Source organism: Streptomyces sp. NPDC040545, assembly GCF_055595065.1.
The window spans coordinates 1-93,824 of sequence record NZ_JBVIWA010000027.1; the positions used below are offsets into that span (position 1 = coordinate 1).

The 93,824-nt window shown below is 72.8% G+C and carries 86 protein-coding genes and 1 pseudogene; 47 read left to right on the plus strand and 40 right to left on the minus strand.

Going from position 1 to position 93,824, the window contains the following annotated elements:
* The first annotated feature begins 373 nt into the window (after positions 1 to 373).
* Positions 374 to 1,111: an enoyl-CoA hydratase family protein gene (locus tag ACZ573_RS34095; RefSeq protein ID WP_471312046.1), complete on the plus strand. Its 738-nt coding sequence runs from the start codon at positions 374 to 376 to the stop codon at positions 1,109 to 1,111.
* Complete coding sequence (locus ACZ573_RS34100; RefSeq protein ID WP_030009580.1) at positions 1,099 to 1,686, plus strand: TetR/AcrR family transcriptional regulator; 588 nt, start codon at positions 1,099 to 1,101, stop codon at positions 1,684 to 1,686. The genes ACZ573_RS34095 and ACZ573_RS34100 overlap by 13 nt, the downstream gene beginning before the upstream one ends.
* A 74-nt stretch (positions 1,687 to 1,760) precedes the next feature.
* On the opposite strand, the gene ACZ573_RS34105 is transcribed toward ACZ573_RS34100, so the two are convergent.
* Positions 1,761 to 2,867, minus strand: a complete 1,107-nt coding sequence (locus ACZ573_RS34105; RefSeq protein ID WP_030009579.1) for a citrate synthase 2 — start codon at positions 2,865 to 2,867, stop codon at positions 1,761 to 1,763.
* Positions 2,868 to 3,067: 200 nt separating this feature from the next.
* Between ACZ573_RS34105 and pdxH the strand changes: the two genes are divergently transcribed.
* Together pdxH and ACZ573_RS34115 are read left to right on the plus strand one after the other, a co-directional pair.
* Complete coding sequence (gene pdxH / locus ACZ573_RS34110; protein WP_471312051.1) at positions 3,068 to 3,730, plus strand: pyridoxamine 5'-phosphate oxidase; 663 nt, start codon at positions 3,068 to 3,070, stop codon at positions 3,728 to 3,730.
* A gap of 645 nt (positions 3,731 to 4,375) precedes the next feature.
* Entirely contained in the window at positions 4,376 to 5,698 is a 1,323-nt protein-coding gene (locus tag ACZ573_RS34115; protein WP_471312053.1) for a PAS domain-containing protein, read from the plus strand.
* Between the two features lie 78 nt (positions 5,699 to 5,776).
* On the opposite strand, the gene ACZ573_RS34120 is transcribed toward ACZ573_RS34115, so the two are convergent.
* A complete protein-coding gene (locus ACZ573_RS34120) occupies positions 5,777 to 6,532 on the minus strand; it encodes an SIS domain-containing protein (protein WP_351149799.1) in 756 nt (251 codons plus the stop codon).
* A gap of 258 nt (positions 6,533 to 6,790) precedes the next feature.
* Here ACZ573_RS34120 and ACZ573_RS34125 point away from each other — a divergent pair, with 258 nt between their 5' ends.
* Together ACZ573_RS34125 and ACZ573_RS34130 are read left to right on the plus strand one after the other, a co-directional pair.
* On the plus strand, positions 6,791 to 7,483 hold the full coding sequence (locus ACZ573_RS34125) for a metal-dependent transcriptional regulator (RefSeq protein ID WP_471312056.1): 693 nt from the start codon (positions 6,791 to 6,793) through the stop codon (positions 7,481 to 7,483).
* A gap of 383 nt (positions 7,484 to 7,866) precedes the next feature.
* Complete coding sequence (locus tag ACZ573_RS34130; RefSeq protein ID WP_471312059.1) at positions 7,867 to 8,745, plus strand: alpha/beta fold hydrolase; 879 nt, start codon at positions 7,867 to 7,869, stop codon at positions 8,743 to 8,745.
* A 208-nt stretch (positions 8,746 to 8,953) separates the two neighbouring features.
* On the opposite strand, the gene ACZ573_RS34135 is transcribed toward ACZ573_RS34130, so the two are convergent.
* From ACZ573_RS34135 to ACZ573_RS34145, 3 genes are all read right to left on the minus strand, one after another.
* Positions 8,954 to 10,645: a transporter gene (locus ACZ573_RS34135; protein ID WP_471312062.1), complete on the minus strand. Its 1,692-nt coding sequence runs from the start codon at positions 10,643 to 10,645 to the stop codon at positions 8,954 to 8,956.
* Positions 10,642 to 11,484, minus strand: coding sequence for an ABC transporter ATP-binding protein (locus tag ACZ573_RS34140; RefSeq protein WP_471312064.1), 843 nt, complete (start codon positions 11,482 to 11,484; stop codon positions 10,642 to 10,644). The genes ACZ573_RS34135 and ACZ573_RS34140 overlap by 4 nt, the downstream gene beginning before the upstream one ends.
* Before the next feature lie 194 nt (positions 11,485 to 11,678).
* Complete coding sequence (locus ACZ573_RS34145) at positions 11,679 to 12,359, minus strand: bifunctional DNA primase/polymerase (RefSeq protein WP_471312066.1); 681 nt, start codon at positions 12,357 to 12,359, stop codon at positions 11,679 to 11,681.
* 222 nt (positions 12,360 to 12,581) lie between these two features.
* On the opposite strand from ACZ573_RS34145, the gene ACZ573_RS34150 reads away from it, so the two are divergent.
* Both ACZ573_RS34150 and ACZ573_RS34155 read left to right on the plus strand, forming a co-directional pair.
* A complete protein-coding gene (locus ACZ573_RS34150) occupies positions 12,582 to 13,961 on the plus strand; it encodes a transcriptional regulator (RefSeq protein ID WP_471312068.1) in 1,380 nt (459 codons plus the stop codon).
* Positions 13,962 to 14,114: 153 nt separating this feature from the next.
* Entirely contained in the window at positions 14,115 to 15,437 is a 1,323-nt protein-coding gene (locus ACZ573_RS34155) for a hypothetical protein (RefSeq protein WP_471312070.1), read from the plus strand.
* A gap of 12 nt (positions 15,438 to 15,449) precedes the next feature.
* Here ACZ573_RS34155 and ACZ573_RS34160 read toward each other — a convergent pair whose 3' ends face one another.
* On the minus strand, positions 15,450 to 16,748 hold the full coding sequence (locus tag ACZ573_RS34160) for an ABC transporter substrate-binding protein (RefSeq protein WP_471312074.1): 1,299 nt from the start codon (positions 16,746 to 16,748) through the stop codon (positions 15,450 to 15,452).
* Between the two features lie 195 nt (positions 16,749 to 16,943).
* Here ACZ573_RS34160 and ACZ573_RS34165 point away from each other — a divergent pair, with 195 nt between their 5' ends.
* Together ACZ573_RS34165 and purU are read left to right on the plus strand one after the other, a co-directional pair.
* Positions 16,944 to 17,390 carry an SCO4402 family protein gene (locus ACZ573_RS34165; RefSeq protein ID WP_471312207.1) on the plus strand — a complete coding sequence of 149 codons (447 nt, stop codon included), beginning with the start codon at positions 16,944 to 16,946 and terminating at the stop codon, positions 17,388 to 17,390.
* Positions 17,391 to 17,404: 14 nt separating this feature from the next.
* Positions 17,405 to 18,283 (plus strand): formyltetrahydrofolate deformylase, encoded by an 879-nt coding sequence (gene purU / locus ACZ573_RS34170; RefSeq protein WP_189735167.1) that lies wholly within the window; start codon positions 17,405 to 17,407, stop codon positions 18,281 to 18,283.
* A 105-nt stretch (positions 18,284 to 18,388) separates the two neighbouring features.
* On the opposite strand, the gene ACZ573_RS34175 is transcribed toward purU, so the two are convergent.
* The gene (locus ACZ573_RS34175) at positions 18,389 to 18,907 is read right to left on the minus strand and encodes an EF-hand domain-containing protein (RefSeq protein WP_471312076.1); all 519 of its coding nucleotides are present in this window, start codon (positions 18,905 to 18,907) and stop codon (positions 18,389 to 18,391) included.
* A gap of 301 nt (positions 18,908 to 19,208) precedes the next feature.
* Here ACZ573_RS34175 and ACZ573_RS34180 point away from each other — a divergent pair, with 301 nt between their 5' ends.
* A complete protein-coding gene (locus ACZ573_RS34180; RefSeq protein WP_030732432.1) occupies positions 19,209 to 19,772 on the plus strand; it encodes a sigma-70 family RNA polymerase sigma factor in 564 nt (187 codons plus the stop codon).
* Positions 19,769 to 21,022: a zf-HC2 domain-containing protein gene (locus tag ACZ573_RS34185; protein ID WP_471312080.1), complete on the plus strand. Its 1,254-nt coding sequence runs from the start codon at positions 19,769 to 19,771 to the stop codon at positions 21,020 to 21,022. Before ACZ573_RS34180 ends, ACZ573_RS34185 begins: the two co-directional genes overlap by 4 nt.
* A gap of 1,194 nt (positions 21,023 to 22,216) precedes the next feature.
* Here ACZ573_RS34185 and ACZ573_RS34190 read toward each other — a convergent pair.
* Entirely contained in the window at positions 22,217 to 23,770 is a 1,554-nt protein-coding gene (locus ACZ573_RS34190; RefSeq protein ID WP_471312082.1) for an AMP-binding protein, read from the minus strand.
* Between the two features lie 129 nt (positions 23,771 to 23,899).
* On the opposite strand from ACZ573_RS34190, the gene ACZ573_RS34195 reads away from it, so the two are divergent.
* The 5 genes from ACZ573_RS34195 (at position 23,900) to ACZ573_RS34215 (ending at position 29,982) form a co-directional block, all read left to right on the plus strand.
* Positions 23,900 to 25,105, plus strand: a complete 1,206-nt coding sequence (locus ACZ573_RS34195; RefSeq protein ID WP_471312084.1) for an amidohydrolase family protein — start codon at positions 23,900 to 23,902, stop codon at positions 25,103 to 25,105.
* The gene (locus ACZ573_RS34200; protein ID WP_471312086.1) at positions 25,096 to 26,253 is read left to right on the plus strand and encodes an acyl-CoA dehydrogenase; all 1,158 of its coding nucleotides are present in this window, start codon (positions 25,096 to 25,098) and stop codon (positions 26,251 to 26,253) included. The genes ACZ573_RS34195 and ACZ573_RS34200 overlap by 10 nt, the downstream gene beginning before the upstream one ends.
* A gap of 5 nt (positions 26,254 to 26,258) precedes the next feature.
* Positions 26,259 to 27,173, plus strand: a complete 915-nt coding sequence (locus ACZ573_RS34205; protein WP_471312088.1) for an acyl-CoA dehydrogenase family protein — start codon at positions 26,259 to 26,261, stop codon at positions 27,171 to 27,173.
* A 404-nt stretch (positions 27,174 to 27,577) separates the two neighbouring features.
* Positions 27,578 to 28,054 (plus strand): ATP-binding protein, encoded by a 477-nt coding sequence (locus tag ACZ573_RS34210; protein ID WP_471312090.1) that lies wholly within the window; start codon positions 27,578 to 27,580, stop codon positions 28,052 to 28,054.
* A gap of 287 nt (positions 28,055 to 28,341) precedes the next feature.
* Positions 28,342 to 29,982: an alpha/beta hydrolase gene (locus ACZ573_RS34215; protein ID WP_471312092.1), complete on the plus strand. Its 1,641-nt coding sequence runs from the start codon at positions 28,342 to 28,344 to the stop codon at positions 29,980 to 29,982.
* A 12-nt stretch (positions 29,983 to 29,994) separates the two neighbouring features.
* On the opposite strand, the gene ACZ573_RS34220 is transcribed toward ACZ573_RS34215, so the two are convergent.
* The 3 genes from ACZ573_RS34220 to ACZ573_RS34230 all read right to left on the minus strand — a co-directional run bounded on the left by ACZ573_RS34220 (position 29,995) and on the right by ACZ573_RS34230 (position 32,494).
* Entirely contained in the window at positions 29,995 to 30,612 is a 618-nt protein-coding gene (locus ACZ573_RS34220) for a TOPRIM nucleotidyl transferase/hydrolase domain-containing protein (RefSeq protein WP_471312094.1), read from the minus strand.
* A gap of 123 nt (positions 30,613 to 30,735) precedes the next feature.
* The gene (locus ACZ573_RS34225; protein ID WP_471312096.1) at positions 30,736 to 31,422 is read right to left on the minus strand and encodes a hypothetical protein; all 687 of its coding nucleotides are present in this window, start codon (positions 31,420 to 31,422) and stop codon (positions 30,736 to 30,738) included.
* Positions 31,423 to 31,567: 145 nt separating this feature from the next.
* Complete coding sequence (locus ACZ573_RS34230) at positions 31,568 to 32,494, minus strand: cyclase family protein (protein ID WP_471312097.1); 927 nt, start codon at positions 32,492 to 32,494, stop codon at positions 31,568 to 31,570.
* 120 nt (positions 32,495 to 32,614) lie between these two features.
* Here ACZ573_RS34230 and ACZ573_RS34235 point away from each other — a divergent pair, with 120 nt between their 5' ends.
* The 3 genes from ACZ573_RS34235 (at position 32,615) to ACZ573_RS34245 (ending at position 35,895) form a co-directional block, all read left to right on the plus strand.
* Positions 32,615 to 33,526: an SDR family oxidoreductase gene (locus ACZ573_RS34235; RefSeq protein ID WP_471312099.1), complete on the plus strand. Its 912-nt coding sequence runs from the start codon at positions 32,615 to 32,617 to the stop codon at positions 33,524 to 33,526.
* 102 nt (positions 33,527 to 33,628) lie between these two features.
* Positions 33,629 to 34,831, plus strand: a complete 1,203-nt coding sequence (locus ACZ573_RS34240) for an acyl-CoA dehydrogenase family protein (protein ID WP_471312101.1) — start codon at positions 33,629 to 33,631, stop codon at positions 34,829 to 34,831.
* Positions 34,828 to 35,895 carry a Zn-dependent alcohol dehydrogenase gene (locus tag ACZ573_RS34245; protein WP_471312103.1) on the plus strand — a complete coding sequence of 356 codons (1,068 nt, stop codon included), beginning with the start codon at positions 34,828 to 34,830 and terminating at the stop codon, positions 35,893 to 35,895. Before ACZ573_RS34240 ends, ACZ573_RS34245 begins: the two co-directional genes overlap by 4 nt.
* Positions 35,896 to 35,983: 88 nt before the next feature.
* Here ACZ573_RS34245 and ACZ573_RS34250 read toward each other — a convergent pair whose 3' ends face one another.
* Together ACZ573_RS34250 and ACZ573_RS34255 are read right to left on the minus strand one after the other, a co-directional pair.
* On the minus strand, positions 35,984 to 36,916 hold the full coding sequence (locus ACZ573_RS34250; RefSeq protein WP_471312105.1) for a D-alanyl-D-alanine carboxypeptidase family protein: 933 nt from the start codon (positions 36,914 to 36,916) through the stop codon (positions 35,984 to 35,986).
* A gap of 225 nt (positions 36,917 to 37,141) precedes the next feature.
* Positions 37,142 to 37,759 (minus strand): flavin reductase family protein, encoded by a 618-nt coding sequence (locus ACZ573_RS34255; protein ID WP_471312210.1) that lies wholly within the window; start codon positions 37,757 to 37,759, stop codon positions 37,142 to 37,144.
* Positions 37,760 to 37,913: 154 nt separating this feature from the next.
* Between ACZ573_RS34255 and ACZ573_RS34260 the strand changes: the two genes are divergently transcribed.
* Positions 37,914 to 38,831, plus strand: a complete 918-nt coding sequence (locus ACZ573_RS34260) for a hypothetical protein (RefSeq protein ID WP_471312107.1) — start codon at positions 37,914 to 37,916, stop codon at positions 38,829 to 38,831.
* Positions 38,832 to 38,994: 163 nt separating this feature from the next.
* Positions 38,995 to 39,780: a VOC family protein gene (locus ACZ573_RS34265; protein WP_471312109.1), complete on the plus strand. Its 786-nt coding sequence runs from the start codon at positions 38,995 to 38,997 to the stop codon at positions 39,778 to 39,780.
* Positions 39,781 to 39,798: 18 nt separating this feature from the next.
* On the opposite strand, the gene ACZ573_RS34270 is transcribed toward ACZ573_RS34265, so the two are convergent.
* The 4 genes from ACZ573_RS34270 to ACZ573_RS34285 form a co-directional block, all read right to left on the minus strand.
* Positions 39,799 to 40,599 (minus strand): enoyl-CoA hydratase/isomerase family protein, encoded by an 801-nt coding sequence (locus ACZ573_RS34270; RefSeq protein ID WP_471312111.1) that lies wholly within the window; start codon positions 40,597 to 40,599, stop codon positions 39,799 to 39,801.
* Between the two features lie 239 nt (positions 40,600 to 40,838).
* Positions 40,839 to 43,073 (minus strand): acetate--CoA ligase family protein, encoded by a 2,235-nt coding sequence (locus ACZ573_RS34275; RefSeq protein WP_471312113.1) that lies wholly within the window; start codon positions 43,071 to 43,073, stop codon positions 40,839 to 40,841.
* Positions 43,074 to 43,403: 330 nt separating this feature from the next.
* On the minus strand, positions 43,404 to 43,853 hold the full coding sequence (locus tag ACZ573_RS34280; RefSeq protein WP_471312115.1) for an SCO4225 family membrane protein: 450 nt from the start codon (positions 43,851 to 43,853) through the stop codon (positions 43,404 to 43,406).
* Positions 43,850 to 45,016, minus strand: a complete 1,167-nt coding sequence (locus ACZ573_RS34285) for a flavin-containing monooxygenase (protein WP_471312117.1) — start codon at positions 45,014 to 45,016, stop codon at positions 43,850 to 43,852. The genes ACZ573_RS34280 and ACZ573_RS34285 overlap by 4 nt, the downstream gene beginning before the upstream one ends.
* Before the next feature lie 232 nt (positions 45,017 to 45,248).
* Here ACZ573_RS34285 and ACZ573_RS34290 point away from each other — a divergent pair, with 232 nt between their 5' ends.
* The gene (locus ACZ573_RS34290) at positions 45,249 to 45,701 is read left to right on the plus strand and encodes a DoxX family protein (RefSeq protein ID WP_471312119.1); all 453 of its coding nucleotides are present in this window, start codon (positions 45,249 to 45,251) and stop codon (positions 45,699 to 45,701) included.
* The gene (locus ACZ573_RS34295; protein WP_471312121.1) at positions 45,698 to 46,126 is read left to right on the plus strand and encodes a Zn-ribbon domain-containing OB-fold protein; all 429 of its coding nucleotides are present in this window, start codon (positions 45,698 to 45,700) and stop codon (positions 46,124 to 46,126) included. Before ACZ573_RS34290 ends, ACZ573_RS34295 begins: the two co-directional genes overlap by 4 nt.
* Positions 46,127 to 46,143: 17 nt before the next feature.
* On the opposite strand, the gene ACZ573_RS34300 is transcribed toward ACZ573_RS34295, so the two are convergent.
* The 3 genes from ACZ573_RS34300 to ACZ573_RS34310 form a co-directional block, all read right to left on the minus strand.
* The gene (locus ACZ573_RS34300) at positions 46,144 to 46,827 is read right to left on the minus strand and encodes a pyridoxine/pyridoxamine 5'-phosphate oxidase (protein WP_471312123.1); all 684 of its coding nucleotides are present in this window, start codon (positions 46,825 to 46,827) and stop codon (positions 46,144 to 46,146) included.
* A 544-nt stretch (positions 46,828 to 47,371) separates the two neighbouring features.
* A complete protein-coding gene (locus ACZ573_RS34305) occupies positions 47,372 to 48,211 on the minus strand; it encodes a hypothetical protein (RefSeq protein ID WP_471312125.1) in 840 nt (279 codons plus the stop codon).
* Positions 48,212 to 48,998: 787 nt separating this feature from the next.
* Complete coding sequence (locus ACZ573_RS34310) at positions 48,999 to 50,276, minus strand: thiolase C-terminal domain-containing protein (protein WP_471312127.1); 1,278 nt, start codon at positions 50,274 to 50,276, stop codon at positions 48,999 to 49,001.
* Positions 50,277 to 50,433: 157 nt separating this feature from the next.
* Here ACZ573_RS34310 and ACZ573_RS34315 point away from each other — a divergent pair, with 157 nt between their 5' ends.
* Both ACZ573_RS34315 and ACZ573_RS34320 read left to right on the plus strand, forming a co-directional pair.
* The gene (locus tag ACZ573_RS34315) at positions 50,434 to 51,768 is read left to right on the plus strand and encodes an acyl-CoA dehydrogenase family protein (protein WP_471312129.1); all 1,335 of its coding nucleotides are present in this window, start codon (positions 50,434 to 50,436) and stop codon (positions 51,766 to 51,768) included.
* Entirely contained in the window at positions 51,768 to 52,241 is a 474-nt protein-coding gene (locus ACZ573_RS34320; protein ID WP_471312131.1) for a nitroreductase family deazaflavin-dependent oxidoreductase, read from the plus strand. The genes ACZ573_RS34315 and ACZ573_RS34320 overlap by 1 nt, the downstream gene beginning before the upstream one ends.
* A 58-nt stretch (positions 52,242 to 52,299) precedes the next feature.
* Here ACZ573_RS34320 and ACZ573_RS34325 read toward each other — a convergent pair whose 3' ends face one another.
* Positions 52,300 to 52,947, minus strand: a complete 648-nt coding sequence (locus ACZ573_RS34325) for a TetR family transcriptional regulator (RefSeq protein ID WP_030013555.1) — start codon at positions 52,945 to 52,947, stop codon at positions 52,300 to 52,302.
* A gap of 341 nt (positions 52,948 to 53,288) precedes the next feature.
* Between ACZ573_RS34325 and ACZ573_RS34330 the strand changes: the two genes are divergently transcribed.
* From ACZ573_RS34330 to ACZ573_RS34340, 3 genes are all read left to right on the plus strand, one after another.
* Positions 53,289 to 54,083: a VOC family protein gene (locus ACZ573_RS34330; RefSeq protein ID WP_471312133.1), complete on the plus strand. Its 795-nt coding sequence runs from the start codon at positions 53,289 to 53,291 to the stop codon at positions 54,081 to 54,083.
* A 273-nt stretch (positions 54,084 to 54,356) separates the two neighbouring features.
* Positions 54,357 to 56,759: a protein serine/threonine kinase AfsK gene (gene afsK, locus ACZ573_RS34335; RefSeq protein WP_471312135.1), complete on the plus strand. Its 2,403-nt coding sequence runs from the start codon at positions 54,357 to 54,359 to the stop codon at positions 56,757 to 56,759.
* Between the two features lie 68 nt (positions 56,760 to 56,827).
* Positions 56,828 to 57,325 carry a peptidylprolyl isomerase gene (locus ACZ573_RS34340; RefSeq protein ID WP_382541910.1) on the plus strand — a complete coding sequence of 166 codons (498 nt, stop codon included), beginning with the start codon at positions 56,828 to 56,830 and terminating at the stop codon, positions 57,323 to 57,325.
* 70 nt (positions 57,326 to 57,395) lie between these two features.
* On the opposite strand, the gene ACZ573_RS34345 is transcribed toward ACZ573_RS34340, so the two are convergent.
* Entirely contained in the window at positions 57,396 to 57,860 is a 465-nt protein-coding gene (locus ACZ573_RS34345; RefSeq protein WP_471312137.1) for a hypothetical protein, read from the minus strand.
* Positions 57,861 to 58,035: 175 nt separating this feature from the next.
* Here ACZ573_RS34345 and ACZ573_RS34350 point away from each other — a divergent pair, with 175 nt between their 5' ends.
* Positions 58,036 to 58,641, plus strand: coding sequence for a hypothetical protein (locus ACZ573_RS34350; protein ID WP_471312139.1), 606 nt, complete (start codon positions 58,036 to 58,038; stop codon positions 58,639 to 58,641).
* A gap of 9 nt (positions 58,642 to 58,650) precedes the next feature.
* Here the strand turns inward: ACZ573_RS34350 and ACZ573_RS34355 are convergent, their stop codons facing one another.
* The 3 genes from ACZ573_RS34355 to ACZ573_RS34365 are packed head-to-tail and all read right to left on the minus strand — an operon-like array spanning position 58,651 to position 61,035.
* The gene (locus ACZ573_RS34355) at positions 58,651 to 59,427 is read right to left on the minus strand and encodes an enoyl-CoA hydratase/isomerase family protein (protein WP_471312141.1); all 777 of its coding nucleotides are present in this window, start codon (positions 59,425 to 59,427) and stop codon (positions 58,651 to 58,653) included.
* Positions 59,424 to 59,879 carry a Zn-ribbon domain-containing OB-fold protein gene (locus ACZ573_RS34360; RefSeq protein ID WP_471312143.1) on the minus strand — a complete coding sequence of 152 codons (456 nt, stop codon included), beginning with the start codon at positions 59,877 to 59,879 and terminating at the stop codon, positions 59,424 to 59,426. Before ACZ573_RS34360 ends, ACZ573_RS34355 begins: the two co-directional genes overlap by 4 nt.
* 4 nt (positions 59,880 to 59,883) lie before the next feature.
* The gene (locus ACZ573_RS34365) at positions 59,884 to 61,035 is read right to left on the minus strand and encodes a lipid-transfer protein (protein WP_471312145.1); all 1,152 of its coding nucleotides are present in this window, start codon (positions 61,033 to 61,035) and stop codon (positions 59,884 to 59,886) included.
* 94 nt (positions 61,036 to 61,129) lie between these two features.
* Here ACZ573_RS34365 and ACZ573_RS34370 point away from each other — a divergent pair, with 94 nt between their 5' ends.
* Positions 61,130 to 62,764 (plus strand): FadD3 family acyl-CoA ligase, encoded by a 1,635-nt coding sequence (locus tag ACZ573_RS34370; protein WP_471312147.1) that lies wholly within the window; start codon positions 61,130 to 61,132, stop codon positions 62,762 to 62,764.
* Positions 62,765 to 62,824: 60 nt separating this feature from the next.
* On the opposite strand, the gene ACZ573_RS34375 is transcribed toward ACZ573_RS34370, so the two are convergent.
* The 3 genes from ACZ573_RS34375 to afsR all read right to left on the minus strand — a co-directional run bounded on the left by ACZ573_RS34375 (position 62,825) and on the right by afsR (position 67,345).
* A complete protein-coding gene (locus ACZ573_RS34375) occupies positions 62,825 to 63,553 on the minus strand; it encodes a class I SAM-dependent methyltransferase (RefSeq protein ID WP_471312149.1) in 729 nt (242 codons plus the stop codon).
* A 134-nt stretch (positions 63,554 to 63,687) separates the two neighbouring features.
* Entirely contained in the window at positions 63,688 to 63,894 is a 207-nt protein-coding gene (locus ACZ573_RS34380) for a hypothetical protein (RefSeq protein ID WP_471312151.1), read from the minus strand.
* 178 nt (positions 63,895 to 64,072) lie between these two features.
* Complete coding sequence (gene afsR / locus ACZ573_RS34385) at positions 64,073 to 67,345, minus strand: SARP-family global regulator AfsR (protein WP_471312153.1); 3,273 nt, start codon at positions 67,343 to 67,345, stop codon at positions 64,073 to 64,075.
* 131 nt (positions 67,346 to 67,476) lie between these two features.
* Here afsR and ACZ573_RS34390 point away from each other — a divergent pair, with 131 nt between their 5' ends.
* The gene (locus ACZ573_RS34390; protein WP_471312155.1) at positions 67,477 to 68,703 is read left to right on the plus strand and encodes an amidohydrolase family protein; all 1,227 of its coding nucleotides are present in this window, start codon (positions 67,477 to 67,479) and stop codon (positions 68,701 to 68,703) included.
* Between the two features lie 74 nt (positions 68,704 to 68,777).
* On the opposite strand, the gene ACZ573_RS34395 is transcribed toward ACZ573_RS34390, so the two are convergent.
* Positions 68,778 to 70,010, minus strand: a complete 1,233-nt coding sequence (locus ACZ573_RS34395; RefSeq protein ID WP_471312157.1) for an MFS transporter — start codon at positions 70,008 to 70,010, stop codon at positions 68,778 to 68,780.
* Between the two features lie 147 nt (positions 70,011 to 70,157).
* On the opposite strand from ACZ573_RS34395, the gene ACZ573_RS34400 reads away from it, so the two are divergent.
* The 3 genes from ACZ573_RS34400 (at position 70,158) to ACZ573_RS34410 (ending at position 71,911) form a co-directional block, all read left to right on the plus strand.
* Positions 70,158 to 70,433 (plus strand): hypothetical protein, encoded by a 276-nt coding sequence (locus tag ACZ573_RS34400; protein WP_471312159.1) that lies wholly within the window; start codon positions 70,158 to 70,160, stop codon positions 70,431 to 70,433.
* 38 nt (positions 70,434 to 70,471) lie between these two features.
* The gene (locus tag ACZ573_RS34405) at positions 70,472 to 70,966 is read left to right on the plus strand and encodes a GNAT family N-acetyltransferase (protein ID WP_471312161.1); all 495 of its coding nucleotides are present in this window, start codon (positions 70,472 to 70,474) and stop codon (positions 70,964 to 70,966) included.
* Positions 70,967 to 71,056: 90 nt separating this feature from the next.
* Positions 71,057 to 71,911, plus strand: a complete 855-nt coding sequence (locus tag ACZ573_RS34410; protein ID WP_471312163.1) for a trypsin-like serine peptidase — start codon at positions 71,057 to 71,059, stop codon at positions 71,909 to 71,911.
* Here the strand turns inward: ACZ573_RS34410 and ACZ573_RS34415 are convergent.
* The 5 genes from ACZ573_RS34415 to ACZ573_RS34435 all read right to left on the minus strand — a co-directional run bounded on the left by ACZ573_RS34415 (position 71,908) and on the right by ACZ573_RS34435 (position 76,053).
* Entirely contained in the window at positions 71,908 to 72,351 is a 444-nt protein-coding gene (locus tag ACZ573_RS34415) for an NUDIX hydrolase (RefSeq protein WP_471312165.1), read from the minus strand. The two genes, ACZ573_RS34410 and ACZ573_RS34415, sit on opposite strands and share 4 nt — an antisense overlap.
* 141 nt (positions 72,352 to 72,492) lie before the next feature.
* Complete coding sequence (locus ACZ573_RS34420) at positions 72,493 to 73,719, minus strand: ABC transporter permease (protein ID WP_471312167.1); 1,227 nt, start codon at positions 73,717 to 73,719, stop codon at positions 72,493 to 72,495.
* Positions 73,716 to 74,399: an ABC transporter ATP-binding protein gene (locus ACZ573_RS34425; RefSeq protein WP_471312212.1), complete on the minus strand. Its 684-nt coding sequence runs from the start codon at positions 74,397 to 74,399 to the stop codon at positions 73,716 to 73,718. The genes ACZ573_RS34420 and ACZ573_RS34425 overlap by 4 nt, the downstream gene beginning before the upstream one ends.
* A 38-nt stretch (positions 74,400 to 74,437) precedes the next feature.
* A complete protein-coding gene (locus ACZ573_RS34430; protein WP_471312169.1) occupies positions 74,438 to 75,574 on the minus strand; it encodes a peptidoglycan-binding protein in 1,137 nt (378 codons plus the stop codon).
* Complete coding sequence (locus tag ACZ573_RS34435; protein WP_471312171.1) at positions 75,571 to 76,053, minus strand: hypothetical protein; 483 nt, start codon at positions 76,051 to 76,053, stop codon at positions 75,571 to 75,573. The genes ACZ573_RS34430 and ACZ573_RS34435 overlap by 4 nt, the downstream gene beginning before the upstream one ends.
* 90 nt (positions 76,054 to 76,143) lie before the next feature.
* Between ACZ573_RS34435 and ACZ573_RS34440 the strand changes: the two genes are divergently transcribed.
* The 3 genes from ACZ573_RS34440 (at position 76,144) to ACZ573_RS34450 (ending at position 79,025) form a co-directional block, all read left to right on the plus strand.
* Positions 76,144 to 76,806, plus strand: coding sequence for a response regulator transcription factor (locus ACZ573_RS34440; protein WP_469796914.1), 663 nt, complete (start codon positions 76,144 to 76,146; stop codon positions 76,804 to 76,806).
* Positions 76,803 to 78,050, plus strand: a complete 1,248-nt coding sequence (locus ACZ573_RS34445; protein ID WP_471312175.1) for an ATP-binding protein — start codon at positions 76,803 to 76,805, stop codon at positions 78,048 to 78,050. The genes ACZ573_RS34440 and ACZ573_RS34445 overlap by 4 nt, the downstream gene beginning before the upstream one ends.
* 105 nt (positions 78,051 to 78,155) lie before the next feature.
* Positions 78,156 to 79,025, plus strand: a complete 870-nt coding sequence (locus tag ACZ573_RS34450; RefSeq protein ID WP_471312176.1) for a L,D-transpeptidase family protein — start codon at positions 78,156 to 78,158, stop codon at positions 79,023 to 79,025.
* Here ACZ573_RS34450 and ACZ573_RS34455 read toward each other — a convergent pair.
* Positions 78,997 to 79,635 carry a transmembrane-type terpene cyclase gene (locus ACZ573_RS34455; protein ID WP_471312179.1) on the minus strand — a complete coding sequence of 213 codons (639 nt, stop codon included), beginning with the start codon at positions 79,633 to 79,635 and terminating at the stop codon, positions 78,997 to 78,999. The genes ACZ573_RS34450 and ACZ573_RS34455 overlap by 29 nt on opposite strands.
* 149 nt (positions 79,636 to 79,784) lie before the next feature.
* Between ACZ573_RS34455 and ACZ573_RS34460 the strand changes: the two genes are divergently transcribed.
* The 5 genes from ACZ573_RS34460 to ACZ573_RS34480 all read left to right on the plus strand — a co-directional run bounded on the left by ACZ573_RS34460 (position 79,785) and on the right by ACZ573_RS34480 (position 86,227).
* A complete protein-coding gene (locus tag ACZ573_RS34460; protein WP_471312181.1) occupies positions 79,785 to 80,732 on the plus strand; it encodes an LLM class F420-dependent oxidoreductase in 948 nt (315 codons plus the stop codon).
* Positions 80,733 to 80,745: 13 nt separating this feature from the next.
* Complete coding sequence (locus ACZ573_RS34465) at positions 80,746 to 81,531, plus strand: SDR family NAD(P)-dependent oxidoreductase (protein ID WP_471312184.1); 786 nt, start codon at positions 80,746 to 80,748, stop codon at positions 81,529 to 81,531.
* A gap of 95 nt (positions 81,532 to 81,626) precedes the next feature.
* On the plus strand, positions 81,627 to 82,748 hold the full coding sequence (locus tag ACZ573_RS34470; protein ID WP_471312186.1) for an LLM class flavin-dependent oxidoreductase: 1,122 nt from the start codon (positions 81,627 to 81,629) through the stop codon (positions 82,746 to 82,748).
* A gap of 279 nt (positions 82,749 to 83,027) precedes the next feature.
* Entirely contained in the window at positions 83,028 to 84,767 is a 1,740-nt protein-coding gene (locus ACZ573_RS34475; protein WP_471312189.1) for an N-acyl-D-amino-acid deacylase family protein, read from the plus strand.
* Positions 84,764 to 86,227: an aldehyde dehydrogenase family protein gene (locus ACZ573_RS34480; RefSeq protein WP_471312191.1), complete on the plus strand. Its 1,464-nt coding sequence runs from the start codon at positions 84,764 to 84,766 to the stop codon at positions 86,225 to 86,227. The genes ACZ573_RS34475 and ACZ573_RS34480 overlap by 4 nt, the downstream gene beginning before the upstream one ends.
* Positions 86,228 to 86,404: 177 nt before the next feature.
* Here ACZ573_RS34480 and ACZ573_RS34485 read toward each other — a convergent pair whose 3' ends face one another.
* Both ACZ573_RS34485 and ACZ573_RS34490 read right to left on the minus strand, forming a co-directional pair.
* Positions 86,405 to 87,493, minus strand: a complete 1,089-nt coding sequence (locus ACZ573_RS34485; RefSeq protein WP_471312193.1) for a DNA alkylation repair protein — start codon at positions 87,491 to 87,493, stop codon at positions 86,405 to 86,407.
* A 74-nt stretch (positions 87,494 to 87,567) separates the two neighbouring features.
* On the minus strand, positions 87,568 to 88,254 hold the full coding sequence (locus ACZ573_RS34490) for a hypothetical protein (RefSeq protein ID WP_471312195.1): 687 nt from the start codon (positions 88,252 to 88,254) through the stop codon (positions 87,568 to 87,570).
* Positions 88,255 to 88,589: 335 nt separating this feature from the next.
* Here ACZ573_RS34490 and ACZ573_RS34495 point away from each other — a divergent pair, with 335 nt between their 5' ends.
* The 4 genes from ACZ573_RS34495 to ACZ573_RS34510 all read left to right on the plus strand — a co-directional run bounded on the left by ACZ573_RS34495 (position 88,590) and on the right by ACZ573_RS34510 (position 91,955).
* Positions 88,590 to 90,155 (plus strand): APC family permease, encoded by a 1,566-nt coding sequence (locus ACZ573_RS34495; RefSeq protein ID WP_471312197.1) that lies wholly within the window; start codon positions 88,590 to 88,592, stop codon positions 90,153 to 90,155.
* Positions 90,156 to 90,290: 135 nt separating this feature from the next.
* On the plus strand, positions 90,291 to 90,578 hold the full coding sequence (locus ACZ573_RS34500) for a hypothetical protein (RefSeq protein ID WP_471312199.1): 288 nt from the start codon (positions 90,291 to 90,293) through the stop codon (positions 90,576 to 90,578).
* 52 nt (positions 90,579 to 90,630) lie between these two features.
* Positions 90,631 to 91,425 carry a bestrophin-like domain gene (locus ACZ573_RS34505; RefSeq protein ID WP_471312214.1) on the plus strand — a complete coding sequence of 265 codons (795 nt, stop codon included), beginning with the start codon at positions 90,631 to 90,633 and terminating at the stop codon, positions 91,423 to 91,425.
* 122 nt (positions 91,426 to 91,547) lie between these two features.
* The gene (locus ACZ573_RS34510; RefSeq protein WP_471312201.1) at positions 91,548 to 91,955 is read left to right on the plus strand and encodes a hypothetical protein; all 408 of its coding nucleotides are present in this window, start codon (positions 91,548 to 91,550) and stop codon (positions 91,953 to 91,955) included.
* Here ACZ573_RS34510 and ACZ573_RS34515 read toward each other — a convergent pair.
* From ACZ573_RS34515 to ACZ573_RS34525, 3 genes and pseudogenes are all read right to left on the minus strand, one after another.
* Positions 91,913 to 92,704, minus strand: coding sequence for an ABC transporter permease (locus ACZ573_RS34515; RefSeq protein ID WP_471312203.1), 792 nt, complete (start codon positions 92,702 to 92,704; stop codon positions 91,913 to 91,915). The two genes, ACZ573_RS34510 and ACZ573_RS34515, sit on opposite strands and share 43 nt — an antisense overlap.
* Positions 92,701 to 93,663 carry an ATP-binding cassette domain-containing protein gene (locus ACZ573_RS34520; RefSeq protein WP_471312205.1) on the minus strand — a complete coding sequence of 321 codons (963 nt, stop codon included), beginning with the start codon at positions 93,661 to 93,663 and terminating at the stop codon, positions 92,701 to 92,703. Before ACZ573_RS34520 ends, ACZ573_RS34515 begins: the two co-directional genes overlap by 4 nt.
* Positions 93,664 to 93,696: 33 nt before the next feature.
* Positions 93,697 to 93,824, minus strand: a pseudogene (locus tag ACZ573_RS34525) (DUF4097 family beta strand repeat-containing protein); the annotation flags it as partial.

Sequence of the window (93,824 nt, forward strand, 5' to 3'; positions counted from 1 at the left end):
AGCCCTGCCGTGGGGCGGGGACACGCAGGAGGGTCCCCGCAGGACGAGGCGCGACCACGGCCGCCTGGCCGTGACGAGCCCGCACGCGCCGAGCCGAGGAGACCCTCGTGCGGGGCACCGACCCACACCACCCAGCCCCGCCGGCGATTGAGGCGCCCCACCTCGGCAGGAGGGATCCGTGCCGCCGAGCCGACCGCAGGGCACCCCGCAGGGGACCGGCCGACGATTGAGGCGACCCACCTCGGCAGGAGGGATCCGTGCCGCCGAGCCGACCGCAGGGCACCCCGCACCCCGCAGGGGCAACGCAACGTACCCTCCCCGGAGGGGCCCCGCTCCCGAAGTACCCCCATCCGCACACCACTCCGGAGGAGACATGGCCCCACGAGTGCACGCCGCCCAGGCGACCGGCATCGTCACCCTCACCCTGGACTCCCCGGGCAACCGCAACGCCCTTTCCGCCGGCCTCGTCGCCGAGCTCCGCTCCGCGCTCGCCGCCACCGCCGCGGACCCCGACGTCCGGGCCGTCGTCCTCACCCACACCGGCACCACCTTCTGCGCCGGGGCCGACCTCAAGTCCCCTTGCGATCCCGCCGACTTCCTGGCCCTGCTCCGCGAGACCGCCGAGCTGCCCAAGCCCGTAGTCGCCCGGGTCACCGGCCACGTCCGGGCCGGCGGCCTCGGCCTGCTCGGTGTCTGCGACATCGCCGCCGCAGGACCGCAGTCCTCGTACGCCTTCACCGAGACCCATCTGGGCCTCGCCCCCGCGGTGATCTCCATGCCGCTGCTGCCGCGCCTCGACCCGCGCGCCGCCGCCCGCTACTTCCTCACCGCCGAGGCCTTCGACGCCTCCGAGGCCGCCCGGATCGGACTGCTCACCCTGCACGGCGAGGACGTGGACGCGGCCCTGGAGCCCGTACTCGCCGGCCTGCGCAAGGCCTCCCCGCAAGGGCTGGCCGCGACCAAGGCGCTGACCTCCGCCGCCGTACGCGAGGCCCTCGCCCGCGACGGCTCCCGCCTCACCGAGCTGTCCGCCGGACTGTTCGCCTCCGACGAGGCCCGCGAAGGCATCACCGCCCGCTTCGAGCGCCGGGAACCCTCATGGTCGCTGTGACCGGCCCCAAGCAGGCGCGCAGCCGCGTCACCCGCCGCCACCTCCTGGAGGCGGCCGTGTCCTGCCTGGCGGAGCACGGCTGGGCCGGTTCGACCGTCTCGGTCGTCGCCGAACGGGCCGGGGTCTCGCGCGGCGCCGCCCAGCACCACTTCCCGACCCGTGAGGACCTGTTCACCGCGGCCGTCGAGTACGTCGCCGAGGAGCGCTCCACCGCCCTGCGCGACCTCTTCCACGCCGGCCCGGCCGCCCGCCCCGCCGTGGTGGAGGCGCTGGTCGACCTGTACACCGGCGCCCTCTTCCGGGCCGCCCTCCAGCTGTGGGTGGCCGCCTCCAACGAGGAGCAGCTGCGCCCCCAGGTCACCGAGCTGGAGGCCCGGGTCGGCCGCGAGACCCACCGCATCGCCGTCGAGCTGCTGGGTGCGGACGAGTCGGTGCCGGGCGTACGGGAGACCGTGCAGGGCCTGCTGGACATGGCGCGGGGCCTGGGCCTGGCCAACGTGCTCACCGACGACACGGCCCGCCGGGCCCGGGTGGTGGCCCAGTGGTCGCGGATCCTGGACGCGGCACTGGGCTGAGGCGGCGGGAACGACAGGGGCGCCGCACCCCGCCCGCGGGATACGGCGCCCTGCCTGCCGGAGGGGCTGCGCGACTACGCGGTCTCGGCGATGTCGGCGTAGCCCTCGATCTCCTGCGGGTTGCGCCGGCCCGGCCCGATGTAGCGGGCCGAGGGCCGCACCAGGCGGCCGGTGCGCTTCTGCTCCAGGATGTGCGCCGACCAGCCGGCGGTACGGGCGCAGCTGAACATCGACGTGAACATGTGCGCGGGGACCTCGGCGAAGTCCAGCATGATCGCGGCCCAGAACTCCACGTTCGTGGCGAGCACCCGGTCGGGGCGGCGCGCGTGCAGCTCCTCCAGCGCGGCCTTCTCCAGGGCGGCGGCCACCTCGTAGCGCGGCGCGTCGAGCTCCTTGGCCGTGCGCCGCAGCACGCGGGCGCGCGGGTCCTCGGCGCGGTAGACGCGGTGGCCGAAGCCCATCAGCCGCTCGCCCTTGTCGAGGGCCTTCTTCACGTACGCCACGGCGTCGCCGGTGCGCTCGATCTCCTCGATCATGCCGAGCACGCGGGACGGCGCTCCGCCGTGCAGCGGCCCCGACATGGCGCCCACCGCGCCGGACAGCGCGGCGGCGACGTCCGCGCCGGTCGACGCGATCACGCGCGCGGTGAAGGTGGAGGCGTTCATGCCGTGTTCGGCGGCGGAGGTCCAGTAGGCGTCGACGGCCTTGACGTGCCGCGGGTCCGGCTCGCCCCGCCAGCGGATCATGAACCGTTCGACGACGGACTCGGCCTTGTCGATCTCCCGCTGCGGCACCATGGGCAGGCCCTGGCCGCGGGCGGACTGGGCGACGTACGACAGTGCCATCACGGCCGCGCGCGCGAGATCGTCGCGGGCGGTCTGCACGTCGATGTCCAGCAGCGGTTTCAGACCCCACACGGGGGCGAGCATCGCGAGCGCGGACTGGACGTCGACACGGATGTCACCGGAGTGGACCGGAATGGGGAAGGGCTCGGCGGCCGGCAGGCCCGGGTTGAACGCACCGTCGACCAGCAGGCCCCAGACGTTCCCGAAGGAGACGTGGCCGACGAGGTCTTCGATGTCGACGCCCCGGTAGCGGAGCGACCCGCCTTCCTTGTCGGGCTCGGCGATCTCCGTCTCGAACGCGACGACCCCTTCGAGCCCGGGTACGAAGTCGGACATCAGGCGGCTCCTCAGATAGTGCGAACACGCGCGGCTCCCGGCGTGACTCGCGGTCCGGCGCGGTCATCCCCGTTGATGCCCGGCACGGCCGTCGGTCACCCACTCGGGGACCTTCGGACCGGCCCCAAGATTTTGGCCGTTCCGCCCCGACTGCGGAAGCGTGACATACGGCACACCGTCACCGGTCCGGCTGCGGCAGGATGGCCAGCGTGACCGATCAGGACATTGACCCCGCCATGATGCGCAAGCAGTACCGCTCGGAGATCGTCGAGGAGGGGAGTCTCGCCGGGAATCCGATGGACCAGTTCGCCCTCTGGTTCCAGCAGGCCGCCGACTCGCGCCTCTTCGAGCCGAACGCGATGGTCGTATCGACGGCGACCCCGGACGGACGGCCCAGTTCGCGGACGGTGCTGATGAAGCAGTTCGACGGCCGGGGTTTCGTCTTCTTCACCAATTACGCCTCCCGCAAGGGCCGCGAGCTGGCCGAGAACCCGCACGTCGCACTGCTCTTCCCCTGGCACCCGATCGCCCGCCAGGTGATCGTCACCGGCACGGCGGCCCGTATCGGCCGCGACGAGACGGCGGCGTACTTCCGCTCCCGCCCGCACGGCTCCCAGCTGGGCGCCTGGGCGAGCGAGCAGTCCAGCGTGATCGGCTCCCGTGCGGAGCTGGACGGGCGCTACGCCGAGCTGGAGGCCCGCTACCCGGAGGGCGAGCAGGTGCCGGTCCCGCCGGAGTGGGGCGGCCTGCGGGTGGTCCCGGAGGCGGTGGAGTTCTGGCAGGGCCACGAGAACCGCCTGCACGACCGGCTGCGCTACGTCCTGGACGGGGACGAGTGGCGCGTGGAGCGGCTCTGCCCGTAAGGGGTCCGCGGCGGCCGGGGAAAGCAGACGACCCGCGGGCTCGGGTTTCTCTCCTGCAGTGAGAGAAGCCGGCCGGACGTACCGGCGAGCCCGCGGGTCGGGTGACTGCTTGGGATTGGCGCCAGGCGATTCCGCCGGGCACCGCACTGGGTGCGTGCGACGACGGGCGCTTAGCCCGCAGTCACCTCACGCGTCCGGTTTCCGTACATTTCGGGAACCACCTCCCTTCTCGTGTATGTCAGAGCCTAGGCAGGCGGGCCGACGGCCACAAGCGTTTTATTTCTCGATCATCGCGAGCGAGGGCGCCCTCCCGGCCCTGGAGCCGGAGCTCGCCTTCCTACGGGCGCTCCTGCTGCGGCAGCGGAGCGCCGGCTGGGCCCCGGACCCGCGGGCGGAGCCCCGTATCGCCCGGCAGAACGCGCGCGAGGAGGCCTGGGAGCGGTGGCTCGGCGGATGGAGGTCGTACGTGCCCATCTTCGGTGGGGCCGCCGCCCTCATCGCGGGAACCGTCCTCACGGCATCGCTCGGCGGACCGGCCTGACCGGATTTCGTATCCCCAATCCGGCGAAAGCGGTGTGGTGTGGGTCACGTTCGAGTTCAATGATCTGACGTGCCGCATACGCGAACACCTGCTGGGGGTTCCAGGTGAGTGCTTACGGACGTGACGAGACCGCTGACGATCTGCTCGCAGCGCTGCTGGACGGGATGGACGCCGCCTTGTGCGCGTTCGACTCCGACGGCGTGATCACCCATTGGAACCGCGAGGCCGAGCGGATCCTGGGCTGGACCGCCGCCGAGGCCGTGGGCCGCAAGGGCTTCGAGGGCTGGGCGGTACGGGCCGCCGACGCGCACGACGTCCAGGACCGGCTGATGGCCGCCCAGCACGCGCCCGGCCGGCAGGTGCACGAGTTCGCGCTGCTGACCAAGGGCGGCGGGCGCGTCCTCGTACGGACCCAGTCCGCCGGGGTGCCCGGCGCGGACGGCAAACCCGCCGGGGTGTACTGCGCCTTCAGCGAGGTGCACGCCCAGATCGACCTGGAACGCTCCATCGCGCTGAGCGAGGCCCTGATGGAGGACGCCTCGTGGGGCGTCGTCCTGGTCGACGTCGACCTGCGGCCCGCGGTGGTCAACGCGCACGCCGCCCGGGCCTTCGGGACCGGCCGCGCCGCACTGCTCGGGCGGCCGCTGGGCGAACTGCTGACCCAGGGCGTGGAGGAGCTGGAGGGCGCGCTCCAGCACGTGCTCGCCGAGGGGGCCCCGCCCGCACCGGTGGAGATGTGGGTGTCGGTGCGCACGCCGGAGGGGGTGCGGCGCAGGTGCTGGCGGTGCGGGTTCCTGCGGCTGGCCTCGCCGCTCGCGGAGGAGCCGGTACCGCTGGGCGTCGGCTGGCTGTTCCAGGACGTCACCGAGGCCCGCCAGGAGCAGCTGGACACCGCGCAGCTGCGGTTCCGCTCGCACCAGCTCCACCGTGCGGGGCGGGCCGCCGCCGAGTGCGAGGACCCGGCCGAGGCGGCCGCCGTACGTCTGGACTTCGCCCTCGCCGGCTTCGCCGAGCACGCGCTGCTGGACGTACTGGACCCCACGGCCGACCCCGAGCGGCGCAGGCTCGTACGGTCCGCCGCGTCCCCGCCGGCGCTGCCGGGCCCCGGGTCGATCCCCGTCCGGTACGCGGCGGGGCACCCGGCGCTGCAGGCCCTGGACCGGATCGGCTCGGTGCGTACCAGCGCCCCGCGGGGGGAGGCGGACGCGGAGTGGGCGCGGGCCCGCCAGTGGCCCGAGGGCGCCGCACACGTGCTGTGCACGGTGCTGCGCAGCCGGGGGCGGACGCTGGGGGCGCTGACGTTCCTGCGCGGGCCCTCGCGGGCGGCCTTCGAGCGTGCGGACGCGGCGTACGCGGAGGAGGTCGCGGCCCGGGTCGCGGCTGACCTGGACCTGGCGGCGGGTCCGGCCGGCCCGGAGAAGGGATGAAAGGCGGCCCGGGTTCCGGCAGGCGCGGTGCGACCCGGGCCAACTCCTCGTGGAGGTCTGTCCTGCGGAAGAGACGGCCTAGTGCCGGAAGAAGATCCGGTCGCCGTACTCCTGCATCACGCGGCCGTTCCACTCGTGGCCGCCGTCGACGTTGCCCGAGCGCAGCAGCGGGGGCTCCACCCCTCGGGCGGCGAGCTCGCCGGCCGCCGCCGCCATGACCGCCTGCATGATCGCGCTGGTCACGACGGTGGAGGCGGGTGCGAAGGGCGCGTCGATGCCGTCGAGGGTCAGCTCGGCGTCGCCGACTGCGATCTTGCTGTCGAGGACGACGTCGCAGTGGTCCTTGAGGAAGGTGCCGGAGACGTGCCGTGACTTGGTTCCGGTCGCGTACGCCACCGAGGTCACGCCGATGACCTTGAGGCCGATGGCGCGGGCGTTCATCGCCATCTCGACGGGCAGCGCGTTGCGCCCGGAGAGTGAGATGATCACGAGGACGTCGCCGTCGGAGGCGGGGCTGCTGTCGAGGACGGCGCCGGCCAGGCCGTCGACCCGTTCCAGGGCGCTGCCCAGGGTCGCGGGCATGACGTCGACGCCCGCGGTGCCGGGGACGGCGAGGAAGTTCATCAGGGCCAGGCCGCCGGCCCGATAGACGACGTCCTGGGCGGGCAGCGAGGAATGCCCGGCGCCGAAGGCGAAGAGCCGGTTGCCGGCGGCGACCGCGTCGGCGATGAGGGAGCCGGCCTCGGCGATGTGCGGGGCCTCCTCGTCCCGCACCCGCTCCAGCAGACCGATGGCGGCGTCGAAGAACTGACCGGCCAGCTTGCTCTCGCTCATACGCCGATGGCCCTTCCAGGGGTGGGGGAGCGTCCGTGTCCGCCGCTCACCGTGCGGTCTGGACCAAGGGCGTGTCAATACGAACGTCAATCCCGGGCCGAAAGCTCTGGTCGCGCGCGCCCCGGACGCCCTCGGGCGATCTTCCGGGGGTGTCCGGGAGATGTCCGGGAGCGGTCTTGACCCATGGCACGGGACGGTTGTCGGCCCGATGCGTCAGAATTGGGGGCAGGGCCAGCGCACGCAATCCGAGGGGCACGAATGTCCGGACTGATCGATACCACGGAGATGTATCTCCGCACCATCCTCGAGCTGGAAGAGGAAGGCGTGGTCCCCATGCGCGCCCGCATCGCCGAGCGGCTCGACCAGAGCGGTCCGACGGTGAGCCAGACGGTGGCGCGCATGGAGCGGGACGGCCTGGTGGCCGTCGCCAGCGACCGGCACCTCGAGCTGACGGAGGAGGGGCGCCGACTGGCCACGCGTGTCATGCGCAAGCACCGGCTCGCGGAGTGTCTGCTCGTCGACGTGATCGGCCTGGAGTGGGAGCAGGTGCACGCGGAGGCCTGCCGTTGGGAGCACGTGATGAGCGAGGCGGTGGAGCGGCGGGTGCTGGAGCTGCTGCGTCACCCGACCGAGTCGCCGTACGGGAACCCGATCCCGGGGCTGGAGGAGCTGGGTGAGAAGGCCGAGGCGGACCCGTTCCTGGAGGACGGCATGGTCAGTCTGTCCGAGCTCGACCCGGGCAGCGAGGGCAAGACGGTGGTCGTCCGGCGGATCGGTGAGCCGATCCAGACGGACGCCCAGCTGATGTATACGCTCCGGCGCGCGGGCGTGCAGCCCGGCTCGGTGGTCAGCGTGACCGAGTCCCCGGGTGGTGTGCTGGTCGGCAGTGGCGGTGAGGCTGCCGAGCTGGACGCTGAGGTCGCCTCGCACGTGTTCGTCGCGAAGCGCTGACTCCCGGCGCGCCGGCGTTCGCCTGACGGCGTTCGCGTCGGCGCGGATGTGTCCGGTGGACCGGTCCGTACGAGCTGTGGCCCCGGGGGTCTTGCCCCACGGGTCGTGCCCCGTACGGATGACCAGCCCTTGGTGTGGGCGGTCCCGGCGCCTTTCGGCGCCGGGACCGGTCCTCCCCTTGTGACCTGGAGCCCCGAGCTCTCAAGGTCGTCCCCTCGGACCGTCTTCCCCGATCGGCCCGCCTCCCTGTTGAAAGGATCTCCATCGGCAGCGGCGGTCAATCCTTGAGCAAGGTCACTCGAAAGAGCGGTGTTGTGGGCGAGAAACCCGTTTTCGAATGCGGGTTCGATAGTCTGGCGGGGAGCGAAGGGGGTGCATCTGCGGTGGTACAGCGCGTCGATGTGACAGGGGCCGAAGGCGTGCGCCTGGCCGCCTGGGAGTTCCGCGAAGCAGAGGCCGGACCCGACACCCGCCCCGGGGTGCTCTTACTGCACGGCCTGATGGGCCGCGCCTTCCACTGGGCGGGCACCGCCCGCTGGCTCCGTGAGCGCCGCCGCGTCGTGGCCCTGGACCAGCGCGGACACGGCCAGAGCGACCGCCCGCCCGCCGCCCCCGACGGCACCCCGACCTCCCTGGGCCGCGAGGCCTTCGTGGCCGACGCCGAAGCGGCCGTCGAGCAGCTCGGCCTCGCCCCCGTGACGCTGATCGGGCACTCCATGGGCGCCCTCACCGCCTGGCAGCTCGCAGCCCGCCGCCCGGACCTGGTCGAAGCCGTGGTCATCTGCGACATGCGCGCCTCCGCCCTGGGCGCGGCCTCCCAGCAGGAATGGGAGGAATGGTTCCACCACTGGCCCCTGCCCTTCCCCACCCAGGACGCGGCCCGCCGCTGGTTCGGCGAGGACGACCCCCGGGTGGAACGACCCGATCCGGGCCGCGGCGCCTTCTTCGCCGAGGTGATGCACGAGGCGTCGGACGGCTGGCGCCCGGTCTTCTCCCGCCGCCAGATGCTGACGGCCCGCGAGACCTGGGTCCACGACGCCCACTGGGAGGAGCTCGCCCAGGTCCGCTGCCCGACCCTGGTGGTCCGGGGCCTGGACGGCGAACTGGGCCGGGCCGAGGCCCAGGAAATGGTCCGCGTCCTCCCGGCCGGCCAGTACGCGGAAATCCCCGACGCCGGCCACTACCTCCACTACGACCAGCCGACGGCCTGGCGCGAGGTCCTGGAACCCTTCCTCGACGGCATCAAGGCCGAGGCCCCCTGACCGCCCGAAGACTCCCCGACTCCGCCCCGGCGCCGCCTGTCCCACCGACAACGGCCCCGGGGCTCTGATCAGGTGGGATCGAAGTACGGCGCCGTACTCGTCCTGCTCGCCGCCAACTGACGCCGGGCCCACGCCGGAACGGGCCGGCCTCCGGACCCGCGAGGGGGTTCGGAGGCCGGCCCGTTCCGGCGTGGCCGGTGGTCGGTGATCAGCCCTTGCTGACCGCCCACAGGATCTCCGGGAGCTTGCGCGCCACCGTCGGGGCCGCGAGCCGCAGACCCGTCCACGTGGCCAGCGCGCCCCAGGCAGCGCCCAGCGGGAGCACGATCCAGGAGATGTCCTGGTGGCCGTCCGCCGTGAGCCAGATCGTCAGGGCGATCACCGGCGCGGAGACCACCGCCGAGACCAGCATCCCGGCGAAGATGCCCGCCCAGGCGAGCCCGGCCTGCCCCGGGGCGACGTTCTTGAAGGCGCCGTCCGACGGGATCGAGTACGCGAAGCGGGCCGAGGCCAGTGCCCCCGTGCAGAGCATCGAGCCCAGCAGGGCCAGGGCCACGCCGGTGGCCGCCGGGAGGGCCGACCAGTCACCGAGCAGCGCGGCCGTGATCACGGTGACCAGGATCGTGTACGGGACGGTGACCAGGCCCAGCGCGGCGGCCCGCGCGCGCAGTTCCACGTACGCGTCACGCGTGGAGGAGATGGTCTGCGCGACCATCCAGAACGCGGAGGTGTCCTGGCCGAACTGGTTGTACATCTGCATGCCGAGCATGCCCGCGCCGAAGCAGCCGAGGTAGACGGACCCCGAGCCCTGGAGGGCGTTGAAGACGGGGACGATCAGGCCGATCGCCAGCGCGGTCACCCAGGACGCCTTGGTCTTCGGATCGCGGACGGCGTAGCGCAGCGTGCGCTGCATGCTCGCGCCCGTCCGCCCGGCGGGCAGCAGGGACCACGGGCCGCCCGCGCCGCGGTCCTTCGCCGGCCGGGCCGCCGTGATGGTCGAGCCGTCCGGGGTGACCATCAGCCGGGTCAGGCTCCGCTCCCAGAACCACAGGAGGGCGGCCACGGCGGCCAGGGTCAGGGCCAGCTGGGCGGCCGCCACCCCGTACGCGCCCTCGCTCGCCGAGTCCACCATGCCGACGGCGGTCGCCGGCGGCAGCCAGCGCACCACGGCCTCGACGGGTTCCAGGGAGGCCAGGCCGCCCGCCTGGAACAGGCTCTGACTGGCGAAGTTGGCCAGCTGGCCGCCCACCGCGATCAGCAGGCCGCTGAGCACGGCCAGGTCCCGCCCCTTGCGGCTGGTCAGCAGCCGCACGTTGGCCGTGGCCACCGCCCGCGCGAGGGTCACGCAGCCGAGCACCAGCAGGGGCGCGGCCACCACGGCGGCCACCGCGCCGGCGGCGCCGCGCGCGACGGCCAGTACGGAGCCGATGGCCAGGCACAGCGTGAACAGCGGCCCGATGCCGACCAGCGAGGAGGCGAGGAGGGCCCGTACGAGAGGACGCGGGCGCAGCGGCAGCATGACCAGCCGGCTCGGGTCGAGGGTCTCGTCCCCGGTGGGGAAGAACAGCGGCATGAAGGCCCAGCCGAGGGCCAGGATCGCGGCCAGCAGGACGACGGCCGTGCCGGCGTGGGCGTTCCCGTGCAGCAGGGCCAGGCCGAGCGTCACGAAGAAGCCGACGACCAGGGCGAAGGCGAGCGTCGAGAAGTAGGCGGCCTTGCGCTTGGAGGAGCCCTTCAGGCCGTTGCGCAGCAGCGACAGCTTGAGGCGGACGAAGACCGGTGTCAGCGGGACCGACGCGACGGACGAGGCCCGGGTGGCCCCCGTGGCTCCGGTGGACCCGGTGGCGGGAGTGGTCACTGTGCCGGCCGGGCCGGCGGCCGGGTTGGCGGGCGAGGTCATCGCGATCCCGCCCCGGAGCCGCCGCCGAGCCAGTCCAGCGAGTCCCCGGCCGCGTCGCGCCCGTGCGCGCCGACCAGTTCGAGGAAGGCCGCCTGCAGCGAGGGCGCGGAGCCCCGTACGTCGGCCAGCGGGCCCGCGGCGCGGATCCGGCCGGCGGCCATCACCGCCACCCAGTCGCACAGCGACTCGACGAGCTCCATCACGTGGGAGGAGAAGACGACCGTGGCGCCGGAGGCCGTGTAGCGCTCCAGCACCCCGCGGATGGTCTGCGCCGACACCGGGTCGACGCCCTCGAACGGCTCGTCCAGGAAGAGCACTTCGGGGTTGTGCAGCAGCGCCGCCGCCAGGCCGATCTTCTTGCGCATACCGGTCGAGTAGTCCACGACCAGCTTGTGCTGCGAGCCCGCGAGGTCGAGGACGTCCAGCAGCTGCGTCGCCCGCTTGTCGGTCTCCTCGCCCGGCAGCCCGCGCAGCCGGCCCATGTAGCCGAGCAGTTCGCGCCCCGACAGCCGCTCGAAGAGCCGCAGGCCCTCGGGCAGTACGCCGATCCGCGCCTTCACCTCGGTCGGGTCCGCCCACACGTCGTGCCCCGCGACGTGGACCCGCCCCATGTCCGGGCGCAGCAGCCCGGTCACCATCGACAGCGTGGTCGTCTTGCCCGCGCCGTTCGGGCCCACCAGACCGATGAACTGCCCCGCGGGCAGCTCCAGGTCGATCCCGGAGACGGCCACCTGGTCGCCGAACCGCTTCCACAGACCTTCCACCCGCACGGCGGGCGGCGCGGATCGCGCGCCACCCGCTCCGTACGTCCCACCCGTCGCATCGCCCTGGTCCGGCATGCGCCTGCCTCTCATCACGTCCCCGTTGGTCGTTCCTTCTTCACCATAGGAGGAGGGGGAGAGGCCTGAGCAGTTACTTATGTCATCAGTTTTCGCCCTGATTCCGCAGGTCCTGCGGGCGGGTTCCGAGTCCTGGGTGCCGGGTGCCGGGTGCCGGGTGCCGCGTGCCGGGTGCCGGGTGCCGGGTTCCGGGGTCAGCCCTGGCGGCGCTTGCGTTCCGCCGCGGCCTCGCTGCCGCACGCGTACGCCAGCGCGTCGATCAGCTCCTCCGTGTCCGGCAGCCACCGGTTCGCCGGCGTGGGCCGCCGCGCCCACTGGACCGGGCCCCGGCCGCCGAAGCGGGTGGGGGGCGCGGCCACGTACTCGCCCTCGCCCCGCGCCGCCAGGTCGATCGTGGCGGCCGGCCAGCCCAGCTTGCGCACCAGGTCGGGCACCTTGACGCCGGCGCCGGGCAGGACGAAGAACAGCATCCGGTGGTCGGGCGTGAGGGTGACGGGTCCGAGGGTGCGTTCCATCCGCTCCAGCCGTGCCAGCGCGAGGAAGCCGGCCGATTCGGGTACGTCCAGGGCGTCGAACGTGCGGCCCGTCGGCAGCAGGATCGAGGCCTGCGGGTGCTTCGCCCAGATCCGCCGGACCTGCACCGCGCTGCCGGTGGCCTGGGCCGCCCAGTCCTTCACCGCCGGGTGCGCGCCGGGAGCCGGGCAGTCCGCCGCCCCGCAGGAGCACAGCTCGCGGCCGTCCCCGGGCTCCAACCAGGTGCCGGCGAAGACATCCCAGTGCCGTTCTTCCGCGTACCGCACGGCATGGTCCAGCAGCTGCTCGCCGCGCTGCTTGGGGATGGGTGCGGTCTCCGTGACTCCGATGGTCTTTTCCACGCCCATCACAACTCCTCGGGTCACCCGGGGTTACGGGCGTAAACCAGGCGGCGGGCGGAGCATCGATCCTGCATACGGGGCGCACTGATGCACGCGTGGGGGCGCGTAGGAGGCCGGGGCGCCGGAGTTGGGTAGCGACACGACGCAGAGCGGAAGATTCTCCGCACATCAGGCGGGAAGTGATCATTCCAACGGATCACCCGCGGTCAGCAGGGGGTTTTCATGGCAGCCAGGCCTCTCGTCGCCCGCCAGCCGAACGAACGGCTGCAGGCGCTCATCCAGGAAGCCGGGTGCTCCAACGCCGGGCTCGCCCGGCGCGTGAACATGTGCGGGGCCGAACACGGCCTCGATCTCCGCTACGACAAGACCTCCGTGGCCCGGTGGCTGCGCGGCCAGCAGCCGCGCGGCCGGGCTCCCGGAATCATCGCCGAGGCGCTCGGGCGCAAGCTCGGCCGGACCGTCACCATCGACGAGATCGGCATGGCCAACGGGAAGAACCTCGCCTCCGGCGTCGGCCTGCAGTTCTCCCCGACCGTCATCGGCGCCATCGAGCAGGTCTGCGAGCTGTGGCGCAGTGACGTCGGCCGCCGCGACTTCCTCGCGGGCTCCAGCGTGGCCGCCTCCGCGCTCGTGGAGCCGAGCCGCGACTGGCTGATCACCGGGGCCGACACCCAGGTCGCCCGCAGCGGCGGCTCGCGGGTCGGCATGCCGGACGTGGAGGCGGTCCGGGCGACCACCGAGGCCCTCAAGGACCTCGACCACCGCTTCGGCAGCGGGCACGTCCGGCCGGTGGTCGTGCACTACCTCAACTCGGTGGTGTCCGGGCTGATCGGCGGCTCCTACCGGGAACCCGTCGGGCGGGCCCTGTTCGCGGCCGTGGCCCGGCTGACGGAGCTCGCCGGCTACATGGCGGTGGACACGGGCCAGCCGGGCCTGGCCCAGCGGTACTACATCCAGGCGCTGCGCCTTGCCCAGGCGGCGGGCGACCGGGCGTACGGGGGCTACGTGCTCGCGGCGTCCATGAGCCACCTCGCCGCCGAACTGGGCAACCCGCGGGAGATCGCGCAGCTGGCGCGGGCCGCCCAGGAGGGGACGCGGGGGCAGGTCACCCCGCGGGTCGAGGCCATGTTCTACGCGGCAGAGGCGCGCGGCCACGCGCTGCTCGGGGACACCCGGGCGACGGCGGTGCTGTCCGGGCGGGCGGTGAGCGCGCTGGAGCGGGCGGAGCCGGAGTCGGGTGACGACCCGGTGTGGATCCGCCACTTCGACGCGGCGTACCTCGCGGACGAGCTGGCCCACTGCCACCGCGACCTGGGCCAGGCGGACCCGGCGGCCAGGCGGGCGGAGGAGGCCCTCCGGGGCCTCCCGGCGGGCAAGGCGCGCCGCCGGGCCATCGGGCTGCTGCTGCTGGCGGCGGCGCAGGTGCAGCAGCGGGAGGTGGAGCAGGCCTGCCTGACGGCGACGCAGGCGGCGGAACTGCTGGAGGGGCTCCGCTCGAACCGGGGCGTGGAGTACCTGGACGACTTCCGGGCGCGGCTGGAGCCCTACCGGGAGGAGGCGGCGGTGCGGGAGTTCGCGGCGCGGCTGGAGGTGACCGCGTAGGGGGTGTCCTGCCGGTCGAGGCCGGCCTGATCGGCGAGGCACCCCCTGGGCCGGGCCGGACGGGGTTCGGGGTGCTCTCACCGTGGCGGTGCGTGACGGGGTAGCGTGACCTGACGGTTCCGTAGGGTCGGGTGAGTCGGAGAAGGAGTCCCGGTGACGCAGAGCGGACAAGGGGGCGCCCCCCAGCCGGGTGCCCCGTGGGGTCCGGACCCGGCGTCCGGACACCCGGCGTACCCGGAGCAGCAGCCACAACAGCAGCAGCACCCGCAGCCGGACCAGCAGCAGTCGCAGCCCGGGGCCGCGTACGGATATCCGCAGGCCTATCCCGGCCCGGAGGCCGCGCCCGGGCATGTGGTGGGGCCCGGCTACGAGGGGCCGGGGGATCCGCACGGCTACGGCTACCCCCCGCTGCCCGAGGCGGCGACGCAGTACATCCCGCCGGTCCCGGCCGCTCCCGCGCACGACGAGGCGGCGACGCAGTACATCCCGCCGGTCCCGGCGGCCCCCGGGCACGACGAGGCGGCGACGCAGTACATCCCGCCGGTCCCGGCCGCTCCCGCGCACGAGGAGGCGGCGACCCAGTACATACCGCCCGTCCCCGCCGACCGCGCCGCCGAAGGGTTCGACGGGCTCTTCCGGGGCGACGACTCCGCCGGGCACACCCAGCACATGCCGCCGGTCCAGGAGCCCGTGCTGCGCCAGCCGCCGCGTCCCCAGCCGCCCCGGCGCCGGCCGCCCCGCCCGCAGCAGCCCCAGTACCAGCAGCCGCACCCGCAGCAGCCGCAATACCAGCAGCCGCACCCGCAGCAGCAGTACGCCCCGCCCCCGCCGCCCCCGGAGCCCGGGCGCAAGGTCTCGCCCGCGATCATCGGCGCGGTGGTCATCGGCCTGGCCGTCGTCGGGCTCGGCGTCGGCTCGCTGCTCGCCGACGACAAGCCGCAGAACAACGACCCCGGCGCGGTCGCCGCCGCCCCGACCGCGAGCGGCAACCCCGCCGCCCCCGGCGGCGAGGCCCCCGTCGACCCGGCCCGCCCGCAGGCCGTCCAGCTGGACAAGCTCCTCGCGGACAGCAACGACAGCCGGGCTGCGGTGATCAAGGCCGTGGAGGACATCAAGGGCTGCAGCAACCTCGACCAGGCGGCCGCCGACCTGCGCGACGCGGCCCGCCAGCGCGAGGAGCTCGTCACCCGCCTCCAGGAGCTGAAGCTGGACCAGCTCCCGGACCACGCGAAGCTGTCCGCGTCCCTGACCAAGGCCTGGCAGTCCTCCGCGGACGCCGACAACAGCTACGCGGCCTGGGCGGACGACGTGGACGACGACAAGTGCAAGGACGGCAAGGCCAAGGCCACCAAGAACGCCTCCGAGGGCAACAAGTCGAGCGGCGAGGCGACGAAGGCCAAGGAGTCCGCCGCGGCCCTGTGGAACGCGATCGCCGGCAAGTACGGCCTCACCAAGCGGGACAAGTCCCAGCTCTGAGCCGATTCGGCGTCAGGCCATGGGCGGGGCCGTCACCAGGGTCGGGGTCATGTCCAGGGACTGCTCGCCGGGCTGGGCCACGAGCCGCCCGGCCTGCACGATCTGGAAGGTGACCCGGCCGTTGACGATGCGGGGGAAGCCGGCGACGGCGCGCATGTCCTGGTAGCGCCAGCTCAGGTTCGGGGTGAGGCCTCCGGTGTTGACCGGCTGCGCCTCGTTCAAGGCGCGCTTGACGACGCGGCCGGTGACGGGCTCGTCCTCCTTGAGGCCCTTGAGGCCCTTGAGGATCTCGCTGAGCACGGTGTACGCGATCCAGGTGGTCTGTGCCCCGCTGTCGTCGGGGTCGACGCTGTCGTCGCCGAAGGCGAACTCGGCGACCACCTTGCGCATGGGTTCCCACAGGGGATCGGCGGCCACCGGGTACCAGCTGGTGAGGTACGCCCCCTCGAAGGGGCTCTCCTTGCCGCCCGTGCGGTCCACCAAGGACTGGCTGACGCTGCCCAGGACGGAGGAGATCTGCGGCTTCTTGCGCTGGGCGTCGGTCCGGCGGAAGGCGTCGAAGAAGGTCTCGGTGCGCTCGCCGAGTACTGCGGTCACGCAGCCCTTCTCCTTCTCCTTCTCCTTGCCGGTGCCGCTGGTGTGTGCGAGGGCCTCGCGGGCCTGCGGTCCGAAGTCGGCGGAGTCCTCGGCGGCCCGGATGTCGGAGGCGTCCGCCATCTTGTTGGCCCGCAGGCCGGCGTTGAGCAGGACCGGCAGGGTGTCACCGGCGAGGGTGTCCGGGCGGACGAGGGCGACCTGGTTGCAGGCGCGGCTCAGCTGGTGGCCTGCGCCGGCGATGAGGACGGGCTGGCCGCCGTTGACCGGGTAGGACAGGGGGGACTGGAACTCCTCGGAGGAGACCCCGTAGCCGCCTATGAAGGGGATGCCCTCCGCCTCCAGCGGGGCCATGAAGGCGCGTCCGTGCTGACTGTAGGAGCCGACGACGGCGACGGCCTTCTCGGCGACGGCCTTGCGGGCGCAGTCGGCGGCGCCGGACGCAGTGTTCTTCTCGTTGCAGGTCAGTACGCGCAGTTTGTGACCTTTTATCCCGCCCTTGGAGTTCACCCAGCGCTCGTACGCCTTGGCCATGCCGGTCATTCCAGGCATGTTGGTCGCTTTGGTATCTTCCGGGGCGAAGGTCATGACGGTGACGGTTCCCCCGGAGCCCCCCGAGCCCCCGGGGAGCACTCCGCACCCGGCGATGAGACACGCACCCATCGCCGTGGCCACGAAGGTGCGGGAGCGGGATGCGGCGCGTCGCGAGATGGTCATGTCCGTGCACCATTCCGCCCCACCGGTAACTGTCGAGTGAGATGGACACAACATCGGGTGACGCCCAGGTGAATTACGGGGGCGTGGTCCCCCTGGGCGCCTCAAGATCGCACCGAACAGGAACGTACGATCGAAAGCGTGACATTCGCCCAAGGTTCGAAGAACTCTTCCCGACGCGGTGGCCGCTCCTCCACCATGGGCGGCATGCCCCTCAACGACATGCCGTGGTGGCGCTGGCGCAGCAACGTGCGCTCGGCGCTGCACATGCTTTCCGATCCGGTCTTCCACGAGGACACCTGGCTGACCGGCGACGAGGCGTACGGCGACATCACCGACGCCGTGTACCGGCTCGTCGAGGACACCTGGCTCGACAGCTGGTCCGCCGAGAAGTACGTCGGCACGATCTTCCGTGACTCGCAGGAGGCGGCCGTCGTCGACCTCGCCGTGCTGCGGGTGCTCCGCATCCTCCACCAGGTCGGGCCCGACGCCCCCGTCTCCGCCTACCTGGAGCACCACGCGTGGCCCGAGGCGGTACGTGCCGCGCGCGAGGCGCACGTACGGCTGGCGGAAGCCGACGGGGACGACCCCGACCAGCGACCCGCATCGCTCGATGTGTTGAAGATCCTCACCCGCGCGGTGTGAAAGGCTGTGCGGTCATGAGCGACCCGCACACCGAGGCCCAGGCCCAGCCCCAGTACGTCCTGACCATGTCCTGCCCCGACAAGCAGGGCATCGTGCATGCCGTGTCGAGCTACCTCTTCATGACCGGATGCAACATCGTGGACAGCCAGCAGTTCGGAGACCGGGAGACCGGGCTCTTCTTCATGCGGGTGCACTTCGAGGCCGAGCCCCCGGTGACGGTCGAGAAGCTGCGCGCCAGCTTCGCCGCGATCGGCGACTCTTTCAAGATGGACTGGCAGATCCACCGCTCCGAGGAGCGCATGCGGATCATCCTCATGGTGTCCAAGTTCGGGCACTGCCTGAACGACCTGCTGTTCCGCACGCGGATCGGCGCCCTGCCGGTCGAGATCGCGGCCGTGGTCTCCAACCACACCGACTTCGCCGAACTGGTCGGCTCCTACGACATCCCGTTCGTGCACATCCCCGTCACGAAGGACACCAAGGCGGAGGCGGAGGCGCAGCTGCTGGAGCTGGTGCGCGCAGAGAACGTCGACCTGGTGGTCCTGGCGCGCTACATGCAGGTGCTGTCCGACAAGCTGTGCACGGAGCTGAGCGGGCGGATCATCAACATCCACCACTCGTTCCTGCCGAGCTTCAAGGGCGCGAAGCCGTACCACCAGGCGCATGCGCGAGGTGTGAAGCTGATCGGCGCGACCGCGCACTACGTGACGGCGAACCTCGACGAGGGGCCGATCATCGAGCAGGAGGTCGAGCGGGTCGGGCACGAGGTGACGCCGGACCAGCTGGTGGCGATCGGGCGGGACGTGGAGTGCCAGGCGCTCGCGCGGGCGGTGAAGTGGCACAGCGAGCACCGCGTGCTGCTCAACGGTGCCCGCACGGTCGTCTTCGCGTAGCCGAGTACAGCCTCGCCGGCGTTCGAGGCGCGGGGGTCCGGGGCAGCGCCCCCGGAGCCCCGCGCGTCGAACGCGAGGCTGAACATGCCGAGCACGCCGCAGGCGTTACGCGTCGGGGGCTTCCACTCCGCAGTAGCCCGCGAAGGCCGCCAGGATCTCGTCCTCCGAGATGCGGCCGTCGCGGTCCGCGTCCAGGGCCGCCGCCACCTGGGTGGCCAGCTCCGGGGCGGTGCCCAGGACGCGCAGCACCCGCGCCGCGTTCGGTGGCGTCGCGCCGCCGCCGTCCTCGTCCGCCACCGCGATCACGGCCCGCAGGAACGGCCGCGCGATCTCCGCGAACCGCTCCGGGTTGTCGCGCAGCCGCTTTGCGGCCCCGGTGATGAACTCGTCGCGGGACACCCGCTGGTCCCCGTCGACGTCCGCGATGCCGGCCATTCCCTGCCAGAAGGCCTCGGCGCCCGCGAAGACGGCCTGGCCCTTGTCCGACCGGGCGGTGGTGCCGAATTCGGCCAGGACGGCCTTCGCGGCCGCGCTGAAGTCCTCCCGGTCGATATAGCCGGACCCGTCCTGGTCGAAGGTGGCGAATCGGGCGGCGATCTTTCGCTCGTATTCTGCGCTGTCCATTTCGGCGTTCCGCCTTCACATGTGCAGTGGGGTTCAGATCAAGACAAGGCAGGAGCGTAAGCCCTATGTGGCCTGAGCGTTAAGCGAAGTGGTCGAGGAGGCGGCCGCATCGAACCCGCGCACGGGGAGCGCGGCGGGGCGCGTACACCTGTCCCCATGTGCCGTCGGGCGTACCACCGTTCACGCCCTGCCACGCCCCTATCACGCAGGGCGCACTTCCAGGGTGAGGTTCTTCCAAAACAGGCGCGATCCGCCATGTGCCCACTACATTCGTTGAGTCGACACACGGCTGGGGGCATTCATGCCGAAGGACGCACCACCGCGCTGGGACCGCCGCATGCAGCAGCGGCTCGCCCGTGGCGAGGCTGCCGCGCTCGGGGAGCTGTACGACCGCTTCGCCTCGCTCGTGCACAGCCTGGCGCACCGGGTGCTGGGCGACGAGAAGGCGGCGGACCGGATCACCCGCGAGGTCTTCGGCTACATCTGGGAGAACCCGGACGCCTACGACCCGAAGCAGGGCTCCATGCGCTCCTGGGTCGCCCGGATCACCCAGGGCCAGGCGGTGGCCCGGCTGCGCCAGGCCGAACTGGGCCGCGGCTCACGCGAGGAGCTGGAGCAGAAGGTGCGCAGCGCCAACGCGGCCGCCCGCGCCGACTACATCGTCACCTCGATGCCCGCGCCCCTGCGCGCAGCGCTGGAACTGGCCTACTTCAAGCGGCGCGACTACCGGCAGGCCGCCGCCGACCTGCAGATCAGTGAGGACGAGGCGCGGCGCAGGCTGCGGCTCGGGCTGCAGTTGCTGTCGACGGCCAACGCCCTCCCTCAGGAGGAGACCGCCCGGTCCGGATATGGAACGCCCCGATGAACGGCCCTCCCCGGTCGCCCGATGACGGATACGCGCGTCCCGGCGGCCAGCCGCGGATACCGGGTCCGCGCGGGGCCGCGGACGACCTCGACCCGGGGCACGCTCCGCGGTTGATGCCGCCACCGCCGCCGCCTGCCGAGGTGCCGCCTCCGCCCTCGCACGCCGTGCTGAAGTCCCTGCTCGGGGCGTGGGCGCTGGCGGCCTGCTCGGCCGAGGAGACCCAGGCGGTGGAGGACCACCTCACCGAGTGCGCGCCCTGCGCGGAGGAGGCGCTGCGGCTGCGCGACGCGGTGGGGCTGCTGCACCCGGAGGAGAACCTCGACCTGAAACCGCTGCTGCGCTCGCGCGTCCTGGAGGACTGCCTGGGCAAGCGGCCGGCCCGTATTCCGGTGCCGGTGTGGGCAAGTCCGTACGACACCGAGACCGCGCGGCTCGACGCGCTGCTGCAGGACTTCGGGGACTCGGAGTGGCACACCCCGGTGCGGCTCAAGTGGTTCGAGGAGGAGCGGCGGCGGTCGCACCGGACCACGGTGGCGGGGGTGATCGGCCATCTGCTGACCGTGGACGGGCTGATCGCCTCGGCGCTGGGGCTCGACGACCCGCTGGGTCCGGACGCGCCGAAGGGCGGGCCGACCGTGCGGACGGAGCACTTCTGGGGTGCGACGCCGTACCCGGTCACGCGGCAGGTCCGCGACCCGTGGCGGGAACAGGGCCACACGCTGGTGCGTACGGTCTCCTTCGCCGGCCGGGGAGTCGCCGAGCTGGCGGTGGACTACGGCGGCTTCGCGCTGCCGCTCGGGGACGCTTTCCTGGAACGGGCCTTCGAGTGCTGGGTGCACGCGTGGGACATCGCCGAGGCGGTGGACTACCCGTACGAGCCGCCGGCCGGCCCGCACCTGCACCGGATGATCGACCTGGCGGCGCGGCTCCTGCCGGGCGCGCTGGCGCAGCGCAGACGGGCCGGCCTGGCGGCCCCGGCGCGGGGCCTGGTCGCGGCGGGCGCGCCCGGGCGGACCCTGCACCTGGAGATCGAGGGCTCGGGCGGCGGTGGCTGGGACATCGCGCTGGACTCGCCGGGAGCGAAGGCGTCGCCGGAACGCACGGTGGCGGAGATCGCCCTGGACGGCATCGAGTTCTGCCAGCTGGCCGCCGGGCACATCTCCCCGGAGGAGGCGGCGGTGGGCCAGCACGGTGACCGCGAGGCCATCCGCGACGTCCTGTTCGCGGCGGCGTCACTGAGCAGGCTGTAGGGGGGCGGCGGACGTACGAGTATGCGGGGAGCGGTCGGGGCCTTCACCCCCGCGGCCCCACCGCCCCGGGCCGGTGGCTGCCCACCCACCCCCGGGCGCGGGGTGGCCGAGCACGGCGGAAGCCAACCCTGCAGAGGAGAGAAGTGGCCGGCTGCCTTCGGGGAGTGGGATCCGCCGGGGCGGTAGGCAGCGACGTGCTGGGGGTTTCCCGTCAGTCCCATCGTCTCTCCGGTTCGGGCCGGTCCCTCAAGGGCGCTCCTTCGTCGCGTCACTGCGTGATGGCCTGCGGCCACCCTTGACCGACCGTCCCGCCCCGGACATACGAAGACTGTCGGGAAGCCCCCAAAGGAACGGGCCGGGCACTCAAGGATCAGGACGGGGCGATCAGAGATGCGCGAGGAGATCCCGGCGAGCACGACCGACAGACGGGGCCCATCACGGACCACGGCCCGTGTCGGGGGAGGCGCGTCCGATCGTTGCGCGCTTCTCATCTCTCAGCGTCCGACGACCGTCCTGGGCTGGGCATAGGCCGCCCACGACCCGTAGGCGCTCCTCGTGGGAGGCGTCCGGCGGCTGACCGGGGTGGGAAGGCGTGAAACTGCGGCTATTTCGTCGTGGATGCGGGTCAGCGCACGTGGGTGGCCCGAAAGGCCGACCGTTTGCCCCAATTACCCCTGTTTGGGTGTGAGCTTGTGGGGTGATGCTCGCGTTGACCCGGCTTCACGACGGAATAGCGAGACTTTGGCCCCAGGGCGGCCGTCGGTCGCGGTCGTGGAGAAGCGCGTAACGGTCTGGGGCGGCCTATGTCCAGCCCAGGACGGTCGTCGGACGCTGAGACGTCAGGAGCGCGTAGCGATTGGACGCGCTTCCCCGGCACGGCAGGGCGGCTGTGATGGGCCCCGTCTCTGGACCGTGGCTCTTCGCGCCCGACCGGGTCGCGCATCTCTGGCCGCCCCGTCCTGATCCTTGATCTCCCGGCCCGTTCCTTTGGGGGTTTCCCGGCAGTCTTTCGTTTCTCCGGGGCGGGTCGGTCGGTCAAGGGTGGAGCGCAGCGACATCGCGTAGCGACGCGACGTAGGAGCGTCCTTGAGGGACCGGCCCGGCACGGAGGGACGATGGGACTGACGGGAAACCCCCATACGCGACTCTGATGCCGGTCAAGTGGCTCCCGCCTTCCGTCCCCGCCCCGCAGGGTCACGCGTAGCGCTCGCGGAGCTTGTACTTGAGGACCTTGCGCAGGGCCTCGTTGCGGGGAAGGGCTTCCAGGAGTTCTAGTTGTTCCGGGAGCTTGTGGGTCGCCAGGCCTTGGGTGCGGAGGTAGGCGGTCAGCTGGGGGAGGGTCAGGGGGGCGGCTCCCGGGGGTTGTTCCACCACCGCGCAGACGCGTTCGCCGCGGGCCGGGTCCGGCAGGCCGATGACCGCCACGTCCGTGATGCCCGGGAGCTGGTGGAGGAGGTCCTCGATCTCCTTCGCCGAGATGTTCTCGCCCTTGCGGATGATGACGTCCTTGCTGCGGCCGGTGAGGACCAGGTGGCCGTCCTGTGTCAGGTGGCCGAGGTCGCCCGTGATCAGGTAGCCGTCGGGGTCGAAGACGTCCGCCGACCCGTCGCGGTTCAGGTAGCCCTGGCAGACGGCCTCGCCCCGCAGGCGGACCTCGCCGTCGGTGCCCGGGGGCAGCTCGGCCCCGTCCGGTGAGGTGATCCGGATGGACATGCCCGCCGGGGGGCGGCCCTCGGTGGTGGCGAGGTTCTCCGCGGTGTCGTCCGGGGAGCCCATGGTGATCATCGGGACCTCGGTCATGCCGTAGCCGTGGGTCAGCTGGCAGCCCAGCTCCCGTACGACCGCGTGGTAGATCTCCGGCGGCTTGGGGGCGCCGCCGCCTGCCAGGAGGCGCAGGGTGGGGATGAGGGGGACGTCCGGGGCCTTGCGCTGCTCGGTCAGGAACATGGAGTAGAAGGCGGTGGAGCCGCCGGCCACGGTGACCCCGTGGCGGCGGTAGCCGTCCAGCGCGTCCGGCATCGCGAACTTCTCGAAGAGCACCGCGGGGAAGCCGTACAGCAGGAGCATCACCAGGTAGTCCGGCCCGCCTATGTGCGCGTACGGGAAGGCTATGGAGCCTACGTCGGACGGGCTCAGGTGCAGGGCGTGGGCGAGGCAGGAGCCGCCCGCGATCAGGGAGCGGTCGGTGTGCAGGACGCCCTTGGGGTCGGAGGTGGTGCCGGAGGTCCAGTAGATCCAGCGGACGCCGGTGCCGGAGGCGGGCGGCGCGGGGAGTACGGCCGGGTCGCCGTCGGGGAGGTCCGCGTAGGCCTCGAAGACGCCGCGCGCGCCGAGCCGGGCGGCCATGGCGGTGTGGTCGAAGCCGCGCCAGGTTCCGGGGACGGCGAAGTGCTCGGCCTTGGACTCGCGGAGGGCGAAGCCGACCTCGCGGTCCCGGCAGAAGGGGATGACGGGGGTCTGGACGGCGCCGATCCGGGCGAGGGCGACGGAGAGCAGCACGGTCTCGATGCGGGTGGGGAGCTGCCAGGCGACGACGGTGCCGGGGCGCACGCCCATGTCGTGGAGGCCGGCGGCTACGCGTTCGGAGCGGTCGCGCAGTGCGCCGAAGGTGAGCCGGCGGTCGTGTGCGGGGTCCTCGGCGGCTTCGGTCAGGGCGGTGGTGTCCGGGGTCAGCGCGGCCCTGCGGGAGACCAGTTCCCACAGGGTCCGGGACCGGCTCAGTGCTGTCGCGGTCGCGGTGTCCGTCATCCCAGACCTCCCATAGCTGACGGATAGTCAGATCAAGCGCAGAGCGTAGGGCGCCGAAGCTTGTCGGTCCAGGGGTGGCGGGGCTAGCTTGTTTCTGACGATCCATCAGATCGGTGAATTGGGGAGACCATGGAACTGCCTCGGATCATCAGCGTCGACGACCACGTGATCGAGCCCGCGCACCTGTTCGACGTCTGGCTGCCCGCCAAGTACCGCGACCGCGGCCCCAAGGCGCTCACCGCCGGTATCGGCGAACTCGCCTACACCGGCGGCAAGTACGTCATCACCATGGACCCTGACGGCCCGCCGACCGACTGGTGGATCTACGAGGACCTGAAGTTCCCGTACAAGCGCAACATCGCCGCCGTCGGCTTCGACCGCGACGACATGACCCTGGAGGGCATCACCCGCGAGGAGATGCGCCGCGGCTGCTGGGACCCCAAGGCGCGCCTCGCCGACATGGACCTCAACCACGTCGAGGCCTCGCTCTGCTTCCCGACCTTCCCGCGTTTCTGCGGCCAGACCTTCGCAGAGGCCGAGGACAAGGAGGTCGCCCTCGCCTGTGTCCGCGCCTACAACGACTGGATGGTCGAGGAATGGTGCGGCGACAGCGGCGGCCGGCTGATCCCGCTGTGCATCATCCCGCTCTGGGACATCGACCTGGCGGTGGCGGAGATCCGGCGCAACGCGGCCCGCGGGGTGAAGGCCGTGACCTTCTCCGAGATCCCCACCTACCTCGGGCTCCCCTCCATCCACTCCGGCTACTGGGACCCCTTCTTCGCCGTCTGCCAGGAGACCGGCACGGTGGTCAACATGCACATCGGGTCCAGCTCCCAGATGCCCGCCGCCTCCCCCGACGCACCCCCCGCCGTCCAGGCCTCGCTCAGCTTCAACAACGCGATGGCCTCGATGATGGACTTCCTCTTCAGCGGCGTCCTCGTGAAGTTCCCGACGCTCAAGCTCGCCTACAGCGAGGGCCAGATGGGCTGGATCCCCTACGCCCTGGAACGCGCCGACGACGTCTGGGAGGAGCACCGGGCCTGGGGCGGGGTCCGCGACCTGATCCCCGAGCCGCCGTCCACGTACTACTACCGGCAGATGTTCTGCTGCTTCTTCCGCGACAAGCACGGGATCGCCTCCCTCGACGTCGTCGGACGCGACAACGCGACCTTCGAGACCGATTACCCGCACGTGGACTCGACCTTCCCGCACACCAAGGAGGTCGCCCTCGACCACGTGAAGGGGCTGGACGACGAGACGGTCTACAAGCTGATGCGCGGCAACGCCATCCGCATGCTCGGCCTCGACCTGGACCGCGACCGCCGATGGACCTGACCTACACCGAGGAGGAGCAGGACTTCCGGGCCCGGCTGCGCGCATGGCTCGCCAAGGTGCTTCCCGAGCTGCCCGCCAGACCGTCCCCCGACGACTGGCCGGGCCGGCGCGCGTACGACCTCGGCTGGCAGCGCAGGCTGTACGAGGCCGGCTACGCGGGCCTGCACTGGCCGGTGGACGCGGGCGGCCGCGGAGCCACCCCGACCCAGCACCTGATCTTCCTGGAGGAGACCGAGCGCGCCGGTGCCCCGTACGTCGGCGCGAACTTCGTCGGGCTGCTGCACGCCGGCCCGACCGTCGCCGCCGAGGGCACGGCGCAGCAGCGGGCGCGCTGGCTGCCGCCCGTGCTGCGCGGCGACGAGGTGTGGTGCCAGGGGTTCAGCGAGCCCGGCGCGGGCTCCGACCTGGCCTCCCTGCGGACGCGGGCCGTGCGCGACGGTGACGACTACGTGATCAGCGGGTCGAAGATCTGGACCTCGCACGCGGAGGTCGCCGACTGGTGCGAGCTGCTGGTGCGCACCGATCCCGCGGCGCCCAAGCACCGGGGGATCTCCTGGCTGGCCATGCCGATGGACGCGCCGGGGGTGACCGTACGGCCGCTGCGCACGCTGGCCGGGTCGGCCGAGTTCGCGCAGATGTTCCTCGACGAGGTACGGGTCCCGGTGGCCAACCGGGTCGGCGCGGAGAACGACGGCTGGCGGGTCACCATGGTCACGCTGTCCTTCGAGCGCGGCACCGCCTTCGTCGGCGAGGTCGTCGCCTGCCGCCGGACCCTGGGGGAACTGGCCCGGACGGCGAAGGCCAACGGCCGGTGGGACGACCCGGTGCTGCGGCGCAGGCTGGGACGGCTGTACGGAGAGTTCGGCGCGCTGTGGCGGCTCACCCAGTGGAACGTCAGCGAGGCCGGGCGATCGGCGGGCGGGGTCCCCGGCATCGGCGGTTCCGTCTTCAAGCTCGCCTACTCGCACGCCCGCCAGGAGCTGTACGACACGGCGGCGGAGGTCCTCGGAGCCCAGTCCCTGTCCCTGGAGGAGGAGTGGACCCTGGACCGGCTCTCCTCCCTCTCGTACACGATCGCGGCGGGCACCTCGCAGATCCAGCGGAACATCGTCGCCGAGCGGATCCTCGGCCTCCCGAAGGGCCGGTGAGGGGCATGGACTTCCAGCCGACCGAGGACCAGAAGGACCTGCGGGCGGGCGTACGGGACCTGCTGGCGGGCCGGTACGGACGCGAGGCGCTGCGGGCGTCGGTGGACACGGGCACGAGCGTGGACCGCGCGCTGTGGCGGGAGCTGGGCGAGGCGGGCTTCTTCGCGCTGCGCCTGCCGGAATCCGAGGGCGGTGTGGGCCTGGGCCTGCCGGAGGCGGTCCTGGTCTTCGAGGAGGCCGGGCGGGCGCTGGTGCCGGGCCCGCTGGTGGCCACCCACCTGGCCGCCGGGGTGGTCCCGGGGGCGGCGGCGGGGACGGCGGTGGTGAGCGCCTTCGACCTGGGCGGGCCGCTGGTGGCCCACCTGGGGGAGGCGGACGCGGTGCTGGGGGCGTCCGGGGTGCCGGCGGGCGTGCCGGTGCGTTCGGTGGACCCGCTGACTCCGCTGCACCGGGTGGCGGTGGCGGGCGACGCCTCGGCGTACCGGGAGGAGGGGGCGCTGCTGACGGCCGCGCTGCAGCTCGGGAGCGCGCTGCGGACGGTGGAGCTGGCGGTGCGGTACGCGGGCGAGCGCGAGCAGTTCGGGCAGCCGATCGGGGCGTTCCAGGCGGTCAAGCACCTGTGCGCGCGGATGCTGGTGCGGGCGGAGGTGGCCCGTACGGCGGTCTACGCGGCGGCGGTGACGGGGGACGCGGGCGAGGTGGCCGCGGCCAAGCTCCTCGCGGACGAGGCGGCGGTGCTGGGGGCCCGGGACTGCCTGCAGGTGCACGGCGGGATGGGCTTCACGTGGGAGGCGGACGTGCACCTGCACCTGAAGCGGGCCTGGGTGCGGGCGGAGCAGTGGCGGACGGCGGCGCAGGCGGAGGAGCTGCTGGCGCAGGAGCTGCTGGGCCCGGCGGGGCAGGCGGGGCAGGCGGGGTAAGGGGCCGGGCGGGGTAACGGGGGCCGGGCGGGGTTGGGCGCGGGGAGGCGGCGACTTCGGTGGGAGACCCTCGGCGGCCGTCGCTCACGGTGATGTGGAGGCACGGGAAGGACGGCGCGGGACGCATGTCCGATTACAGAGAGTTGATATCGGTTTGTGTCCTACGCCCAACTCATTGCGGCCCGGAAGCGGGGGCCTGCTCCGGTACGCTCCCACGAATGCGAGCGGTTGAGCGGCGCGAGCGTCGCACAGTATGCACCACGCCCACACCTTCGCGCGGGAATATGCCCGAAGCGCTTGTTGTCGTGACTGTATGTCAACCATGCTGCTACGGAAGGGGATCACAGCGGGTGATTCCGTCCTGTCGCGAGGCGAAGTGTCCGCCGGTTCGGATGGTGTGAGCGGTGCAGGTGCTTCAGGTTCAGCTTGAGGTCGGTGCGGATCCCGCCGAGGTCGGCCGGGCCCGCCGGTGGGCGCGTTCCCGGCTGGCGGGGTCGGGCATAGGGGACGACGAGCCGCTCGCCGAGACGCTGGTCCTGCTGATCTCCGAGCTGGTCACGAACGCGGTCGTGCACACGGGCTGTCCGGCCGTGCTGCGGATGCTGTTCGGGGGGCCGGGGGTGCGGGTCGAGGTGGCCGACGCGAGCGACCGGGCGCCGAGCCGCCGGCAGGCGTGTGGGGAGGACACCGGCGGGCGCGGCCTGGAGCTGGTCGACGGGCTGGCGGACCGATGGGGCTGGCAGCGGGAGGGCGCGGGCAAACAGATCTGGTGCGAGATCGACCGCGCGCAGAAATCGACCTCCGACCGCGCGTCCGAGCGGCCCTCGGACGGCCCGTCGGAATTTCATACCCCGCCACGGGAACCGCGCGTGTACCTCTAACGAGGTGTTGACGGTTCGTCACATCTTGATCACCCTGGTGTGGAGCGATTCGACGCGAGGGGACGCCAAGGGCACGCCTTGACGAGTGCGGGTCGTGGGGTGGCGGCTGCCGTGCCGCGCTCGGGGCGTGCACGCGCGTCGCCGCCACCCGCAGTACCCGCCGGGCCTCCTCCTGGGGGAGGAGGCCGGACCGGGCCGCGGGTCCCGGGCGCCGGGGGAGGGCGGGACCCGCGACCTCGTGCCCGTGGCCGATGTGCCGTGCCGGGGCCCGTTCCTAGCCTCGGGGCATGAGATCACACGAAGCGGCCGAGGCGCCGCCCGCCGCCGGCCGAACCCTCGGCCCCGCCGCCCGCCGCGCGTCTTGCGTGGGCCTCGTCCTCGCCGCCTGCCTCGCCGCCACCCCCACCCTGGCCGTCGCCGCCGGGGCCGCGTCCGCCGGGGCCGCGCCCCCGTCCGCGTCCGCCGCGAACCGCCCCGGGGCCGGCCTCGACCGGTACTACCAGCAGCGGCCGGCCTGGGGCAGCTGCGTCACGGGCCCCGACGACACCACGGGCCCTGATCTGGACAGGGCAGGTGTGCAGTGCGCGGACGTGACCGTGCCGCTGGACTACGCCGCCCCCCGGGGACGCACGATCACCGTGGCGATATCCCGGCTCAAGGCCACCGACACCCGTCACCGCATCGGCGCGATCCTGCTGAACACGGGCGGCCCCGGCGGCCCCGCCCGGGCCTACCCGCCGACGGCCCGCGCGGCGATGAAGGAAGTCGGGGCCCGCTACGACATCGTCGGCTTCGACCCGCGCTTCGTCGGGCGCAGCACCCCGCTGGACTGCGGCTGGCCCCTCGGTATGACCTGGCTGTCGGCCGGCGCCGACCGGGCGGGCTTCGACCGGCAGGTCGCCCTGCAGAAGAGCCTGGCCGACAAGTGCCGGGCCACCGGCGCCTCCGTGCTCCCGCACATCAGCACCCGCAACACCGCCCGCGACATGGACGTCATCCGCGGCGCGCTCGGCGAGCGGAAGATCTCCTACCTGGGCTACTCCTACGGCACCTACCTGGGCACGGTCTACACCCAGATGTTCCCCGGCCGCCACGACCGGATGGTGCTCGACGGGGCGATCGACCCGGGCGACTACCGCCCCCGACTGCTGGAGGGCACGGAGCGCGAGAACGAGAAGGCGCTGTCCGACTGGGCGGGCTGGGCGGCGGAGCGCCACGGCACCTACGGCCTCGGCCGCACCCGCGCCGAGGTGCTCGCCTCCGTCGACCGCGTCGTCGCGGCATCCGCGCGCGGCCCGCTGACCATCGGTTCGGGCGCCGACGCCTTCCGGATCGACGACAGTCAGGTGCCGCTCCTGCTGTTCTCGGGCATCGCGGACGACACCGAGCCCGCGCGGGCGTCCTTCGGCGAGCTGCTGTCCGTACTGGCCGAGGCCGCCGGCGGGGCGCCCACCACGCTGCCCGCGGGGTTCGCCGGGGAGCTCCGGTACGCGCTGCGCGGGGAGGGCGAGCCCACGGGAGCGCAGTCCGCGATCATCTGCGGGGACGTGGCCGCCGGGCGCGATCCCGAGCAGTACTGGCGGGACATCGAGCGCAGCCGCGCCGCGCATCCCCTGTTCGGCCCGCTGACCCGCAACATCAACCCGTGCGCCTTCTGGGACCGGCCGCGCGAGGAGCCCACCCGGGTACGGCGTGATGCCTCCGCGCTGATCGTGGCCGCCACCGGCGATCCGCGCACCACGTACAAGGGCAGCGTAGAGCTGCGCCGACAGCTGCCGAGCTCCAGGCTGATCACTCTGGAGGGCGCGAACCGGCATGCCCTCTACGGGAGTTACGCCAACACCTGCGTGGACGACCAGGTCAACAGGTACCTGGCCACCGGCAAACTGCCCGCGGAGGACCGGACCTGCGCCAAGGAGACCGGCTGAGGCCGGCGTGGGTCACAGCGCCGCGAGGAGGTCGTCGAGCGGGGCCGGCACCTCTTCGGGAGCGAGGGCGTCGACGAGGAGGCGGCCGTAGCGGATCTTGCGGCCCTTCTTCGTGCCGAGGAAGCGCCGCAACTGCCGCTGCCGGGGGCGGCCGTGCTGGGCGGGCTGCCGCACGAAGGTCTGCCAGGAGCGCAGGTCGCCCTCGGACCGGAGGACCTCCTCGATCCGCGCCGTGCCCAGCGCGCGGATGAGTTCGTCCTCCAGGTCCGCGACGCACACGAAGAAGCCGCTGCTCGGCGCCCCGGCCCGCGCCAGGGCGCGGTCGTAGAAGGGCTGCTCGCGTTCGTCGCTCAGTCCCGTCAGGCGCAGGCCGAGGCCGGGCGGCCCGAGGAGGCCGGTGTAGCGGCCCACGCTCATCGCCCCGCCCATCGGTACGACGCACACCCCCTCGGCGGCGAGGTCGCGGCCGCGGCGTGCGGCGAGCGCCTCGACGGCCGCGAGGTCGCTGGGCCCTTCCAGCAGCACGGCCGTCCGCACGCCCAGCCGGGCGGCCAGCTCGCTCGCGGCCTCGCCGGGACCCCCGGCCGCCCAGTCGTCGACCGCTTTCCGGAACGCCCGCATGTCCGCCATGGGCCGAGTCTGCGCCTTCACCGGCGCCGGGGCACGGAATTTTCGGCGCCGACCGGCCCCTGAGCCGGCGCGGAGCGGCCGGCGGCGGTGGCGGGGTACGGGCGCCACCGCCGCCGGGGCGTCTCAGCCGTCGGTGCAGATCACGTCGTACGGGCGGCCGACGGCCATGATCAGCTCGATGGGCTTGGTGGTCCCGGACGGGCACTCGGCCTTCGTCTTGACGAGGCCGAGGACCTTCTGGGCGCCCGAGCCGCCACAGGCGACCTCCTTGGCCTGGGAGGTCACGCAGTCGCCCTTCACCAACTGGCCGCCGCCGGCGCCGGCGTCGCCGGGGTGGTCGCCCGAGAGGTTGCGGCCGCAGACCGTGTTGGTGGGGATGCCGCTCGACTTGCCGCCGTAGGAGATGCTCACGTCGATCATCAGGTCCGTGCCGGGCGGGCACTGGATCGCGCCCGGGAGGATGCTGGCTTCCTTGATGTCGATGGCCTTGAAGGTGGCGCCGGACTCGGAGCAGCCCTGCCGCTTGTACGCGCCGGCGGCCTTGGCCGGGTCGGGGCCGCCGCAGTCGCCGACCTTCCACGCGCTGGAGGTGTCGGAGGAGGACTCGGGGGATCCGGGGTCCTTGGCGGTGGGCTTGGCGGAGGGGGAGGCCGAGGGGGACGCCGACGGCTTGCCGTCGTCCTTGCGGAGCGACTGCATGACGAAGTAGCCGCCGATGATGACCACGGCGAGCACGATGACGGCGACGACGTTGCCGCCGGAGCGGCGCCTGGGGGCGGGCGGCGGCGTTACCTGGTACGGGTTGGCCATGCGGACTTCTCCTGCGGGGAACGTGGCGGGGACGGGGGGTGACGCACGCGAACGGTGACGCGTCATGTACACCTCATGGTTCCACGCCGCCGTACGCCCCGGGGCCGTGCGGCCGAAGCCACCGGGCCGGGGCGCGATCCTCAGGTCAGAGGACGGCCACCGGGGCCACGGGGGTTCCGGTGCCGCCGACGAAGGGTTCCGGCATCGCGGAGAGGAGGAACGCGTAGCGGTTCCCTTCTGCACAGGCTGTGGACAACTTTTCGAGGTTCCAGTTCTGGCCCTGGTGCATGCCCATCTCGACCAGGTGGAGGGCGTGGACCGGGAGCCACAGGTTCTCGATCTCCGGCGGGAAGATCTCGAAGGTCAGCGTGTCGTTCGCGACGGCCGCCACGTCCCGCGCGTGGAACCACTCGGGCGTACGGAGGGACAGCCCGGGGGAGGGGAAGCCGTAGCCGTGCTTGTCGCCCGCCAGGTAGACCTGGATCTGGCCGGTGCGGACCAGGACGATGTCGCCGGGACGGACGGTGACCCCGCCGAACTCCTCGGCCTCGGCGAGGTCCCCGGGGGTCACCGCGTGGTCGCCCGGCAGCCGGTCCAGCCCCTTCGCGCGCGCCACGTCGAGGAGCACCCCGCGCGAGACGATGGGGCCGGCCTTGTCTATGCCGCTGAACTCGGCGCGGCCGTGGGCCGTGATGGTGCCGGCCGGGCGGCCGTTGTAGATCTTCCCCGAGTGCGAGACATGGGTGAGGGCGTCCCAGTGGGTGCCCGCCTGGAGACCCATGCTCACCGCGTCGTCGCTGCAGGCCACCGTGCCGGGCCCGAAGAGCTCCTGGTTGATCTGCACCATCGTGTGCAGCGGGTTGATCCGGCCGGGGATCATGCCGACCTGCACCCCGTCCTCCTTGAGGGGGAGGGCGAGCGGGATCCGGCGGCCGGTGCGGATCTGTGCCGCGGCGCCCCGGACCACCTCGTCGGTGATCAGGTTCAGGGTGCCGATCTCGTCGTCGGCGCCCCAGCGTCCCCAGTTGTTGACGCGCTTGGCGATGTCGTGGAACTCGGCGGGCAGGGTCATGGGCGTCGACGGCTCCTTGCGTGGATGCGGCGGTTACGACGGCAACGAGGGCTTGTGCAGGTGCATCTGGCTACCCATAGAATCTAACGGTCCGTCAGAAATCGCGGGAAGGGGCCGGACGTGGGGAACTTCTTGGCAGGCAAGGTCGTCGCCGTCACCGGCGCCGGCCGGGGCATCGGACGGGCCGTGGCACTCGCCGCGGCCGCCGAGGGCGCCAAGGTCGTCGTCAACGACTACGGGGTCGGGATCGAGGGCGCGGAGCCCACCAGTGAGATCGCCGAGGCCGTGGTGAAGGAGATCACCGCCCTCGGCGGGGAGGCCGTCGCCGTCGCCGACGACATCTCCACCATGGCGGGCGGCCAGCGCCTCGTCGACACGGCGCTCGCGCGGTACGGCCGCATCGACGGCGTCGTGTGCGTGGCCGGCATCCTGCGCGAACGGATGCTGTTCAACATGTCCGAGGAGGAGTGGGACCCGGTCATCGCCACCCACCTCAAGGGCACCTTCACCGTCTTCCGCGCCGCCTCCGCCGTCATGCGCAGGCAGGGCACGGGCACCCTGATCGGCTTCACCAGCGGCAACCACCAGGGCTCCGTCGCCCAGGCCAACTACAGCGCCGCCAAGGGCGGGATCATCTCGCTCGTCCGCTCCGCCGCGCTGGGCCTGGCCAAGTACGGGGTCACGGCCAACGCCGTCGCACCCGTCGCCCGCACCCGGATGTCCGCGGGCGTCCCCATGGAGCTCAAGGAGATCGGCGAGCCCGAGGACGTGGCGGCGCTGGTCACCTACCTGCTCAGCGACCGGGCCAGGGCCGAGGACATCACCGGGCAGGTCTACACGATCGCCGGCCCGAAGATCGCCGTCTGGGCGCAGCCGCGCGAGCTGCGCGCCGGATACGCCGACGGGGCCTGGACGCCGGAGAAGATCGCCGACTTCCTGCCCGGCACGGTGGGCAGCGACCCGATGCCGATGCTCGCGCAACTGGAGGCCATGGCCAGGGCGGCGGCCGCCAAGGACCGCCCCAACGCGTAGGACCGGCCGGGACGGGGGCAGGACAGCACCGGCCAGGCCAGGCCAGGCCAGGACGGAATCGGACCGGACGGGATCGGACCGGACAGGACCAGGGGGAGCGGCGTGGACTTCAGCTTCGGGGCCGAGGACGAGGAGCTGCGCGGGCGCGCCCGGGCGTGGCTGTCGGAGCACCTCGTGGGCCCGTACGCGCAGGCCGTCGGCCTCGGCGGACCGGGCAGCGAGCACGAGGGGGCCGGGATCCGGCGGGCATGGGAGCGCGAGCTCGGCCGGGGCGGCTGGATCGGGCAGGGCTGGGAGGCCGACGGGTGGGGAAACCGGCGGCTCTCCCTGACCGGCCAGGTGGTGTGGGCCGAGGAGTACGCGGCCCTGCGCGCGCCCGGCCGGGTCGGCCACATCGGCGAGAACCTCCTCGCCCCGACCCTCATCGCCTACGGGACGCCCGAGCAGCAAGGCCGCTTCCTGCCCGGCATCGCGCGGGGCGAGGAGCTGTGGTGCCAGGGCTACAGCGAGCCGGACGCCGGCTCCGACCTCGCGGGGATCCGCACGGCCGCGGTACGGGACACGGCCGACGGGCGGTACCGGGTGACCGGCCAGAAGATCTGGACCTCGCTCGCCCACGACGCCGACTGGTGCTTCGTGCTGGCCCGCACCGAGCCCGGCTCGCGCCGTCACCGGGGGCTGTCGTTCCTGCTCGTACGCATGGACCAGCCCGGCCGCGTCGAGGTCCGCCCGATCCGGCAGATGTCGGGCACGAGCGAGTTCAACGAGGTGTTCTTCGACGGGGCGGTCGCGGCGGAGGTCGTCGGCGCCGAGGGCGACGGCTGGACCGTGGCCATGGGCCTGCTCGCCCTGGAGCGGGGGGTCTCGACCCTGGTCCAGCAGATCGGGTTCGCGGCGGAACTGGAGCGCGTCCTGGCGTCGTACGCGGCGCGGGCCGCGGCGGGCGCCGGGGACCCGGTCCTGCGGGACCGGCTCGTACGGCAGTGGGCCGAGCTGCGCACGATGCGGTGGAACGCGCTGCGCACCCTCGGCGCCGACGGGGATCCGGGCGCGCCCAGCGTGGCCAAGCTGCTGTGGGGCGGCTGGCACCGGCGGCTCGGGGAGCTGGCGGTGGAGGTCCGCGGCGCGGCGGCCACGGCCGGGCCGGCGGGCTGGGCGCCCGGGCTCCCGTACGAGCTCGGACTCGACGAGGAGCAGCGCCTGTTCCTGTTCACCCGTGCCGACACCATCTACGGCGGCTCGGACGAGATCCAGCGGAACATCATCGCCGAGCGTGTGCTCGGCCTGCCTAAGGAGTCCAGGTGAGAGGCGTCGTGTTCGACGGCAAGCAGGCTCAGGTGGTCGACGACCTGGAGATCCGGGACCCGGGGCCGGGGGAGGTGCTGGTCGCGATCGGTGCGGCCGGGCTGTGCCACAGCGACCTGTCGGTGATCGACGGGACGATCCCGTTCCCGCCGCCCGTGGTGCTCGGGCACGAGGGCGCGGGGGTCGTGGAGGCGGTGGGTCCGGGGGTCACCCACGTGGTGCCGGGCGATCACGTGGCGCTGTCCACCCTGGCCAACTGCGGGGCGTGCGCGGACTGCGACCGGGGCCGGCCGACGATGTGCCGCAAGGCGATCGGGATGCCGGGGCAGCCGTTCTCGCGGGGCGGGAAGCCGCTGTTCCAGTTCGCCTCCAACTCCGCCTTCGCGGAGCGCACGATCGTCAAGGCCGTGCAGGCCGTGAAGATCCCGGCCGACATCCCGCTCCCCTCGGCGGCGCTCATCGGCTGCGGGGTCCTCACGGGGGTGGGGGCGGTACTGAACCGGGCGCGCGTGGACCGCGGTGAGACGGTGGTCGTCATAGGCACCGGCGGCATCGGGCTGAACGTGCTGCAGGGGGCCCGGATCGCGGGCGCCACGACCATCGTGGCGGTGGACGCGAACCCGGCGAAGGAGGCGGTGGCCCGGCAGTTCGGCGCCACGCACTTCATCGACGCGTCCGCCGTCGCCGACTCGTCGGCGGCGGTCCGCGAGATCCTGCCGACCGGCGCCGACCACGCCTTCGAGTGCGTGGGCGACGTCAAGCTGATCCGCCAGGCGATCGACCTCCTCGACCGGCACGGGCAGGCGGTCCTGCTCGGCGTGCCCGGCTTCCAGGAGGAGGCGTCGTTCCTCGTGTCGTCCATGTACCTGGACAAGACGATCATGGGCTGCCGGTACGGGTCCTCGCGCCCGCAGCGGGACATCGCGCTCTACGCCGAGCTCTACCGGCAGGGCCGGCTGCTGCTGGACGAACTGGTGACGGAGGTCTACCCGGTCGAGGACTTCGCCAAGGCCGTGGACGACGCCCACCACGGGCGGGTGGCCAGGGGAGTGCTCACCTTCTGACCGGCCGCTGCCGCTCCCCGGAAACGGCTCGGCTCCTCCGCCGGCGGGATCGCACCCGCCGGCGGAGGAGCCGTGAACTGTGTCACCGTCAGTCGAGGACGTCCGGGATCGGGTCGGTGTTGCCGCGCTGCAGTGCCGCCCCGGAGCCGGCGCTCGAACCGAGCGCCCAGTCCATGAGCTTCATGGCGTCCGCGTAGCGCTCCTCGTCGTTCAGCAGGACGCCGATGACGGTCTTGCCGTTACGGGTCGCCGAGTAGACGAGGCACTTGCCCGCGGCGGTGCCGGTGCCGGTCTTGACGCCGATCGCACCCGGGTAGGCGTAGCCGGTGGGGCGCTCCCTGATCAGCAGGTTGCTGTTGCCCCACGTGGCGTCGGTCGAGGTGCCGCCCGTGCTGTAGGTCTTCGCCGCAACGAGCTTCGGGAAGGTGACGCCCGACATCGCGGACTTGGTGAGCTTCGCGAGGTCGCGCGGGGTCGTGAGGTTCTTGCCGGTCGGCGAGATGCCGTCGAAGGAGTCGTAGACGGTCTTGGTCATGCCCAGCGACTTCGCCTTGGCGTTCATCTGCGCGATGAAGTCCGCCTTGCGGGCCGCCGTGGTCGTGCCCTTGCCGAAGGTGTCGGCGAGCGCGTAGGCCGCGTCGCAGCCCGACGGGAGCATCAGCCCGTACAGCAGCTGGCGGACCGTCGGGGTGGCGCCCACCTTCAGGTGGGCCGAGCTCGCACCCTCGCGGACGACGTAGTCCGCGTACTCCTTCTTGATGGTGACCTTCTTGTTGAGGTCCACATTGGGCGTACGGAGCACGACGTGGGCCGTCATGATCTTCGTGGTGCTCGCCCCCTGCCGCTGGGTGTCAGCGGCCTTGCTGGTGAGCGTGGCCCCGCTGGTGCCGTCGATCAGGATCGCGCCGGCGGCCGTGACGGGGGGTGCGGCGACGGGAGCCGCCGACGAGGCCGGCGAGGCGGCCACCAGGAAGGCCCCGGTGGCGACCGTGACGGCGATCGCGCCGCGCGTGCGGCGCATCAGGTTCAGTATCAACTCAAATCCCCGTGTATCCGAAGAATTCCGAAGGGGCTGGAGCACCGAGGTGCCCCAGCCCCGGGGGGAGCTTACGCAGCGGACGGACGCAGGGACGTCGAACTGCGGGGGAGGAACGGCCCGGGCCCCGTCCAGCGGTCGGCGCGTCCGGCGGCAGGCCCGTCGGCCGGCCCGGCAACAGGCCCGCCAGCCGGCCCGGCAACCGGCCCGTCAGCCGGCGAAACGTCCGAAGCGGCCCTTGTGGAAGAGGAGCGGCTCGCCCTCGCCGGCCGCGCCCATGGCCACCACCCGGCCCACGACGATGAGGTGGTCCCCGCCGGTGTGGACGGCCTGGATCCGGCAGTCGATCCAGGCGGGCACGGCGTCGAGCTGCGGTGATCCCGTGACGGGGGCGGGAGTGTGGGTCACCCCGGCGAACTTGTCCGCGCCGCTGACGGCGAAGGACCGGCACAGCTCACCCTGTGCGGCGCCGAGGATGTTGACGCAGAACACCCCGGCGCGGGCGATCCGCGGCCAGGTGGTCGACGTACGCGCCACCATGAAGGTGACCAGGGGCGGGTCGAGGGACAGTGAGGCGAAGGACTGGCAGGCGAAGCCGGCCGGGCCGTCCTCGTCCTCGCCGGGCGGTGCGGTGATGACGGTGACCCCGCTGGCGAAGTTCCCGAGCACGGCCCGGAACTCGGCGGGGGACACCGGCGCGCGTTCGTCCTCGCCGACGGCCCGCAGGTCGGGACGCGGCAGGGCGTCGACGGACCCGGGTTCCCGCTGCGCCGAGGCGGAGGTGGGGGAGCCCACTGACCTGAGGTATCGGACGACGGTGGCCGCCATCCCTGCATGTCCCATCACACCGACGATTGAAGCTGACGGTTCGTCAGATAGGAAGAGGCGGGAGGATGGACGCGCTATTTGAACATGTTCAGGAAGGGTGTAGAGTCCCGGTCCGAGAGTCTTGAACGCGTTCAGACAGGGGTGGGTGGGCAGGATGACGCAGGTGAAACGGATGCCGCGGGCGGCGGCGGACCGCGGATGGTGGGCATCGGCACCCGGCGCGGACGCGGTCTTCGCCGGGCAGCTGCTGGTAGGGCTGGCCCTGCTCGTCGCCCTGCCGGAGCCGGACGAGCGCTTCGAACTCACCACCCGGGGAGACGGCCTGCTCGCGTTCGTCGTCGCAGGGGCCGTGGTCGTCCCCGCCCTGCTGCTGGGCATCGGCATGCTGCACTCCTTCGTCTTCACCCGCCCGGCCCTCGCCCTGGCCCGCCGGACGGGCGAAGTCGCCGCCGCACCGGCCTGGCTCCTCGGCATGTCGGCGGCCTGCGCCTTCTTCCTGTGGCGTGCGGCGGGGGTCCCGTTCCTCCCCTCCCTGGCCTGGATCGCGGGCAGCGGCGTACTCCCCCTGCTGGTGGCGGGCCTGGCGCTGCGCACCACCCGGTCGTGCGGCTACGTCGCGACGGCGGCGTACATCACCTCCGGCGTACTCGCGCTGGCCGCCCTGGTCGGCGGGCCGTACGCGAGCGACGGGTTCACCACGAACGGCTACGAGCTGTCCGGGGCGCGGCAGCCGCACCACGCGGCCACCTGGCGCGGTGAGGGCGGCGGGACGGTCCGGCTCCGGGAGGGCGGCGAGCTCGCCGTCGAGGACCTCCCGGTCAATCCGGGCGACGGCTCCGTGGCGCGCTGCACCGCCACGGGCACCTGGCGGGAACAGCCGGCCGACGCGCGGTCCGGCCAGCGGGCCGGGGTGGAACTGACCGTCGGCGATTGCCCCGGCTGGCAGACGCAGTGGCAGGAGGCCGGTCCCGCGGGCCGCCGCCCCGAGCTCCACCCGGTCGGCAACACGGGCCCCGGCTCCATGCGCCCCATGTGGCGCTCCGGCCCGCCGGACGTCCTCCTCTCGCCGTGAGCCCCGGCCGCCGGCCGCTGGCCGCCGACCGTCGCGCCGAGCATCCCGTACCCCCACACGGGTGAAACCCCCTGCCTCCGTGGGTCCGTACGCCCGGGCGCGGGTGGAGGCTCGGCATCGTGGCAGCGACCTCGTACCGCCGCCGTAGTCCCGGGAGGACCCCATGCTCGGCACCGACTTCACCACCGGATCACCCAACTGGCTCGACCTCGGCAGCCCCGACACCGAGGCGGCCGCAGCGTTCTACAACGCCGTCCTGGGCTGGGAGTTCGTCTCCGCCGGACCCGAGGCGGGCGGGTACGGGTTCTTCCAGGTCGACGGCAAGACCGTCGCCGCGCTCGGGCCGCTCACCGAGGAGGGGGCCACGTCCGCCTGGATGCAGCACTTCATGACCCCCGACATCCAGGCCACCGCGACGGCCGTCACCGCCGGCGGCGGCACGGTCCGGATGGAGCCCATGGACGTCATGGGAGAGGGCTGGCTGGCCCAGTTCACCGACCCGCAGGGCGCCGAGTTCGCCTGCTGGCAGCCCGGGAAGACCGCCGGGCTCCAGCTGACCTCCGCCGACAACACGCTGGTGTGGACCGAACTCCACGTGGCGGACCCCGTCGCCGACATCGCCTTCTACACCGGGGTGTTCGGCTGGCGCAGCGCCGAGATGCCCGCGCCCGGAATGATGTACCGGGTGCTGAGCACTGCCGACGGGGACCAGCAGGACGCCTCCTTCGGAGGGATCGCCCCCTTCCTGGGCGAGGGCGGGAACGACCAGGCGCGCTGGGTGCCCTACTTCGCTTCGGCGGACGTCGACGCCACCGTCGCGGCGGCCAAGGCGAACGGCGGATCGGTGCTCATGCCGGCCACCGACCTCCCCGAGGTCGGCCGGATCGCCTGGCTGGCCGACCCGGCCGGAGCGGTGTTCGCGCTGCTCAAGCCCGACCCGCGGATGTAGTTCGCCGGGGCGGTTCCGTCAGCGGCCGAGGTACTTGGGCGAGCGGCGCTCCACGAAGCTCGCCACGCCCTCGTTCGCGTCGGCGGTGGTCATGTTGATCTCCTGGGCAGTGGCCTCGGCGGCGAGTGCGGCCGCCCGGTCACCGTCCAGGGAGGCATTGACGAGCTGCTTGGTCATGGCCAGGGCCCGGGTGGGCCCCTGGGCGAGCCGCTCGGCCCATTCACGGGCCGTCGCCTCCAACTCCGCCGCCGGAACCACCCGGTTGACCAGACCCAGGCGCTCGGCTTCGGCGGCCGGGACGGCATCGCCGAAGAACATCAGCTCCTTGGCCTTCTGCGGCCCGACGAGCCGCGGCAGCAGATACGCGCCCCCGCCGTCGGGGACCAGGCCGCGACGGACGAACACCTCGATGAACCGGGCCGGTTCGGCCGCGATCACGAGGTCGCAGGCGAGGGCCAGGTGGGCTCCGATGCCGGCGGCCGTGCCGTTGACGGCGGCGAGGACGGGCTTCTCGCAGTCGAGCACGGCGGTGATCAGGCGCTGCGCGCCGAGGCGGATCATACGGGCGACGTCACCGGCGACCCTCTCGCCCGCGGGGGCGCTGCCGCGCAGGTCGGCGCCCGCGCAGAAGCCCTTGCCGGTGGCGGTGACGACGACGGCCCGCACGGCCGGGTCGGCGGAGGCCTCGGCGAGCAGCGCGATGACCCGCTCGCGCTGGTCCCAGGTGACGGCGTTCATGGCCTCGGGGCGGTTGAGGGTGATCCACGAGACGTTGTTCTCGATGCGGTGGAGGACTTCGTCCTCCGTGATGCCGGTCATGGTGAACTCCCGTTCCGGGGGGATGGGGTGCGGTGCGTGCGGCGCCGTTGCGGGGGCGCCGCTGCCCCCGAGCCCCCGCGCCTCAAAGGCCGGCGGGGCTGGAGGATTTCCAGCCCGCGCGGCGTTTGAGCGCACGGGCGCGCAGCGCACGTACGGGGTCCGGGCGGAGCCCGGGAAGCGGCGAAAGGGCGGGGCGGGGAGAGGCTCCGCGCAGCGGTGGCCGCGGGGCGAGCGCAGCGTCAGCGGCAGATGGCGAGCGCGTCCAGCGCCACCGCCCCCTGCCCCCGCGGGAGCACCATCAGCGGGTTGATGTCCAGCTCGGACAGCTCGTCGCCCAGTTCGAGCGCCATCCGCTGGATGCGCAGCACGACCTCCACCAGGGCGTCCACATCGGCCGGGGGCGCCCCCCGTACGCCCTCCAGCAGCGCATGCCCGCGCAGCTCCCTCAGCATCGCCCGCGCCTGGTCCTCGCCGAACGGCGGCACCCGGACCGCCGCGTCGTGCAGGACCTCCACCAGGACCCCGCCCAGCCCGACGGTGACGGTGGGGCCGAAGAGGTCGTCCTGGGTCACGCCGACGACCATCTCCACGCCCCGCTCCACCATCTGGCAGACCAGGATCCCGTCGAGCGGCACGTTCTCGTAGCGCGCGATGTCGGTCAGCTCCCGGTACGCGTCACGGATCTGGCTCGCCGAAGTGAGGCCGATCTTCACCAGGCCGAGCTCCGTCTTGTGCCCCAGCTGCGGGCCCGAGGCCTTCATCACCACCGGGTAGCCGACCAGCCCGGCCGCGCGGACCGCCGCCGCCGCGCTGGTCACCAGCTGCTCGCGGGGGACCCGTATCCCGTAGGCGCGCAGGAGCTGCTTCGCCGCGTGCTCGCTGAGCTGCTGCGACGGCCGCATCAGGGCCTGCGCCTTGCGGTACGAGGGCGAGGGCGTGCGCGGTGCGTCCTCGAACGGGGAGCGGTATCCGGCGGTGAAGCGGTGGTGGCCGAGGTAGGCGCGCACAGCGGTGATGCAGTTGCCGAAGGTACGGAAGGTGGCGACGCGGGAGGAGCCGAGAAGGGTGGTGCGGTAGGCGTCCTCGGTGCCGACCGGGGAGCCCCAGATCACGCAGATCAGCTTGTCGCTCTGCTCGGCGGCGTCCACCAGGTCCTGGGCGAGCTTGTCGCTCATGGGCGGGAAGGGGCCGGTGATCGGGCAGATCAGGACACCCACCTCGGGGTCGTCGAGGATCGCGTCGATGATCTTCCGGCCGCGCCAGTCGCCGACCGGGTGGCCGCCGTTGTCGACGGGGTTGGCGACGTTCAGGTACGGCGGGATCCACTGGTGGAGTTCGTCCTGCTTGGCCTGCGAGAGGGTGGGCAGGGTCAGGCCCGCCTCCGTGGCCAGGTCGGAGAAGTGCGCCCCGGTGCCGCCGGAGATGGAGTAGACGACGACCCCGTCCGCCTTGGGCCTGCGGGCCCGGGCGAGCAGGGCGGCGGTGTCCTGGAGCTCGTCGAGACCGTCGACGCGGATGACGCCGAACTGGCGCATGGCGGCGTCCACGACGGTGTCGGCGCCGGTCAGCTTCCCGGTGTGGGAGGCGGCCATGCGCGCGCCGGTCTCGGTGCGGCCGACCTTGACGGCGACGACGGGGACGCCGTTGCGGGCGGCCCGGTCGGCGGCGAGCAGGAAGGACCGGCCGTCCTTGAGGCCCTCCACGTAGCAGGCGATGGCCCCGACCTCGGGCTGCTCGGCGAAGTAGGAGATGAAGTCGGAGGTCTCCAGGTCCGCCTCGTTGCCGGTGGGCGCCCAGTGGGAGAGCCGGATGCCCAGCTCCTGGAGGGTGTAGACGGGCCGGCCCTGGTGGCCGGACTGGGTGATGAGGGCGATCGCCGGGCCGTCGAGGTCCTCGCGGAACTTCTCGAAGGCGTTGAGGTTGGTGTTGGGGCCCAGCAGGCGCAGGCCGGAGCCGCGGACGGCGGCGCCGAGCCGCTCCTGGGCGGCGGCCCCCGCGTCGCCGGTCTCGGCGAAGCCGGAGGCGAAGGCGACCGCGAACTTGACCTTGGTCTCGGCCAGTTCCTCGATGACGGGGAGCGGGTCGGCGACGAGGAGGACGGCGAGGTCCACCTGTTCGGGCAGGTCGGCCACGGAGGCGTGGCAGGTCAGCCCGAAGACGGTGGGGCGGGTGGGGTGCACGGGGTGGATCCGGGCGCCGACGCGCTCCGCCCAGGCGATGAGCTGGCGGGTGATGCCGGTGTTGGGCCGGCCCTCCGTGTCGGAGGCGCCGATGACGGCCACGGACTCGGGCCGGAAGAACCGGTCCAGGTCGGGCACGTCGGCGTGCAGCGGTCGTCCGCTGACGTCCAGGGGGACCGCGTCGTCGGCGGAGGGGGCCGCCGACGAGTGGACGGCGGTCCTGGGAGACTCCCCGCAGGCCTCGACACGTGCGCGGAAGTCGGTGGTGAGGGTGCCGTGAGTAGATCCAAGCATCGTTGCCGCCCGCTCCTGCTCGATGAACCTCGATGGAACTCAATAACTGACGTGTAGTCAGATTACTGAACTGACGTGCCGTCAGGAACAGGGCTGCGCAGGAAAGGTGTGGAGGTGGTGTGGTGAAGTGAACGGTGGCAGATCCCGCCGGGACCAGTCCAGGGCGCGATTCGGCCGACCCGACCCGACCCGACCCGACCCGAGGCGGCCCCGGCCCCCGGCCCGACCCGAGGCGGCCCCGGCCCCCGGCCCGGCCCGAGGCGGCCCGGCCCCCGGCCCGGCCCGACGCGGCCCGGCCCCCGGCCCGACCCGCACGGCGCCCGCCGCGGCTCAGGCGTGCCAGAGGGCGAACAGCCCGGCGAAGAAGGCCAGGGTGAACATCGGAACCCACCACGGCGCGGATCCCGCCTCCCGCGTCGAGCGCGACACGCGGGCCAGCAGCCGGGCGTTCAGCAGCCCGGCGGTCAGGCAGTAGAGCATCCAGAGCGGCTCGAACAGCCAGGCGGGGGACTCGAAGTAGAGGCTGTAGCCGAGCAGCCAGGTGTCGACTTGGGTGACGACGAGGAAAAGGTGCACGAGGAGGAGCCAGGGCATCGTCAGCACCACGGCGATGTTGCGGATCAGCCAGCCGTCCTCGCCGGGCCCGACGCCGCCTGCCGACGACCACACCGCGCAGACCGTGAGCAGCACCAGGTACCAGCGGGACAGGGGCTCGCTCCACGCGGTCCTGGCGGCCTCCCGGATCCGGGAGGCCGGAGCGACCGAGCCGGTCGGCTTCACGAGGCGCCCTTCGCCGACCGGCGGGCGACGGCCTTTGCGATCTTCTCCGCGTCCAGGGCCATCTCCCGGAACATGCCGCTGATGGGGTTGGTGAATCCCGTGAAGTACAGGCCGGGGGCCTGCTCGGGGGCGCGGGCGCCGTGCGTACGCGGGCGGCCGCGCTCGTCGAGCACCCCGAGGTGGCCGACCAGCCCCTCCAGGGCCCGGCGGTAGCCGGTCGCCGCGATCACCGCGTCCGGGGTGATCCGCGAGCCGTCCGCGAGCACCACCTCGGCGCCGTCGAAGGCCTCGACGGCGGCCACCGGCTCCACCTTGCCGCTGCGGACCGCGTCGACCAGACCGACGTCCTGTACCGGTATCGACCCCTGCTTGACCCTGCTGTACAGGCCGGTGGCCGGGCGCGGAAGCCCGTACGCCGACAGGTCCGGGACGGAGGCCCTGGCGACGAGCCGGCCCACCCGGTCCACGAGCCGCACCGGCAGCCGGCGTACGAGGATCCCGCTACGCTGGGCCGGCCAGCCGGCGGTGGAGCGGCGCATGATGTGCGGCGCGGTGCGCACGGCGAGCCGCACCCGCGCCGCGCCGCCCTCGACGAGGTCGACGGCTATCTCGGCGCCGGTGTTGCCGACGCCGACGACGAGGACGTCCTGGCCGGCGTACGGCTGGGGGTTGCGGTACTCGCCGGCGTGCAGCAGCCGGCCCTCGTACGCGTCCCGGCCCGGCCAGTCGGGGAGCGCGGGCGTGTGGTTGTACCCGGTGGCGACGACCACGGCCGCGGCCGCCAGCTCCCGGCCGCCGCTGGCGTGCAAGGTCCAGCCGTCCTCGCCCTCGGGGCCGGGCCCGGCGGGCTCGATCCGTGTCACCTCCACACCGGTGACCAGCTCCAGCTCGTGGAACTCGGCGTACTTCTCCAGATAGCGCACGACGTTGTCGCGGGAGACCCAGCGCCCGAAGCGGCGCGGCATGGCCAGACCCGGGAGGGCGGAGAGCCGGCGCGTGGTGTGCAGGCGCAGCCGGTCGTAGTGCTGCCGCCAGGACGCGCCGACCGCGTCGGACTTATCGACGACCACCGCGCGGACCCCGCGGGCGCGCAGCGCGGCGGCCGCGGCGAGGCCGCCGGGGCCGGCCCCGATGACGTACACGGGGCGGGGCTGGGTGGTCATGTCGGGTGCTGTGGGGTCTCCGGGCATGAGGTGTGATCGTATCGCCACGCTGGGTTGATGGGTCTCGGTCGGGCGGGGAATCGATTGCGGATCGATCACGGGCGCCCGGAACGCCCGCGGGGGCGGCGGACCCGCGGTCGGCCGGGGCCTTGCGCGATCGCCCCGGATCCGCTCAACTGACGTACCGTCAGATAGAGCGTGCGCGTCGATCGCGAGAGGGGTGGGGCTGCCGATGCAGACCATCTGGCTCAGTGGAGCCGAATGGCTCGCCGTGCTCCGGATAGGCCTCGGCCTGTGGTGGCTGGAGAGCTGGCGGCACAAGGACAAGAAAGGCTGGTTCGAGCGCGGCACCGGCATAGCCTGGGCCGCCGACGTCGCCGGCAAACACCGCTGGACCTTCGTCAAGGGCGGCTTCGAGCTGGTCGTCGCACCACGGCCGAAGACGATGGCGTACATCGTCGTCTACGCGGAACTCGCCCTCGGGCTGGGCCTCGTACTCGGCTTCCTGACCCCGGTCGCACTGATCGGCGGACTCCTGCTGAACCTGCTCTACCTCGTGCTGATGATCCACGACTGGGCCGAGCAGGGCCAGAACGCGATGATGGCGCTCATCTCCCTCGTCGCCCTCCTCGCCATGTCCTGGCAGACCTGGTCCCTCGACGCGGCGACCGGACTGTTCCTGTGACCGGCACGGTGCGGTACGACCTCCCCGAGGCGGACGAGTTCACCCGGCCCTACTGGGACGCGGCGGCCGAGGGCCGGCTGCTCCTGCGGCGCTGCGCCGACTGCGGGCGGGCGCACCACTACCCGCGCGAGTTCTGCCCGTTCTGCTGGGCGGGCGAGGACCGCGTGACGTGGGAGACGGCGAGCGGCCGGGCGACCCTCTACACCTGGTCGGTCATCCACCGCAACGACCTCCCGCCGTTCGGTACGCGCGTCCCGTACACGGCGGCGGTCGTCGACCTCGCCGAAGGCCCGCGGATGATGACCGAGGTGGTGGACCGCGAGGGGGCGGACCTGCGCATCGGCATGCCGCTGACGGTCGCCTTCCGCGAGGCCGCGGACGGGGTGTGGGTGGCGGTCTTCCAGCCGGCGCCGCCACCGGACTGAGTGCTTCGGGCCGGGGATCAGGGCCAGAGCAGCTCGCGCTCCCAGGACCCGCCTTCCGTACGGGAGTACCGCAGGCGGATGTGCCGGCGCGCGGCGTCACCCTGGAAGAACTCCACCTCGGCGGGGTCCAGCACATACCGCGTCCAGGTCGGAGCCGGCGCGTCCGGCTCGGCTCCGGCCCGCTCCCAGGCGGCCGCGGCCACCCGCGCCAGCTCCTCGGCGGAGCCGAGCACCTCGCTCTGCCGGCCCGTGAGAGCGGCGGCGAGCGCACCCCGCGAGCGGACCGCCAGGTCCGCCCGGCTCTCCTCGGGCCCGCAGGCGGTGACCCGCCCCCGGACGCGGACCTGGCGGCCCACGGCCGGCCAGTAGAACCCGAGCGCCGCATCCGGGTGCCCGGCCAGCTGCACGCCCTTGGCGCTGGTGGCGTGCGAGGCGAAGTGCCAGCCGCGCGCGTCGACGTCGTGCAGCATCAACGTCCGCACATCGGGCCGCCCCTCCCCGTCCACCGTCGCCAGAGTCATGGTGTGCGGCTCCGACTGCCCCGCCCGGGCGGCATGCACGAACCACTCCCGGAACAGCGCCAAGGGCTCCCGGGGCGCGGCGGAGGCATCGAACCCGGGGAGCGGGGAGTCCCACACCCGCAGGGAATGCAGGGTGGCACGGAATTCGTCGCTGCTGATCTCGCTGGTCTCGCTGGTCATGAGGCATATGGAACAGCAGGGCGGGGGCGGGGGCCAGGTGTGACGGGCGGGGGCTTCGGAAGGCGGGGCCGGGCGGGCGGAATCAGACGAAGCGCGGCGGGGGCTTCGGGTAGTCGGGAGCCACCCGGGCGGAATCAGCGATGTGTATGGGGGTTTCCCGTCAGTCCCATCGTCCCTCCGTGCCGGGCCGGTCCCTCAAGCGCGCTCCTACGTCGCGTCGCTACGCGATGTCGCTGCGCTCCACCCTTGACCGACCGGCCCGCCCCGGAGAAACGAAAGACTGCCGGGAAACCCCCAAAGGAACGGGCCGGGAGATCAAGGATCAGGACGGGGCGATCAGAGATGCCCGAGGAGACCCGGGTGGGCACGACCGAGAGGCGGGGCCCATCACAGACCATGGCCCGTGTCGGGGGAGCGCGTCCGATCGCTACGCGCTCCTCATCTCTCAGCGTCTCCACCCGGTCCTGGGCTGGACATAGGCCGCCCATGACCGTCGCCCCATGCTGCTATGCGTCCGACGACCGCCTGTGGTCGGGCCGTCCCGTCACGGAGTGCCCTCTTGGGTCACACCGATGTGGGTCCAGTCTCCGAACTGTCCGGCCGGGAAGCTCTTCAGGTGCGCGTAGTTGCCGTTCTCATCGAGTTCGCCCGATGCGGCGGCCCGTGTGTCCCTGTTGTAGAAGAAGAGCTTGCGGCGGGTCGGCACGATGTGGCTCCAGCTCCCGAACTGTCCGGCCGGGAAGCTCTTCAGATGCGCGTAGTTGCCGCTGGCGTCGAGCTGGCCCGATCCGGCGGCCCGTGTGTCCCTGCTGTAGAAGAAGAGCTTGGAGGCACCGTCGTCGAAGGCGATGTGGCTCCAATTGCCGAACTGTCCGGCCGGGAAGTCCTTCAGGTTGACGTAGCCGCCGACGTCGTCGAGCTCGCCCGATCCTCCGGCCCGCGTGTCCCCGCTGTAGAAGAAGAAGCGGGAGCGGGTGTCGCCGCCGGCCCAGAGGATGTGGCTCCAGCTCCCGAACTGTCCGGCCGGGAAGTCCTTGCGGTGGGCGTAGTCGCCGCCGGCAGTGAACTCGCCCGATGCGGCGGCCCGTGTGTCCCTGCTGTAGAAGAAGACCTGGCCGCCGTCGGGCACGATGTGGGTCCAGTCCCCGAACTGTCCGGCCGGGAAGTCCTTGAGGCTGACGTATTCGCCGCCGGCGTTGAGCTTGCCCGTTCCTGCGGCCCGCGTGTTCCGGCTGAAGAAGAAGAGCTGGCCGCCGCCGGGCACGATGTGCGTCCACTTGCCGAACTGCCCGGCCGGGAAGTCCTTCAGGTTGACGTATTCGCCACCGGGACCGAGCTTGCCCGTTCCTGCGGCTCCCGTGTCCTTGCTGTAGAAGAAGAACATAACGTCGCCTCCTGATTTCCGGATCCCTACGGGCCATCCTGCGCGTGACGAACCTCCATGGCGCGCCGGTGGGGCCATACGGGTGAGAGGCGCACGGCGACCGATGGCGATCCGGGGCTGACGGCTCACAGCTCGGCCATTCCGTCGTGGAGCCGGGTCAGCGCGAGCATCACCCCATACGCTCGTGCCCAAACGGGAGTAAAGGGGGCAAACGGTCGGCCTTTCGGGCCGCCCACCTGCGCTTGACCCGCATCCACGACGAAATACCCGCTGTCCCACGCCCCCCACCCCAGTCGGCCGTCGGACGCTTCCCGTGAGGAGCACCTGCGGGGGAATGGGCGGCATATGTCCAGCCCAGGACGGTCGTCGGACGCTGAGAGATGAGGAGCGCGTAGCGATTGGACGCGCTTCCCCGTCCCGGCAGGCCGTTCCTATGGGCCCCGCCTCCTGCTCGCCCCTCACGCCCGACCCGCCCGAAGGTCTCTGATGTGCCCGTCCTGCTCCTGGATCGCCCGGCCCGTTCCTTTGGGGGTTTCCCGGCAGTCTTTCGTTTCTCCGGGGCGGGTCGGTCGGTCAAGGGTGGCCGAAGGCCATCGCGTAGCGACGCGACGCAGGAGCGCCCTTGAGGGACCGGCCCGACACGGAGGGACGATGGGACTGACGGGAAACCCCCATACACATCCCTGATTCCGATCGGGCAGATCCCGCCCCTCCGGAGCCCCCGCCGTACCATCCGGCCCTGCACGAGCCGCCCCCGCCCCCGCCCCGCCCCCGCCCCGGGGGCCGGTCACCCCCGTCCCAGCAGCACCGTTCCCGACGAGCAGAACCAGCCGCCCGTGCCCGAGGCCAGGGCGACCTCCGGGAGGCGGCCGCCGGGTTTGGTGACCTGGCCGGCCCCCGCCTCGCCGCGGAGTTGGCGGACGGCCTCGACCAGGAGGAACAGCCCGCGCATGCCGGGGTGGCAGGCCGAGAGGCCACCGCCGTCGGTGTTGACCGGGAGTTCCCCGTCGCGCAGCAAGCGGCCCTTCTCCACGAAGGCCCCGCCCTCGCCCTTCGCGCAGAAGCCGAGGTCCTCCAGGGTCACCAGGGTCATGTACGTGAAGGCGTCGTAGATCTCGGCGAGGTCCACGTCGGCCGGGGTGAGGCCGGCCCGCTCGAAGGCGATACGGCCCGATACCGCCGCCGGGGACACCGTGAAGTCCTCCCACTCCGACATGGTGGTGTGGGAGACGGACGTGCCGGTCCCCAGGATCCAGACGGGGGCCTTCGCGGTGTCCGGTACGTAGTCCTCCGCCGCCAGGAGCACCGCGCAGCCGCCGTCCGAGCGGATGCAGCAGTGCAGCTTGGTGAAGGGGTCGGCGATCATGTCGCCGCCGAGTACGTCCTCGACCGTGATCGGGCCGCGGAACATGGCGTCCGGGTTGGTGGCCGCGTTCGCCCGGGCCTGTACGGCCACGGAGGCGAGCTGTTCCAGGGTCGTCCCGTACTCGTGCATGTGGCGGCGGGCGGCCATGGCGTACTTGGAGATCAGTGTGTGGCCGTACGGGACCTCGAACTGCAGCGGTCCCCGCGCGCCGAAGGAGAGGTTGGACGTGCGGCGCCGCGCCTTGATGTCCGCGCGGGCCGTGGAGCCGTAGACGAGGAGCACGGCGTCGGCGTGCCCGGCGGCGATCGCGTCCGCCGCGTGGGCGGCCATGACCTCCCAGGTCGAGCCGCCGACCGAGGTGGAGTCGACCCAGGTGGGGCGCAGGCCCAGGTACTCGGCCACCTCGACCGGTGCGAGCGTGCCGAGGCCGGCCGAGGCGAAGCCGTCGATGACGGAGCGGTGCAGGCCTGAGTCGGCCAGGGCGCGCCGGGCGGCCTGCGCGTGCAGGGCGTAGGGGGTGGAGCCGTCGACCCGGCCGCAGTCCGAGAGGGCGACGCCGACCACCGCGACCCTGCGGCGGGCGCGGGACGCGGGGCCGGAAGTGAGTCCAGGTGCGGGTCCGGATGCGGGTCCAGGCGCGCTTCCAGGCGCGGGTCCAGGTATGGGTCCGGATGCGGGTCCAGATAGGGGTCCAGGCATGAGGGGACGGTATATCTGACGAGGTGTCAGACGCTAGACCCCGCCGCGCAACCCACCCCCGCCGCCCCCTGTGCATCTGTCCCCGCCGGGCCTAATATGACGGCCCGTCAGATACCCCCAGTCACCGCTGGGAGGTGCCCCCGGGAGGAGCCCGACGATGGATGCCGCCTTCACCGCGGAGCAGGACGAGATACGCCGTACCCTGCGCGAGATCCTGGGCAGACGCTGCGGCCCCGACGAGGTCAAGGCCGCCGTCCGCACCGCTGCCGGACATGACCGCGAGCTCTGGCAGCAGCTGGCCCGGCAGCTCGGGCTGCCCGGCATCGCCATCGCCGAGGATTACGGCGGTGTCGGCTGCACCCCCGCCGACCTGGCCCTGGCCTGCGAGGAGACGGGCCGGGCGCTGCTGCCCTCGCCGCTGCTGGCCACCGCGGCGCTGTGCGTGCCCCTGATCACCGCGCTCGGTACCGGGGCCCAGCGCTCCGCGCTGCTCCCGCCGCTGGCCACGGGCGGGCTGACCGCCGCCCTCGCCGTCAGCGGCCCGGCGCTGGCCACCGCCCTCGCGCTGACCGGCGAGGACACTTCCGGGCAGTGGTCCGGCGGCGGCCGCGCGGGCGGTGTCCAGGCCCGCGCCGTCACCCCCGCCGGCGCCGGCGACGGCTCCGGGGGCGGCTGGCGGCTGTACGGGGAGGCCGTCCAGGTGCTCGACGGGCACAGCGCCGGGCTGCTGCTGGTCGCCGCGCACACCGGCGGCTTCGCGCGCAGCCGCACGCTGCTGTTCCTCGTACGGGAGGACGCGCCGGGCCTCGTACGGTCCCGGCAGGCCGTCCTGGACGAGACCCGCCCGCAGGCCAGGATCGAACTGCGGAACGTGAGCGCGGAGTTGCTCGGCGACGAACGGGCGGATGTGCTGGGCGCGCTCGCCGCCACCGGGCGTACCACCGCTGCCGTCCTGGCCGCCGAGGCGGTCGGCGCAGCCGGTCAGGCGCTGGCCCGCACGGTGGAGTACGTCCGCGGGCGCGAGCAGTTCGGCCGGGCGATCGGCTCCTTCCAGGCGGTCAAGCACCGCCTCGCCGACCTGTACGTGCAGGTGCAGGCGGCCCGCTCGGCGGCCTATTACGCCGCCTGGGACCCGGACCAGGGCGGCCTCGCGCTCGCCCAGGCCCTGGAGGCCCTACGGGTGACCGCGGGTGAGGCGATCCAGCTGCACGGCGGCATCGGCTTCACCTGGGAGCACGACGCGCACCTCTACTTCAAGCGGGCGGCGGCCGACGAGCTGCTGTTCGGGCCGGTCCACCGGCTGCGGGCGCACGCCGCCGACCGTGCGGGCCTCTTCGCGGACCCGGCGGGCCCGGCCAGCGCGGCGGGCCCGGCCAGCGCGGCGGGCCCGGCCAGCGCGGCGGCCGCCCCGGTCCCGGCTCCGCCGGAACCTTCGCCCGACCCCACGTCCCCGCCCACGTCCCCGCCCACACCGGAGAAGGTGGCCGTCTGATGGCTCCCGGCCTCAAGCTGATGCAGAAGGTCTCCTCGACCGTGCTCTTCGCCAAGATCGCACCGCACTTCATCCCCGCCATGGACAAGGCGGTGCACAGGCTGACCCGCGGCAAGGTCATCCTCAGCGCCCGGATGCTGCCGGGCGTGATCCTCACCGCCAAGGGTGCCAAGACCGGTGAGCCGCGCACGACCCCGCTCGCCTGCATGCCGGAGGACGGCGGGACGACATGGATCCTGATCGGCTCCAACTTCGGCCGGCCCGGGCACCCGGCATGGACCGGAAACCTGCTCAAGCACCCGGACGCGGAAGTGAGTTGGCAAGGCCGGGACATCCCCGTCCGGGCCCGGCTGCTGGCGGGTGAGGAACGCGCGGAGGCGTGGCAGGCGGTGCTGAGGTTCTGGCCGCCGTATGCGACGTACCAGGCGCGCATCGAGCGCGAGATCCGGTTGTTCCGCCTGGAGCGTCGCTGATCGCAGGCGATCGGGCGTGGTCGGCGGCGGGCCCCTGGAAGGCGTCCGGGGGCCGCCGCTACTTCGTGGGCTTCTTGCCCGTGATGCCGAGGTGGACGAGCAGTGCCAGGTTCGGCTTGAGCTCGGCCTGCTTGACGCCCCAGGTCTGGAAGCCCTTCTGGTGCGAGGCGACCGCGGCCAGCATCGCGACCAGTGAACCGGCCATCGCCGCGGGGCTGATGTCCTTGTCGACCTTGCCCTTGGCCTGGAGCTCCTTCATCGATTCCGTGAGGGAGTTGGTGACCGAGTTCAGGATCTTCATGCGGATCTTGTAGAAGCGCTTGTCGCCCTCGGCCGCGCCGAGGTCGACGACCCGCAGGATCGCGTCGTTGCGGCGCCAGAACTCCAGGAAGCCCTCGACGAGTTCCTCGGCGGCGGCCCACCCTGACTTGCCGACCCAGGTCCGGCCCTCGACGAGCGACGTCAACTGCGCTCCCTCGGTGGCCATTTGTTCGGCGATCTCCAGGACGGCGCCCTCGACGTCCGGGAAGTACTGGTAGAAGGTCGCGGGGGAGGTACCGGCCTTGCGGGCGACGTCGATCACTTTGACGTCGCGGTACGGCGAGGAGCTGAGCATCTCGCTGAGGCAGTCGAGCAGCTTCTGCCGCGTCGCCTGGCCGCGCCGGCCGGCGACACGCCCGTCGACGGTGCGTACTTGTCCTGTCATGCCGTCAGCTTACCGAGGGGTGATCGGCGCGCTATTCGGCCGCCTGCAAATGGGGTTACGGGGTCCCTGGCCTGGGCGGAAGAGGGTCCCGGGAGGCCGGGCAGGCGCATTCCGGACGGAAATCGGCCCCCGCGCGCCCCCGGCCGGGCCGTGTCCCCGCGCCGGTCCCGCGCCGCCCCCGGGCCGGGCGCGGCCCGCCGCCCGGCCCGGGCGTGTCGCCCGGTTCCGCAAGGTTTCCCCCGAATAGTCTTATCAACAGGCTGTGGACAAGTTTTCGGGCGGATCATGGCTGAGAGGGTAGGGAGGGTACACACCCCCGCACAACGGAAGGAAACGGGCCCATGGCCGCATTCGCGGAAGGCGCACCCTGCTGGGTGGACGCCTCGCTTCCGGACGTCGAGGCGGGCAAGCGCTTCTACGGTGAGCTCTTCGGGTGGACCTTCAACGAGGGTGGGGGCGCCGAGTACGGCCACTACACGCAGGCCTACAGCCGCGGCCGCAACGTCGCCGCCCTCGCACCCAAGCCCGACGGCCGCATGCCCACCGTCTGGGGGGTCTACCTCTACACCACCGACGCCTACGCCTGCGCCCAGCGCATCCGCGCCGCCGGCGGCCAGATGGTGATGGACCCGATGCCGGTCGGCCCGTACGGCACCGCGGCGATGGCCGCCGACCCCGGCGGCGCCGTCTTCGGCCTGTGGCAGCCCGGCACCCATCACGGCTTCGAAGCCCAGCAGGAGCCGTACACGTACTGCTGGAGCGAGGTCTACACCCGGGCCCGCGACGCCGTCGACGTCTTCTACGCCAAGGTCTTCGGCTACGTCCCGCAGGACCAGGACGACGCCGGCGTCGAGTACCGCATCTGGTCCCCGCCCGGGACCGCGCCCGGCACGGACACCGCCGTCCTCGGCCGCAGTCTGATCACCGACGCCTTCCCCGAGGCCATGCCCGCGCACTTCCTCGCCTACTTCGCCGTACCTGACTGCGATCAGTCGGTCGCCATGGTGCAGCGGCTCGGCGGCCGGGTCACCGCCGACCCCTTCGACACCCCCTACGGGCGGATCGCGGTCGTCGCCGACAACCAGGGGGCGGTCTTCGGGCTGCTCTCGGAACCCCGCACGAAGCCGGACGCGTAGCCGGGCGTGCAGCCCGACGCGCAGTCGGCGCGCCGCCGGGCGCGTACCCCCCGCCACCGGGCTGTACGGCCCGTATCGCCCCCGCCCCGGGGAGATCGCCGAGCAGATCACACCGCCCGGCTCGCCGTGCCGGGGCCGGACCGGGTCCGGGCCTGACAGAATCGGGGTTGCTCGACCCGGGCGGCGCCCGGAGTGAGACGCTGCACGGGGCAGGGCCCCGTGCCGGTGGAAGCGGGCCCGCTGAGTGGCCCGTACGGGGAGGTGTGGAGGCGAGTGGTGGAGCAGCTGACGCAGCACGACCCGAGACGGATCGGCCCCTTCGAGGTGCTGGGACGGCTCGGCGCCGGCGGCATGGGGCTGGTCTATCTCGCGCGGTCCGCGTCCGGACGGCGGGTCGCGATCAAGACGGTGCGCACCGAGCTCGCCGAGGACCAGCTCTTCCGCGTCCGCTTCACCCGCGAGGTGGAGGCGGCCCGGGCCGTGTCCGGCTTCTACACCGCGGCCGTGGTCGACGCCGACCCGCGCGCCGCCGTGCCGTGGCTGGCGACCGCCTACGTCCCGGCGCCCTCCCTGGAGGAGATCGTCAACGAGTGCGGGCCCATGCCCGCCCAGGCCGTACGGTGGCTGGCGGCCGGCATCGCCGAGGCCCTGCAGTCCATCCACGGCGCCGGCCTGGTCCACCGCGACCTGAAGCCGTCCAACGTGCTCGTCGTCGAGGACGGCCCGCGCGTGATCGACTTCGGTATCGCGAGCGGGGTCTCCAACACCCGCCTGACCATGACGAACGTCGCCGTCGGCACCCCGGCCTACATGTCGCCCGAGCAGGCCAAGGACTCGCGCAGCGTCAAGGGCGCCAGCGACGTCTTCTCGCTCGGCTCCACCCTCGTCTTCGCCGCCACCGGGCACCCGCCGTACCACGGGGCGAACCCGGTGGAGACGGTCTTCATGCTGCTGCGCGAGGGCCCCAACCTGGAGGGGCTCCCGCCCGAGCTGCGGCCGCTGATCGACTCCTGCATGCAGATGGACGCCACGCTCCGGCCCACCCCGGCCGACCTGCAGGCGCAGCTCGCCCCGCACCTGTTCGACGGCGGCGACGACAGCGGCACCGCCTCGGCGTGGCTGCCCGCCCGGGCCGTCGCGATGATCGAGGCCCGGCGCGCGGGGCACCGTACGCCGCCCGCGCCCGTCCCGGTGGTGCCGGCGCCCGGCCCGGGCTCCGGGGGCCGCGGGCCGGCCTCCGAGGCCGTCACGCACCGCCGCCCGCGCGGGGCCGACTCCTGGGTGGACCCGCGTACCGGCCAGGCCGTCCCGCAGCGCCCGCACCACCCGCCGATGTCCCCGGTGCCCTCGGGCGAGCCGGTGCGCCTGGGCGGCTCGCCGGTGCCGATCGGGCCCGGGCCACGCGCGAGCGCCGCCGCCCCGGCCGCGCACGCCTCCTCGGCCGCCGCGGACTCGGCGACCGGCTGGATCCGCCCGCCCGGCGGGTCGGTGGCCACCCCCTCGGCGGTGCAGCCCGTACCGAGCCCCGCTCCGGCCCCGGACAGCGGCCGCTGGCGGCCGTGGCGCTTCCGCATGTCCAACGAGGTCTGGGGTACCCCGACCGTTGCCGGGAACCTGCTCTACGTGACCTCCTTCGAGGTCCACGCGCTGGACGTGGCGAGCGGCCGCCGCCAGTTCAAGACCCGTGACGTCGCCTGGTCCATGGCGGTCGCCGACGGCCGGATCCACGCCTCCGACGGCCCCTCCCTGTACGCGCTCGACGCCGGCGACGGCTCCGAGCGGTGGCGGCTGTCCACCGACGCCTGGGTGTACGCGCTGCGCGCCGAGCGCGGCACGGTCGTCACCGCCACCCGCGGCGGCGGTGTCCAGGGCCGGGAGGCCTCCAACGGCCACAAGCTGTGGGAGCTGACCGGCGCGCAGAGCGACTTCGAGACCCCGGAGGCGGCCCCCGTCCTCCACGACGGCACGGTGTACGTGTGGCAGGACGCCCGGCTGCGCGCCCTGGACGCCCGTACCGGCCGCGAGTCCTGGTCCTACCCGATCGGTGACGCGACCTCCTGCGGGAACGTGCCCGTGCGGGTCACCCCGGCGCCGGACGGCAACGTCTACGTCGCGGCCGGAACCCGGGTCATCTCGGTGGACCGGGCCTCGGGCCGGGTCCGCTGGCACTTCGAGGCTCCCGCGGTCTTCCTGGCGGCCCCGGCCTTCGCGCCGGGCGCGGCCGTCACGGGCGGCGGGGTCTACCTCGTCGACTACCTGGGCACGGTCTACGCCCTCGACACGGTCACCGGCCAGGACCGCTGGCGCATCGCGACCGAGGGACGGCAGTCCTCGGACCCGGTGGTGGTGGCGAACGGCAACGTCCACCTGGGCGCGGGCAGCGCGCTGTACACGCTCGACGCGGTCACCGGCACCCCGAAGTGGCGGTTCGCGGCGGGCGGCGAGATCACCGGCCTGCCGGCGGTCGCGGACGGCCGGGTGCACTTCGGCTCGGCCGACCACTGCCTGTACACCCTGGACGCGGCGGGCGGCCAGCTGCGCTGGAAGCTGGCCACGGGCGGCGAGATCACGGGCGCCCCGGTGGCGGAGGCGGGCGTGGTCTACGCATGCAGCAAGGACCGCTGCGTGTACGCCCTGGACGCGGCGAAGGGGACGGGCACCCGTACGAGCGGCTGACCTGCCAGGAGGCGGGGCTGCGGCCCCGCCGGGTAGCGCACCGCACCGGGAGTGACAGGATGGACCCCATGAGCAACGTCTACTTCGACATCACCATCAACGGCGCCCCCGCCGGCCGCATCGTCTTCAACCTCTTCGACGAGGTCGTCCCGAAGACGGCGCGCAACTTCCGTGAGCTGGCCACCGGCCAGAACGGCTACGGCTACGCCGGCTCGGGCTTCCACCGCGTCATCCCCCAGTTCATGCTGCAGGGTGGTGACTTCACCAACCACAACGGCACCGGTGGCAAGAGCATCTACGGCGAGAAGTTCGAGGACGAGAACTTCCAGCTGAAGCACGACCGCCCGTACCTCCTGTCGATGGCGAACGCCGGCCGCAACACCAACGGCTCGCAGTTCTTCATCACCACCGTCCTCACCCCGTGGCTCGACGGCAAGCACGTCGTCTTCGGCGAGGTCGTCTCGGGCCAGGAGCTCGTGGACCAGATCGAGGCCCTGGGCTCCCAGTCCGGCGCCCCCAAGGGCAAGGTCGAGATCGCGGCCTCCGGCGTCGTCGACGCCGCCTGATCCCCACCCGCCTGTCCGGCCGGTCGGCCCCGCCCCCTCCGGGGGGCCGGGGCCGCCGCCGTTTCCGGGGTCAGCCGGAAACGGGCGTCGTCGGGGGGAGGGGGCGGGGACGGGGGGTGGGGCGGCCGCGCATGACCGCTGCGCCCAGGAGGATCAGGGCGCCCGCGCCGAGGGCGTTGGCGAGGCCGTCGTCGAGGCCCCGGTCGTCGCCGCCCACCGAGAGGCTGCCCACGGCCTGGCCCTGGCGGACCATCCACAGGATCGTGAAGCCGAGTACGACCAGCCCCGCCAGCGCCATCAGCAGCCGCGAGCGGAGCAGCACCGCGCACAGGGTGAGGACCGCGGCGAAGAGGTACGGGAGCAGGATCGAGGCCAGCAGGGTGGGTGTGTGGCCGGTGATCCCGGCGGAGCTGAAAAGCTCCTGGACGCCGTAGTCGCGTCCGTGACGGCCGTCGTACCAGGCACGGAAGGGGCTCCGGACGGCGGCCGCCGCTCCGATCAGACCCATCAGGGAGCCGAGTGCGTTGCGGAGCATGCCCGGCCCTCCGGGATAGGGATCTCGATCCCGACGCTACGCCCGGGCCCCGCGGCCCGCACCCCGGACTGTTCCGGCGTGCAATGGTCTTCGCATCGTACTTATGTTTTTCCTACCTGGTGCGTCCTGGCTGGTAGCGTGACCCGCCGTTGTCCCAGGGGGAGGGGTTTTGGCCATGGTGGCTGGGCGTCGTATCAGGTTCACCGCTGTGCTGGTGGGGGTCGTGCTCGCCCTGACCGGCTTCTCGTCGCACGGCGGAAGTAGCAGCAGCGGGAGCAGCGGCAAGAGCAAGAGCAGCAGCGGTGGCGGGTGCTCCAGCTCCAAGAGCAAGAAGAAGAGCCACGGCGGCGGCAGCAGCGACGGCACGGCCACCGCGTCGCCCTCCGCGAGTGCGAGCGGCGCCCCGGCCACGGCGGTCGTGGTCACCTGCGTCGGCGCCACCCCGCCGGTCACCACGGTCCGGTTCACCTCGAACGTGGACCGCAAGGCGACCTTCACGGTGAACCTGTACCGGGAGGGCGCGAACGGCGCCGTCATCGAGTCGACCGAGGTCGAGGCGACCCTGGAGCCCCGTGAGACCCGGACGGTCGAGGTCGCGCTCGAGGAGCCCTCGCGTGCGGCCGAGGTCACCACGTGCAGGCTCGGCCCGCCCGGCGAATCGTCCGGCACCGGGACGCCGGGCCCGGCCAGGACCACCTCGGGCGGCTCCGAGCCCACGCCCAGGTCCACGCCCAGGTCCACCCCGAAGAAGTCCGCCCCGAAGTCCACGCGCAAGCACTGAGGCCTGCCGTCAGCGCAGCCTGAACTCCGTGCCGGGCCGCCGCGCGCCGAACAGCTCCGCCTGCCGCTCCGGCGCCAGGTTCCCCAGCGCGATCAGCGCCGGAGCCTGGGCCAGGGCCTGCTGGAGCGCGGCCTGCTTCGCCGACCACAGGGCCCGTACGGTGCCCTGCACGGCCTCCGTGGGGAAGCCGGCCAGGGTCTCCGCCGCCCGCAGGGCCGCCGGGAGCAGCTCCTCGGGCGCGGTCAGTTCCGAGACCAGTCCGATCGCGTGGGCCCGGCGCGCGGAGAGCCGCTCGGCCGTGCCCATGAGGGACATCCGGGCGGCTTCCCCGAAGGGCATCCGCTGTGCCATGTAGACGGCCTCGTAGGCGCTGACCATCCCGTAGGTGGTGTGCGGGTCGAAGAAGGTGGCGGTCTCGGAGGCGATCAGGAACTCCGCCTCGCCCAGCAGGTAGAAGGCCCCGCCGCAGGCCATGCCGTTGACGGCGGCGACGACCGGCTTCCACAGGTCGCCCGCCTTGGGGCCGATGGCGATCAGCGGGTCGTCGGCCGAGTACGGGGAGGCGGGCTGCGGCACGTCGACGCCGCGGTCGATGCCGGTGCAGAAGGCGGCCGCCCCGGCGCCCGTCAGCACCACCGCCCGCACCTCCTCGGCGAACCGGAACTCCCGCCACACCGAGCCCAGTTCGGCGGCGGTCTCCAGGTCGATGGCGTTGTGCCGGTGCTCCCGGTCCAGGGTGACGACGGCGACGCCGGTCGCCTTGTCCCGTTCCACCCGCACGGTCATGACTTCTCCAGGACCCAGCGGGGCACGGCCATGCCCCCCGTCTCGGTGAAGACCACGTGCACCCGGGCGCCGATCCGCAGCCGGGCCGGGTCCACCGAGTCGAGCGGGGCGTCGGCCGCGGTCACCAGGTTCCCGGCGAGCCGGATGTGCGGAGCGTCGGCAAGTTCCACGAGGATCACGTTGTACGGGGCCTGCGCGGCGTACGCGGGCAGCAGCGGCGGGTGCGGCCGGACGTAGGACCAGATGCGGCCGCGGCCGCTCATCCGGCGCCACTCGCTGCCGAAGGACCGGCAGTGCGGGCAGCAGGGGCGGGGCGGGAAGCGCAGCCGGCCGCAGTCGGCGCAGGCCTGGACGCGGAGCTCGCCCCGGGCGGCGTACTCCCAGAAGGGGGCGCCGTCCTCGTCGGGGACGGGCAGGAGGAGTTCGTCGGCGGCTTCGGACGTGGTGGTCATCGGGTCAGCTCCTCAGCAGGATCGCGGACGTCGGGACTCCCTCGCCCGCCGTCACCAGGCAGGTCGCGGCGTCGGGCACCTGGGCGGTGGAGACGCCGCGCAGCTGCTTGACGCCCTCGTTGATCAGGTTGAAGCCGTGCACGTACGCCTCGGACAGGCCGCCGCCCCCGGTGTTGATGGGGAGCCGGCCGCCCATCTCCAGGGCGCCGCCCTCGGTGAAGGCGGCGCCCTCGCCGCGGCCGCAGAAGCCGTAGCCCTCCAGGGAGAGCGGGATCAGCGGGGTGAAGGCGTCGTAGATCTGGGCGACGTCCACGTCCTGGGGCCCGAAGTCGGCCTGCTTCCACAGGTGGCGGGCGGCGGTCCAGGCGGGGCCGGACAGCGGGTCGTCGTTCCAGTAGTTGACCATGCCGTGGTGCTGGGCGGGCAGGCCCTGGGCGACGGAGTGGACGTAGACGGGCTTCTGGCGGCAGTCGCGGGCGCGTTCGGCGGAGACGATCACGCAGGCCAGCGCGCCGTCGGTCTCCAGGCAGTTGTCGAAGAGGCAGAGCGGGTCGCTGATCATGCGGGAGGTCATGTACATCTCGCGGGTCAGCGGGCGCTCGTACATCATCGCGGCCGGGTTGGCGTTGGCACGGTTGCGGCAGGCCATGGCGACGTTGAAGAGGTGGTCGCGGGTGGCGCCGTACTCGTGCATGTAGCGGCGGGCGAGCATGCCGATCTCGTCGGCGGGGCGCAGCAGGCCGAAGGGTCTGGTCCACTGGCCGGGGGTGGGCAGCTGGACGGCGGTGTTCTTCCAGGGGCGGGGGCCCGAGCCGCGCTTGCGGGAGCGCCAGGCGACGCCGACGGTGGCCTGGCCGGTGGCGACGGCGGAGGCGAGGTGGCCGACGGTGGCGCAGGAACCGCCCCCGCCGTAGCCGACCTTGGAGAAGAAGGTGACGTCGCCGGCGCCGATGGCCTTGGCGACCTCGACCTCGTCGGTCTCCTCCATGGTGTAGGAGGCGAAGGCGTCGACCTCGGACGGTTCGATGCCGGCGTCGGCGAGGGCCGCGAGAACGGCCCGGCAGGCCAGTTCCTTTTCGGACTGCGGCAGTTGTCTGGCAAAGGCGGTCTGCCCGATGCCGACTATCGCCGTCGCGTCCTTGAGCGTTGCCGCCATCGCCACCTCCGGGGTGCGCCAGTACTGACAGCCGCGAAGGCTACAGCTAATCTGACGGATAGTCAGCTACCGGGTTTGCGGGAAGGCGGCACGCATGGGCGACGACGGGCGCGAGGACGTACGTGAGAACGTGCGCGGGGATCTGCGCTGGGGCAGCATCGCGCAGCTCGTCCGGGCGGCAGCGGCACAGTACGCCGACCGCGAGGCCGTCGTCGACGGGCGCACGCGGATCAGTTACGCGCAGCTCGGCGAGCGCGTCGAGCGCGCCGCCGCCTCCTGCGTCGCCGCAGGGGTCGAGCCCGGAGACCGGGTGGCGGTCTGGGCCCCGAACACCCTGGAGTGGATCGTCTGCGCCCTCGGCGCCGTCTCGGCCGGCGCGGTGCTCGTCCCCCTCAACACGCGTTTCAAGGGCGCGGAGGCCGCGTACGTCCTGGAGCGCAGCCGGGCCCGGCTGCTCTTCGTCACCGGCACCTTCCTCGGCACCTCCTACGTCGCCTCCCTGCGCCGCGCCGCGGCCGAGGGCCCCGGCACCGGGCCGCTGCCCGGACTGCCGCACCTGGAGCAGGTCGTCGTCCTCGCCGACGACGCCCCCGACTCCTTCCGCACCTGGAAGGACTTCCTGGCGGGCGGGGACGGCGTACCGGCCGCCGCGGTCCGCCAGCGCGCCGAGGCCATCCGCCCCGAGTCCCCCTCCGACATCATCTTCACCTCCGGCACCACCGGCAGCCCCAAGGGCGCGGTCATCACCCACGCCCAGTCCCTGCGCTGCTACGACGTGTGGAGCGAGCTCGCCGGCCTGCGCGAGGGCGACCGCTACCTGATCGTGAACCCCTTCTTCCACACCTTCGGCTACAAGGCGGGGATCATCGCCTGCCTGATGCGCGGGGCCACGATGGTCCCGCAGCCCGTGTTCAACGTGGACACCGTCCTCGCGAACGTCGCCGCCGAGCGGATCTCCGTACTCCCCGGGCCGCCCACCCTCCACCAGTCGCTCCTCGACCACCCCCAGCGCGACCACCACGACCTCTCCGCCCTGCGCCTGGTCGTCACCGGCGCGGCCGTGGTCCCGCTGCGGCTCGTCGAGCGGCTGCGCGGCGAACTGCGCATCGCCACCGTCCTCACGGCGTACGGGCTCTCCGAGGCCAGCGGCATCGTCACCATGTGCCGCCGCGGCGACCCCGCGGAGACGGTCTCCGCCACCTCCGGACGGGCCATACCGGACACGGAGGTGGTGATCCTGGACGCGGACGGGCGGCCGCTGCCGACCGGGCAGGTGGGCGAGATCGCGGTCCGCGGCTACCACGTCATGCAGGGCTACTTCGAGGACCCCGGGGAGACCGCCCGGACGATCACCCCCGAGGGCTGGCTGCACACCGGTGACGTGGGGCACCTGGACGAGGACGGCAACCTGCGCATCACCGACCGGATCAAGGACATGTTCATCGTCGGCGGGTTCAACGCCTACCCGGCCGAGATCGAGCAGCTCCTCGGCCTCCACCCGGACATCGCGGACGTCGCGGTGATCGGCATCCCGGACCCCCGCCTGGGCGAGGTCGGCAAGGCCTACGCGGTCCGCCGCCCCGGCTCCACCCTCACCGCGGACGACCTGATCGCCTGGTCCCGCCGGGAGATGGCCAACTACAAGGTCCCGCGCGCGGTGGAGTTCGTGACGGAACTCCCGCGCAACGCGAGCGGCAAGATCCTCAAACGCGCCCTCCGCACCCCCTGAGGCACCGGGACACGCCGGCGCGGGCACGTCGGTGCGGGCACGCTACCGGCGCTACCGGTGCTACCGGCGGCGGGCCAGGACCAGGCGCCAGTGGGGAGTGCCGTCCGGGCGGTGGCCGAAGTGGTCGAGGGGGACCGTTTCCACCGTGAAGCCGGCCGCCCGGAGGTCCTCGCGGACCGGACCCAGGGGGAAGGTGCGGTAGTACATGACGAAGGGGGGACGCCACACCGCGTTGCGCACCCGCATCGCCGCGTCGAAGCCCGTCGTCGCCCACCACACCCGGGAGCCGAGCGGCAGCGGGGCGCCGATCGGGAAGGCGAAGACGCCTCCCTCGCGCAGCGCCGCGTGGATGCCGGAGAAGAGCGCGGGCCGCTCCGTCGGGAGGAAGTGGCCGAAGGCGCCGAAGCTGACCGCCAGGTCGTAGGTGTCCGCGAGGGCGGGCGGCAGGGCCCGCGCGTCGGCCCGTACGAAGTCCACGCGGTCGTCGTCCGCGTACGCGCGCCCGGCCTCCGCGAGCATGCCCGCGCTGAGGTCCACCCCGGTGATCCGGTCGCGGCACAGCCGGCGCAGCATGTCGGTCCCGGCGCCCGTGCCGCAGCACACGTCCAGGCCGGCCCCGAAGCCGCCCTCCACCTGGGCGAGGGTCTCCTCGACGGCGTCGAGCATCCGGTCCGGGGTGCGGAAGGGGGTGTGGTCGAACTTCGGCGCGAGGAGGTCGTAGCCCCGCTCCACCGAGGAGAGGCCCTGCACTGCCAGTTCGCGGACGCTCGGCCCGTGGGAGGAGAACACACCCCCAGCCTATGCCGCCGCCGGGCTCCGGCCCGGGCGCACGTGTACGGCGGTCGCGGTGGCTCCCCCTCCGGGCCACCGCGACCGCCGTTCCCCCGATTCCCCCGTGGAATCCCCCGTACGTCTTGTGCGTGCTACGGCCGCGGACCGGACGCGTGGTTGTCCAGCGTCTGGATCTCCTCGCCCGCGGCGGTGGCCGCGGCGGCCGCAGCGGCAGCGGCATCCGTCTCGGTCTGCTCCAGCGGCTTGATCTCGATGCCCGAGGCGTGGTTGTCCAGGGTCTCGATCTCGACGCCCGAGGCGTGGTTGTCGAGCGGCTTGAGGTTCTCGTTCGTCGTCATCGATTCTCCTGATGGATGGGTAGGGCTGGGCCCGTTCGGCGATTCCCCCGATGACCGCCGAACGGGTAGTCCACCAACCGGCCCGGATGCTCCCCCGAGGCGCCGGGTCGATGCACCTATCGTGTCGGACGGCGATAAACGAACGATGAACGCCGCGTTCAACCGGCGTCCCCGCAGCTCAGGCAGCGATCTCCGAGGCCAACAGGGCCTGTACCTCGCCCAGTTCGGTCGACCTCAGCTGCGTGAACACGGCCTCCGCGTCCCGCCAGCAGGCCCGCGCCCGGTCCCGCTGCCCCAGCCGCCGCAGCGCCTTGCCGAGCACCGTCAGGACCGTCGCCCGGCGCCACTCCCCGCCGATCCCGCGCAGCGCGATGGCCTGCTCGGCGTGCGAGGCGGCCAGCGTGGGCCGGCGCGCCGCCAGGTGGGCCTCGGCGAGCCGGAAGTGGGTCACGCCCTCCCACAGCGGCTGGCGGTTCTCGTGGAACAGCGACAGCGCCTCGGCGAGCTGCGCCAGGGCCTCGCCGAGCCGCCCCGCCTGGGTGAGGGCGATACCCAGCGCGTAGCGGCCGTTGGCCAGGCGCAGGCTCAGGCCCATCCGGTCGTAGATGGCGATGCCCTGCTGGGCCAGGTCTATGGCGCTGGGCAGGCGGCCGAGTTCCACGTGGATGCGGGAGAGGTTGCACAGGGCGCTGGCCTCGCCGACGTTGTTGCCGTCGGCGCGGAAGCATTCGATGGCCTGCAGCAGGTAGCGCTCGCCGTCCGCGTGCCGGCCCTCGTAGAGGGCGATGATCCCGCGGTCGTTGGGGGCCCAGCACATGGGCAGCGGGTCGCCGGCCTCGCGCGCGAGCACGGTGGCCCGGGCGGCCTCTTCGTCGGCCTCGGCGAAGCGGCCCGCGACCAGGTGGACGTTGGTGAGGGTGGTGCGGGCGCGCCCCTCGGCGTACGGGTCCTTCGCGGCCTGGCCGGCGTCGCGCAGGGCCACGGCGGCCGACTCGTACTGCCGGGAGTTGGCCCCGGATTCGGCGAGGTCCTTCGCCGCCCACAGCAGGTCCACGGCCCGGCGCAGCACCAGCGACTCGCCACCCCGTACGGAGGCCTGCCGTACGCACGCCAGCAGCGGGTCGGCCTCGGCGTACAGCCAGTCCAGGGCGGCGCGCGGTTCGGCGAAGACCAGCCCGGGGTAGTGGGTGTCGGACAGGTGGGCGGGCAGCCGGTCGCCGGGGCGTTCCAGGGCGTAGACGCCGGAGGCGGTGGCCAGGTAGAAGTCCAGCAGCCGGTCCATGGCCGCCTCGCGCCCGCTCGGCGGCTGCTCGTCGCGCTCCGCGCAGGCACGCGCGTAGAGGCGTACGAGGTCGTGGAAGCGGTAGCGGCCGGGGGCGGCGGATTCCAGGAGGGAGCAGTCGACCAAAGCCTCCAGGAGGTCCTCGGTGTCGTACTCGGGCAGGTCGAGCACGGCGGCCGCCGCCGAGAGGGAGATGTCGGGGCCGTCGGCGAGGCCGAGGAGGCGGAAGGCGCGCTGTTGGGCGGGCTCCAGCTGGCCGTAGCCGAGCTCGAAGGTGGCCTTGACGGCGAGGTCGCCGGTCTGGAGCTCGTCGAGGCGGCGGCGCTCGTCGGCGAGCTTGGCGGCCAGGACCGAGACGGTCCAGGTGCGGCGGGCGGCGAGCCGGGAGGCGGCGATGCGGATGGCGAGCGGCAGGAAGCCGCAGGCGCCGACGACGTCGAGGGCGGCCTGGCGCTCGGCGCGTACGCGCTCCTCGCCGACGATGCGGGTGAAGAGCTGGAGGGCCTCCTCGGGGCTCATCACGTCGAGGTCGACGAGATGGGCGCCGGCGAGGCCCGCCATGCGGACCCGGCTGGTGACGAGGGCGGCGCAGCCGGCGGTGCCCGGCAGCAGCGGGCGGACCTGGGCGGCGTCGCGGGCGTTGTCGAGGAGGACCAGCACGCGGCGGCCGTCGAGGATGGAGCGGTAGAGCGCGGCCCGCTCGGCGGAGGAGTCGGGGATGGCCGTGTCGGGGGTGCCGAGGGCGCGCAGGAAGGAGCCGAGGACGGCTTCCGGTTCGGCGGGGCGGGCCTCGGTGCCCTGGAGGTCGACGTAGAGCTGCCCGTCGGGGAAGTGCGGGCGGGCGGCATGGGCGACGTGGACGGCGAGGGTGGTCTTGCCGACGCCGCCGATGCCGGCGAGCGCGGAGACGGCCATGACCTGGTCCCGGGCGCCGCCGGACAGGAGGGTGCCGAGTTCGGTGACGAAGCTGGAGCGGCCGGTGAAGTCGGGGACGGTCGCAGGCAATTGGGCGGGCCTCACGTGAACGGTCGCGGCGGCCGGGGCCGGGTCCTCCGCGCGGGCGAGATCGGCGTCGGCATTGAGGATGCGCTGCTGGAGCGCGGCCAGTTCGGGGCGGGGGTCGACGCCGAGCTCATCGGCGAGGAGCCGGCGGGTGTCGGCGTAGACGGCGAGGGCCTCGGCCTGCCGGCCGCTGCGGTAGAGGGCGAGCATCAGCAGCTCGCGCAGGCGTTCGCGCAGCGGGTGGGCGGCGGTGAGGGCAGTGAGCTCGGAGACGGCCTCGGCGTGGTGGCCGACCTCCAGGTCGAGGTCGAGGCGGGTCTCCAGCAGCTGGAGGCGCCATTCGGCGAGCCGGATGCGCTCGGTCGAGGCCGCCGGGCCGGGGACCCCGGCGAGGGGCTCGCCCTCCCAGAGGTCCAGGGCGCGGGCCAGGAGCGTACGGGCGAGGGCGCGGTCACCGGCGGCCCGGGCCGCCTCGGCGTCGGCGGCGAGGCTGCGGGCGACGCCGAGGTCGAGGGTGGCGGCGGAGCGCAGCCGGATGGCGTAGCCGCCGGACTCTGTGACGAGGAGGCCGGGGGCGACGACCTTGCGCAGGCGGGAGGCGTACGTACGGATGGTGGCGAGGGCCTGCTGCGGCGGGTCCTCGCCCCAGATGGCGTCGATGAGTTCGGGCGCGGTGGCGGTGCGGCCGTCGCGCAGCAGGAGCACGGCGAGCAGGGCGCGCTGCTGGGGCGTGCCGGAGGGCAGCATCTCGGCGCCGCGCCAGGCGCGGACGGGGCCGAGGACGGCGAAGCGGGACCCGCCCGGACCTGCGGTGTCGGCGGTGTCGCCTGCTTCGGGCTCGGCGGACCCGGACCGTTCCGGACTCGTTCGGGGGGCGGTGGCGCGGGCCGGGGCCGGGGAGGCCGCGCCCGTCGGGCCCTCGGCGGAATCGGCTCGTGCGGTGGGTCCGGCGGCAGGACCCGCCGTGGAGCCGGAGCGTGCCGGGCAGGTGGGGGCCGGGGCCGGGGTGGACTCGGCCGCGCGTGATGCGGAGGTCGCGCGTGCGGAGGTCGTGGGTGCGGAGGTCGCGCGTGAGGGGGGCGCCCCCGGACCGGCTTCGGGTACGACGGCAGCCGTACGGGCCTCGGGATGTTTCCGCGGGCTCGGGATGGCCGGTACGCCGTCCATCTGTCGTCCCCCTGCCTTCCGTCGGTGTAAGAGTCAGTCTGCCCTGTCTCGCGCGTAGACGTCAGCCCGTGTCCGACCGATCACCGGCCAACTAGCTGACGGTTCGTCAGATCGACGCTACCGTATGAGCCATGGAGACCTTCCCCAAGATCATCTCGGTGGACGACCACACGGTTGAGCCCCCCCACGTCTGGCGGGACCGGCTCCCGTCCAGATACCGCGACATCGGCCCCCGCGTCGTCCGCGCCCCGTTGAAGGAAATGACCTTCCTCGGCGGCAAGTTCGCCCCCGTGATGGGGGCCAGGGGCGACGACGGCCCCATCGGCGACTGGTGGGTGTACGAGGACCTGCACCGGCCGCTCACCCGCCTCGACACGGCTGTCGGGTACGACCGCGACGAGATCAAACTGGAAGTCATCACCTACGAGCAGATGCGCCCCGGGTCCTTCTCGGTTCCCGACCGGCTCGCCGACATGGACGTCAACCACGTCCAGTCGGCCCTCTGCTTCCCGACCTTCCCCCGCTTCTGCGGCCAGACCTTCACCGAGGCCAAGGACCGTGAGCTGGGGCTCCTCGGTGTCCGGGCCTACAACGACTGGATGGTGGAGGAGTGGTGCGGCCCGGACGCCCACGGCCGCCTCATCCCCCTCACCCTGATCCCGCTCTGGGACGCCCGCCTGGCCGCCGCCGAGGTCCGCCGCAACGCCGCGCGCGGGGTGCGTGCCGTCGCGTTCTCCGAGATACCCCCGCACCTGGGCCTCCCCTCCATCCACACGGACGAGTGGGACCCCTTCCTGGAGGCGTGCGACGAGACCGGCACGGTCATCGCCATGCACATCGGCTCCTCCTCCCGCATGCCGTCCACCTCGGCGGACGCCCCGCCCGCGGTCGGCTCCACCATCACCTTCGCCAACTGCTGTTTCTCGATGGTCGACTGGCTGATGAGTGGCAAGTTCGAGCGCTTCCCGAACCTGAAGATCATGTACGCGGAGGGCCAGATCGGCTGGATCCCGTACATCCTCGAGCGCGCGAACGTGGTCTGGGAGGAGAACCGCGGCTGGGGCGGAGTCGCGGACAAGGTGCTGCGCCCGCCGTCGGAGCTCTTCGCCGAGCACGTCTTCGGCTGCTTCTTCGACGATGCCTTCGGCCTGAAGAACCTCGACTCGATCGGCGTCGCCAACGTCCTCTACGAGACGGACTACCCCCACTCGGACTCGACCTGGCCCAAGTCCCGCGAGGTCGGCGAGTCCCAGATGGGCCACCTGGCACCGGACGTCGTGGACCGCATCGTGCGCGGCAACGCGATCGGCCTGCTCGGTCTCACGGCGGACGGCCTGTGGGCGGGGCCCGGGGCCTGAGCCCGCAGCCGCGGGGCGTGGCCGGCCCCCTCCGCCGGCCACGCCTTGGCGGTGTCTTGCGGCCACGGGGGGCCCTACGGCCATGAGTGCCCCACGGCCACCCGCGCCCGGTCCGCGCCCCGCACCACGAGCAGCAGCGCCGCGGCCAGCCCCGCCACCGTCAGCACCGGTAGCAGCACCCGCACGTCCACGAAGGCCACCAGGGCGGAACCCAGCGCCAAGGCCAGCGCGTTCGGTACGAAGATCAGGGTGTTGGCCGTGGCCGCGGCGCGGCCCAGCGCGGCGTTCGGGACCTCACGCTGCACCGCCGTCAGCGCCGCGATCAGCACGCACGGCAGCCCGGCGCCGATGGCCGCGCTGCCCGCCAGGGCCACCGCGTCGTACGGCAGCGCCCGGACCCCGGCGCCGAGGGCGAACAGGGCCGTTCCGGCGGCCGTGAACAGCCTCTCCGGCATCCGCCGCAGCAGCGGGCCCGCCACGAGCCCGCTGAGGACCGAACCCGCGCCCTGCGCCGCGTACAGCACCCCCACGTAGGCGGGCGCGTGCCCCAGCACGTCCCCGGCGACCGCGTAGATCACCGCGCCGTTCAGCCCGGCCAGGAACATCACGGCGGCGCCGGCCGGCACCAGCGTGCGCGCCGCGGGGGCCGTGCGCAGCTGCCGCCAGCCCTCCGGCATCCGCGCGAATCCCCCCGGCCCGTCCCGGATCCGCTCCCGTTCCGGCGGCTCCCCGGGCACCCGCAGCAGAGCGAAGATCCCGGCCGCCAGCGCGAAGGTCACCGCGTCGAGCAGGGCCACCGACGCCCCGCCGAAGCGGGCGAACAGGGCAGCCCCCACCAGCGGTGCGATCAGCTTCATGCCCTCGTCGGCGGTCAGCCGCAGCCCGTTGAAGTCCCCGAGGAGCCGGTGGCCGACGGCCTGGGGGACCAGGGCCGCCTCCGCCGCCCCGTGCACGGTGCCGCAGATCCCGTACACGAGCAGGACCGCGAACAGCAGCCACACCCGGTCCGCCGAGTCCAGCAGGGTCAGTACGGGCAGCAGCGCGGCCATCACGAGCCCGAGGGCGACCAGCAGCGGCCGCCGGGGCAGCCGGTCGGCGAGCGCCCCCAGCGCCGGCCCGGCCAGGACCGGCGCCCACAGGGTGAACACGGTCAGGGCCGCGAGCGCGTCCGACCCGGTCAGCGACTTCACCCAGACCCCGGCGACCAGCCACATGGCGGTCGTACCGAATCCCGAGACCACCACCCCGGACAGGTAGAGCCCCGCGTTGCGGTCCCGCAGGACCTTTCCCACTCCTCGATCGATCACCGGCCCAGCCTGAGTTCTAAGGCGGGGGCCGGGGATCGGGCAGACGACCTATACGCCGCACCCGGGGTTCCCCCGCGCGATCGGCTCCTGGGTGATGGGCGCGGTGGCGGTGTTCGGCGCGGTGCTCTCCCTCGCGCCGGTCAGCCCGTGGGGCCGCATCCCCGCCGCATCCCCGCCCTCCTGATCGCCGTACCGGCGGGGATCGCCGCGTGCGGCATGACGCTGTGGGGCTTCACCTATTGCGCGATGCGGTACCTGCCGGCCGGCGGCGGCGTCGTCTCCTCGCCCGCCTTCGCCGCCAAGGACGCGCACCCGCAGGCGGCCTGGGGGCTCTTCTGGTACGCCCTCTTCCTGCTCCGGGGGATCACCCTCGCCATCGCGGCCCGGCAGCGCCAGCGCGAGCGCCCGCCCCGGCGCGCGTGAGAGCCCGCTCGCAGCGGGACACGGCCTAGCATCGGGCCGTGCCCCGACTCCAGTTGCTGCGCTTCGACCATGCCCCGGCCCTGCTCGCGTTCGAGCGGGAGAACCGGGCCTACTTCGCCGCGTCGGTCCCGGACCGCGGCGATCGCTACTTCGCCGACTTCGACGCGCGGCACGCCGCGCTGATGGCCGAGCAGGCCGCCGGGCTGTGCTTCTTCCACGTCCTGGTGGACGACGGCGGGGAGGTGATGGGCCGGGTCAACCTCGTGGACGTGGCCGACGGTTCGGCCGAGCTCGGCTACCGGATCGCCGAGCGGGCCACGGGCCGGGGACTGGCCACGGCCGCGGTCCGGGAGGCCCGCGGGCTGGCGGTCACGGAGTACGGACTGGCCACGCTGCGGGCGGTCACGACCCTCGACAACGCCGGATCGCGCGCCGTGCTGGCCCGTACGGGATTCGTGACCACCGGCGATGTCGACCTGGACGGCCGTCCGGGCCTGCGCTTCGTGTGCGACCTGCGGGCCGAAACCGTCTGAGGCACAGGCCGGGAGCCGTCCTCGGCCTTGCACCCGGGCCTGCCGCCGGGGCATGCTTCGCCAGGGCAAAGCGGGAGGATGATCATGCCGGTGGACAAGCGGACCGTCGTGACGGCGGTGCTGTGCGCGGTGGCGGCCTTGGGGGCGTCCGCCGCGGTGGCGAAGCTGGCGCCGCCGCCGGAGGGGGTCCCCCCGGTACGGGCGAAGGCCGCGCCGAGCGCGTCCCCGACGGGACCGTCGTCGCGATCGCAAGTGGCGAAGCCGCAGCTGTCCGCGCCTCCTGCCGCCACCCTGCCGCCGGCTGTCACCCCGCCGCCCGGTGGGCCCGCCGCCTTCACCGGAGCCCTGTTCACCAACGGCCTGAACAGTGATCACTTCTGCACCGCGACCGTGGTGAGCAGCCCCGGCCGGAACCTGATCATTACCGCCGGGCACTGCCTGCTCGAAGGGGACCAGGCCGGCGGAAGCGCCGTCTTCGCACCCGCGTACGCCAACGGGGTGGCCCCGTACGGCACGTGGAAGATCGATGAGGTCTTCGAGGACGACCGCTGGGCCGAAGGTACGGACGACGACTACGACCTCGCCTTCGCCCGCCTCGCCCCGGACGCCAAGGGCCGCACCGTCGAGGACGTGACCGGCGCGGCCGTCCTCGACACCAGCGGCCGCGCGGGCGAGCAGGTCACCGTGACCGGTTACCCCGCCGACCGCAAGATTCCGCGTACCTGCACGTCGGTCGCCGTCCGCCTGAGCGCGACCCAACAGCGCTTCGACTGCGCCGACTTCCCGGGCGGCACCAGCGGCAGCGCGTGGATCGCCGGTGACGGGAAGATCATCGGCATCCTCACGGGCGGGGACACGGACGACGTGTCGACCAGCACGGTCCTCGGGTCGTACGCGGCCTCCCTTTACGCCAAGGCCACCGCGAAGACCACCACCAAGCCCTAGGCCAGCAGCCCCAGGTGGACCGGTTCCGCCGAGGCGTCTGCCAGGAGGTCCGGCAGGCTCGGGGGCCACAGGGGTTCGCCCAGGGTGGCCAGGCGCTGCGGGGTCAGCCACTGCCAGTGGATGTCCGGGGCCTCCAGGACCGGCTCGCGGTGCGGGCCCGTGGTGACGAAGATGTGCTCGTGCTGGCGGACCGGGATGCCCTGGTGCGTGAAGTCGTGCTCCCAGGTGCAGAGCAGCCGTTCGGGTTCCAGGTCGGTCCAGCCGGTCTCCTCGCGCAGCTCACGCCGCACGCAGTCCTCGGGGCTCTCGCCGGGATCGATGCCGCCGCCGGGCGGCAGCCAGTGGATGCCCACCTCCACGTTGTCCTCCCGGAAGAGGAACACGGAGCCGGTGGGAGACAGGATGACAACGCGCGCTGCGTGACGTGGAGTTCGCATCATCGATTCAATGTACGCCGGTGATCGGTTCCGGGGGATGGGCGTGCACCTGGCCTTTTACCGCCTTTTGCGCGCCCGTCCCCCGCGCCCGTCCCCGGGACCCGTCCCCCGGACCCGTTCCCCGTCTCGCTCCGCCCCGATCCGCTACGCCGCCGCCAGCGCCAGCGTCGGCGACAGCCGGGCCGCGCGCACCGCCGGGTAGAGCCCGGCCAGGGTGCCGATCACCAGGGTGGCGGCGAAGCCGCCGGTCACCGCCCACAGCGGGACCACCCAGGGCAGGTCGCCGGCCCGGGCGTAGACCGCCGTGGCCGCGCCGCCCAGGGCGATGCCCGCCAGGCCGCCGAGCCCGGACAGCAGCAGGGACTCCGTCACGAACTGGATCCGGATCTGGCCCTTCGTGCCGCCCAGGGACCGCCGCAGGCCGATCTCGTGCCGCCGCTCCAGCACCGAGATGATCATCGTGTTGGCGACGCCGACCCCGCCCACCAGCAGCGCGATCCCGCCCAGCCCCAGCAGCAGCGTGCTGAACGCGCCCTCCGTGGCCGCCTTCGCCTGGAGCGCCGCCGAGGGGTCGCTGACCTGCACCGCGCTCGGGGTCTGCGGGTTGGCCGTCCGCGGGATGAGCGCGCGGACCGCCGCCACCCGGTCGTCCGCCGACCGCTCGTACACCGCCGTCGGGTGACCGCCGAAGCCCAGCAGCTGCTCGGCCGCGTCCCAGCCGATCAGCGCGGAGCGCTCGATCTCCGGGGCCAGTGGGACGGGCTCCAGGATGCCGGTCACCGTGAAGTACCGGCCGCCGATGAAGACCTGCTGACCCGGTCCGGTGATGCCGAGCCGGCGCGCGGAGACGTCCCCGAGCACCACCGAGGGGTAGCGGCCGGTGGCCGCGTTGAGCCAGGTGCCGCTCGCCATCCGCGCGCGCAGCGTGCCCAGCAGGTCGTCCTTGGCCGCCTTGAGCACGATCCCGCCCGTCTCCCCCTTCGGGATGTTCTCCGAGCGGCGTACGGACTCGGGCACGTCACCGGTGGTGCCGACCGACTCGACCCCCGCGATCCGGGAGATCATGCCGGGGGCGTCCTTGGGCAGCTTGGTGTCCTGACCGGTGAACATGCCCTCACCCGGCTTCGCGACCAGCATGTTGGTGCCGAGCTTGTCGAGCTCCCGCAGCAGCTTCGCCTGGCTGGAGGAGGAGATCCCGACCACCGCGATCATCGTCGCGATGCCGATGGCGATGCCGAGCGCGGACAGGAACACCCGCATCGGGCGGGCGCGCAGGCCCGCCGAGCCGACGTGCAGCACGTCCCGCGGGGACAGCCGCGGCGGCTTCAACCGCCGGGTGCGCGTCCCCGTACGGGGCTTCGCGCGGCTCATGACGACGCCCCCGCCCGGTTCCGTACGTCCGCGACGATCTCCCCGTCGCGGATCCGCACCTGCCGCGGCAGGCTCGCCGCGATCTCCTGGTCGTGGGTGATCACGGCGATGGTGGCCCCGTCCCGGTTCAGCTCGCGCAGCAGCTCCATCACCGAGTCCCCGGACGCCGTGTCCAGCGCGCCCGTCGGCTCGTCGGCCAGCAGCAGGTCCGGCGCGCCCGCCACCGCCCGGGCGATCGCCACCCGCTGCTTCTGCCCGCCGGACAGCTCGTGCGGCCGGTGGTCCATCCGGTCGCCGAGGCCGACCCGGTCCAGGGCCTGTGCCGCCCGGCGCAGCCGTTCGGCCCGCGGGAGGCCGCTGTACAGCAGGCCCTCGGCGACGTTCGCCCGGGCGCTGATGCCCGGCACCAGGTGGAAGGACTGGAAGACGAAGCCGACGTGCCGGGAGCGCAGGGCCGACAGCGAACGGTCCGGGAGGGCCGCGATGTCGTACCCGGCGATCCGTACGCCGCCCGCGGTCGGGCGGTCCAGGGTGCCGACGATGTGCAGCAGGGTGGACTTGCCGGAGCCCGACGGGCCGACGATGGCGAGGAGTTCGCCGGCGGCGACGGTCAGGTCGACCCCGCGCAGGGCCGCGACCCCGCCCGGGTACTCCTTGGTGACCCCGGTCAGCTCCACCACCGGGCCCGGATGCGCCGGCGGGTGCGTCGTCGTGGCCGTCACAGTTTCGGGATCCCCACCTGCATGCCCTCCTCGAGGGCGCCGCCGGTCACCTCGACCCGGCCGTTTCCGAACAGGCCCAGCTCGACCGGGACCTCGCGGGCCCGGCCGTCCGCCACGACCTGGACTCCGAAGCCGCCGCCCGCGAGCGCCAGCAGCGCGTTGACCGGTACGGAGAGCACGCCCTTGCGGGTCTCGCCGGTCAGGCCGACGCTCACCGGCGACCGGTCCGGGGCGCCCACCTCGCCGGGCTTGTCGAAGGTGACGACCACCTCGACCTGCGCCTTCTTGTCGCCACCGCCACCGCCACCGCCACCGCCGCCGACACCGCCGCCCGGGCCGCCCGCACCACCGCCGTTCTTGTCGTCGGGCCCGCCGGCCCCGCCCACCGAGTCGATTTTCCCGGTGGCGCTGCCGCCTCCCGGCAGCCGTACGGTCACCGGGTCGCCGGCCTTCGCCGCGCCCGCCTTCGCCGCATCCAGCTGGAATCGGACGATCCGCTCGGTGCCCGTCACCGTCAGCACCGGCTTGCCCGGCGCCAGCTCGTCACCGACCGCCGCGTCGCCCGCGCGCACCCGCTGCGGCCCCGAGGCGAAGGCGATGTCCTCCTTGCCGACCTCGCCCGTCTCCGCCGCCTTGTGCGCCTTCTGCCACCGCTTGACCGCCGTGGCCGTACCCGCCGTGAAGGTGCCGTCCTCCGGGTCGAGCCCGGTCCCGTACCCGAGGGCCTGCAGATTGCGCTTGAGCTGCTTGACGTCCTCGCCCTTGTCGCCGGCCTTCAGTGGCCGGTACATCGGGGTGGACCCGTACATGAGCCGCACCACCCGGCCGTTGACCTCGTACAGCTTCCCGTCCCGCTCCACCGCCGAGCCCTCGCCCGCGATCCACGTCAGCACGCCGGGCCCGCCCGCGTTGAGCTTGCGTTCCCGCGCGTAGCCGAGGGTGCCCTCCACCTGGAGGCCCGAGCTGAGGTCGCCGCGCTTGACCGGCGCCGTGGCCGGCGGCAGTCCGCCGGCCACGCGCCGTTCCTGCTCACCCGAATCGCGCTGCGGCTGCGCCATGACGGCCCAGCCGCCGCCCGAGACGGTCAGTACGGCGGCCAGCGAGCCCAGCAGCCACTTGGCCCGCTTCCTCATCGGCCCGTGTCGCACTTCTTCTGGGCCTCCTCGAAGGCCTTCTCCTGGCCCTTGGGGATCTCGGTGGCGCTCTTCATGCCGCCGTTGTACTCAGGGTCCTTGAGGGCGACCCCGTTCTCGCGCATGCACCGGATCCACTCCAGCTCCTTGTCCTTCTCCTCCTGCGTGGGCTCCTTGCCGGCGCCGGTGCTCATCCCGCAGGCCTTCATGGCCTCCTGCATCTTCTGCGGATCGGCGTCCCCGCCCAGCGTCATCCCGCGCGGGTCCTGGCCGGGCTCGGGGTCGGGCACGTCCACGCCGTGCTCGCGCAGGCACTGGCGCATCTTCACCGCGTTGTCGGCCACCGTGCCGGCGCCGCTCCCGCCGGCGCCCCCGGAGGAGTCCTTCTTCCCCGTCGGCGCGTCGTTCGCGCAGGCGGTGGCGAACAGGGTCAGCCCGGTGACGACCGCGGCCGTGGTCATGATCAGGGATCGCTTCATGGGCCCGAGCCTGCGGTGAAAGGGCCTTTCGCTTCCCTCTCGCACCTTGCTTACAACGGCGAAATACCGATCTCCGGTAAAGAGGACGCCATGCGCGTACTGGTGGTGGAGGACGAGGAATTCCTCCGGGAGATGATCGCCGAGGGGCTGCGCCGCGACGCACTCGCCGTCGACGAGGCGGGCGACGGCCTGGAGGCCCTGCGGCGGCTGCGCCTCGGCGAGTACGACGTCCTCGTCCTGGACCGCGACCTGCCCGGCCTGCACGGTGACGAGGTCTGCCGGCAGGTCGTGCGCGAGCGGCTGCTGACCCGCGTCCTGATGCTGACCGCGTCAGGAACCGTACGGGACCGCGTCGAGGGCCTCGGTCTCGGCGCCGACGACTACCTCACCAAGCCCTTCGCCTACGACGAGCTCCTCGCCCGCGTCCTGGCCCTGGGCCGGCGGGCCCGCCCCGCGCTGCCGCCCGTACTGGAGCGCGCCGGGGTCGCCGTCGACACCGCCCGGCGCAGCGCCACCCGGGACGGGCACCGGCTCGCGCTGTCCCGCAAGGAGTTCGCGGTGCTGGAGGCGCTGCTGCGCGCCGAGGGTGCCGTCGTCAGCAACGACGACCTCATCGAGCAGGTGTGGGAGCAGGACACCAGCTACTCCACCAACGCCGTCCGCGTCACCCTCAGCAAGCTCCGCGCCAAGCTGGGCGAGCCGCCGCTGATCGAGACCGTGCCGGGCGCGGGCTACCGGATCGCGGCCCGGTGAGCGGGCGCCCGCCGACGCGGCTGCTGCGCACCGAGCGCGGCCGCCTCACCGCCCTGTACGGCTCCCTGCTGCTCCTGGCGGGCGGCGGCCTGGTGGCGCTGGTCTACGTCCTCGTCGGCCAGGGCCTGTACGCGAGCGTCAGCGGGGCCGTCCGTACCGTCTCGCCGGCCTACGTCCTCCAGTCGCCGGGGCCGCCCGTCCCCGGCCGGACGCTCGCCCCCGGCTGCCCCTGCCAACCGGCGCAGAAGCTGCCCCCCGGCCAGACCCCCACCCCCGAGCAGCTCAAGGGCTACGCGTACACCCAGAACCTCTCCGACGCCGTCACCGACGCCACCCGGCACCGGCTGCTGATGTACTCCCTCCTCGCGCTGGCCGTCTTCGCCGTGCTGTCGATCTGGCTCGCCTGGTGGATGGCCGGCCGGGTGCTGCGCCCCGTCGGCGTGATCACCGAGACCGCGCGCCGCCTGTCCGGGGAGAACCTGGACGAGCGGATCTCGCTCGACGCGCCGCCCGGCGAGCTCAAGCAGCTGGCCGACACCTTCGACGCGATGCTGGGGCGGATGGAGCAGCTGGTCTCCGCGCAACGGCGGTTCGCGGCGCACGCGGCGCACGAACTGCGCACCCCGCTGGCTGTGCAGCGGGCGGCGGCCGAGATCGGCCTGGCGGGGGACCCGCCGCCGGAGAAGGTGGCCCGGATCCGCGCCAAGCTGATCGGTGTCGCCGACTCCAGCGAGCACCTCATCGAGTCCCTGCTGCTGCTCGCGGTCTCGGAGCAGGGTCTGCAGTCCAGCGGTCCGGTGGACCTGGCGGCGCTCGCGGCGGCCGAGCTGGCGGCCTGTCCGCAGCAGGGGCTGACCGTCGTACGGACGCTCGCGCCGCTGACCGTGCCGGGCGACCGGACCCTGCTGGGGCACCTGCTGCGGAACCTGCTGACCAACGCGGTACGCCACAACCGCGCGGACGGCCGGATCAGCGTGTCCACCTCCGCCGAGGGGGAACTGACGGTGTCGAACACCGGCCCGGTGATCGATCCGGCGGACGTGCCGGGGCTGCTGGAGCCTTTCCGCAGGCGCGCCGAACGGCTGCACACCGCAGGTGAGGGCGCCGGGCTGGGGCTGTCGATCGTGGATTCGATCGCGCGGGCGCACGGGGCGGAGCTGATGGCGGAGGCCAATCCGGCCCCGGAGGGCGGTCTCACGGTCCGCGTCCGCTTCCCGCTGACCCGCGAGGCGCGCACCCCGTAGTGCTGTGGCCGGGAAGGTTCACCGGGTCACGGCGCCAGGCAAACCTTCCCGGCCACAGCACTCGACACCCGGGCTCCGGGGGCCTGCTGATGTACGGTCGGAGGAATGAGCCAGCACGACCGAGCCCGCTCCCGCCCGTCCCGCAGGCCCCGCAAGCCCCGTGCGATCCGCAGGAACCGCCGGATGGCCCTCGCCACCGTGCTCGGCCTGGCGACCTTCACGGCCGGCTGGGTGTACGTGGCCCAGGACCCGGACAAGGCCGCCGACCCCCGGCCGCAGGCCCACGCGGACGCCCGCCCGCAGGCGGAGGACCGTGCCGCGCGTGATGCGCAGCGGGCCGCCGCCGCCCGGCAGGAGGCCCGGCGGGCCGCCCAGCAGGCCGCCGCCGCGCAGGGCCTGACCGGCGTCAGCGAGCAGACCCGGGCCCGGATCCCGGCCGAGTCCCGTCAGCTCATCCTGGTCACCGGCAAGGCGCCGGATTCTTCGGAGTCCACCGCCGCCTTCTACACGCGCCCCGCGGCCGGCGCCGACTGGGTCCGGACCGAGAGCTGGCCGGCCCGCAATGGGGCCAGGGGCTGGTCCACCGAACGCACCTACGGAGATCTGACCTCGCCGGTGGGCGTCTTCGCGCTCACCGACGCGGGCGGCCTGCTGCCGAAGCCGCCCGGGACCCGGCTCCCGTACGACGAGAGCAACGGCTTCGTCCCTTCGGGCCTCGGGGTGAACGGGGAGTCCCTGGCGGGCTCCTTCGACTATGTCGTCGCGATCGACTTCAACCGCAGGCCGGGCCGCTCCCCGCTGGACCCGGTCATGCCGGACGGCGCGGACAAGGGCGGCAACATCTGGCTGCACGTGGACCACGACGGGCCCTCGCAGGGCTGCGTGGGCATCCCGAAGGCGGCCATGCAGAAGGTCCTGGAGACCCTCGACCCGGAGGCGAGGCCGGTCATCGTGATGGGGCCGGAAGGCTTCTGAGCCGGGCGAGGCGGGGCCGCAGCAGCAGTCCGATGTAGGTGAGGTCGAAGAGGCTGCACAGGATCCCGAGACCGAGGACGAACGGCGCGTCCTCCAGCACCCCGAACAGGAGGGTCGGGGCGAGCGTCCCCAGCCACTTGGCGACGGCGATGGTCAGCGACTGCCCGAGCGGCCCCTGCCGGGAGGCGTACAGGGCGATGAACAGGCCGGACATCAGCAGGTTCTGCAGGAACGCCGAGTACCGGCTCGCGTCGTGCGCCCCGAAGTGCGCCAGGAACATCCACTGCACGGCGAATCCCGTACCGAACACCAGGACCGACCAGCCGGCGAAGAGCGGCCGGGTCACGAACTCCGGCAGCTCGGCCCGCCCGTAGCGCAGATAGGTGTAGACGATCACCAGGTCGGCCACCGCCCACACCACGTTGACCACGCCCTGCGCGGAGATCCCGACCGAGATGTCGCGGGCCGCGTAGGTCGCCTCCCAGGCGAAGTTGAGCGCCAGCGCGGCGACGGGCATCGCGTACGTGCGGTCCCGCAGCCCGACGCGGATCGCCTCCACGTACACGACCGTCCAGGCGATCCCGCTGACCAGCGTGAGTATCAGATCCACCCGCGCACCCTAGCGAGGGGAACGGCGCAGGGGAACGCCCCCTGTTCGGCCAGGCGTGTGTCACACCCCTTGTCTGACGGTCCGTCAGCTACGACGATGGCCCCGCACCGATATGACGAATCGGCAGACGAAGGCGAGGCGGGCCCGTCATGGCGCGCGTATTTCCGCAAGGTCGGCTGGTGTACGGGATGCAGCTCCCGGTCCAGTCGCAGAGCACCATCTACGCCGAGCCCTGGGAGGCGTCGGCCACCGCCGCCGATCTCGCCGGGATCGCGCGGGCCGCCGACCGGGCCGGCTTCGGGTACGTGGCCACCTGCGACCACGTAGCCATCCCGCGGCGGCTCGCCGGCCCCATGAGCACCGTCTGGTACGACCCGGTGGCGACCCTGTCCTTCCTGGCCGGCATCACCGAGCGCGTGCGGCTGCTGAGCCACGTCGCGATCCTGGGCCTGCGCCACCCGCTGATCAGCGCCAAGCAGTACGCCACCCTCGACCACCTCTCCGGCGGCCGGCTGATCCTCGGGGTGGGGGCCGGGCACGTGCGGGAGGAGTTCGAGATCCTCGGCGTGGACTTCGCGCGCCGCGGCGCCGTCCTCGACGAGACCCTGGACGCGCTTCGGGCGGCGCTGGGACCCGAGGAGTACCCGGAGTTCGAGGGTGAGCTGTTCTCCTTCAAGGACCTCGGCCAGCTGCCCCGGCCCGCGCAGGGGCGGATCCCCGTCTGGGTCGGCGGCTCCTCGCCCGCCGCCGTCCGCCGCGCCGCCGTACGCGGGGACGGCTGGCTCCCGCAGGGCGACCCGCGCGACAGGCTCCCGCAGCAGATCGCCCGGATCGGCGAGCTGCGCGAGGCGGCCGGGATCACCGGTCCCTTCGAGTTCGGTGCGATCACCGAGGCGCTGTACGTCGGTGAGCCCGGCTGGGACACCGGCCGTCGCACCCTCACCGGCAAGGCGGAGGCGCTCGCCGAGTCCCTGCGGGAGTACAAGGCGCTCGGCGTGGACCAGATCCAGGTGCGCTTCCGCAGCCGCGACCGGGCCGAACTCGTCGACCAGATCACCGCTTTCGGGGCCGAGGTGGCCCCCCTCCTCAACGACTAGGGGCTGACGGACCATGGGCAAGCTGGACGGGCGCGTCGTCATCATCACCGGCGCGGCACGCGGGCAGGGCGAGCAGGAGGCCCGGCTTTTTGCCGCCGAGGGGGCGCGGGTGCTCCTCGGCGACGTGCTGGACGAGCAGGGCGCGGCGGTGGCCAAGGACATCGGCGAGGACCGGGCCCGGTACGTACGGATGGACGTCAGCCGCGAGGACGACTGGGCGGCCGCGATCGCCGCCGCGAAGGAGAGCTTCGGCCCGGTCGACGGCCTGGTCAACAACGCGGGCATCCTGCGCTTCAACGAGCTGACCGCGACCCCGCTGGAGGAGTTCCAGCAGGTGGTCCAGGTCAACCAGGTGGGCGCCTTCCTCGGCATCAAGACGGTGGCCCCCGAGATCGAGGCGGCCGGCGGCGGCACCATCGTCAACACCTCCTCGTACACGGGCCTGACGGGCATGGCGTACGTCGGCACGTACGCCGCCACCAAGGCGGCGATCCTCGGCCTCACCCGGGTGGCCGCGCTGGAACTGGCGGGCAAGGGCATCCGGGTCAACGCGATGTGCCCGGGCGCCGTGGACACCCCTATGGCCAACCCGGGCCTGCTGGACCCGGCGAACATGACCGACGAGGCCCGGGACGCGATGGCCGAGCTCTACAGGCGGGTGGTCCCGCTGGGGCGGGTGGGGCAGCCGGAGGAGATCGCGAAGCTGGCGCTCTTCCTGACGGGCGAGGACTCCTCGTACATCACCGGCCAGCCGTTCGTGATCGACGGCGGCTGGCTCGCGGGCGTCAGCATTCTCTGATGGAGCGTCAGGTATTGACGCTCGCACCCTGGCAGTGGAACAGTCGAGACATCAAATCTGACGGAACGTCAGAAATCAAAGGACGGTGAACCCCCTTGGAATTCGGGCTCTTTGTGCAGGGATACGTGCCTGAGGCGCGATCCAAGGTCGACCCCGAGGCAGAGCACAAGGCGCTGATCGAGGAGACCGAGTACGTCATACAGGCGGACAAGGCCGGCTTCAAGTACGCCTGGGCCTCCGAGCACCACTTCCTTGAGGAGTACTCGCACCTGTCGGCTAACGAGGTGTTCCTCGGGTACCTCGCCCACGCCACCGAGCGCATCCACCTCGGCTCCGGCATCTTCAACCCGCTCGCCCCGGTGAACCACCCGGTCAAGGTGGCCGAGAAGGTCGCCATGCTCGACCACCTCTCCCAGGGCCGCTTCGAGTTCGGCACGGGCCGCGGCGCGGGCAGCCACGAGATCCTCGGCTTCCTGCCGGGCATCGAGGACATGAACGGCACCAAGGAGATCTGGGAGGAGACCATCGCGGAATTCCCCAAGATGTTCCTCCAGGAGGAGTACGAGGGGTTCCAGGGCAAGCACTGGTCGCTCCCCCCGCGGAAGATCTTCCCCAAGCCGTACGGCAAGGCCCACCCGGCCATGTGGTACGCCGCCGGCTCCCCGTCCTCGTACGCGATGGCGGCGAAGAAGGGCCTCGGCGTGCTGGGCTTCAGCGTGCAGAAGGTCTCCGACATGGAGTGGGTCCTCGACCAGTACAAGACGGCCATCCGGGAGGCGAAGGCCATCGGCGCGTTCGTCAACGACAACGTCATGGTCACCTCGACCGCGATCTGCGCCGAGACCCACGACAAGGCCGTCGAGATCGCCGTCAACGCCAACATGAACCGCTTCCAGTCGCTGGTCTTCCGCTACCACGACACGTTCCCGCGGCCCGAGGCGATCCCGCAGTGGCCCGAGACCCTGCCGGAGTACAACGCGGAGATCATCGAACTGCTGATCGCGGAAGAACTGCTGATCTGCGGCGACCCGTCGGAGGTCCGGGCCCAGTGCAAGCGCTGGGAGCAGGCCGGCGCCGACCAGCTGTCCTTCGGCCTGCCGACCGGTGTCTCGCCCGAGGACACGATGACGACGATCAAGCTGATCGGCGAACACGTGATCCCCCACATCGACACGGACCCGATCCACCGCACGACCCGCTTCCGCCAGGCCGTCTGAGCCGGCGCGTGTACGGGGACGGCGTCTTCCCGGACCGCCGTCCCGCACGGCCCCGGCCGGGCGGCCACCGGCCGGGGCCGCATCCAGCCTCGCCGGCGTTTGAGGCGCGGGGTCCGGGGCGGAGCTGCAGGAAACCCGGCTCCGCCGGGCACCGGGCTCCGCCCGGACCCTCCCCCGGCTACCGCTGGGAGGTGCCCCCTGCTCAAACGCCGGCGAGGCTGCATGCGGGCTCGGCCCCAACAGGCCGATCCGCAAAGCGAACACGGCAGAGAGGACGTCATGCTCGACCACCTGATCAAGGGCGCGACCGTCGTGGACGGCACCGGCGCCCCCGCCCGCGTCGCGGACGTGGGGATACGCGACGGCCGGATCGCGGCGATAGCCGCACCCGGCACCGTCACCGAAGAGGCCCGCACCACCGAGGACGCCACCGGCCTGGTCCTCACCCCCGGCTTCATCGACCCGCACACGCACTACGACGCCCAGCTCTTCTGGGACCCGTACGCCACGCCCTCCATGAACCACGGCGTGACCACCGTCGCCGGCGGCAACTGCGGCTTCACCCTGGCCCCGCTCAACCCGGCCCGCCCCGAGGACGCCGACTACACCCGCCGCATGATGAGCAAGGTCGAGGGCATGGCCCTCAAGGCACTGGAGGAGGGCGTCGACTGGACCTGGTCCACCTTCGGCGAGTACCTCGACGCCCTGGAAGGCCGGATCGCCGTCAACGCCGGGTTCATGGTCGGCCACTGCGCCCTGCGCCGCCACGTGATGGGTGAGGACGCCGTCGGCGGCCAGCCCACCCCCGAGCAGATGCAGCAGATGCTCGACCTCTTCCACGACGCCATGAACGCCGGCGCCTGGGGCCTGTCCACCACCCAGTCCTCCACGCACTCCGACGGGTCCGGCGCCCCCGTGGCCTCCCGCCACGCCCGGCCCGCCGAGCTGCTCGCGCTGTCGAAGGCGGTCGCCGAACACGAGGGCACCCAGCTGGAGGCGATCGTCGCCGGCTGCCTCGACCAGTTCTCGGACGACGAGATCGACCTGTTCGTGGAGATGAGCGCCGCCGCCGGCCGGCCCCTCAACTGGAACGTCCTCACCATCGACGCCTCCGTCCCCGAGCGCGTCCCGCGCCAGCTGGTCCCCAGCGAGCGAGCCCGCAAGGCCGGCGGCCGGATCGTCGCGCTGACGATGCCCATCCTGACCCCCATGAACATGTCGCTGGGGACCTTCTGCGCGCTCAACCTCATCCCCGGCTGGGGCGAGATCCTCGGCCTGCCCGTCCCCCAGCGGATCGCCAAGCTCCGCGACGCCGCCGTACGCGCCGAGATGCTGCGCCGCGCCGACAGCAAGGAGGCCGGAGTCTTCCGGCGCCTCGCCAACTTCGGGCGGTACGTCATAGGGGACACGTACAGCAAAGAGAACGAGGGCCTCTCCGGCCGGGTCGTGAACGACATCGCCGCCGAACGCGGCCAGGACCCCTTCCAGTGCCTGGTGGAGATCTGCGCCGACGACGACCTGCGCACGGTGCTCTGGCCGATGCCCACCGACAACGATCCGGCGAGCTGGGCCCTGCGCCAGCAGACCTGGCAGCACGAGGACGTCATGCTCGGCGGCTCCGACGCCGGCGCGCACCTGGACCGGATGTGCGGGGCCCCGTACACCACCCGTTTCCTCGGGGACTGCCTGCGCGGCCGCAAGCTCGTTCCGCTGGAGCAGGCGGTACGGATGCTCACCGACGACCCGGCCCGGCTGTTCGGGCTGCGCGAACGCGGCCGCCTCGCCGAGGGCTTCCACGCGGACCTGGTCCTCTTCGACCCCGAGCGGATCGAGGCCGGTCCCGCGACCCTGGTCCACGACCTGCCCGGGGACAGCCCGCGGCTGGACGCGCGGGCCATCGGCATCGTCTCGGTACGGGTCAACGGCGTGGAGACCATCCGCGACGACGAGGTGACGGGGGCGGTCCCCGGGATCGTGCTCCGGTCGGGCCGGGACACGAGGACGGTGAGCACCCGTTGACCGCACAGAAGCTCTACATCGGCGGCGAGTGGGTGGAGCCCGCGGGCGGCCACTACGAGGTGATCAACCCGGCGGACGAGTCGGTGGTCGGCCTCGCGCCCGAGGCCTCGCGCCGGCAGGTCGAGGAGGCGGCACGCGCCGCGGCCGAGGCCTTCGGGAGCTGGTCCCGTACGGCGCCCGAGGCGCGCGCGGCGATCCTGGACCGGGCCGCGGACATCATGCAGAGGGAGTACGAGCCGTGGGCGGTGCTGGCCCGGCAGGAGACGGGCGCACCGACCGGCATCGCGCGCGGCATGCAGGTCGGGGTGGGCGTCACCCGCTTCCGGCGGTACGCGAAGGGGGCCGTCGAACCGGTCGAGCGGGGCCTGCCCCCGCAGGTCACCGAGGCCGGCCCGATGGGGCGGGCGAGCATCCTGGGCGCGCTGGAGGTGCGCCAGCCGGTCGGGGTGGTCACCTGCATCACCTCCTACAACAACCCCTGGGCGAACCCGGCGGGCAAAGTGGCCCCGGCCCTCGCCATGGGCAACACGGTGGTGGTCAAGCCGGCGCCGCAGGACCCGCTGTCGGTGTTCAGGATGGCGGACGCCCTGCACGAGGCCGGGGTCCCGGCGGGCGTGGTGAACGTCGTGGGCGGGCAGGCGGTGGAGGTCGGCGAGGCAGCGGTGGACTCGCCGGACGTGGACATGGTCTCCTTCACCGGTTCCACGGCCGTCGGGCAGCGCATCGCCGAGGTCTGCGGCCGGTCCATGAAGCGGCAGCTGATGGAGCTCGGCGGCAAGGGCGCGGCGATCGTCTTCGAGGACGCGGACCTGGACGCGGCGGTGATGGGCATCGGGACGACCTTCTCCTTCTACTCCGGCCAGATCTGCACGGCCCCGACCCGGGTGATCGTCCACCGGTCGGTCCACGACCGGCTGATCGAGAAGCTGACCGGCTACCTGGCCTTCATGCAGGTCGGCGATCCGGCGGCGGCGGGCACGGTGGTCGGCCCGGTGATCTCGGCGGTGCACCGCGACCGGGTGGAGTCGTACATCGAGCTGGGGAAGAAGGAGGGGGCCCGGATCGCGTACGGCGGCGAGCGCCCGGTGGTGGGGGACGGCCGCGGCTTCTACGTGGCTCCGACCCTGCTGGTCGACTGCACGAACGACATGCGGGTGGTCCGTGAGGAGATCTTCGGCCCGGTGGTCGTGGTCGTGCCCTTCGACGGCGACGAGGAAGAGGCGATCCGGCTCGCCAACGACAGCGACTTCGGGCTGCTGAGTTACGTGTGGTCGGGGGATTCGGCGCGCGCGTTCCGCGTGGCGCGGCGGCTGCGCTCGGGCGGGGTCGGCGTCAACACCATCGGCCGCAACATGGAGGCGCCGTTCGGCGGCTTCAAGCGCAGCGGGGTGGGCCGGGACGTGGGCTCGTACGCGCTGCACGCCTACAGCGAGATGCAGTCGATCGTCTGGACGGGCTGAGGCCCGGCGGTCAGCTGTATCCGAGGGACTCGGCGAGTTCGCTGCTGCCCCGCTCGAGGTGGGCGAAGCCCTTCGGGTCGGACCGCGCGATCCGTTCCAGCGCGACTGCCGCCCGGTGCGCCGGATCCAGTCCGCGCGGCGGCGTTCCGCCCCGGGCGGGGGGCTCGGCGCCGGGCGTCAGGACGCGTCCAGCGAAAAAGGGGCCTCGCCGCGGACCCGGCCGTTGATCTGGAGCTGCACGAGGTGCTCGCCGGAGTGGTAGCGGCGGGTGGTGATGGGCTTGAAGGAGTGGCGCTTGGTGCCGCCGAGGGTTTCGCCGGGGGCCAGGGCGCGGGTGACGAGTTTGAACACCTTCGGCGTGCGGGTGCCGTTGGCCTTCGCGTGGTGGACCACGTAGTCGATGACCAACTGGGCCGGGAGCGGGCCGGTGTTGGTGACCGTCCAGTCGAAGACGAGGTACTCGCCGACGGCGATCCGCGGGTCGGAGACCACCGGGCCGCTCACGGTGACGGGCACGTCGGGGGAGTGGCCGAGCAGGGTCAGCGCCTCGGGCCGCCCGGCCTTGATCAGGGTGCGCAGTCCGTGGCGTACGACGCGGTCGGTCGTGGCCTCGGGCCCGGCCAGCCAGCGGCCCGCGGTCTCGACCGCGAGGGCGGGGTGGTCGCGGCTGATGTCGTTGAGGTGGTTGGAGACGGAGCGGCGGACGTACTCGGACCCGTCGCGGTAGAGGGCGTCCAGCACCGGCAGGGCCGGCCGCGGGTCGGCGACGAAGGCGGGCAGCTGCGGGGCCCACGGCAGCCGGGGCCGGGTGCCCTCGCTGGCGAGGCGGCGTACGTGCGGGTCGGGGTCGGCCGTCCACTTCTGTACGACGGCCAGGGCGCGGTCCGGGTCGGCGCGCAGAAAGGGCCGGACGGCGGACTCGGCGGTGAGCCGGGAGGTGAGGTCGTGCAGCAGGTCCAGTCCGGGCTCGAACGCCTCCAGCCCGCGGACGGCGACGGCCTCGTTGACGGGGAAGGTCATCCAGCCCTCGAAGCCGGGCTCGGCGAGGGCGGTGCGTACGACGGCCTCGAAGCCGGGCCATGCGTCGGGGAGGTCGTCGAGCACGGCGTCGCGGACGGCGGCGACGCGGCCGCTGAAGGTCAGCCCGCCGAGGGCGCCGGCGCGGGCGCGCAGGGCCGGCGAGGACCGGCGGCCGCCCGCGCGGGCGAGCAGTCGGGCGAGGGCGGTGACGGTGTCCGCGCTGAGGAGCTCATCGGCCGTGGGCATGGGGCCAGTCTCCCCGATGACGCCCCGGTCCGGGGGCCGGTCCCGGGGCGTCGTCGGGGGCGTCCCGGGGCCTGCTAGTCCTTGTAGTAGTCCGTCAGGACGCAGCCCTTCACCAGGGCCGGCTCCTTGCGGTAGCCGCTCGGCGGCTTGAAGTCGGGGTGGCAGTTGAGCATGAGCAGACCGGCCTGCGGCTGCAGCAGGGCGCTCATGGCGTCCGAGCTCTCGGACCCCATGGCGAAGTCCTGGCCGACGACGATGCCCTGGTTGGGGTTCCCGCTGCCCTTGTGCGCGTCGACCTCGGCCTTGAAGGCCGTCTGGAAGGCCTTGGGGTCCTTGATCAGGACGATGGTGGTGGTGCCGCGCCGGCCGCAGTAGCCGGTCTCGGTGACGGAGAAGGCCGGGCCGAACTCGGTGTCGGGGCCCTCGCTCGGTTTGCCTCCGGCAGGGGTGAGGCTGACCGGGGAGCACGGGGTGTAGCCGTTGATGAAGCGGGCGGCGGCGGCCATGGTGCCCGCCTTGGGCAGCTTCTGGAACGCCGTCCCGTCCTTGGGGGCGTTCCCGTTGACCCCGCCGTTCTTCGTCGGGTTCTCCAGCGTGCCCTCGTTCGGACCGCCGTCGGTGTTCGCGCCCGTGCCGGCGTCCGCGCCGGAGCCGGCTCCGATGACCGGTGCCGCGCCGCTCTCGCCCCCGCCGCAGGCGGTGAGGGTGAGCAGGGCGGCGACGGCCGTGGCCGATGCCATGAGCGAGGTGCTGATGCGCATGAGTGTTTCGTCCCCCGTGTGAATGACCTTGAACGGCGGCGACTCTAGGCCGGTGATCATGGCCACGGCAAACCCGTCCGGCTCCCCTGTTACCACTGGTCATCGCAAAGTCACGACGGAAACTTTGAAAATGCGCAAAACGGACATGGCTGCGGTTTCCGCATTCCGAAAGAGTCTCGGTCGAGCCTGCCGAAGCGCGGGCACACGTCAAAGTGAACCTTGTATTAAGTGCTTGTGGACGGTCTCGATCTCAGGATTCGAAGGCCCTCGGGGGTATTGAGTTCCGGACTCCGATCGTCCAGATGTGGAAAACGCACCATCTAACGTCCTGACTCATGACTCAGCTGGACGTTCGGCCTCGGGCCGGAGACACGGTAAGCGGCGTCGCCGAGGGCGACGTTCGCGGCAAGGGCCTCGGCAAGGGGTCCGTCGGACTGGTCGGAAGCGCCGTCATCGGCATCTCGACCGTCGCCCCGGTCTACTGCCTGACCTCGACCCTCGGCTCCACCGCCGGTGAGGTCGGCATGCAGATGCCCGCGATCTTCCTCGCCGGCTTCCTCCCCATGCTCCTGGTCGCCTTCGCCTACCGCGAGCTCAACAAGGCCATGCCGGACTGCGGCACCTCCTTCACCTGGACCGTCAAGGCCTTCGGCCCGCGGATCGGCTGGATGTGCGGCTGGGGCCTGGTGATCGCCACGATCATCGTGCTCTCCAACCTTGCGGGCGTCGCCACCTCGTACTTCTGGCTGCTGGCCGGCGAGATCACGAACAATGCGTCGATCGCCGCCCTGGACGACAACAAGCTCGTCCACATCCTCACCTGCCTCACGCTGATCGCCGTCGCGACCGCCATCAGCTACCGCGGCATGACCGCCACCAAGGGCGTCCAGTACGCCTTGGTCGGCCTCCAGCTCGTCGTGCTCGCCCTCTTCGTCGCCATGGCCTTCCAGAAGGCCTCCGCCGGCACCTTCGACACCGCCCTGGACTTCTCCTGGTCCTGGATGAACCCCTTCGCGGTCGAGTCCATGGCGGCCTTCACCGCCGGACTCTCGCTCTCGATCTTCATGTACTGGGGCTGGGACGCCTGCCTGGCCACCAACGAGGAGACCACCGGCTCCACGAAGACCCCCGGCCGCGCCTCGCTCATCGCGATGATCGTCCTGGTCGGCTCCTACCTGGCCACCGGCGTCGCCGCACAGATGGCCGTCGGCTCCGGCGGCGAGGGCCTCGGCCTCGCCAACGAGGAGACCTCGGGCAACGTCTTCGCCGCCCTCGCCGGCCCCGTCATGGGCCCGGTCCTCGGCATCCTGCTCTTCGTGGCCGTCCTGGCCTCCGCCGCGGCCTCCCTGCAGACCACCTTCATCCCGGTGGCCCGCACGGTCCTCGCCATGTCGACGTACGAGGCCCTGCCGCCCTCCTACGCCAAGGTCCACCCGCGCTTCAAGACCCCGGGCCGCGCCACCGTCATGGCGGGCGTCGCGACCGGCGTCTTCTACACGGTCATGACCCTGGTCAGCGAGAACGTCCTCACCGACACGATCTTCGCGCTCGGCCTGATGATCTGCTTCTACTACTCGCTGACCGCCTTCGCCTGCGTCTGGTACTTCCGCGGCGAGCTGCGCCGCTCCGCCCGCGACCTGTTCTTCAAGGGCGTCTTCCCGATCCTGGGCGGCCTCCTGCTGGCCGCGGTCTTCTTCAAGACCCTCTACGACGCCTGGGACCCGTCCTACGGCTCCGGCTCCACGCTCCCCGGCCTCGACGTCGGCAACGTCTTCGTCATCGGCGTCGGCCTGCTGGCCCTCGGCCTGGTGATCATGTTCGTCACCGAGCGCCGCAGCCCCGCCTTCTTCCGCGGCGAGGTCCTGACGAAGTCCACCCCGGCCCTGGTGGTCGAGGACTGACCGTCCCCGCGCCCCACCCGCTGAGTCATGCCCACGGCCCCGGATCGATTCCCCCGATCCGGGGCCGTGGGCGTTCGCGGGCGCCGATCGGCCCGGCACGGTGACCCGGGGTGCGGCGGGGTCGTTGGACGGGGCATGAACGCCTTGAAGCGCAGCCTTGCCGCCCTGGTCGTCTCCGGCGGGGCCCTCGCCCTCACCTCCGTCGCCGCGCACGCCGACGAGGCGCCCGAGCAGGCGCCCCCGGTCGTCGGCCGGGTCGTGGACATCGTCGACCACCCGACTCAGGCCGTACAGGACACCAAGACCGCGGTGGGCGTGACCACCCAGGCGGCCGGATCCGCCGGCCAGGCCGCGGACTCCACCCTCAAGGGCACCGGCGCGGCCCTGACCGCCGGCCTCCCCAAGACCCCGAAGGTCGAGTGACGAACTCCGGCCGAGGCCGGGCTGCGGAGCGGCGGTGCTCGTTGAGCAGGGCATGATCCTCTGGCTGCTCAACCACCTCAGCACCTTCGTCATCGCCGTCCTCCTGGTCGGCGGCCTCACCGGCCTCGCCGTGGCCGGGAGCGTGGCCGCCCGCCGCCGCTTCCCGCACCTGGCCCGAGGCGAACACAACGAGATGGTCGGGGTCGCGCTCGGCATGTTCGGCGCGATCTACGGCATCATCCTCGCGTTCGTCGTCGTCACCCTGTGGACGCAGCTGGAGAACACCCAGAACATCGTCGCCAGCGAGGCCACCGACCTGGCTCTCGTCGTCCGCAGCGCCGACGCCTTCCCGCCGGCCGACCGCGACCGGGTGCAGCGGGCGGTCGGCGCGTACACGCACGCCGTCGTCGAGGTGCAGTGGCCGCTGATGCGCGACGGGCGGCCGAGCTACGAGGCGACCGGCTCGCAGACGCACGCCCTCTACGAGGCGCTCCTCGCCTACGAGCCCCAGGGCACCCGCGCCGAGACCTTCTACGCCGAAGCGGTCACCCGCCTCAACGACGTCGCGGCCCAGCGCCGGGCCCGCATCACGATGGCCGAGAGCTCACTGCCGGTCCTGCTCCAGGTGCTGGTGTACGGGGGCGCGTTCGTGATCGTCCCGCTCACCTTCCTGTTCGGGCTGCGCAGCCTGAAGATGCAGCTGCTCTTCGTATCGGCCGTGGCCGGGCTGATCGGCTTCAGCCTGCTCCTGGTGGTGGCACTGGACCGCCCCTTCGCGGGGGATCTGAGCGTGACGCCGGAGCCCTACAAGGAGGCGGCTCTGGCGCAGTTCTGGGCCGCCGGCTGAGCGGTCGGCGGACTGTCAAGTCCCGAACTCCAGCGACATGACGCGATCCGCTCCCTCGGGCTGACTGGAAGCACGGGCTCACCACCCCGCCCCGCACGCCCCGCCTCCCGAGGAGCATTCCCATGGCCGGCATACCCACCCCCACCCGGACCCGCATCAGGCGTCTCGTCCGGCCCGTGGTCGTGGCCCTCCTGGCCGCGGCCGCCCTCGCAGCTTTGGGCACCGCCGTGGCCCACGTGGCCCGCGGCGCCCCCGCGGCGCCGCGCACCCCGCACTCCTCCACCGCCCCGGCGTCCCACGACGACGGCGGCTCCGGCCACCGCCTGTGGTCGGTGTTCAAGCACCTCTGGACGAGCGTCGGCATGGCCATGGACTCCCCGCACGTGGGCCACGACGCCGACGGGCGGCGTACGCCGACCGCCGTGTCGGTGTACGCCGCCCAGGGGCGGGACGATGCTGCGGGAGGAGGCCCGCGCGCTCATACCGGTTACTTCGGGTCGCGGTTGAAGGAGGCCGCCGACCAGCGGTAGCCGAGCACCGCCAGGCCGAGGGACCAGGCCACCGCGAGCCAGCCGTTGTAGCCGATCTCGGTGCCGAGGAGCAGGCCGCGCAGGGTCTCGATGGCCGGCGTGAACGGCTGGTACTGGGCGATCGGCTGGAACCAGCCCGGCATCGCCTCGACCGGGGTGAACGCGCTGGAGATGAGCGGCAGCAGGATCAGCGGCATCGCGCTGTTGCTTGCGGCCTCGGCGTTCGGGCTGGCCATGCCCATCCCGACGGCGATCCAGGTGAGCGCCAGGGCGAACAGGGCGATCAGCCCGAACGCGGCCAGCCACTCCAGGGCCGTGGCATCGGTGGACCGGAAGCCGATGGCGACGGCGACGGCGCCGACGAGGACCACGCTGGCGAGTGACTGCAGGACGCTGCCGACGACGTGCCCGACGAGCACGGAGCCGCGGTAGATCGCCATGGTGCGGAAGCGGGCGATGATGCCCTCGGACATGTCGGTGGAGACGGACACCGCGGCCCCGATGACGGTGCTGCCGATGGTCATCAGCAGGATGCCGGGGACCACGTACGCGATGTAGTCGGATCGGTCGGCGGCGCCGCCGCCCATGCCGGCGCTCATCACGTCGCCGAAGATGTAGACGAAGAGCAGCAGCAGCATCACCGGTGTGAGCAGCAGGTTCAGCGTCAGCGACGGGTAGCGGCGGGCGTGCAGGAGGTTGCGGCGCAGCATGGTGGAGCAGTCGCGCACGGCGAGGGAGAGGGTGCTCATCGGACGTTCTCCTTGGACTGGTCGGGGATGGTGGCCGGGCCGGTGAGGGCGAAGAACACGTCGTCGAGGTCGGGGGTGTGCACGGTCAGCTCGTCCGCCTCGATGCCTGCGGCCTCCAGCCGGTCCAGGACCGAGCGCAGGGCGCGCTGGCTGCCGTCGCTGGGGATCTGCAGCGCCAGCGCCTCGTCGTCCCGGGTGACTTCGTGCAGGGCGAGGACCGCGGACCGGTAGGCGGCCGGGTCGGTGAAGCGGAGCCGGACGTGCCCGCCGGGGATCAGCCGCTTCAGCTCGTCGGCGGTGCCCTCGGCGGCGATCTTGCCGTCGTTGAGCACGGCGATACGGTCGGCGAGCTGGTCGGCCTCCTCCAGGTACTGGGTGGTGAGGAAGACGGTGACGCCGCCGGTGACGAGTTCGCGGATGATCTGCCACATGTTGTGGCGGCTGCGCGGGTCGAGGCCGGTGGTGGGTTCGTCGAGGAAGATGACCCGCGGGCCGCCGACCAGGGTCATCGCGATGTCGAGGCGGCGCTTCATGCCACCGGAGTAGCTGGCGGCGGGCTTCTTGGCGGCCTCGACCAGGTCGAAGCGTTCCAGCAGTTCGCCGGCCACCCGCCGTCCCTCACCGCGGGAGAGGTGGTGCAGGTCCGCCATCAGGAGCATGTTCTCCTCGCCGGTGATCAGGCCGTCGACGGCGGAGAACTGGCCGGTGACACCGATCGAGGCGCGCACGGCCTGCGGGTCGGCGGCCAGGTCGTGGCCGTTGATGTGGATGGCTCCGGTGCCCGGGTCCGCGCCGAGGAGGGTGGAGAGGATCTTGACGGCGGTGGTCTTGCCGGCGCCGTTCGGGCCGAGCAGGGAGAAGACCGTGCCGGCGGGGACCGCCAGGTCGATCCCGTCGAGGACGGCCTTGTCGCCGTAGGACTTGCGCAGCCCGTTCGCCGCGATGGCCAGGTTGGTCATGGGGAGTGCTCCTTCGGATGCGGTGACTGCGGGTCAGATGCTGCGGGCGGTGATGTCGCCGTAGGAGGTGGTGGCGCGGATGGTGAGGCCGGCGGCGGCGCCGTCGGTGTTGTTGAGGGCGTTGCTGATCCGGCCGTAGGCGGTGCCGGCGTCGAGGGTGG

Bases quoted from the DNA above. Each gene is read 5' to 3' on its own strand.
- ACZ573_RS34305 (WP_471312125.1), bottom strand. From the start codon at position 48,211: ATGTTCTTCTTCTACAGCAAGGACACGGGAGCCGCAGGAACGGGCAAG.
- ACZ573_RS34415 (WP_471312165.1), bottom strand. From the start codon at position 72,351: ATGATGCGAACTCCACGTCACGCAGCGCGCGTTGTCATCCTGTCTCCC.
- ACZ573_RS34420 (WP_471312167.1), bottom strand. From the start codon at position 73,719: ATGAGCCGCGCGAAGCCCCGTACGGGGACGCGCACCCGGCGGTTGAAG.
- ACZ573_RS34225 (WP_471312096.1), bottom strand. From the start codon at position 31,422: ATGGCCAACCCGTACCAGGTAACGCCGCCGCCCGCCCCCAGGCGCCGC.
- ACZ573_RS34095 (WP_471312046.1), top strand. From the start codon at position 374: ATGGCCCCACGAGTGCACGCCGCCCAGGCGACCGGCATCGTCACCCTC.
- ACZ573_RS34150 (WP_471312068.1), top strand. From the start codon at position 12,582: ATGGCAGCCAGGCCTCTCGTCGCCCGCCAGCCGAACGAACGGCTGCAG.
- ACZ573_RS34465 (WP_471312184.1), top strand. From the start codon at position 80,746: ATGGGCAAGCTGGACGGGCGCGTCGTCATCATCACCGGCGCGGCACGC.
- ACZ573_RS34190 (WP_471312082.1), bottom strand. From the start codon at position 23,770: ATGACGGACACCGCGACCGCGACAGCACTGAGCCGGTCCCGGACCCTG.
- ACZ573_RS34285 (WP_471312117.1), bottom strand. From the start codon at position 45,016: ATGACCACCCAGCCCCGCCCCGTGTACGTCATCGGGGCCGGCCCCGGC.
- ACZ573_RS34390 (WP_471312155.1), top strand. From the start codon at position 67,477: ATGGAGACCTTCCCCAAGATCATCTCGGTGGACGACCACACGGTTGAG.
- ACZ573_RS34475 (WP_471312189.1), top strand. From the start codon at position 83,028: ATGCTCGACCACCTGATCAAGGGCGCGACCGTCGTGGACGGCACCGGC.
- ACZ573_RS34205 (WP_471312088.1), top strand. From the start codon at position 26,259: ATGGACTTCCAGCCGACCGAGGACCAGAAGGACCTGCGGGCGGGCGTA.
- ACZ573_RS34370 (WP_471312147.1), top strand. From the start codon at position 61,130: ATGGGCGACGACGGGCGCGAGGACGTACGTGAGAACGTGCGCGGGGAT.
- ACZ573_RS34180 (WP_030732432.1), top strand. From the start codon at position 19,209: ATGCCGAAGGACGCACCACCGCGCTGGGACCGCCGCATGCAGCAGCGG.
- ACZ573_RS34350 (WP_471312139.1), top strand. From the start codon at position 58,036: ATGGTGGCTGGGCGTCGTATCAGGTTCACCGCTGTGCTGGTGGGGGTC.
- ACZ573_RS34340 (WP_382541910.1), top strand. From the start codon at position 56,828: ATGAGCAACGTCTACTTCGACATCACCATCAACGGCGCCCCCGCCGGC.
- ACZ573_RS34140 (WP_471312064.1), bottom strand. From the start codon at position 11,484: ATGCCGGACCAGGGCGATGCGACGGGTGGGACGTACGGAGCGGGTGGC.
- ACZ573_RS34440 (WP_469796914.1), top strand. From the start codon at position 76,144: ATGCGCGTACTGGTGGTGGAGGACGAGGAATTCCTCCGGGAGATGATC.
- ACZ573_RS34450 (WP_471312176.1), top strand. From the start codon at position 78,156: ATGAGCCAGCACGACCGAGCCCGCTCCCGCCCGTCCCGCAGGCCCCGC.
- ACZ573_RS34325 (WP_030013555.1), bottom strand. From the start codon at position 52,947: ATGACAGGACAAGTACGCACCGTCGACGGGCGTGTCGCCGGCCGGCGC.
- ACZ573_RS34195 (WP_471312084.1), top strand. From the start codon at position 23,900: ATGGAACTGCCTCGGATCATCAGCGTCGACGACCACGTGATCGAGCCC.
- ACZ573_RS34175 (WP_471312076.1), bottom strand. From the start codon at position 18,907: ATGGACAGCGCAGAATACGAGCGAAAGATCGCCGCCCGATTCGCCACC.
- ACZ573_RS34355 (WP_471312141.1), bottom strand. From the start codon at position 59,427: ATGACCGTGCGGGTGGAACGGGACAAGGCGACCGGCGTCGCCGTCGTC.
- ACZ573_RS34185 (WP_471312080.1), top strand. From the start codon at position 19,769: ATGAACGGCCCTCCCCGGTCGCCCGATGACGGATACGCGCGTCCCGGC.
- ACZ573_RS34310 (WP_471312127.1), bottom strand. From the start codon at position 50,276: ATGCCTGGACCCCTATCTGGACCCGCATCCGGACCCATACCTGGACCC.
- ACZ573_RS34125 (WP_471312056.1), top strand. From the start codon at position 6,791: ATGTCCGGACTGATCGATACCACGGAGATGTATCTCCGCACCATCCTC.
- ACZ573_RS34265 (WP_471312109.1), top strand. From the start codon at position 38,995: ATGCTCGGCACCGACTTCACCACCGGATCACCCAACTGGCTCGACCTC.
- ACZ573_RS34365 (WP_471312145.1), bottom strand. From the start codon at position 61,035: ATGGCGGCAACGCTCAAGGACGCGACGGCGATAGTCGGCATCGGGCAG.
- ACZ573_RS34520 (WP_471312205.1), bottom strand. From the start codon at position 93,663: ATGACCAACCTGGCCATCGCGGCGAACGGGCTGCGCAAGTCCTACGGC.
- pdxH (WP_471312051.1), top strand. From the start codon at position 3,068: ATGGCCAGCGTGACCGATCAGGACATTGACCCCGCCATGATGCGCAAG.
- ACZ573_RS34230 (WP_471312097.1), bottom strand. From the start codon at position 32,494: ATGACCCTGCCCGCCGAGTTCCACGACATCGCCAAGCGCGTCAACAAC.
- ACZ573_RS34200 (WP_471312086.1), top strand. From the start codon at position 25,096: ATGGACCTGACCTACACCGAGGAGGAGCAGGACTTCCGGGCCCGGCTG.
- ACZ573_RS34430 (WP_471312169.1), bottom strand. From the start codon at position 75,574: ATGAGGAAGCGGGCCAAGTGGCTGCTGGGCTCGCTGGCCGCCGTACTG.
- ACZ573_RS34255 (WP_471312210.1), bottom strand. From the start codon at position 37,759: ATGGCGGCCACCGTCGTCCGATACCTCAGGTCAGTGGGCTCCCCCACC.
- ACZ573_RS34135 (WP_471312062.1), bottom strand. From the start codon at position 10,645: ATGACCTCGCCCGCCAACCCGGCCGCCGGCCCGGCCGGCACAGTGACC.
- ACZ573_RS34270 (WP_471312111.1), bottom strand. From the start codon at position 40,599: ATGACCGGCATCACGGAGGACGAAGTCCTCCACCGCATCGAGAACAAC.
- ACZ573_RS34505 (WP_471312214.1), top strand. From the start codon at position 90,631: ATGATCCTCTGGCTGCTCAACCACCTCAGCACCTTCGTCATCGCCGTC.
- ACZ573_RS34495 (WP_471312197.1), top strand. From the start codon at position 88,590: ATGACTCAGCTGGACGTTCGGCCTCGGGCCGGAGACACGGTAAGCGGC.
- ACZ573_RS34160 (WP_471312074.1), bottom strand. From the start codon at position 16,748: ATGACCATCTCGCGACGCGCCGCATCCCGCTCCCGCACCTTCGTGGCC.
- ACZ573_RS34490 (WP_471312195.1), bottom strand. From the start codon at position 88,254: ATGCGCATCAGCACCTCGCTCATGGCATCGGCCACGGCCGTCGCCGCC.
- ACZ573_RS34215 (WP_471312092.1), top strand. From the start codon at position 28,342: ATGAGATCACACGAAGCGGCCGAGGCGCCGCCCGCCGCCGGCCGAACC.
- ACZ573_RS34360 (WP_471312143.1), bottom strand. From the start codon at position 59,879: ATGACCACCACGTCCGAAGCCGCCGACGAACTCCTCCTGCCCGTCCCC.
- purU (WP_189735167.1), top strand. From the start codon at position 17,405: ATGAGCGACCCGCACACCGAGGCCCAGGCCCAGCCCCAGTACGTCCTG.
- ACZ573_RS34300 (WP_471312123.1), bottom strand. From the start codon at position 46,827: ATGACCAGCGAGACCAGCGAGATCAGCAGCGACGAATTCCGTGCCACC.
- ACZ573_RS34320 (WP_471312131.1), top strand. From the start codon at position 51,768: ATGGCTCCCGGCCTCAAGCTGATGCAGAAGGTCTCCTCGACCGTGCTC.
- ACZ573_RS34460 (WP_471312181.1), top strand. From the start codon at position 79,785: ATGGCGCGCGTATTTCCGCAAGGTCGGCTGGTGTACGGGATGCAGCTC.
- ACZ573_RS34515 (WP_471312203.1), bottom strand. From the start codon at position 92,704: ATGAGCACCCTCTCCCTCGCCGTGCGCGACTGCTCCACCATGCTGCGC.
- ACZ573_RS34165 (WP_471312207.1), top strand. From the start codon at position 16,944: ATGGGCGGCATGCCCCTCAACGACATGCCGTGGTGGCGCTGGCGCAGC.
- ACZ573_RS34105 (WP_030009579.1), bottom strand. From the start codon at position 2,867: ATGTCCGACTTCGTACCCGGGCTCGAAGGGGTCGTCGCGTTCGAGACG.
- ACZ573_RS34500 (WP_471312199.1), top strand. From the start codon at position 90,291: ATGAACGCCTTGAAGCGCAGCCTTGCCGCCCTGGTCGTCTCCGGCGGG.
- ACZ573_RS34120 (WP_351149799.1), bottom strand. From the start codon at position 6,532: ATGAGCGAGAGCAAGCTGGCCGGTCAGTTCTTCGACGCCGCCATCGGT.
- ACZ573_RS34315 (WP_471312129.1), top strand. From the start codon at position 50,434: ATGGATGCCGCCTTCACCGCGGAGCAGGACGAGATACGCCGTACCCTG.
- ACZ573_RS34220 (WP_471312094.1), bottom strand. From the start codon at position 30,612: ATGGCGGACATGCGGGCGTTCCGGAAAGCGGTCGACGACTGGGCGGCC.
- ACZ573_RS34485 (WP_471312193.1), bottom strand. From the start codon at position 87,493: ATGCCCACGGCCGATGAGCTCCTCAGCGCGGACACCGTCACCGCCCTC.
- ACZ573_RS34100 (WP_030009580.1), top strand. From the start codon at position 1,099: ATGGTCGCTGTGACCGGCCCCAAGCAGGCGCGCAGCCGCGTCACCCGC.
- ACZ573_RS34330 (WP_471312133.1), top strand. From the start codon at position 53,289: ATGGCCGCATTCGCGGAAGGCGCACCCTGCTGGGTGGACGCCTCGCTT.
- ACZ573_RS34275 (WP_471312113.1), bottom strand. From the start codon at position 43,073: ATGCTTGGATCTACTCACGGCACCCTCACCACCGACTTCCGCGCACGT.
- ACZ573_RS34510 (WP_471312201.1), top strand. From the start codon at position 91,548: ATGGCCGGCATACCCACCCCCACCCGGACCCGCATCAGGCGTCTCGTC.
- ACZ573_RS34260 (WP_471312107.1), top strand. From the start codon at position 37,914: ATGACGCAGGTGAAACGGATGCCGCGGGCGGCGGCGGACCGCGGATGG.
- ACZ573_RS34345 (WP_471312137.1), bottom strand. From the start codon at position 57,860: ATGCTCCGCAACGCACTCGGCTCCCTGATGGGTCTGATCGGAGCGGCG.
- ACZ573_RS34250 (WP_471312105.1), bottom strand. From the start codon at position 36,916: ATGCGCCGCACGCGCGGCGCGATCGCCGTCACGGTCGCCACCGGGGCC.
- ACZ573_RS34380 (WP_471312151.1), bottom strand. From the start codon at position 63,894: ATGACGACGAACGAGAACCTCAAGCCGCTCGACAACCACGCCTCGGGC.
- afsR (WP_471312153.1), bottom strand. From the start codon at position 67,345: ATGGACGGCGTACCGGCCATCCCGAGCCCGCGGAAACATCCCGAGGCC.
- ACZ573_RS34290 (WP_471312119.1), top strand. From the start codon at position 45,249: ATGCAGACCATCTGGCTCAGTGGAGCCGAATGGCTCGCCGTGCTCCGG.
- ACZ573_RS34435 (WP_471312171.1), bottom strand. From the start codon at position 76,053: ATGAAGCGATCCCTGATCATGACCACGGCCGCGGTCGTCACCGGGCTG.